General features: G+C 64.2%; 115 protein-coding genes, 3 tRNA genes and 2 pseudogenes (2 of these 120 cut by a window edge). 38 read left to right on the forward strand and 82 right to left on the reverse strand.

The features are described 5' to 3' along the window. The 6 genes from NG696_RS16420 to NG696_RS16445 all read right to left on the reverse strand — a co-directional run. Positions 1 to 550 carry the 5' portion of a DNA-directed RNA polymerase subunit alpha gene (locus tag NG696_RS16420; protein WP_056344331.1) on the reverse strand. The gene continues 461 nt to the left of window position 1, outside the view, so 550 of the gene's 1011 nt are visible here — the first part of the coding sequence; its start codon is at positions 548 to 550; its stop codon lies off the left edge, out of view. Positions 551 to 682: 132 nt separating this feature from the next. Continuing rightward, positions 683 to 1084 (reverse strand): 30S ribosomal protein S11, encoded by a 402-nt coding sequence (gene rpsK, locus NG696_RS16425; RefSeq protein ID WP_018769149.1) that lies wholly within the window; start codon positions 1082 to 1084, stop codon positions 683 to 685. A gap of 51 nt (positions 1085 to 1135) precedes the next feature. Further along, a complete protein-coding gene (gene rpsM / locus NG696_RS16430; RefSeq protein ID WP_028275004.1) occupies positions 1136 to 1510 on the reverse strand; it encodes a 30S ribosomal protein S13 in 375 nt (124 codons plus the stop codon). Between the two features lie 175 nt (positions 1511 to 1685). Beyond that, entirely contained in the window at positions 1686 to 1799 is a 114-nt protein-coding gene (gene rpmJ, locus NG696_RS16435) for a 50S ribosomal protein L36 (RefSeq protein WP_009358722.1), read from the reverse strand. Between the two features lie 69 nt (positions 1800 to 1868). Next, positions 1869 to 2090, reverse strand: coding sequence for a translation initiation factor IF-1 (gene infA / locus NG696_RS16440; RefSeq protein WP_009358723.1), 222 nt, complete (start codon positions 2088 to 2090; stop codon positions 1869 to 1871). Between the two features lie 179 nt (positions 2091 to 2269). Next, a complete protein-coding gene (locus NG696_RS16445) occupies positions 2270 to 3253 on the reverse strand; it encodes a P1 family peptidase (RefSeq protein WP_252576177.1) in 984 nt (327 codons plus the stop codon). A 201-nt stretch (positions 3254 to 3454) separates the two neighbouring features. On the opposite strand from NG696_RS16445, the gene NG696_RS16450 reads away from it, so the two are divergent. The 3 genes from NG696_RS16450 to NG696_RS16460 all read left to right on the forward strand — a co-directional run bounded on the left by NG696_RS16450 (position 3455) and on the right by NG696_RS16460 (position 6795). After that, on the forward strand, positions 3455 to 4435 hold the full coding sequence (locus NG696_RS16450; RefSeq protein ID WP_252576178.1) for a carbohydrate ABC transporter permease: 981 nt from the start codon (positions 3455 to 3457) through the stop codon (positions 4433 to 4435). Then, on the forward strand, positions 4432 to 5337 hold the full coding sequence (locus tag NG696_RS16455) for a carbohydrate ABC transporter permease (protein ID WP_374211249.1): 906 nt from the start codon (positions 4432 to 4434) through the stop codon (positions 5335 to 5337). The genes NG696_RS16450 and NG696_RS16455 overlap by 4 nt, the downstream gene beginning before the upstream one ends. 111 nt (positions 5338 to 5448) lie before the next feature. Continuing rightward, the gene (locus tag NG696_RS16460) at positions 5449 to 6795 is read left to right on the forward strand and encodes an ABC transporter substrate-binding protein (RefSeq protein WP_252576179.1); all 1347 of its coding nucleotides are present in this window, start codon (positions 5449 to 5451) and stop codon (positions 6793 to 6795) included. A 99-nt stretch (positions 6796 to 6894) separates the two neighbouring features. Here NG696_RS16460 and map read toward each other — a convergent pair whose 3' ends face one another. The 23 genes from map to rpsJ form a co-directional block, all read right to left on the reverse strand. Then, positions 6895 to 7722, reverse strand: a complete 828-nt coding sequence (gene map / locus NG696_RS16465) for a type I methionyl aminopeptidase (RefSeq protein ID WP_252569491.1) — start codon at positions 7720 to 7722, stop codon at positions 6895 to 6897. Positions 7723 to 7794: 72 nt separating this feature from the next. Next, positions 7795 to 8364, reverse strand: coding sequence for an adenylate kinase (locus NG696_RS16470; RefSeq protein WP_252570545.1), 570 nt, complete (start codon positions 8362 to 8364; stop codon positions 7795 to 7797). Between the two features lie 5 nt (positions 8365 to 8369). Next, the gene (gene secY / locus NG696_RS16475) at positions 8370 to 9680 is read right to left on the reverse strand and encodes a preprotein translocase subunit SecY (RefSeq protein WP_058931723.1); all 1311 of its coding nucleotides are present in this window, start codon (positions 9678 to 9680) and stop codon (positions 8370 to 8372) included. Between the two features lie 219 nt (positions 9681 to 9899). Further along, positions 9900 to 10394 carry a 50S ribosomal protein L15 gene (rplO, locus tag NG696_RS16480; protein WP_252569494.1) on the reverse strand — a complete coding sequence of 165 codons (495 nt, stop codon included), beginning with the start codon at positions 10392 to 10394 and terminating at the stop codon, positions 9900 to 9902. Then, positions 10395 to 10601, reverse strand: a complete 207-nt coding sequence (rpmD, locus tag NG696_RS16485) for a 50S ribosomal protein L30 (protein ID WP_056344352.1) — start codon at positions 10599 to 10601, stop codon at positions 10395 to 10397. A gap of 3 nt (positions 10602 to 10604) precedes the next feature. Then, positions 10605 to 11342, reverse strand: coding sequence for a 30S ribosomal protein S5 (gene rpsE / locus NG696_RS16490; RefSeq protein WP_058931721.1), 738 nt, complete (start codon positions 11340 to 11342; stop codon positions 10605 to 10607). After that, the gene (rplR, locus tag NG696_RS16495; RefSeq protein ID WP_058931720.1) at positions 11339 to 11722 is read right to left on the reverse strand and encodes a 50S ribosomal protein L18; all 384 of its coding nucleotides are present in this window, start codon (positions 11720 to 11722) and stop codon (positions 11339 to 11341) included. The genes rpsE and rplR overlap by 4 nt, the downstream gene beginning before the upstream one ends. 2 nt (positions 11723 to 11724) lie before the next feature. Continuing rightward, on the reverse strand, positions 11725 to 12261 hold the full coding sequence (rplF, locus tag NG696_RS16500; RefSeq protein WP_056344361.1) for a 50S ribosomal protein L6: 537 nt from the start codon (positions 12259 to 12261) through the stop codon (positions 11725 to 11727). Positions 12262 to 12279: 18 nt separating this feature from the next. Then, positions 12280 to 12678, reverse strand: coding sequence for a 30S ribosomal protein S8 (gene rpsH / locus NG696_RS16505; RefSeq protein ID WP_056344363.1), 399 nt, complete (start codon positions 12676 to 12678; stop codon positions 12280 to 12282). Between the two features lie 78 nt (positions 12679 to 12756). Continuing rightward, entirely contained in the window at positions 12757 to 13338 is a 582-nt protein-coding gene (gene rplE, locus NG696_RS16510) for a 50S ribosomal protein L5 (RefSeq protein WP_185261220.1), read from the reverse strand. Continuing rightward, positions 13338 to 13697: a 50S ribosomal protein L24 gene (gene rplX, locus NG696_RS16515; RefSeq protein WP_252576180.1), complete on the reverse strand. Its 360-nt coding sequence runs from the start codon at positions 13695 to 13697 to the stop codon at positions 13338 to 13340. Before rplX ends, rplE begins: the two co-directional genes overlap by 1 nt. Before the next feature lie 3 nt (positions 13698 to 13700). After that, positions 13701 to 14069, reverse strand: coding sequence for a 50S ribosomal protein L14 (gene rplN, locus NG696_RS16520; RefSeq protein ID WP_024366126.1), 369 nt, complete (start codon positions 14067 to 14069; stop codon positions 13701 to 13703). Between the two features lie 761 nt (positions 14070 to 14830). Continuing rightward, entirely contained in the window at positions 14831 to 15139 is a 309-nt protein-coding gene (gene rpsQ, locus NG696_RS16525; protein ID WP_056344371.1) for a 30S ribosomal protein S17, read from the reverse strand. Further along, on the reverse strand, positions 15136 to 15465 hold the full coding sequence (rpmC, locus tag NG696_RS16530) for a 50S ribosomal protein L29 (RefSeq protein WP_252569497.1): 330 nt from the start codon (positions 15463 to 15465) through the stop codon (positions 15136 to 15138). Before rpmC ends, rpsQ begins: the two co-directional genes overlap by 4 nt. Before the next feature lie 2 nt (positions 15466 to 15467). Continuing rightward, complete coding sequence (rplP, locus tag NG696_RS16535; protein ID WP_056344375.1) at positions 15468 to 15884, reverse strand: 50S ribosomal protein L16; 417 nt, start codon at positions 15882 to 15884, stop codon at positions 15468 to 15470. Then, the gene (gene rpsC / locus NG696_RS16540; protein ID WP_056344378.1) at positions 15885 to 16727 is read right to left on the reverse strand and encodes a 30S ribosomal protein S3; all 843 of its coding nucleotides are present in this window, start codon (positions 16725 to 16727) and stop codon (positions 15885 to 15887) included. It lies immediately after the preceding gene. Then, positions 16728 to 17093, reverse strand: a complete 366-nt coding sequence (gene rplV / locus NG696_RS16545) for a 50S ribosomal protein L22 (RefSeq protein ID WP_056344381.1) — start codon at positions 17091 to 17093, stop codon at positions 16728 to 16730. 38 nt (positions 17094 to 17131) lie between these two features. Continuing rightward, entirely contained in the window at positions 17132 to 17413 is a 282-nt protein-coding gene (rpsS, locus tag NG696_RS16550; protein WP_056344384.1) for a 30S ribosomal protein S19, read from the reverse strand. Between the two features lie 12 nt (positions 17414 to 17425). Then, positions 17426 to 18265 carry a 50S ribosomal protein L2 gene (gene rplB / locus NG696_RS16555; protein WP_056344386.1) on the reverse strand — a complete coding sequence of 280 codons (840 nt, stop codon included), beginning with the start codon at positions 18263 to 18265 and terminating at the stop codon, positions 17426 to 17428. A 29-nt stretch (positions 18266 to 18294) separates the two neighbouring features. Continuing rightward, positions 18295 to 18600: a 50S ribosomal protein L23 gene (rplW, locus tag NG696_RS16560; RefSeq protein WP_018773664.1), complete on the reverse strand. Its 306-nt coding sequence runs from the start codon at positions 18598 to 18600 to the stop codon at positions 18295 to 18297. Then, positions 18597 to 19220 carry a 50S ribosomal protein L4 gene (rplD, locus tag NG696_RS16565; RefSeq protein ID WP_056344389.1) on the reverse strand — a complete coding sequence of 208 codons (624 nt, stop codon included), beginning with the start codon at positions 19218 to 19220 and terminating at the stop codon, positions 18597 to 18599. Before rplD ends, rplW begins: the two co-directional genes overlap by 4 nt. Positions 19221 to 19224: 4 nt before the next feature. After that, a complete protein-coding gene (rplC, locus tag NG696_RS16570) occupies positions 19225 to 19875 on the reverse strand; it encodes a 50S ribosomal protein L3 (RefSeq protein ID WP_252576181.1) in 651 nt (216 codons plus the stop codon). A gap of 17 nt (positions 19876 to 19892) precedes the next feature. Further along, positions 19893 to 20201: a 30S ribosomal protein S10 gene (rpsJ, locus tag NG696_RS16575; RefSeq protein ID WP_024366135.1), complete on the reverse strand. Its 309-nt coding sequence runs from the start codon at positions 20199 to 20201 to the stop codon at positions 19893 to 19895. Between the two features lie 434 nt (positions 20202 to 20635). Between rpsJ and NG696_RS16580 the strand changes: the two genes are divergently transcribed. Next, positions 20636 to 22087 carry a GH1 family beta-glucosidase gene (locus NG696_RS16580; protein WP_252569500.1) on the forward strand — a complete coding sequence of 484 codons (1452 nt, stop codon included), beginning with the start codon at positions 20636 to 20638 and terminating at the stop codon, positions 22085 to 22087. Positions 22088 to 22129: 42 nt separating this feature from the next. Here NG696_RS16580 and NG696_RS20800 read toward each other — a convergent pair whose 3' ends face one another. From NG696_RS20800 to NG696_RS16620, 9 genes are all read right to left on the reverse strand, one after another. Further along, positions 22130 to 22255 carry a hypothetical protein gene (locus NG696_RS20800; RefSeq protein ID WP_256468624.1) on the reverse strand — a complete coding sequence of 42 codons (126 nt, stop codon included), beginning with the start codon at positions 22253 to 22255 and terminating at the stop codon, positions 22130 to 22132. A gap of 30 nt (positions 22256 to 22285) precedes the next feature. Further along, on the reverse strand, positions 22286 to 26569 hold the full coding sequence (locus NG696_RS16585; protein WP_252576182.1) for a hypothetical protein: 4284 nt from the start codon (positions 26567 to 26569) through the stop codon (positions 22286 to 22288). Positions 26570 to 26725: 156 nt separating this feature from the next. Beyond that, positions 26726 to 27916 carry an elongation factor Tu gene (gene tuf / locus NG696_RS16590; RefSeq protein ID WP_111906637.1) on the reverse strand — a complete coding sequence of 397 codons (1191 nt, stop codon included), beginning with the start codon at positions 27914 to 27916 and terminating at the stop codon, positions 26726 to 26728. A 247-nt stretch (positions 27917 to 28163) separates the two neighbouring features. Further along, a complete protein-coding gene (gene fusA / locus NG696_RS16595; protein WP_252569506.1) occupies positions 28164 to 30278 on the reverse strand; it encodes an elongation factor G in 2115 nt (704 codons plus the stop codon). A 69-nt stretch (positions 30279 to 30347) separates the two neighbouring features. Beyond that, positions 30348 to 30818, reverse strand: coding sequence for a 30S ribosomal protein S7 (gene rpsG, locus NG696_RS16600; protein ID WP_011692813.1), 471 nt, complete (start codon positions 30816 to 30818; stop codon positions 30348 to 30350). 1 nt (position 30819) lies between these two features. Continuing rightward, complete coding sequence (rpsL, locus tag NG696_RS16605) at positions 30820 to 31194, reverse strand: 30S ribosomal protein S12 (RefSeq protein ID WP_011692814.1); 375 nt, start codon at positions 31192 to 31194, stop codon at positions 30820 to 30822. Positions 31195 to 31528: 334 nt separating this feature from the next. After that, entirely contained in the window at positions 31529 to 35428 is a 3900-nt protein-coding gene (locus NG696_RS16610) for a DNA-directed RNA polymerase subunit beta' (RefSeq protein ID WP_252576183.1), read from the reverse strand. A 105-nt stretch (positions 35429 to 35533) separates the two neighbouring features. After that, the gene (gene rpoB, locus NG696_RS16615) at positions 35534 to 39043 is read right to left on the reverse strand and encodes a DNA-directed RNA polymerase subunit beta (protein ID WP_252569511.1); all 3510 of its coding nucleotides are present in this window, start codon (positions 39041 to 39043) and stop codon (positions 35534 to 35536) included. Positions 39044 to 39339: 296 nt separating this feature from the next. Beyond that, positions 39340 to 39810: a hypothetical protein gene (locus NG696_RS16620; RefSeq protein ID WP_252576184.1), complete on the reverse strand. Its 471-nt coding sequence runs from the start codon at positions 39808 to 39810 to the stop codon at positions 39340 to 39342. A gap of 221 nt (positions 39811 to 40031) precedes the next feature. Here NG696_RS16620 and NG696_RS16625 point away from each other — a divergent pair, with 221 nt between their 5' ends. Beyond that, positions 40032 to 41231 carry an acetyl-CoA C-acetyltransferase gene (locus tag NG696_RS16625; protein ID WP_252576185.1) on the forward strand — a complete coding sequence of 400 codons (1200 nt, stop codon included), beginning with the start codon at positions 40032 to 40034 and terminating at the stop codon, positions 41229 to 41231. Between the two features lie 16 nt (positions 41232 to 41247). Then, the gene (locus NG696_RS16630; protein ID WP_252569519.1) at positions 41248 to 41745 is read left to right on the forward strand and encodes an aminoacyl-tRNA deacylase; all 498 of its coding nucleotides are present in this window, start codon (positions 41248 to 41250) and stop codon (positions 41743 to 41745) included. A 134-nt stretch (positions 41746 to 41879) separates the two neighbouring features. On the opposite strand, the gene rplL is transcribed toward NG696_RS16630, so the two are convergent. From rplL to NG696_RS16675, 9 genes are all read right to left on the reverse strand, one after another. After that, a complete protein-coding gene (rplL, locus tag NG696_RS16635; protein WP_056344416.1) occupies positions 41880 to 42257 on the reverse strand; it encodes a 50S ribosomal protein L7/L12 in 378 nt (125 codons plus the stop codon). A gap of 80 nt (positions 42258 to 42337) precedes the next feature. Next, entirely contained in the window at positions 42338 to 42949 is a 612-nt protein-coding gene (gene rplJ / locus NG696_RS16640) for a 50S ribosomal protein L10 (protein WP_252569521.1), read from the reverse strand. A 296-nt stretch (positions 42950 to 43245) separates the two neighbouring features. Then, complete coding sequence (locus tag NG696_RS16645) at positions 43246 to 44364, reverse strand: GNAT family N-acetyltransferase (RefSeq protein ID WP_252576186.1); 1119 nt, start codon at positions 44362 to 44364, stop codon at positions 43246 to 43248. Between the two features lie 8 nt (positions 44365 to 44372). Continuing rightward, on the reverse strand, positions 44373 to 45491 hold the full coding sequence (locus NG696_RS16650) for a GNAT family N-acetyltransferase (protein ID WP_252576187.1): 1119 nt from the start codon (positions 45489 to 45491) through the stop codon (positions 44373 to 44375). A 151-nt stretch (positions 45492 to 45642) separates the two neighbouring features. Beyond that, positions 45643 to 46350, reverse strand: coding sequence for a 50S ribosomal protein L1 (gene rplA, locus NG696_RS16655; RefSeq protein ID WP_111906643.1), 708 nt, complete (start codon positions 46348 to 46350; stop codon positions 45643 to 45645). Between the two features lie 142 nt (positions 46351 to 46492). Then, a complete protein-coding gene (gene rplK, locus NG696_RS16660) occupies positions 46493 to 46924 on the reverse strand; it encodes a 50S ribosomal protein L11 (RefSeq protein ID WP_024365990.1) in 432 nt (143 codons plus the stop codon). A 130-nt stretch (positions 46925 to 47054) separates the two neighbouring features. After that, positions 47055 to 47921, reverse strand: coding sequence for a transcription termination/antitermination protein NusG (gene nusG, locus NG696_RS16665; protein WP_252576188.1), 867 nt, complete (start codon positions 47919 to 47921; stop codon positions 47055 to 47057). A gap of 117 nt (positions 47922 to 48038) precedes the next feature. Beyond that, a complete protein-coding gene (gene secE, locus NG696_RS16670; protein ID WP_252569533.1) occupies positions 48039 to 48323 on the reverse strand; it encodes a preprotein translocase subunit SecE in 285 nt (94 codons plus the stop codon). A gap of 81 nt (positions 48324 to 48404) precedes the next feature. After that, a tRNA-Trp gene (locus tag NG696_RS16675) sits at positions 48405 to 48477 on the reverse strand. A 275-nt stretch (positions 48478 to 48752) separates the two neighbouring features. Here NG696_RS16675 and NG696_RS16680 point away from each other — a divergent pair. Next, on the forward strand, positions 48753 to 49970 hold the full coding sequence (locus NG696_RS16680; RefSeq protein WP_252569536.1) for a pyridoxal phosphate-dependent aminotransferase: 1218 nt from the start codon (positions 48753 to 48755) through the stop codon (positions 49968 to 49970). Between the two features lie 104 nt (positions 49971 to 50074). Here the strand turns inward: NG696_RS16680 and NG696_RS16685 are convergent, their stop codons facing one another. Continuing rightward, positions 50075 to 50758: a LuxR C-terminal-related transcriptional regulator gene (locus NG696_RS16685; RefSeq protein ID WP_252569539.1), complete on the reverse strand. Its 684-nt coding sequence runs from the start codon at positions 50756 to 50758 to the stop codon at positions 50075 to 50077. Beyond that, a complete protein-coding gene (locus NG696_RS16690; RefSeq protein WP_252569541.1) occupies positions 50755 to 52176 on the reverse strand; it encodes an ATP-binding protein in 1422 nt (473 codons plus the stop codon). The genes NG696_RS16685 and NG696_RS16690 overlap by 4 nt, the downstream gene beginning before the upstream one ends. 124 nt (positions 52177 to 52300) lie before the next feature. On the opposite strand from NG696_RS16690, the gene NG696_RS16695 reads away from it, so the two are divergent. The 9 genes from NG696_RS16695 to NG696_RS16735 all read left to right on the forward strand — a co-directional run bounded on the left by NG696_RS16695 (position 52301) and on the right by NG696_RS16735 (position 60253). Then, a complete protein-coding gene (locus NG696_RS16695) occupies positions 52301 to 53824 on the forward strand; it encodes a PspC domain-containing protein (RefSeq protein WP_252576189.1) in 1524 nt (507 codons plus the stop codon). Position 53825: 1 nt separating this feature from the next. Further along, the gene (locus tag NG696_RS16700) at positions 53826 to 54110 is read left to right on the forward strand and encodes a hypothetical protein (protein WP_252569547.1); all 285 of its coding nucleotides are present in this window, start codon (positions 53826 to 53828) and stop codon (positions 54108 to 54110) included. 3 nt (positions 54111 to 54113) lie between these two features. Continuing rightward, positions 54114 to 54365, forward strand: coding sequence for a PspC domain-containing protein (locus NG696_RS16705; protein ID WP_056344450.1), 252 nt, complete (start codon positions 54114 to 54116; stop codon positions 54363 to 54365). Positions 54366 to 54515: 150 nt separating this feature from the next. Then, on the forward strand, positions 54516 to 55478 hold the full coding sequence (locus NG696_RS16710) for an ABC transporter ATP-binding protein (RefSeq protein ID WP_252569550.1): 963 nt from the start codon (positions 54516 to 54518) through the stop codon (positions 55476 to 55478). Next, entirely contained in the window at positions 55475 to 56341 is an 867-nt protein-coding gene (locus NG696_RS16715) for an ABC transporter permease (RefSeq protein ID WP_252569553.1), read from the forward strand. The genes NG696_RS16710 and NG696_RS16715 overlap by 4 nt, the downstream gene beginning before the upstream one ends. Positions 56342 to 56405: 64 nt before the next feature. Next, the gene (locus tag NG696_RS16720) at positions 56406 to 57692 is read left to right on the forward strand and encodes a sensor histidine kinase (RefSeq protein WP_252576190.1); all 1287 of its coding nucleotides are present in this window, start codon (positions 56406 to 56408) and stop codon (positions 57690 to 57692) included. Beyond that, positions 57689 to 58321, forward strand: coding sequence for a response regulator (locus NG696_RS16725; protein ID WP_252576191.1), 633 nt, complete (start codon positions 57689 to 57691; stop codon positions 58319 to 58321). Before NG696_RS16720 ends, NG696_RS16725 begins: the two co-directional genes overlap by 4 nt. A gap of 97 nt (positions 58322 to 58418) precedes the next feature. After that, on the forward strand, positions 58419 to 59444 hold the full coding sequence (locus tag NG696_RS16730; RefSeq protein WP_058931694.1) for an ATP-dependent 6-phosphofructokinase: 1026 nt from the start codon (positions 58419 to 58421) through the stop codon (positions 59442 to 59444). A gap of 92 nt (positions 59445 to 59536) precedes the next feature. After that, positions 59537 to 60253: a GNAT family N-acetyltransferase gene (locus NG696_RS16735; protein ID WP_252576192.1), complete on the forward strand. Its 717-nt coding sequence runs from the start codon at positions 59537 to 59539 to the stop codon at positions 60251 to 60253. Positions 60254 to 60259: 6 nt separating this feature from the next. On the opposite strand, the gene NG696_RS16740 is transcribed toward NG696_RS16735, so the two are convergent. From NG696_RS16740 to NG696_RS16765, 6 genes are all read right to left on the reverse strand, one after another. Further along, positions 60260 to 61762: a DHA2 family efflux MFS transporter permease subunit gene (locus tag NG696_RS16740; protein ID WP_252576193.1), complete on the reverse strand. Its 1503-nt coding sequence runs from the start codon at positions 61760 to 61762 to the stop codon at positions 60260 to 60262. 3 nt (positions 61763 to 61765) lie between these two features. Next, positions 61766 to 62206: an ankyrin repeat domain-containing protein gene (locus NG696_RS16745; protein ID WP_252576194.1), complete on the reverse strand. Its 441-nt coding sequence runs from the start codon at positions 62204 to 62206 to the stop codon at positions 61766 to 61768. Further along, positions 62206 to 63288, reverse strand: a complete 1083-nt coding sequence (gene ygfZ / locus NG696_RS16750) for a CAF17-like 4Fe-4S cluster assembly/insertion protein YgfZ (RefSeq protein WP_252576195.1) — start codon at positions 63286 to 63288, stop codon at positions 62206 to 62208. The genes NG696_RS16745 and ygfZ overlap by 1 nt, the downstream gene beginning before the upstream one ends. 210 nt (positions 63289 to 63498) lie before the next feature. Further along, entirely contained in the window at positions 63499 to 64236 is a 738-nt protein-coding gene (locus NG696_RS16755; RefSeq protein WP_252576196.1) for a flavodoxin family protein, read from the reverse strand. A gap of 73 nt (positions 64237 to 64309) precedes the next feature. Then, positions 64310 to 64924, reverse strand: coding sequence for a nitrobindin family protein (locus NG696_RS16760; protein WP_252569576.1), 615 nt, complete (start codon positions 64922 to 64924; stop codon positions 64310 to 64312). A 170-nt stretch (positions 64925 to 65094) separates the two neighbouring features. After that, positions 65095 to 65862: a permease gene (locus NG696_RS16765; RefSeq protein WP_252570547.1), complete on the reverse strand. Its 768-nt coding sequence runs from the start codon at positions 65860 to 65862 to the stop codon at positions 65095 to 65097. A 348-nt stretch (positions 65863 to 66210) separates the two neighbouring features. On the opposite strand from NG696_RS16765, the gene NG696_RS16770 reads away from it, so the two are divergent. The 10 genes from NG696_RS16770 (at position 66211) to asd (ending at position 76617) form a co-directional block, all read left to right on the forward strand. After that, complete coding sequence (locus tag NG696_RS16770; protein WP_056344481.1) at positions 66211 to 66909, forward strand: winged helix-turn-helix transcriptional regulator; 699 nt, start codon at positions 66211 to 66213, stop codon at positions 66907 to 66909. 224 nt (positions 66910 to 67133) lie between these two features. Further along, complete coding sequence (gene mshD / locus NG696_RS16775; RefSeq protein ID WP_252569579.1) at positions 67134 to 68105, forward strand: mycothiol synthase; 972 nt, start codon at positions 67134 to 67136, stop codon at positions 68103 to 68105. A gap of 148 nt (positions 68106 to 68253) precedes the next feature. Beyond that, positions 68254 to 70503: an RNA degradosome polyphosphate kinase gene (locus NG696_RS16780; protein ID WP_252569581.1), complete on the forward strand. Its 2250-nt coding sequence runs from the start codon at positions 68254 to 68256 to the stop codon at positions 70501 to 70503. A 10-nt stretch (positions 70504 to 70513) separates the two neighbouring features. Continuing rightward, complete coding sequence (locus tag NG696_RS16785) at positions 70514 to 71482, forward strand: NUDIX hydrolase (protein WP_252569583.1); 969 nt, start codon at positions 70514 to 70516, stop codon at positions 71480 to 71482. A gap of 146 nt (positions 71483 to 71628) precedes the next feature. Further along, entirely contained in the window at positions 71629 to 73302 is a 1674-nt protein-coding gene (locus NG696_RS16790; RefSeq protein ID WP_252576197.1) for a hypothetical protein, read from the forward strand. After that, a complete protein-coding gene (locus NG696_RS16795) occupies positions 73299 to 73688 on the forward strand; it encodes a GntR family transcriptional regulator (RefSeq protein ID WP_252569589.1) in 390 nt (129 codons plus the stop codon). The genes NG696_RS16790 and NG696_RS16795 overlap by 4 nt, the downstream gene beginning before the upstream one ends. Positions 73689 to 73773: 85 nt before the next feature. Continuing rightward, entirely contained in the window at positions 73774 to 74577 is an 804-nt protein-coding gene (locus NG696_RS16800; RefSeq protein WP_252569592.1) for a thymidylate synthase, read from the forward strand. Continuing rightward, entirely contained in the window at positions 74574 to 75158 is a 585-nt protein-coding gene (locus NG696_RS16805) for a dihydrofolate reductase (RefSeq protein WP_252569594.1), read from the forward strand. Before NG696_RS16800 ends, NG696_RS16805 begins: the two co-directional genes overlap by 4 nt. 1 nt (position 75159) lies before the next feature. Then, positions 75160 to 75378, forward strand: a complete 219-nt coding sequence (locus NG696_RS16810) for an NF038396 family protein (RefSeq protein ID WP_252569596.1) — start codon at positions 75160 to 75162, stop codon at positions 75376 to 75378. 96 nt (positions 75379 to 75474) lie between these two features. After that, positions 75475 to 76617 carry an aspartate-semialdehyde dehydrogenase gene (gene asd, locus NG696_RS16815; protein ID WP_252569597.1) on the forward strand — a complete coding sequence of 381 codons (1143 nt, stop codon included), beginning with the start codon at positions 75475 to 75477 and terminating at the stop codon, positions 76615 to 76617. Positions 76618 to 76709: 92 nt separating this feature from the next. Here the strand turns inward: asd and NG696_RS16820 are convergent, their stop codons facing one another. Further along, on the reverse strand, positions 76710 to 77687 hold the full coding sequence (locus NG696_RS16820) for a type IV toxin-antitoxin system AbiEi family antitoxin domain-containing protein (protein WP_252569600.1): 978 nt from the start codon (positions 77685 to 77687) through the stop codon (positions 76710 to 76712). Positions 77688 to 77920: 233 nt separating this feature from the next. Next, positions 77921 to 79018 carry a winged helix DNA-binding domain-containing protein gene (locus tag NG696_RS16825; protein WP_252576198.1) on the reverse strand — a complete coding sequence of 366 codons (1098 nt, stop codon included), beginning with the start codon at positions 79016 to 79018 and terminating at the stop codon, positions 77921 to 77923. 37 nt (positions 79019 to 79055) lie between these two features. Here NG696_RS16825 and NG696_RS16830 point away from each other — a divergent pair, with 37 nt between their 5' ends. After that, positions 79056 to 79565, forward strand: a complete 510-nt coding sequence (locus NG696_RS16830) for a hypothetical protein (protein ID WP_252576199.1) — start codon at positions 79056 to 79058, stop codon at positions 79563 to 79565. Positions 79566 to 79584: 19 nt separating this feature from the next. Here NG696_RS16830 and NG696_RS16835 read toward each other — a convergent pair whose 3' ends face one another. From NG696_RS16835 to NG696_RS16850, 4 genes are read right to left on the reverse strand one after another with little or no spacing between them, the layout of a single operon-like run. Further along, the gene (locus NG696_RS16835) at positions 79585 to 80652 is read right to left on the reverse strand and encodes a UDP-N-acetylmuramate dehydrogenase (RefSeq protein WP_252569605.1); all 1068 of its coding nucleotides are present in this window, start codon (positions 80650 to 80652) and stop codon (positions 79585 to 79587) included. A gap of 25 nt (positions 80653 to 80677) precedes the next feature. Next, entirely contained in the window at positions 80678 to 81952 is a 1275-nt protein-coding gene (locus NG696_RS16840) for an MFS transporter (protein WP_252576200.1), read from the reverse strand. A 4-nt stretch (positions 81953 to 81956) separates the two neighbouring features. Next, the gene (locus NG696_RS16845) at positions 81957 to 82394 is read right to left on the reverse strand and encodes a MaoC family dehydratase (protein ID WP_252576201.1); all 438 of its coding nucleotides are present in this window, start codon (positions 82392 to 82394) and stop codon (positions 81957 to 81959) included. Between the two features lie 2 nt (positions 82395 to 82396). Beyond that, positions 82397 to 82864 (reverse strand): FAS1-like dehydratase domain-containing protein, encoded by a 468-nt coding sequence (locus NG696_RS16850; RefSeq protein ID WP_141141246.1) that lies wholly within the window; start codon positions 82862 to 82864, stop codon positions 82397 to 82399. A gap of 148 nt (positions 82865 to 83012) precedes the next feature. On the opposite strand from NG696_RS16850, the gene NG696_RS16855 reads away from it, so the two are divergent. Next, a complete protein-coding gene (locus tag NG696_RS16855) occupies positions 83013 to 83390 on the forward strand; it encodes an ArsR/SmtB family transcription factor (protein WP_252569610.1) in 378 nt (125 codons plus the stop codon). After that, the gene (locus NG696_RS16860) at positions 83387 to 85048 is read left to right on the forward strand and encodes a SulP family inorganic anion transporter (protein WP_252576202.1); all 1662 of its coding nucleotides are present in this window, start codon (positions 83387 to 83389) and stop codon (positions 85046 to 85048) included. Before NG696_RS16855 ends, NG696_RS16860 begins: the two co-directional genes overlap by 4 nt. Here the strand turns inward: NG696_RS16860 and NG696_RS16865 are convergent. From NG696_RS16865 to NG696_RS16905, 9 genes and pseudogenes are all read right to left on the reverse strand, one after another. Continuing rightward, the gene (locus NG696_RS16865) at positions 85038 to 85262 is read right to left on the reverse strand and encodes a DUF3188 domain-containing protein (protein WP_111906679.1); all 225 of its coding nucleotides are present in this window, start codon (positions 85260 to 85262) and stop codon (positions 85038 to 85040) included. The genes NG696_RS16860 and NG696_RS16865 overlap by 11 nt on opposite strands. A gap of 22 nt (positions 85263 to 85284) precedes the next feature. Beyond that, positions 85285 to 86226, reverse strand: a complete 942-nt coding sequence (locus NG696_RS16870) for a DUF2797 domain-containing protein (protein ID WP_252576203.1) — start codon at positions 86224 to 86226, stop codon at positions 85285 to 85287. 32 nt (positions 86227 to 86258) lie between these two features. Continuing rightward, positions 86259 to 87122, reverse strand: coding sequence for an HpcH/HpaI aldolase/citrate lyase family protein (locus tag NG696_RS16875; protein ID WP_111906681.1), 864 nt, complete (start codon positions 87120 to 87122; stop codon positions 86259 to 86261). Positions 87123 to 87267: 145 nt separating this feature from the next. Then, positions 87268 to 87691, reverse strand: a pseudogene (locus NG696_RS16880) (arsenate-mycothiol transferase ArsC). Further along, complete coding sequence (locus tag NG696_RS16885; protein ID WP_252569619.1) at positions 87688 to 88359, reverse strand: arsenate reductase ArsC; 672 nt, start codon at positions 88357 to 88359, stop codon at positions 87688 to 87690. Before NG696_RS16885 ends, NG696_RS16880 begins: the two are co-directional and overlap by 4 nt. A 58-nt stretch (positions 88360 to 88417) precedes the next feature. Further along, positions 88418 to 89797, reverse strand: coding sequence for an FAD-dependent oxidoreductase (locus tag NG696_RS16890; RefSeq protein ID WP_252576204.1), 1380 nt, complete (start codon positions 89795 to 89797; stop codon positions 88418 to 88420). 179 nt (positions 89798 to 89976) lie between these two features. Continuing rightward, the gene (trxB, locus tag NG696_RS16895) at positions 89977 to 90954 is read right to left on the reverse strand and encodes a thioredoxin-disulfide reductase (RefSeq protein WP_252569624.1); all 978 of its coding nucleotides are present in this window, start codon (positions 90952 to 90954) and stop codon (positions 89977 to 89979) included. 38 nt (positions 90955 to 90992) lie between these two features. Continuing rightward, positions 90993 to 91415 (reverse strand): arsenate reductase ArsC, encoded by a 423-nt coding sequence (locus NG696_RS16900; RefSeq protein WP_252569627.1) that lies wholly within the window; start codon positions 91413 to 91415, stop codon positions 90993 to 90995. Positions 91416 to 91564: 149 nt separating this feature from the next. Beyond that, complete coding sequence (locus NG696_RS16905; RefSeq protein ID WP_252569629.1) at positions 91565 to 92239, reverse strand: arsenate reductase/protein-tyrosine-phosphatase family protein; 675 nt, start codon at positions 92237 to 92239, stop codon at positions 91565 to 91567. A gap of 45 nt (positions 92240 to 92284) precedes the next feature. Between NG696_RS16905 and NG696_RS16910 the strand changes: the two genes are divergently transcribed. The 5 genes and pseudogenes from NG696_RS16910 to NG696_RS16930 form a co-directional block, all read left to right on the forward strand. Next, positions 92285 to 93025 carry an aquaporin gene (locus NG696_RS16910; RefSeq protein ID WP_252569630.1) on the forward strand — a complete coding sequence of 247 codons (741 nt, stop codon included), beginning with the start codon at positions 92285 to 92287 and terminating at the stop codon, positions 93023 to 93025. Positions 93026 to 93136: 111 nt separating this feature from the next. Further along, on the forward strand, positions 93137 to 93487 hold the full coding sequence (locus tag NG696_RS16915; RefSeq protein ID WP_252576205.1) for an ArsR/SmtB family transcription factor: 351 nt from the start codon (positions 93137 to 93139) through the stop codon (positions 93485 to 93487). A gap of 235 nt (positions 93488 to 93722) precedes the next feature. Further along, positions 93723 to 93845: a hypothetical protein gene (locus tag NG696_RS21145; RefSeq protein ID WP_374208712.1), complete on the forward strand. Its 123-nt coding sequence runs from the start codon at positions 93723 to 93725 to the stop codon at positions 93843 to 93845. A gap of 114 nt (positions 93846 to 93959) precedes the next feature. After that, a complete protein-coding gene (locus tag NG696_RS16925) occupies positions 93960 to 94286 on the forward strand; it encodes an ArsR/SmtB family transcription factor (RefSeq protein ID WP_252576206.1) in 327 nt (108 codons plus the stop codon). Next, positions 94283 to 94930 (forward strand): annotated as a pseudogene (locus tag NG696_RS16930) (cation diffusion facilitator family transporter); the annotation flags it as partial. The gene NG696_RS16925 and the pseudogene NG696_RS16930, both read left to right, overlap by 4 nt. Before the next feature lie 659 nt (positions 94931 to 95589). Here NG696_RS16930 and NG696_RS16935 read toward each other — a convergent pair. The 5 genes from NG696_RS16935 to NG696_RS16955 form a co-directional block, all read right to left on the reverse strand. After that, positions 95590 to 96558 carry an aldo/keto reductase gene (locus NG696_RS16935; RefSeq protein WP_252576207.1) on the reverse strand — a complete coding sequence of 323 codons (969 nt, stop codon included), beginning with the start codon at positions 96556 to 96558 and terminating at the stop codon, positions 95590 to 95592. An 81-nt stretch (positions 96559 to 96639) separates the two neighbouring features. Then, complete coding sequence (locus NG696_RS16940) at positions 96640 to 98352, reverse strand: glycoside hydrolase family 13 protein (protein WP_252576208.1); 1713 nt, start codon at positions 98350 to 98352, stop codon at positions 96640 to 96642. Positions 98353 to 98402: 50 nt separating this feature from the next. Beyond that, a complete protein-coding gene (locus NG696_RS16945; protein ID WP_305884426.1) occupies positions 98403 to 99287 on the reverse strand; it encodes a carbohydrate ABC transporter permease in 885 nt (294 codons plus the stop codon). Continuing rightward, the gene (locus NG696_RS16950) at positions 99287 to 100225 is read right to left on the reverse strand and encodes a carbohydrate ABC transporter permease (RefSeq protein WP_252569645.1); all 939 of its coding nucleotides are present in this window, start codon (positions 100223 to 100225) and stop codon (positions 99287 to 99289) included. Before NG696_RS16950 ends, NG696_RS16945 begins: the two co-directional genes overlap by 1 nt. 26 nt (positions 100226 to 100251) lie before the next feature. After that, a complete protein-coding gene (locus NG696_RS16955; protein WP_252576209.1) occupies positions 100252 to 101541 on the reverse strand; it encodes an ABC transporter substrate-binding protein in 1290 nt (429 codons plus the stop codon). A gap of 236 nt (positions 101542 to 101777) precedes the next feature. On the opposite strand from NG696_RS16955, the gene NG696_RS16960 reads away from it, so the two are divergent. Further along, entirely contained in the window at positions 101778 to 102980 is a 1203-nt protein-coding gene (locus NG696_RS16960) for an ROK family transcriptional regulator (RefSeq protein WP_252576210.1), read from the forward strand. Positions 102981 to 103028: 48 nt separating this feature from the next. Here the strand turns inward: NG696_RS16960 and NG696_RS16965 are convergent, their stop codons facing one another. The 7 genes from NG696_RS16965 to NG696_RS16995 form a co-directional block, all read right to left on the reverse strand. Next, positions 103029 to 103685, reverse strand: coding sequence for an SDR family oxidoreductase (locus tag NG696_RS16965; RefSeq protein ID WP_252569653.1), 657 nt, complete (start codon positions 103683 to 103685; stop codon positions 103029 to 103031). Positions 103686 to 103701: 16 nt separating this feature from the next. Further along, positions 103702 to 104259, reverse strand: coding sequence for a dihydrofolate reductase family protein (locus NG696_RS16970; protein WP_252576211.1), 558 nt, complete (start codon positions 104257 to 104259; stop codon positions 103702 to 103704). Positions 104260 to 104382: 123 nt separating this feature from the next. Then, on the reverse strand, positions 104383 to 105165 hold the full coding sequence (yidC, locus tag NG696_RS16975) for a membrane protein insertase YidC (protein WP_252576212.1): 783 nt from the start codon (positions 105163 to 105165) through the stop codon (positions 104383 to 104385). 138 nt (positions 105166 to 105303) lie between these two features. Continuing rightward, a tRNA-Met gene (locus tag NG696_RS16980) sits at positions 105304 to 105377 on the reverse strand. 62 nt (positions 105378 to 105439) lie between these two features. Further along, positions 105440 to 105511 (reverse strand) — tRNA-Thr (locus NG696_RS16985). 235 nt (positions 105512 to 105746) lie between these two features. After that, positions 105747 to 107963 (reverse strand): DEAD/DEAH box helicase, encoded by a 2217-nt coding sequence (locus NG696_RS16990; protein WP_252569663.1) that lies wholly within the window; start codon positions 107961 to 107963, stop codon positions 105747 to 105749. A gap of 409 nt (positions 107964 to 108372) precedes the next feature. Continuing rightward, positions 108373 to 109026 (reverse strand): MOSC domain-containing protein, encoded by a 654-nt coding sequence (locus NG696_RS16995; RefSeq protein ID WP_252576213.1) that lies wholly within the window; start codon positions 109024 to 109026, stop codon positions 108373 to 108375. A 172-nt stretch (positions 109027 to 109198) separates the two neighbouring features. On the opposite strand from NG696_RS16995, the gene NG696_RS17000 reads away from it, so the two are divergent. The 3 genes in view from NG696_RS17000 to NG696_RS17010 are tightly spaced (at most 31 nt apart) and all read left to right on the forward strand, a layout consistent with a single transcriptional unit that may run on beyond the window. Continuing rightward, a complete protein-coding gene (locus NG696_RS17000) occupies positions 109199 to 109792 on the forward strand; it encodes a Tat pathway signal protein (RefSeq protein WP_252576214.1) in 594 nt (197 codons plus the stop codon). A 2-nt stretch (positions 109793 to 109794) separates the two neighbouring features. Further along, positions 109795 to 111006, forward strand: a complete 1212-nt coding sequence (locus NG696_RS17005) for a glutathionylspermidine synthase family protein (protein ID WP_252569670.1) — start codon at positions 109795 to 109797, stop codon at positions 111004 to 111006. A 31-nt stretch (positions 111007 to 111037) separates the two neighbouring features. Then, positions 111038 to 112006: the 5' portion of an APC family permease gene (locus tag NG696_RS17010; protein ID WP_252576215.1), read on the forward strand. The gene runs 558 nt beyond the window's last position; the window shows 969 of its 1527 coding nt (coding positions 1-969); the start codon lies at positions 111038 to 111040; the stop codon falls past the right edge of the window.

The following is a 112006-nucleotide window of genomic DNA, read 5'->3' on the forward strand; positions in this document are numbered from 1 at the left end:
CAACACGGGTTGCTTCCACGCGGAAAGTAACCTTCAGGACCGGCGAGTAGATCGAGTCGACCGGGATACGGCCGATCTCGGAGTCGCCGGACTTGTTCTGAGCTGCCGAAACGTAGCCGCGGCCGCGCTCGATGGTCAGTTCGAGTTCGAACTTGCCCTTCGAGTTCAGCGTGGCAATGTGCAGATCCGGGTTGTGGAATTCGACGCCGGCCGGCGGAGCGATGTCCGCGGCGGTGACGACTCCGGGGCCCTGCTTGCGCAGGTAAGCCACAACCGGCTCGTCGTGCTCGGAGGAAACCGACAGGCTCTTGATGTTCAGGATGATCTCAGTGACATCTTCCTTGACACCCGGAACCGTGGTGAACTCGTGCAGCACGCCATCGATCCGGATGCTGGTTACAGCGGCACCGGGGATGGAGGAGAGCAGGGTACGGCGGAGGGAGTTTCCGAGGGTGTAGCCGAAGCCCGGTTCCAGCGGTTCAATGATGAAACGCGAGCGGTTATCGGAGACGACCTCTTCGGAGAGGGTGGGGCGCTGTGCAATGAGCACTTAGGTTTCCTTTCGGCGAGCATCCGCTATATGACGCAACACAGGTGGTGGAAATTCGGTCTGAAGACTTAGCGCGGCTGGGCTTGCCCGGACCATTGACGGTCCGGGCAAGCTCAAGCTGCTGGAAAAGCCTTAGACGCGGCGGCGCTTCGGCGGACGGCAACCGTTGTGCGCTGCGGGGGTGACGTCCTGGATGGAGCCAACCTCCAGGCCAGCGGCCTGCAGCGAGCGGATTGCGGTCTCGCGTCCGGAACCCGGTCCCTTGACGAAAACGTCAACCTTGCGCATGCCGTGCTCCTGCGCACGCTTGGCAGCAGCTTCGGCAGCCATCTGGGCTGCGAACGGGGTGGACTTGCGTGAGCCCTTGAAGCCAACCTCACCTGAGGAAGCCCAAGAGATAACAGCGCCGTTCGGGTCCGTGATGGACACGATGGTGTTGTTAAAAGTGCTCTTGATGTGCGCCTGGCCCAGCGCGATATTCTTTTTGTCCTTCTTACGCGGCTTGCGAACCGCGCCACGAGTCTTCGGGGGCATTTTTTCTCCTACAGAAAGTTATTGGGGGAAGACGAGTCAATCCCGAGGGATTTAACGAGCCTTCTTCTTGCCTGCAACGGTGCGCTTCGGACCCTTACGGGTACGTGCGTTCGTCTTCGTACGCTGTCCGCGCACTGGCAGGCCCTTGCGGTGGCGAATACCTTCGTAGCTGCCGATTTCAACCTTGCGGCGGATATCAGCTGCTACTTCGCGGCGAAGGTCACCCTCAACCTTGTAGTTGCCTTCAATGTAGTCACGAAGCTCTACCAGCTGTGCATCGGTGAGGTCCTTAACGCGGACGTCAGCGCTGATGCCAGTGGCAGCCAGGGTTTCGTGTGCACGGGTCTTGCCCACGCCGTAGATGTAAGTAAGCGCAATTTCCAACCGCTTTTCGCGGGGAATGTCTACGCCAGCGAGACGAGCCATATTGGCAGTACTCCTTGAATAAACCGGAGGTCGTAGGCAGTACACCCGCACGTTCTGTGCGGCCCCAGCCTCCGACCGGGGGTTAGCTGTCCGGGCTCATACGTCCCAATTCAGCTTGTGCTGCCTTTATTTACTTGCGTGGGTTAGCAACCCAGGATTTCCCTCGGGAGGGAAATTAGCCCTGGCGCTGCTTGTGGCGCGGGTTCTCGCAGATCACCATGACCCGGCCATTACGGCGGATCACTTTGCACTTTTCGCAGATCTGCTTGACGCTCGGCTTGACCTTCATGGCATTCCTTTGCGTGTGGCAGTTGGTCAACTGGAGCAGCCGTCAGCTCATGCTGAGGCCGCCCAGAATTTACTTGTAGCGGTAGACGATACGACCCCGAGTGAGGTCATAAGGGCTCAGTTCCACCACTACCCGGTCCTCAGGGAGAATCCTGATGTAGTGCTGGCGCATCTTGCCTGAGATGTGCGCGAGTACGATGTGCTTGTTGGTCAGCTCAACGCGAAACATCGCGTTAGGCAGCGCCTCAGTCACAACGCCTTCGATCTCAATGACCCCGTCCTTCTTGGCCATACCCTCCGCTAACTGTTGTTGCCGCAGCCCTGCCGGATTGCACCGGACATGACCACGAACGTTTTTGTTGGATCGGTTATCACCTCCGGCCCCAAACAGGGCACAGCTGGGCAGACAACCAACAAACCACTTTACTGTAAGTGGGTAGAAAGTCCAAACTAAAAATGAAAGTACACACCCTACCCGGTAATTGAGCTTGCCGAAATCCCGTCCAGTATCGCCAAGCGTACGACGTCGGCTGCCGCACTCTGCAGCGTAATGAGGCTCACCTGCCTGGCAGTTTCAGTACTCCGGTCCAGTGCCACGTCACCAGTCGCGAGGCAAAAGACAGTATCCCCGTCTGCCAGGGTGTGCGACGGATTGAGCGCGCGAGCCAGCCCAGCATGTGCCGCAGAAGCAGTTCTCTTGCACTCGGCGGGGTCCAAGACTGCGTTCGTAGCAACAACCACCAGCGTCGTGTTGAGTCCTTGTGGTTCCGACGCCGCCGGCGCTGCAACCCTAGGCGTGCTCGCTCGTTCCTCGCTTAGACGCACGCTGCCGGGTCCCAGCCCCGTCTTCTCGGTGCCAGTCTCACCGCCCGCGTCCCCCACGGCAAATGGCAAACCAAGTGCGTTCACCACGGCCAGCGCCCCCACAACCACGCCGTTCTCGAGCGTGACCGAAGCCGTCCCCACTCCCCCCTTGAACTGTCCGCGTCCGGTCATCGCTCCGGTGCCTGCACCCACACTGCCGCGTCCGACGTCGTGCCCGTCCGTTTCGGCAGCAGCGGCGACGGCGGCCGCGTAGCCCATATCCGCCGTCGGGCGCGCTGAGAAGTCGCCTCCCCGGCCCAGGTCGAAGATCGCGGCTGCGGGAACGATGGGCACCACTCCCCCGGTGACCGCGAAGCCCCGGCCGTTCTCCTCGCACCAGCGCTGCGCACCGTGGGCGGAGACCAGCCCATACGCGCTGCCGCCGGTGAGGACTACGGCGTCCACCGTGGAAACGAGCGTGGTGGGATCCAGCGCGTCGGTCTCGTGTGTTCCGGGTCCCCCGCCCCGGACGTCCACCGACCCGACAGCCCCCGGCGGCGGCAGCACCACGGTGACGCCAGTCAGCCACCCGTCGTCGGTCTTCTGCGTGTGCCCAACCCTGATCCCAGGCACATCTGTGATTGCTCCCATGGCTCCATTCTGCCCTGCGTTCACCGGCGGACTGTGGGCTCGATCACCGGCGAAACGAAACGTTCCGTGAACGGGTTCCGAAGCCTGGAACAACAATTCGCTGCGTGGCCGCATCTGGTCCTGTCCGGCTTGCACGATGTGATGGAGTGATCTCAAATCCGTTCCACAGCCCTGCTGCTGCAGGCTTTCCGATTGAGATCCATGACACCACAGCTCACCGCCAAGCCGGGCAGTTCCCCGACGCAGACGGCCACCCACAGAGCAAAGGACCAGGCCGGCGCCCTGCCCCGGACGCGCAATCGCTGGTCGCGCCGGAAACGCCAGGACTTCTTCGTCTTCCTCGGGCTGGCCCTGCCGAACCTGCTGCTCATCGCGGTCTTCACCTACGTCCCGCTGTTCAACAACCTCTACTACTCCACGCTGAACTGGACGCTCGGCTCCGCGTCGGCCACCGTCATCGGGCTGGAAAACTACGTCACGTTCTTCACCAGCGCGGACGCCGGCCGGGTCCTTGGCACCACCGCCGTGTTCACTGCCGCAACCGTGGGCGGCTCCATGGTGCTTGGCCTGCTGGTGGCGCTGGCCCTGAACTCGAAGGTCCGCGGCACCACCTTTGCCCGGTCGGCCGTCTTCGCACCGTATGTGCTGTCCGGGGTTGGCGTTGGCCTGGTGTGGCTGTTCATCTTTGACCCCGGCTACGGTGTGCTGGCCTGGATCCTGCGGGGCTTCGGGCAGCAGAGTCCGCAGTGGATCAACGATCCGGAGCTCTCCCTGGTGATGGTCATCATCGTGTACGTCTGGAAGAACCTGGGCTACTGCGCGGTGGTGTTTCTCGCCGGGTTGCAGTCCCTGCCGCAGGACGTGATGGAGGCTGCGTCGTTGGACGGTGCCAGCAGTTTCCGGCGCTTCGTCAGCATGTCGCTGCCGCTGCTCTCCCCCACCACCTTCTTTCTGCTGATCACCACCATGCTTAGCTCGCTCCAGGCCTTCGACCTCATCCGGATCATGACGCCCCTGGGCAGCGGCACCAGCACCCTCATCTACGAGGCGTACCTCCAAGCCTTCGGCGCCTACAACCGCGCCGGCTATTCCGCCGCCATCTCGGTGGTCCTGTTTGTCATCCTGCTGGTCATCACGGTGCTGCAGCTGCGGTTCGTCGAAAGGAAGGTGCACTACTCGTGAGCGCTCCCGCCGCCCTCCATTCAGCCTCTTCAACGCCCGACGCCGTCCCGCCCCTCGAGCGGCCGTTCTCCCGCGCCAACCTGGTCAGGACAGTCGCTGCCGGGTATGCGCCGCTGGCCGTCGCCGTCCTGGTGGTCGTCCTGCCGCTGCTGTGGATGGTGCTGAGCTCGTTCAAACAGCCCGGCGAAATCGTCACCCTGGATCTGCAGGTGCTCCCGGCAGCCCTGGACCCGGAGAACTATCGCGTGGCCATGACCACGGTCCCGTTCGGTCAGTTCTTCCTGAACAGCACCATCGTCACCGTGGTGGGCGGCGGCATCAAAGTGATCCTCGCCCTGCTGACCGCCTATGCCCTGGTGTTTGTGCGCTTTCCGTTCAAGAACCTGATCTTCGTCCTGATCCTCGTGGCCCTGATGGTTCCCGCGCAGGTGTCCATCCTGCCGAACTACATCCTGATCGCCGGAATGGGCGGAAAGAACACCCTGTGGGGCATCATCCTGCCCGGCCTGGGCACCGCCTTCGGCACGTTCCTGCTGCGCCAGCACTTCCTCACCCTGCCCGGTTCGATCCTGGAATCCGCAGAGATCGACGGCGCCGGCCACTGGCGGCGGCTGTGGCAGATCGTCGTTCCGGTCTCCGTTCCATCCATCGCCACGGTTGCCCTGGTCACCGTGGTCAGCGAATGGAACGAATACATCTGGCCGCTGATCATCACGGACAAACCCGAAAGCATGACGCTTCCAGTCGGCCTGACCCTGCTGCAGAACTCCGAGAGCAACGGCGCAGGCTGGGGAATCATGATGGCCGGCGCCGTCCTCGTGATCGTCCCCATCCTGGTCATCTTCGCCATGCTCCAGCGCTACATCGTCGCGGGCCTGACCCAAGGCAGCGTGACGGGCTAACCTCCGGCGAGCACCGCCGTCGGGCATTGCCGTAGGGCATTGCCGTAGGGCATCCAAACCATCCATCCACCGCATCCAGCACCACCGAGGCACATAACGAAAGGCAGCACCATGTCCTTTACCCTTGATCGACGGTTCTTCCTCACCCTGGCGGGCGCCGGGGCAGGCGCCGCAGCGCTCTCCGCGTGCGGCGGTCCGTCAACAACCCCCGGAGCCGCGGTGACAACCGTGTCCGACGTCGACTTCAGCAGCGTCAAGCCGGCCGCATCCATCGACTTCTGGTCCAACCACCCGGGCAAGTCTCAGGACGTGGAAAAGAGCATTATCGAGAAGTTCCACGCCAAGCACCCGGACATCAAGGTGAACCTGGTGACGGCCGGCGCCAACTACGAGGAAATCGCCCAGAAGTTCCAGACCGCCCAGGCCGCCAAGTCAGGCCTGCCGTCCCTGGTGGTCCTCTCCGACGTCTGGTGGTTCCGCTACTACCTGAACGAGAGCATCATCCCGCTGGACTCCCTGGTCAAGCAGCTGGACGTCAAGCTGGACGACTTCCGCACCTCGCTGGTGGACGACTACAAGTACGACGGCAAGCAGTGGGCACTCCCCTACGGCCGGTCCACGCCCCTGTTCTACTACAACAAGGACCACTTCAGCGCAGCAGGCCTGCCGGACCGAGCCCCCGCCACCTGGCAGGAATTCGCCGGCTGGGCCCCCAAGCTCAAGGCAGCCTCCGGCGCCCAGTACGCCTTTATGCACCCCGCCCTGGCCGGCTACGCGGGCTGGACCCTGCAGAACAACCTTTGGGGCGAAGGCGGCGGCTGGTCCAAGGAATGGGACATCACCTGTGATTCAGCCGAGTCCGTGGCGGCACTGCAGGCGGCCCAGGATTCCGTCTACAAGGACGCCTGGGCCGGCGTTTCCTCCAAGGAATCCGCCGACGACTTTGCCGCCGGCCTTGCTTCGGCCACGTTGTCTTCGACGGGGTCGCTGATCGGCATCCTGAAGTCCGCCAAGTTCAACGTGGGCGTCGGCTTCATGCCGGGCGGCTCAAAGGTCACCACCGGCGTGTGCCCCACCGGCGGCGCCGGCCTGGGCATCCCCAGCGGTGTCACCAAGGAAGAGCAGCTGGCAGCGGCCATGTTCCTCCAGTTCATGACCGAGCCGGAGAACACTGCCGCGTTCTCGGCCGCGACCGGCTACATGCCCACGCGCACGTCCGCCGACATGACCGCTGTGCTCGCCAAGACCCCGCAGATCAAAATCGCCATGGACCAGCTGGCCGTGACCAAGGTCCAGGACAACGCCCGTGCATTCCTGCCGGGAGCGGACCAGGAGATGGCCAAGGCTGCCGCCAAGATCCTCACCCAGCAGGGCGACGTGAAGGCCACCATGACCGAGCTGAAGGCGACCCTCGAGGGGATCTACACCAAGGACGTCAAGCCCAAGCTCAAGGCCTGACCCCCTGCTCCACCTGCGACACGCAAAATCCCTGCCGCTACCGGTATTTAGGTAGCGACAAGGATTTTGCGCGTCGGGAGCGCATTAGCGCGTCGAAACCTACGGGATCGGAACCGGTACGACGCCGAGCGGCACCAGGTGCTCCGCTCCGCCGTCGGGGGCTGAGAGTACCCAGATCCCCTTTTCGTGGACGGCAACCGAGTGCTCCCATTGGCAGGAGCGCTTGCCGTCGGTGGTCACCACTGTCCAGTCGTCCTCCAGCACGGCGGTGTCGATGCTGCCACGGACCAGCATGGGCTCAATGGCCAGGCACAATCCGGGCTTGATCTTGGGGCCACGGTGGCTGGTGCGGTAGTTCAGGACATCCGGGGCCATGTGCATCTCGGAGCCGATGCCGTGGCCCACGTAGTCCTCCAGGATGCCCAGCGGCTTACCGGGCACGGAGGAGACGTAGTCGTCGATGGCCGCGCCGACGTCGCCCACGTGGCTTCCTGTGGCCAGTGCGGCGATGCCGCGCCACATGGCTGCCTGGGTGACGTCTGAGAGACGCTGGTCCTCGGGGTCGGCCTTGCCCACGATGACGGTCCGGGCAGAGTCGGAATGCCAGCCGTCGACTATCGCGCCGCCGTCGATCGAGACGATGTCGCCGTCGTTGAGGACCTTGCCGCCGGGGATGCCGTGCACCACTTCCTCGTTCACGGAGGTGCAGATGGTGGCGGGGAAGCCGTGGTAGCCGAGGAAGTTCGACTTGGCGCCGGCCTCATTGAGCACCGCGGCGAAGACGTCGTCCAGCTGCTTGGTGGTGACCCCGGGAGCGGCTGCGGCCACTGCCGCGTCCAACGCACGGCTCAGCACCAGCCCGGCGTCGTGCATGATTCGCATTTGGGCGTTGGTCTTGTATTCGATACGGGGCTGGCCGAAGGCCATGGTGTGTCCTCTCAATGGGTGAGGCTCCTCCCGGATGCCGGGAGGAGCCTCGGAAAAGCATGTTGCGGGGGCTTAGGCGGCCTGGGCTGCCTTGATGGCCTGCATAACGCGGTCGGTGACCTCGTCGATGCCGCCGATGCCGTCAACCTGGGTCAGGATGCCGCGTTCGGCATACTTGGCCACAACGGCCTCGGTCTGCTCGTGGTACAGGTCCAGACGGTGGCGGATCACGGCTTCGTTGTCGTCGCTCCGGCCCGTTTCCCTGGCACGGCCCAACAGGCGGGAGACGAGTTCCTCGTCGTCGGCCGTGAGCTGCAGGACGACGTCGAGCTTTTCTTCGCTGTTCGCGAGGATCCCGTCAAGGTAGTCCACCTGCGCCGTGGTGCGCGGGTAGCCGTCCAGGAGGAAGCCATTTTCGACGTCGGACTCGCTGAGGCGGTCGCGGACCATTTTGTTGGTGACGCTGTCCGGAACGAAGTCCCCGGCGTCCATGTACTTCTTGGCTTCGATGCCAAGAGGAGTTTCGCCCTTCACGTTGGCGCGGAAGATATCACCGGTGGAAATCGCCACGACGCCGAGGCGCTCGGAAATGCGTTCCGCTTGAGTTCCTTTTCCGGAACCGGGGGGTCCAATAATCAACATTTTCGTCATCGCAAAAGCCCTTCGTAGTGACGTTGCTGTAGCTGCGCATCTATTTGCTTGACGGTTTCAAGGCCAACGCCCACCATGATCAGGATCGAGGTGCCACCGAACGGGAAGTTCTGGTTCGCGTTGATCAGTACCAGTGCCACCAGCGGAATCAGTGCCACGAAGCCCAGGTACAGGGCACCGGGCAGCGTGATCCGGGAGAGCACGTACTGCAGGTAGTCCGCGGTCGGTTTTCCGGCACGGATACCCGGGATGAAACCGCCGTACTTCTTCATGTTGTCCGAGACCTCTTCAGGGTTGAAGGTGATCGCGACGTAGAAGTAGGTGAAGAACACGATCATGGCGAAGTACAGCGCCATGTAGATCGGGTGGTCTCCTCGGGTCAGGTTGTTGTTGATCCACTCAACCCACGGCGCGAGCGCCTCGCCCGCTTTGGGCTGGTTGAACTGTGAGATCAGTCCCGGCAGGTAGAGCATGGACGATGCGAAGATCACGGGGATCACGCCTGCCATGTTCACCTTGATGGGGATGTAGGTGCTGGTGCCGCCGACGGTCCGGCGTCCGATCATCCGCTTGGCATACTGCACCGGGACACGGCGCTGGGACTGCTCCACGAAGACCACCAGGGCAACCGTCACCAGGCCGATGACCAGGACCATAAAGAACGTACCCGGGCCCTGTGAGCTCCAGATGGCACCCAAGGACGTGGGGAACGTCGCCGCTATGGAGGTGAAGATGAGCAGCGACATGCCGTTGCCCACACCCTTTTCGGTGACGAGTTCGCCCATCCACATAATGAGCCCGGTACCGGCGGTCAGCGTGATGATCAGCAGGATGGTGGTGATGATGCTGTCGTCAGGAATGATCGGCAGTGCACAGCCCGGAAGCAACTGGCCTGAACGTGCCAGCGACACCAGCGTCGTTGCGTTCAGCAGGCCCAGGGCAATGGTGAGGTACCGCGTGTACTGGGTGAGTTTGGACTGCCCGGAGGCGCCCTCCTCGTACAGCTCCTGGAACCGGGGAATGACCACCCGGAGCAGCTGCACGATGATGCTGGCCGTGATGTACGGCATGATGCCCAGCGCGAAGATGGACACCTGAAGCAAGGCACCGCCGCTGAACAGGTTGACGAGCTGATAAAGCCCGCCAGCGGTCTGACCGTTCTGCAAGCATTGCTGGACATTCTGGTAGTTCACACCAGGCGAGGGGATGAATGCACCCAAGCGGAAGATTGTGATGATTGCCAGCGTGAACAACAACTTGCGTCGCAGATCAGGCGTGCGAAAGGCCCGGCCAAATGCGCTAAGCAAGCGTCCTCCTGTGTTGTTTATAAGCGTGGTGTGATGGGGACAATAATCCCAACAACCGAGTCTAACGGGTGGATCGGCCCTGCGAATAATCCGCGAACCCGCGATTGCGGCGCACGGACGGAAATGGTCGGCAGGCGGATGCGAAAAAAACTCCCGGTGTGCAGGGCCCTGGGGGCCTTGCACACCGGGAGTTCACAACGGGCGTTCGCCCACCGTCTACTAGAGAGCGGTGGTGCTTCCGCCTGCTGCTGCAATCTTTTCTGCGGCGCTGGCCGAGAATGCGTGGGCGGTGACGTCAACCTTGACGGTGATGTCGCCGGTGCCAAGCACCTTGACGGGCTGGTTCTTGCGAACGGCACCCTTTTCGACCAGGTTCTCCACGGTGACTGCGCCACCTTCGGGGAACAGCTCGTTGAGCTTGTCCAGGTTTACAACCTGGAACTCAACCCGGAAGGGGTTCTTGAAGCCGCGCAGCTTCGGCAGGCGCATGTGCAGCGGCAGCTGGCCGCCGGCAAAGCCAGCCTTGATCTGGTAGCGGGCCTTCGTACCCTTGGTACCGCGACCAGCGGTCTTACCCTTGGAACCTTCACCACGACCAACGCGGGTCTTGGCGGTTTTGGCACCCGGGGCGGGACGCAGGTGGTGAACCTTAAGTGCGTTCTGCTTCTCAGCAGTGGCGCCCTGAGCCTTTTCGGCGGTGTTCTTCTCTGCCATTTACTTCGCCTCCTCTACCTTTACCAGGTGCGGAACCGTGTTGAGCATTCCAACAGTCACGGCGTCGGCGGTGCGGACAACGGTGTGTCCGATCCGCTTCAGGCCGAGTGACCGAAGGGTGTCGCGCTGGTTCTGCTTGCCGCCAATGGCGGACTTGATCTGAGTGATCTCCAACTGCAGGTCGGAGGGAATCAGGTTCTTAGCCATGGCTTAGACACCCGCCTTCTGGTTCAGGATTGCCTTCACCATTGCTGGCGGAGCAACCTCGTCCAGCGGCAGGCCGCGACGTGCTGCCACTGCTGCCGGCTCTTCGAGCTGCTTCAGCGCAGCAACCGTCGCGTGAACGATGTTGATGGCGTTGGAGGAACCGAGCGACTTGGAGAGGATGTCGTGGATGCCCACGCACTCCAAGATGGCGCGAACCGGACCACCGGCAATAACACCGGTACCGGCGGAAGCCGGACGCAGCATTACGACGCCGGCAGCGGCCTCACCCTGAACGCGGTGCGGGATGGTGTTGCCAATGCGGGGAACGCGGAAGAAGGACTTCTTGGCCTCTTCAACGCCCTTCGCGATTGCGGCAGGAACTTCCTTAGCCTTGCCGTAGCCCACGCCGACCATGCCGTTACCGTCACCAACGACGACCAGAGCGGTGAAGCTGAAGCGACGACCACCCTTGACCACCTTGGAAACGCGGTTGATGGTGACAACGCGTTCAATGAACTGGCTCTTCTCGGCTTCGCGGCCGCCGTCACGGCCACCACGGCCACCACGGCCGCCATCGCGACCGCCCTGGCCCTTGTCGCCACGCTCGCCACGACGAGCGCCACCACGGCGGTCATCGGCAGCAGCTGCGGGCGCAGTGGTCTCAGTGGCCGGAGCAGCTACGGCTTCAGTAGCCTTCTGATCTGCAGACACAGTGTCCTTTTCCTTGTTTGCTTCCGTCACAGTGACAGCCCACCTTCACGTGCGCCGTCAGCGACAGCAGCAATTCGGCCGTGGTACTTGTTACCACCGCGGTCGAAGACAACTGCTTCGATACCGGCAGCCTTCGCACGCTCGGCGACGAGCTCGCCAACGCGCTTGGCCTTGGCGGTCTTGTCACCTTCGAATGCACGAAGATCGGCTTCCAGTGTGGAGGCGCTCGCTACGGTCAGGCCCTTGGTGTCATCGACAACCTGGACGAATACGTGGCGTGCGGAACGGTTGACGACCAGACGAGGACGTACAGCCGTACCGGAGATGCGCTTGCGGATACGAAGCTGGCGGCGGCTGCGCGAAGCAGACTTGCTCTTGTTCGTACGCTTCTTGTTAATTGAGATGGCCATGGTTACTTACCAGCCTTTCCGACCTTGCGGCGGATGACTTCGCCTGCGTAGCGAATGCCCTTGCCCTTGTAGGGGTCCGGCTTCCGCAGCTTGCGAATGTTGGCAGCAACCTCGCCGACCTGCTGCTTGTTGATACCTGAAACAGAGAGCTTGGTCGGGGTCTCAACTGCAAAGGTGATGCCGTCCGGTGCGGTGACATTTACCGGGTGGCTGTAGCCGAGAGCGAACTCAAGGTCAGATCCCTTGGCCTGAACGCGGTAACCAGTACCAACGATTTCAAGCTTCTTCTCGTAGCCCTTGGTAACGCCCTCGATCATGTTGGAGATCAGGGTGCGGGTCAGGCCGTGGAGTGAACGGGAGGCGCGCTCGTCGTTCGGGCGGGCGACAGTCAGGGTCTCTGCTTCCAGGGAAACCTCGATCGGGCTGGCCACAGTGTGGTTCAGCTCGCCTTTGGCACCCTTGACGCTGACGACAGAGCCGTCAACCTTGACCTCAACGCCGGCAGGAACGGTGATGGGGAGACGTCCAATACGTGACATTATTCTCTTCCTTTCCCGTTACCAGACGTAGGCGAGGACTTCGCCGCCCACGCCCTTCTTGCCGGCTTGCTTATCAGTCAAGAGGCCGGAAGAGGTGGACAGGATTGCGACACCCAGGCCACCGAGCACGTGCGGGAGGTTGGTGGACTTTGCGTAAACACGCAGGCCCGGCTTGGAAATACGGCGAACGCCAGCGATTGAACGCTCGCGGTTCGGTCCGAACTTAAGGTCCAGGGTCAGCTTCTTGCCAACCTCCGCGTCTTCTTCTTTCCAGGAGGCGATGTAACCTTCAGCCTTCAGGATGTCGGCAACGCGTGCCTTGAGCTTGCTGTACGGCATGGACACGGAATCGTGGTAAGCCGAGTTTGCATTGCGCAGACGCGTAAGCATGTCTGCGACCGGATCAGTCATTGTCATTTGGGCTCTTGCCCTTCCTCATAACGGTTTCCTCGCTGCTGCATGAAGCATCAGCGAAGGACCTGTTACGTAGTTAGATTAGTCTTCGGCCTTGAACGGGAAGCCAAGCGCCTTGAGCAGCGCGCGGCCTTCGTCATTGGTCTTGGCGGTGGTTACAACCGTGATGTCCATACCGCGTACGCGGTCGATGGAATCTTGGTCGATTTCGTGGAACATAACCTGCTCGGTCAGACCGAAGGTGTAGTTGCCGTTGCCGTCGAACTGCTTGCCACTGAGGCCGCGGAAGTCGCGGATACGGGGCAGAGCCAGCGTGACCAGACGATCCAGGAATTCCCACATGCGGTCTCCACGCAGGGTTGCGTGTGCGCCGATGGGCATGCCTTCGCGCAGCTTGAACTGTGCGATCGACTTGCGGGCCTTGGTTACCTGCGGCTTCTGGCCGGTGATCAGGGTCAGATCGCGGACAGCGCCGTCGATCAGCTTGGAGTCCTTAGCGGCATCTCCAACACCCATGTTCACAACGACCTTCACCAGGCGGGGAACCTGGTTAACGTTGCTGTACTTGAATTCCTCAACGAGCGTGCTCTTGATGGAATCGGCGTACTTGGTCTTCAGACGAGGAACGATCTTCGCTGCCGGAGTCTCGAGAGTCTCAGTCATTAGATGTCCTTCCCGGAGCTCTTGGCCACGCGGACACGCACGTCGCGCTTCACGCCATTGCGCTCCACGGTCTCGGTGCGGAAACCAACGCGGGTGGGCTTCTTGGTGGACGGGTCAACCAGAGCCACGTTGGAGATGTGGACCGAAGCTTCTACGACCTCGATGCCACCAGTCTTGGTGCCGCGCTGCGACTGACCGGCCTTCGTGTGCTTGGTTACGCGGTTAATGCCTTCGACCAACACGCGGCTGGTCTCCGGGAATACGCGCAGAACCTTGCCCTGCTTGCCTTTGTCGCCGCCGCGCTCAGCCTTGGCGCCAGTGATGACCTGAACGAGGTCACCCTTTTTGATCTTAGCCATGGACTAAAGCACCTCCGGAGCCAGAGAAACGATCTTCATGAACTTCTTGTCACGAAGTTCACGACCAACCGGTCCGAAGATACGGGTACCGCGGGGGTCACCGTCAGCCTTCAGGATCACAGCTGCGTTCTCGTCAAACTTGATATAGGAACCATCCGCACGGCGGCGTTCCTTCTTGGTACGGACGATGACTGCCTTAACAACATCGCCCTTCTTTACGTTGCCGCCCGGAATTGCATCCTTGACGGTAGCGACGATGACGTCGCCAATGCCTGCGTAGCGACGGCCAGATCCACCGAGAACGCGAATGGTAAGGATTTCCTTAGCACCCGTGTTGTCGGCGACCTTGAGTCGCGACTCCTGCTGAATCACTATTTACTCCTTGCGTCGCGCCGGTTCTCAGACCGAAAATCTTCCTACGGAATGAGCCTTGCGGAACGGTTGATCGGGGTGTCTCTTGACCTGCCTGGATTTTGCCAGACCAGGCCTAAACGCCCGTGCCAAAAACATTTGCTTCCCAGGCGGATCCGGACAGGTCCGGAGCACGAGGGGGCACTATGCCGTGGCACGATTGTTTACGAGGTTGATGACGGCGCACAGAGGGCGCCATACAAACTCAATATCCTAGCACAGTTGGGGGCATCTCCCATATCACACGGCGGCAGCCACAGCACAACTGCTTCCCTCCAGAGCCGGCAACGCACGACGGCGTCACGCACGGCACGCTTTCGGCCCACCGGCGGTGCCACTCCCCCGGAAACCCGGCCTCCCGCCGTCGGACGCTCTCTCACTTAATGCGCCTTTTCGGCGGACGCTCTCTCACATGATGCAAGTTTTTGAACGACGCTCTCTCACTTTCCTAAGAAAAGTGAGAGAGCGTCCGGGGATTTCCCGCATTAAGTGAGATATCGTCCTGATGCAAACGCGGACGACGGCGTCACGCACGGCACGCTTTCCGCCCGCTGGCGGTGCAACTCCCCCGGAGACCCGGCCTCCCGCCGTCGGCCGTCCCCCAAAAACCTGCTCCGCGTGACACCCCAGCCAGCCCACCCACCGCGAAATGCGGAAAACCCCCGCTCCCAAAAAGGGAACGGGGGTTTCCGGTGCAGTACCTGCAAGCAGGCTGCGGGGTGTTACTTGGCCTTTTCGAGGATCTCGACCAGACGCCACCGCTTGGTAGCGGACAGCGGGCGGGTCTCGGCGAGGAGAACGAGGTCGCCGATGCCGGCGCTGTTCTCTTCGTCGTGAGCCTTGATCTTCGTGTTGCGGCGGATGACTTTGCCGTACAAAGCGTGCTTTACGCGGTCTTCTACCTGGACAACGATGGTCTTTTCCATCTTGTCCGAGACTACGTAGCCACGCTTCGTCTTACGGTCACCGCGTTCGCCAGCCGTAGCTGCTGCGGAAACAGTTTCCGTCACGTTCTCGTCCTTTTCACTCACTTGGCATCCTCCTCGGCCTCAACCGTTTCAGCCGTTTCGGCCTTCTTGGTTGCAGCCTTCTTGGACTTCTTCTCTTCCTTGGCTTCCACAACCGGTGCGGCAACCTCGGCACGAATGCCCAGCTCGCGCTCACGGAGAACGGTGTAGATGCGTGCGATGTCCTTCTTTACCGCGCGCAGTCGACCGTGGTTCTCCAGCTGACCGGTGGCGGACTGGAAACGCAGGTTGAACAGCTCTTCCTTAGCCTTACGGAGCTCTTCAACGAGGCGCTCGTTGTCGAACGTGTCCAGCTGTGCGGATGCAAGTTCCTTGGATCCTACTGACATTTCTATTCACCACCTTCGCGACGCAAAATGCGTGCCTTCAACGGGAGCTTGTGGATTGCCAGGCGCAGGGCCTCGCGAGCTACCGATTCCTCGACGCCGGAGATCTCAAAGAGAACCCGGCCCGGCTTGACGTTTGAGACCCACCATTCCGGCGAACCCTTACCGGAACCCATGCGGGTTTCGGCAGGCTTCTTGGTGATCGGACGGTCCGGGTAAATGTTGATCCAGACCTTACCGCCACGCTTGATGTGGCGGGTCATCGCGATACGGGCAGACTCGATCTGACGGTTGGTGACGTATGCCGGGCTCAGAGCCTGGATACCCCACTCACCGAAGGAGACCTTGGTGCCGCCCGTAGCAGCGCCGGAACGACCCGGGTGGTGCTGCTTACGGTGCTTGACTCGACGTGGGATAAGCATTTAAGCCTGTCCTCCTTCTACTGCAGCAGGTGCAGCCTCAACTGCCGGAGCCTCGGCAGCCGGAGCTGCCTCTGCTGCCGGACGGTCGGTACGACGGCGGCGGTCACCACGGTCAGCGCCGCCGGCGCCACCCGGGCGGCCCGGACGGTCGCTGGGACCGCGGCCACGGGACGGAGCAGCAGCTGCCTGCTGAGCCAGTTCCTTGGCGGTGACGTCACCCTTGTAGATCCAGACCTTCACGCCGATGCGGCCGAAGGTGGTCTTGGCCTCGTAGAAGCCGTAGTCGATGTTCGCACGGAGGGTGTGCAGGGGCACACGGCCTTCGCGGTAGAACTCCGAGCGGGACATTTCTGCGCCACCCAGTCGACCGGAGCAGGCGATACGGATGCCCTTGGCACCTGCACGCTGAGCGGACTGCATTGCCTTCTTCATCGCACGGCGGAAAGCCACGCGGGAAGTCAGCTGCTCAGCAACACCCTGGGCAACAAGCTGTGCTTCCATCTCGGGGTTCTTGACCTCGAGGATGTTCAGCTGGACCTGCTTGCCCGTCAGCTTCTCAAGCTCGCCGCGGATGCGGTCTGCTTCAGCGCCGCGGCGGCCGATAACGATGCCGGGACGTGCCGTGTGGATATCCACGCGGACACGGTCACGGGTGCGCTCGATCTCAACCTTGGCGATACCGGCGCGCTCCATGCCAACTGACATGAGCTGGCGGATACGGATGTCTTCGCGAACGAAGTCCTTGTACCGCTGTCCGGGCTTGGTGCTGTCAGCGAACCAGTGCGATACGTGATCGGTGGTGATGCCGAGTCGGAACCCGTGCGGGTTAACTTTCTGTCCCACTTAGCGAGCCTCCTCTTTCTCAGGTGTAGCGACTACCACAGTGATGTGGCTGGTGCGCTTCTTGATCTGAAATGCACGACCCTGAGCACGCGGCTGGAACCGCTTCATGGTCGGGCCTTCATCAACGAACATTTCGCTGATGATGAGGTCGCTTTCGTCAAACGAAACACCGTCGCGGTCCGCGAGGGACCGGGCGTTTGCGATTGCCGACTGTACTACCTTGAATACCGGCTCCGAAGCTGCCTGGGGGGCAAACTTCAGAATTGCCAGAGCCTCATTCGCTTGCTTACCACGAACAAGGTTGACGACGCGCCGGGCCTTCATAGGCGTTACGCGGATGTGACGCGCAATTGCCTTGGCTTCCATTGCTTTCCTTCTCTCGTCTTTGACGTAAGTGCAGGCGCCTAGCGGCGCTTGCCCTTACGGTCGTCCTTGACATGGCCGCGGAATGTCCGCGTGGGAGCGAATTCGCCGAGCTTGTGCCCGACCATCGACTCAGTGACAAACACCGGAATGTGCTTGCGTCCGTCGTGTACGGCGATCGTGTGCCCAAGCATGTTGGGGATGATCATCGAACGGCGGGACCAGGTCTTGATGACGTTCTTGGTGCCCTTTTCGTTTTCCCTGTCCACCTTTACAAAGAGGTGCTGGTCAACGAAAGGACCTTTTTTCAGGCTGCGTGGCATGTGTCCAGGCTCCTATCGCTTGTTCTTGCCAGTACGACGGCGACGAACAATAAGCTTGTCGCTCTCTTTGTTGGGACGCCGGGTGCGGCCTTCCCGCTTACCGTTCGGGTTGACGGGGTGACGTCCACCGGACGTCTTACCCTCGCCACCACCGTGCGGGTGGTCAACCGGGTTCATCGCGACACCACGGACGGTCGGGCGAACGCCCTTCCAGCGCATGCGGCCGGCCTTACCCCAGTTGATGTTCGACTGCTCGGCGTTGCCGACCTCGCCGACGGTTGCGCGGCAGCGCACGTCAACGTTGCGGATTTCGCCGGAAGGCAGACGCAGCTGGGCGAAGCGGCCTTCCTTGGCTACAAGCTGGATCGATGCGCCGGCGGAGCGGCCCATCTTGGCGCCGCCACCCGGACGCAGTTCAACTGCGTGGATTACGGTACCAACCGGGATGTTGAGCAGCGGCAGGTTGTTACCGGGCTTGATGTCAGCACCGGAACCTGCCTCAACGACGTCACCCTGGGAGAGCTTGTTCGGGGCGATGATGTAACGCTTGGTGCCATCAACGTAGTGCAGGAGGGCGATGCGAGCCGTGCGGTTCGGATCGTACTCGATTTCGGCAACGCGGGCGTTGACGCCGTCTTTGTCGTGGCGACGGAAGTCGATCAGACGGTACTGGCGCTTGTGGCCACCACCCTTGTGACGGGTCGTGATCTTACCGGAGTTGTTACGGCCGCCCTTTTTGGGCAGCGGACGTACCAACGACTTTTCCGGCGTCGACCGCGTGATTTCGGTGAAGTCCGCTACGCTCGAGCCACGACGGCCCGGGGTAGTCGGCTTGTATTTACGGATTCCCATAATTTATTTCCTCGTTAAAGTGGTCTCCGCTACGAGAGCGGACCGCCGAAGATGTCGATGGTGCCTTCTTTGAGGCTCACAATTGCACGCTTGGTGTTCTTGCGGGTACCCCATCCGAATTTGGTGCGCTTGCGCTTACCGGCACGGTTGATGGTGTTGATCGATTCGACCTTGACGGAGAAAATCTTCTCCACGGCCAGCTTGATCTCGGTCTTGTTCGAGCGGGGGTCCACCAGGAAGGTGTACTTGCCCTCATCGATCAGGCCGTAGCTTTTTTCCGATACGACGGGTGCAAGCACGACGTCGCGCGGGTCTTTGATGGTGGCTGCACTCACTTGGCATCCTCCTCGTTCTTTGCTACTGCCCGGTCAGCAACGAATGCTTCGTAGGCAGCCTTGGTGAAGACAACGTCGTCAGAGACGAGTACGTCGTAGGTGTTCAGCTGGTCTGCGTACAGAACGTGAACACCGGCGAGGTTGCGCACGGAAAGTGCTGCAACATCGTTGGCGCGCTCGATGACAACCAGCAGGTTCTTGCGCTCGGAAACTCCGCGCAGCGTTGCCAGTGCGTTCTTGACGGACGGCTTGGTGCCCTCCACCAGTTCAGCAACAACGTGGATGCGTCCGTTGCGTGCCCGGTCAGAGAGTGCGCCGCGCAGTGCAGCAGCAATCATCTTCTTGGGGGTGCGCTGGCTGTAGTCACGCGGTGTGGGACCGTGGACTACGCCACCACCGGTCATGTGAGGAGCACGGATTGAACCCTGACGGGCGCGGCCGGTGCCCTTCTGCTTGAACGGCTTGCGACCTGCACCGGAAACTTCGGCGCGGGTCTTGGTTTTGTGGGTACCCTGGCGAGCAGCAGCGAGCTGGGCTACGACGACCTGGTGCAGCAGCGGCACGTTGGTCTGAACGTCGAAGATCTCTGCAGGCAGGTCAACCTTGACAGTGCTAGTCATTGAACTAGGCTCCCTTCACGGCGGTGCGTACGAGTACGACCTGGCCGCGGGCGCCGGGGACGGCACCCTTGATCAGGAGCAGCGACTTCTCGACGTCAACTGCGTGAACCGTGAGGTTCAGCGTGGTGTGACGAACGGCGCCCATGCGGCCGGCCATTTTCATGCCCTTGAAGACGCGGCTCGGGGTGGATGCGCCACCGATTGAACCGGGCTTACGGTGGTTCTTGTGAGCACCGTGTGAGGCGGGAGCACCGTGGAAGCCGTGACGCTTCATAACACCGGCGAAGCCCTTACCCTTGGTGGTGCCAATAACGTCGATCTTCTGGCCGGCTTCGAAGAGCTCAACAGAAAGCTCCTGGCCCAGCTCGTAAGTGTCAGCATCTGCTGTGCGCAGTTCGACGACGTGGCGGCGAGGCGTGACGCCTGCCTTTTCAAAGTGACCAGCCAGCGGCTTGGTGACCTTGCGGGGATCGATCTGGCCGTAGCCGATCTGAACAGCTACGTAGCCATCAGTGTCTGCGTAGCGCAGCTGGGTGATGACGTTCGAATCTGCCTGGACCACAGTGACGGGGATGAGCTTGTTGTTCTCGTCCCAGACCTGGGTCATGCCGAGCTTCGTGCCCAGCAGGCCCTTTACGTTACGGGTTGCGGTCATAGTCTCTCAGCACCTCCCTACAGCTTGATTTCGATGTTCACGTCGGCCGGCAGGTCGAGACGCATAAGCGAGTCAACAGCCTTCGGCGTGGGATCGATGATGTCGATAAGACGCTTGTGCGTGCGCATTTCAAAGTGCTCGCGGCTGTCCTTGTACTTGTGCGGAGAGCGGATAACACAGTAAATGTTCTTCTCCGTCGGCAGCGGCACGGGGCCAACTACCGTTGCGCCTGCGCGCGTGACCGTCTCAACGATCTTCCGTGCTGAAGAGTCAATGACCTCGTGGTCATATGACTTCAGCCGGATGCGGATTTTTTGTCCCGCCATGTCGCCTGACTCTCTTTCAGTTAGTGCTGCTCCCGGTGAGGGCTGCTCTGTTCACTTTCTTGTTGCATGTGGCTGCCGAAGCATTTGAAGTCTGAACTACCACCCGCCGCGCAAGCTGAATCCGGATGAATCCGGGTTCCTCAACCTGCCGACGTAACCGACCCCCGCGGTCGGGCGTGTCGCGCTTAGCACGCATACAAATCCGCAGTTCCATGGGGAGTGGGTTATGTTTGGGCTTCCACTTGGACCCTGACACCCGGCATTATCCGGATCGGGACACGAAGAAGCGCTTGAACAACTCATCTAGTATGCCGGATATTATGCCCAGAAGCGAATCTGCAGGCTGACACCTCCCCGTCCGGCCCAGTGCGCATTCGGGCCCTGCACGGCCTGGGGTCATTGCCTTCGGCAACATCCGAATGGATGATGGGGGAATGACCGTCGAAAATGACGTTTCCGTCCAGAATCTGGCCGACCGACTGCCCAGCTCGTTCACCCTGGGTGTTGCCGCGGCCGCCTTCCAGATCGAAGGCTCCCTCTCCGCTGACGGACGGGGTCCCTCCGGCTGGGACGCCTTCGCGGAGAAACCCGGCGCCATCATCGATGGACACTCCCCAGCAGTGGCCTGCGACCACTACAACCGCTCGCCCGAAGATGTGGCTCTCATGCGGAACCTCGGCGTGGATTCCTACCGCTTTTCCATCTCCTGGCCGCGCATCCAGCCGGACGGCCGCGGCGCGTTCAACAAACAGGGCTTGGACTTCTACGACCGCCTGATCGACCAGCTGCTCGAAGCCGGCATCTCCCCCATGGCCACCCTCTACCACTGGGATACGCCACTGCCCTTGGAACACCGTGGCGGCTGGATGAACAGGGCCACCGCCGAACGCTTCGCTGAGTACGCAGGCGAGGCCGGCCGGCGTTTTGGTGATCGCGTAGACCAGTGGGTAACCCTCAACGAACCAGCCTCGGTAGTCCTCAACGGCTATGCGCTGGGCGTCCATGCCCCCGGACGGGATCTCCTCTTTGACGCCTTTCCTGCTGTCCACAACCAGCTGCTTGCCCATGGCATGGCCGTCCAGGCGCTGCGCGCAGCAGGGGTCCGCGGCGGAATCGGCGTGACCAACCTCCACTCCCCCGTCCGGCCGGCCACGCGAAAAATCGCGGACAAATACATCGCGCTGGTTTTCGACCTGATGCTCAACCGGATCTATGCCGATCCGGTCCTCCTGGGCCGATACCCCCGCCCGCCGCTCATCACCAAGCCCTGGTTCCGGTCGTTCGGCAGAATCCCCGACGCCGACCTCCGCACCATCCACCAGCCCCTGGACTTCTACGGCGTGAACTATTACTACCCCACGAAGGTGGCAGCCGGACGGGGTCCGGCAGAAAGCCCCACGGGTCCTGCCGAGGCGATGGTGCGGGTGCCGTTCCATCAGGAGCCGTTCCCCGAATACGGCACCACGGGTTTCGGCTGGCCGGTAGCACCGGAGCATCTGGGCATCCTGCTGCGCGAACTAAAGGACCGCTATAAAGGGGACCTGCCCCCGTTGTACATCACCGAAAGCGGCGCCAGCTTCCCGGAGCCCGACCATGTCAGCGGCCCCATCCAGGACCTGGACCGGATCAATTACATCGCGGACCACCTGCGGCACGCGCTGGAGGCGACGGCACCGGGCGGAATTGCCCACGACGTGGACCTCCGCGGCTATTACGTCTGGACCTTGATGGATAACTTTGAATGGGCCGCGGGGTACTCCCAGCGCTTCGGCCTGGTGCACGTGGATTTCGACACCCTGGAGCGCACACCCAAGGAATCGTTCTACTGGTACCGGGCGCTCAGTCAGGCCCGGAAATCACTGGCCGGCGAAGGCCAGCCCGGCTGAACACCGGCGAACACCCCTGCCGGCTGAGGCCCAGTGGCCTTGCTACTTGTCCTTGTTTGCCCGGTTGATTCGCTTGGCGCGGTCAATCTCGGTGCGGAAATGCTTCTTGGCCCAGAAAACTCCGGCGACCACGGCGACCACGATGATCAGAAAAATCAGCCATTCCATGATGTACTCCTCTCGCTGTCAGCAACAGTATCAGTGCCGGCGTGACGGTTCCCTGCCGTCGCGGGACTGCGGGTTGGACTCAGGACCCGGGGTCACCTCTGGTCCCGCCTCCGGCGCCTGACCGGCCGTTCCACGGTTCAGCCGCCAGACGGCAAGGACGATCAGCCCCACAGCGATGAACGCCAACAGCAGGAACGTGTACTGCCGCATGGCCCACAGAATGCAGGCGGCCACCCCGGCCGCGCCCCACCAGACGAAGAGCCGTTCCCCCAGTCCAAGGCCTGCCACGAGCAGCAGGGCGAGGAGCACCAGGACCCACAGCTGCTGCCCACCGTTACCGCCGACCACTATGCCCAGGCCGCTCAGCGAGAGCAAAACAGAGGCCGCGCCCACCAGGAACCGGCCGGCAGCTTGGTTGCCGGTGAAGTAGCGCAAGCCACCGAGGACAGCGGCCAGGACCACGTACCACTGGACAACCCAGAACGGACTGGGAAAGTCGGTCAATAGCCGGCCTGTGCGACCTTCAGGTGCGTCCAGTTCGAAGATGGCAGCACGCTGGATGGCTACGGTGAGGAGCAACGCACCCACCTCAAGGGCGATCCGTCGCGCCCTTGTGGGTGCCTCCCTGTAGGAGACACCGACGGCGGCGGCCAGCACGGCGGCCGCCGTCCAGGACGTTGCATCGTGCCGGATTCCGACGAAGGCCACCAGGACGAGGCCGAGGAAGGCCACACTGGCAAGCGACCAACGACGCACCGGCTCGGCCTGCAACGGGCCGCTGCGCATGAGCCGCACAGCATAGTGGGCGGCCGAAGCCACGCCCGCGCCGGTCAGCCATGGCAGGAATCCGCCCCAGACGCCAGGGACATCCTGATACGCCTCCGCTGCCAAGGCGACGGACCCGCCGAGCGCAGCCACGGCTGCCGGCGGATACGCGACCGGCAGATCCTCGATATGCGACGCGGTAAAGCACACGGCCGACAGGACCAGTACAGCCGCTCCCGTCACCCCGTCGGCCGCCAACGGCGAGATCAGCAGCCCAACACCGGCAAATGAGCTGGCGGTAACCAGCCAGAGCCAGTTTTCGACGTCCGCGTCGCCAGTGGTCTGTTGGTGACCATTCTGCTCGTGCCCGTTCTGAGTGAACCCGTTCTGCCGGCCCGCGTTCTGCCGGTGTCGCAGGATGCCGGCAGCGGCAGCAAGCAGCGCACCACCCAGCAGAGTCACGGCAGTGCCCGTGTGGCTCAGGACCGCGGTCACAAGGAACGTCCCGCCGAACGTGAACAGCGGGCCCAGGGCCAGCACGCCGAACAGCGCCGCATACACAGCGAAGTAGCGGGCTCCGTAGGCACTGAAGAGTCTTCTGGCCACCACTGCAGAGACCAGCAGAATCAGTAGTTCCAGCAACACCACCCAGCGGCCGCCGTCGTCGTCCTGCGCCAGCAGCCCGACGCCACCCGGCCTCGTCACGTACGCCAGCGGCAGCAACGCCTGCCCTGCCATGGTGATCCAGACTGCAGCCTGCTGGAAGGGGATGTCAGCCAGCCGTGAGCGCACCACCCAGCGGACGGCATGCTGGGCCGCGAGCACCAGGGCGAAGGTCACCGAAACCACAGTGGGCGAGGCGGTGATGTCGTAGCTGAGGACCAGCGCGAGGCCTGCTGTCAGCACGCGGGCCGCCACAAAGTACCAGCCTTTCCTGGCCCGCTGTTGCTCGGCCACCACCATCAGCGTGGAGTAGACCGCGAAGATACCCAGGATCAGTTCCACCCGAAGTAGATCGCCATCGCTGAGGACCAGCAGCACAACAAATGCAAACGGGGCCAGCCAGACTGCACGCGCCTCCCGGCGGAGAACGTACCCCGAAGCCGCCGCGCCTAGGGCCACGAGTCCTGCAGCGGAGGTTCCCTGCCAGTCTGCGGAACCTGACTGCAAAAGGCTGGCAATGCCGCCCAACTGGAGAAGGAGCACTGCGCCCGCGTCAGCAAGAATCCCGCGGGGAGCACAACGGCGGACGGCAGCCACCAGCGGAAGGGACAGCTGAAGTGCCAGCACAGTCACCAGGACCGTCGCCGGACGGAGCACTTCGTCCGCGATGACCACCGGACCGCTGTCCTGCTGCAGCTGGTGAAAGGCTGTCAGGGCAAGCACTGTGGCTGCCGCCCTGGCGAACCACCAGTAGGCCCAGCGGTGTTGGCGCAGGGGCAGACGCATCGCAGTGATGATCAGATACGCCACCACCAGCAGCAGCGACACGTTTCCGGCGCCTTGTGAAACGGCCTGGAACGCGACCGTCGCCGCCACTACGGAGATACCCAGCGGCAAGGCCTCCCAGACCGTTGCAACCCAGTCCCGTTCCGTGGCCGGCCGTGGAACCAACAGGGCGCCGATAGCAAAAGCCGCAGCAAGCTGGATGAGCAGGCCTACGGCCGTCAGGCCGTGATCCGGCGAGGTCTCAATGAACGACAGCCCGACCAGAACCAGAGCACCCCCGGCACCAAAGAGCACCAAGGTGGGCTGCGGCGCCAAGGTCCGCACCCCGAAGCGCTGCAAGAACGCAGTAAGGAGCTGCTGGCACACCAGCGCCACCAACAGCGCGAACACGGATGCCTCGGCCCGCCCAGGACCGTCATCCAGCACCGCAGCGACGGTTACGGGGACTGCAAATGTAAGGGCCAACCGGGCACCCAGAACCAACCTGCCACGGAAATCACCTGCATCAAAGGCCCCGCGGATCGCCCAGAAGCCGGCGGCCAGCAGCAACATGCCGGCGAGCGGCCACGCGCCCATCGAAGGCGAAACTATGCCAGCCAAGACCAGTACGGCCACTGGCGCCCATTCGGCCCGGCCAGCCCACCTGGCTGCCAGCACCATGCCCGTGGCCAACGATAAGGCCAGCGGCACCCACATCGGCACCGTTGTACCCGCTGCGACTGAACCGTAGCCGTCCATAGTGCGGAAGAAGCCGACAGCGGTCTCCTGAACGCTGAACGCCGTGGTGGCAGCGAGTTGCAGAGCAAACATGGCCCGGGCATCAACCTGCCAGCGTTCTCCAGCGGCGTTTGGGCTGTTGCCGGCGGCGGTCGAGTCTGCCTGTTGCTGTGGGAACCACGCGGTCAGCCTGGCCGACAGAAACGCCAGCCCCACTGTCTGCGTGGCGAACAGTAGGCCGGCGGCGAGCAGGGCGTCGGTCCCGCGGCCGGTCAGGTGCCAGATCTCGACGGCGGCAGCTACAGTCAGGGCGGCCCGTGCCGCATAGAAGTTGATCAGCCGGAACCGCCCCGGAACAGCGGCCATGAGGGCAAAATAGACTCCGCACATCCCGATGACCAGCGCGTACTCAGCTTGGTCCAAGTGCAACGGCACGCAGGTCGCGGCGACGGCAACGGCCGGAACCACCAACGGGTGCAGGACCATCAGCGGCCTGACGTACACCGGCGGCAGCCAACGCGGCCGGGCAAGGGCAATGCCAGTTAGCAGCACGGCGACGGCTATGAGCGCAGAGAAATACCAGACGAGCGCGCCACCCAGGATTGAAACGCCGGCGAACGCTGTGGAAGCCACAAACGTGAAGGAAAGGTACACGAGAACCCTGCTCTCCAGCCGGACCGCCGCCGCAACATAAGCCGCGGTACCGATCAGCGACGTGATCAGCCAGGCAGACGGGCCGTGATGCAATGCGAAGTTGTACAGTGCCAGCCCGGTCACAGGAACCAGGGCAAGCCCGGTGCCGGTGAACGCCCCGGCAGCAGGCTTCAGCCGCGGGACCCGGGCGTGCAGTACAAATCCCGCGCCATAGAAAAGAGCCGTGACTGCGCAGACGCCGGCAAAGCGCAACATGGGCGGAAGGCTGGTGCCGATGAAGAGTGCTGCGGCAGCCACCAGCAGCAGGCTGGCCACATACAGCGTGATGTTGATGTTCTGCCGGTCCCGCATTTCACGGCGGGCCTGGCGCTCAACCGGTGTCTCCGGAAATGTCTGGAACGAGGCGGCCGGAGACTGCGGCGGAATCCTCGGTGGCACCGACGCGGTGGGCGACGGCGACGATAACGGCGCCAAAGGCGACGGCGGCACCAGGGAGATCCTGACGTCGGCGGGCACCGGAGCGGCCGGCGTGGGCACACTGCTGGCTACCGCCGTCGTACGCTGCCCCAGGGGCGGGCCCTCCCCCAGCCGTGAGTCGGCGTCGGCAGAACTTGGCGATTGCGTGGCCCCCGGACTTGGCTGGCCGGACGCCTGAAGCTTGGCCACGGCGTCAAGCCACCCCTGAAGGTGACCGGCGCGGTACCCCGCTTCATATGATTCGTCCCTCACGGCGATCCCTTTCCAAAGGGCAGGCCTGCCTGCACAATTAATCCATTGATTGGATTAATTGTAGCAAAGAACAGCCCCGCTGCACTAGCAGCGGGGCTGTTCCAAACTTCGCGTCAGGCCGTCAGACGGCGATCAGCTCCGTAATCAACAAGTAAATTACTTGACGATCTTGGTAACGCGTCCTGAACCAACGGTGCGGCCGCCTTCGCGGATAGCGAAGCCGAGGCCCTCTTCCATGGCGATGGGCTGGATGAGCGCAACGGTCATCTCAGTGTTGTCGCCAGGCATAACCATTTCCGTGCCTTCCGGCAGGGTGATAACGCCGGTTACGTCCGTGGTGCGGAAGTAGAACTGCGGGCGGTAGTTCGAGTAGAACGGGTTGTGACGTCCGCCTTCGTCCTTGGAGAGGATGTAGACGTTGGCCTCGAAGTCGGTGTGCGGGGTGATGGAACCCGGCTTGACGACAACCTGGCCACGCTCTACGTCATCGCGCTTCAGACCGCGGAGCAGGAGGCCACAGTTCTCGCCGGCCCATGCTTCGTCGAGCTGCTTGTGGAACATCTCGATACCGGTAACCGTGGTCTTCTGGACCGGGCGGATGCCGACGATCTCGACCTCGGAGTTGATGGCGAGAGTTCCGCGCTCGGCGCGGCCCGTTACAACGGTGCCACGGCCGGTGATCGTGAAGACATCTTCGATCGGCATCAGGAACGGCTTGTCACGGTCACGTACGGGGTCCGGAACGGACTCGTCAACGGCTGCCATGAGGTCCTCGACGGACTTGACCCAGATGGGGTCGCCTTCGAGGGCCTTCAGGCCGGAAACGCGAACAACGGGAGCTTCGTCGCCATCGAAGCCCTGAGCCGAAAGCAGCTCACGAACTTCCATTTCAACGAGGTCCAGCAGCTCTTCGTCGTCAACCATGTCCGACTTGTTCAGCGCAACCAGCAGGTAGGGAACGCCAACCTGGCGGGCAAGCAGAACGTGCTCGCGGGTCTGAGCCATCGGGCCGTCAGTGGCGGCAACCACGAGGATTGCACCGTCCATCTGTGCGGCACCGGTGATCATGTTCTTGATGTAGTCAGCGTGACCCGGAGCGTCTACGTGTGCGTAGTGGCGCTTCTCGGTCTGGTACTCAACGTGGGAAATGTTGATCGTGATGCCACGCTGGCGCTCTTCCGGAGCAGAGTCAATCGACGCGAAGTCGCGCTGCTCGTTGAGAGTCGGGTACTTGTCGTACAGCACCTTGGAAATGGCGGCAGTCAGCGTCGTCTTACCGTGGTCAACGTGACCAATGGTGCCGATGTTGACGTGCGGCTTAGTCCGCTCGAACTTTGCCTTTGCCACAGGTTCCTCCTAGAACGTTTTCAAATGACTTACCCTTCAACCGCGCTTATCGCGGCAGAAACTCAGGCAAGTCTACTTGGGGGGCTTTGGATTGGTGAAATTGCAGATTCAGGAACTAATACTAGTCCCTCGAGCCTGTTCGTGCAGATGGCCGGGGCCCGGCTTGACCGGACCCGGCCACCTGCACCAGGTGAGCTTCCGTCAACCGGAAACGCACCCGAGTTTTTTGCTGCGAAAGTCGGAAAGACTACTCGCCGCGGTTCTTCTGGATGATCTCGTCGGCAAATGCCTTCGGGACCTCGGCGTAGCTGTGGAACGTCATGGAGTACACAGCGCGGCCCTGGGTCTTGGAACGCAGGTCACCGATGTAGCCGAACATGCCGGACAGCGGGACGTGCGCACGGATGACCTTGACACCCTGTGCATCTTCCATGGACTGCATCTGGCCACGGCGGGAGTTGAGGTCACCGATTACTTCACCCATGTATTCCTCAGGGGTGCGGACCTCTACATCCATCAGCGGTTCGAGCAGGATGGGGTTCGCCTTGCGTGCGGCTTCCTTGAAAGCCATACGGCCGGCGATCTTGAACGCCATTTCCGAAGAGTCAACATCGTGGTAAGCGCCGTCAATCAGCGTCGCCTTGATGCCAACAACCGGGTAACCGGCCAGGACGCCGTCATTCAGTGCATCCTGGATACCGGCGTCAACCGACGGGATATATTCGCGCGGAATACGGCCACCAGTGACCTTGTTCTCGAACTCGTACAGCTCGCCCTCGGAAGTGTCCAGCGGCCCAATGGCAATCTGGATCTTTGCGAACTGACCCGAACCACCGGTCTGCTTCTTGTGCGTGTAGTCGTGACGCGCAACAACATTCTTGATGGTTTCGCGGTAAGCGACCTGCGGCTTGCCGACGTTGGCCTCGACCTTGAATTCGCGGCGCATGCGGTCCACCAGGATATCCAGGTGGAGCTCGCCCATGCCGGCGATGATGGTCTGACCGGTGTCCTCGTTGAGGGAGACCTGGAAGGTCGGGTCCTCAGCGGAGAGCTTCTGGATAGCCAGTGAGAGCTTCTCCTGGTCACCCTTCGTGTTCGGTTCGATGGCAACCGAGATCACGGGCTCCGGGAAGCTCATGGACTCGAGGACGATCTGGTTGCTGGAGTCACACAGGGTGTCGCCCGTGGTGGTGTCCTTCAGCCCGATCGCTGCGTAGATGTGGCCGGCGGTAGCGCCCTCAACAGGCATTTCCTTGTTGGCGTGCATCTGGAACAGCTTGCCGATGCGCTCCTTCTTGCCCTTGGTGGAGTTGACCACCTGAGCACCCGCTTCGACGTGACCGGAGTACACGCGGATGAAGGTGAGCTGGCCGAAGAAGGGGTGCGCAGCAATCTTGAACGCCAGAGCCGAGAACGGCTCCTCGGAGGAAGGCGCGCGCGTGAGTTCCTTCTCTTCGTCGCGAGGATCGTGACCGATCATCGGCGGGACGTCGAGCGGGTTCGGCAGGTAGTCAACCACGGCGTCAAGCATCGGCTGAACGCCGCGGTTCTTGAACGCGGAGCCACAGAAGACCGGGTAGAGCTCAGAGTTGATCGTCATCTTGCGGATGCCGGCCTTGAGCTCCTCGACGGTGAGTTCTTCACCCTCGAGGTACTTCTCCATGAGCTCTTCGGTAGCGTCAGCCACCGTCTCAACGAGGGCAGCCCGGTATTCCTTGGCCTTCTCCAGCAGATCCGCGGGGATCTCCTGGACCTCGTACTTGGCACCCATGGTGACGTCACCCTTGGAGTCGCCCGGCCAGACCAGCGCGCGCATTTCCAGGATGTCGACAACGCCGGTGAAGTCGTTCTCGGCACCGATCGGCAGCTGCATAACAAGCGGCTTGGCACCGAGGCGGCTGATGATCGTGTCTACGGTGTAGTAAAAGTCAGCGCCGAGCTTGTCCATCTTGTTGACGAAGCAGATACGCGGAACGTTGTACTTGTCAGCCTGGCGCCAAACGGTCTCAGACTGGGGCTCGACACCTTCTTTACCATCGAACACGGCAACGGCGCCGTCGAGGACGCGCAGTGAGCGCTCAACCTCGACGGTGAAGTCAACGTGGCCGGGGGTGTCAATGATGTTGATCTGGTTGTTGTCCCAGAAGCAGGTCACGGCGGCAGACGTGATGGTGATGCCGCGTTCCTTCTCCTGTTCCATCCAGTCAGTCGTCGAAGCGCCGTCGTGCGTTTCGCCGATCTTGTGGTTCACACCTGTGTAGAACAGAATGCGCTCGGTGGTGGTGGTCTTGCCAGCATCGATGTGAGCCATGATGCCGATGTTGCGGACCTTACTAAGGTCTGTAAGCACGTCCTGTGCCACGGTGTCTCCCTTTCGGATGGACTACGCGTTCGCCGCCGGCTCAGTCGAGCCGGCGGCGTCCGGGAAGTATTACCAGCGGTAGTGTGCGAAGGCCTTGTTGGACTCGGCCATCTTGTGGGTGTCTTCGCGACGCTTCACAGCGGCACCGAGACCGTTGGAGGCATCCAGGATTTCGTTCTGGAGGCGCTCGGTCATGGTCTTTTCACGGCGGGCCTTGGAGTAGCCAACCAGCCAACGCAGGGCGAGGGCGGTGGAGCGGCCCGGCTTGACCTCAACCGGAACCTGGTACGTAGCGCCACCAACGCGGCGTGAGCGGACCTCGAGGGAAGGCTTGACGTTCTCCATGGCCTTCTTGAGGGCTGCTACGGGGTCGCCGCCGGACTTGGCGCGGGCGCCTTCGAGGGCACCGTAAACAATGCGCTCTGCGGTGGACTTCTTACCGTCAACCAGCACCTTGTTGATCAGCTGGGTAACCAGCGGGGAGCCGTAAACGGGATCTAGTACGAGCGGCCGCTTGGGGGCCGGACCCTTGCGAGGCATATTACTTCTTCTCCATCTTTGCGCCGTAACGGCTGCGTGCCTGCTTACGGTTCTTCACACCCTGGGTATCGAGGGCGCCACGGACGATCTTGTAGCGAACGCCGGGGAGGTCCTTCACGCGACCGCCGCGAACGAGCACAATGGAGTGCTCCTGCAGGTTGTGGCCTACACCGGGGATGTAAGCGGTAACTTCAACGCCACCGTTGAGGCGCACACGTGCAACCTTACGAAGAGCCGAGTTCGGCTTCTTGGGGGTGGTGGTGTAAACGCGGGTGCAAACACCGCGGCGCATCGGGCTGCCGTTAAGCGCGGGAGCCTTGGTCTTTTTGACCTTAGGCGTGCGGCCCTTGCGGACCAGCTGGTTAATCGTAGGCACTCTCGTGTTCTCCGTTGGTTTGATCTCTACCTTCACGCTCAGGCGCCAGCCTGAACACAATGGTTTTGGCGTTGCTCCTTGCAGCTGCGGCCTCTGGAAACTTGCGTAGGCGTGCAAAAGCGTGGCATTCGTTGCGCACCTTACCCGCAACCCGGAAACAAGCTCCACCCAGCATCATGAGAACAAAACCAAAATGATGCTGCGGCGGCCTTCATCCACTGCCACACAGAACAATTACACAAAGTTTAGCACGGCTGGACCCGGGCCCTGAATCGGGTGTAGACGAAAGGCCCCGCCTCCACAGAGTGGAAGCGGGGCCTTTCAATGCAATCGACTAGCGGAAATCGTTGCCGAGATCGTAGTCATCCAGCGGGATGGCGTGGAACTCAGGAGCTCCGTCGCCGCCCAGGGAGTCGTACGAGAAGTCACTGAATGCGCTGGGGCCGGTGAACAGGTTGGCCTTCGCTTCCTCAGTGGGCTCCACGGTGACCTCGGTGTAGCGCGGGAGACCCGTGCCGGCCGGGATCAGCTTACCGATGATGACGTTCTCCTTGAGGCCGAGCAGCGGGTCGCTCTTGCCTTCCATGGCCGCCTGCGTCAGGACGCGGGTGGTCTCCTGGAAGGAAGCTGCCGACAGCCAGGACTCGGTGGCCAGGGACGCCTTCGTGATGCCCATGAGCTCAGGACGTCCGGAAGCCGGAGTCTTGCCCTCGGACACAACGCGGCGGTTGGCCTCCTCGAAGCGGCTGCGCTCGGCGAGCTCGCCGGGGAGCAGGTCCGATTCGCCGGACTCGATGACCGTGACGCGGCGCAGCATCTGGCGAACGATAACCTCGACGTGCTTGTCGTGGATACCGATGCCCTGGCTGCGGTACACGCCCTGGACCTCGTCCACCAGGAACTTCTGCGCGGCACGGGGACCCATGATGCGCAGAACCTGCTTGGGATCCACCGGACCGTTGATGAGCTTCTGGCCTACTGTGACGTGCTCGCCATCCTCAATGAGGAGGCGTGAACGGCGCAGTACCGGGTAGGCGATCTCTTCAGAGCCGTCATCCGGAGTGATGACCAGGCGCATCTGGCGCTCGGACTCTTCGATGGCGATGCGGCCGGCTGCTTCAGCAATCGGTGCGACACCCTTCGGAGTACGGGCTTCGAAGAGCTCCTGGATACGGGGCAGACCCTGGGTGATGTCTTCTCCACCGGTAGCGGAAACAGCACCACCGGTGTGGAACGTACGCATGGTCAGCTGGGTACCGGGCTCACCGATGGACTGTGCGGCGATAATGCCGACAGCCTCGCCGATGTCCACGGTCTTGCCGGTTGCCAGCGAACGGCCGTAGCACAGGGCGCAGGTGCCGACGCTGGACTCACAGGTGAGTACAGAGCGGACCTTGACCTCGGTGATGCCGGCTGCGAACAGCTCAGCGATAACGACGTCGCCGCAGTCGGTGCCGCCGGCTGCAAGGACATTGCCCTTGGAGTCCACAACGTCAACAGCGAGCGTACGGGCGTAGGCGCTGTTCTCGACGTTCTCGTCCAGGACCAGCTCGCCGTTGGCGTCCGGCACGGCGATTGGCGTAACCAGGCCGCGCTCGGTGCCGCAGTCCTCTTCGCGGACGATGACGTCCTGCGACACGTCCACCAGACGACGGGTCAGGTAACCCGAGTTGGCGGTACGCAGCGCGGTGTCAGCCAGACCCTTACGGGCACCGTGCGTGGCGATGAAGTATTCCAGCACCGACAGGCCCTCGCGGTAGGAGGACTTGATGGGACGCGGGATGATTTCACCCTTAGGGTTGGCCACCAGGCCACGGATACCCGCGATCTGACGAACCTGCATCCAGTTACCACGTGCACCGGAGGACACCATACGGTTGATGGTGTTCATCGGCGACAGGTTGTCACGCATCACCTGGGCGATCTCGTTCGTTGCCTTGTTCCAGATCTCGATCAGTTCCTGGCGACGCTCGTCGTCGTCGATCAGGCCCTTGTCGTACTGGCCCTGGATCTTGGCAGCCATGATTTCGTAACCGGCCAGGATCTTCGGCTTGTCCTTGGGTACCTCGATGTCCGAGATAGCGACGGTAACGCCCGAGCGGGTGGCCCAGTAGAAACCGGCATCCTTCAGGTTGTCCAGCGTTGCCGCCGTGACCACCTTCGGGTAGCGCTCGGCGAGATCGTTGACGATCGTGGACAGTTCGCCCTTGTCCGCAACGTTCTCAACCCACGGGTAATCCGCTGGCAGCGTCTGGTTGAAGATGACCTGGCCAAGGGAGGTCTGGACGAGCACGGTCTGACCCGGCTCGTAGCCTTCCGGAGCTTCCCAGCCCGCGTACGGAACGAAGCCTTCGAGACGGATCCTGACCTGCGAGTTCAAGTGCAGCTCGCGGAGGTCGTAGGCCATGATGGCTTCGGCAACCGAGGAGAAGACGCGGCCTTCGCCAGCTGAACCGACACGCTTGGTGGTCAGGTGGTAGAGACCGATGATCATATCCTGCGAAGGCAGGGTGACCGGACGGCCGTCGGACGGCTTCAGGATGTTGTTCGAGGACAGCATCAGGATGCGTGCCTCAGCCTGGGCCTCGGGGCTCAGCGGCAGGTGGACTGCCATCTGGTCGCCGTCGAAGTCAGCGTTGAAGGCGCCACAAACCAGCGGGTGGAGCTGGATTGCCTTACCTTCCACAAGCTGCGGTTCGAACGCCTGGATGCCAAGGCGGTGCAGGGTGGGTGCACGGTTGAGCAGCACCGGGTGTTCGGTGATGATCTCTTCCAGCACGTCCCAGACCTGCGGACGGTAACGCTCAACCATGCGCTTGGCCGACTTGATGTTCTGTGCGTGGTTGAGGTCAACCAGGCGCTTCATCACGAACGGCTTGAAGAGCTCCAGTGCCATCTGCTTGGGCAGACCACACTGGTGCAGCTTCAGCTGCGGGCCGACGACGATGACCGAACGGCCGGAGTAGTCAACGCGCTTGCCGAGGAGGTTCTGGCGGAAACGGCCCTGCTTGCCCTTGAGCATGTCGCTCAGGGACTTCAGCGGACGGTTGCCAGGACCGGTGACCGGACGGCCGCGACGGCCGTTGTCGAAGAGGCTGTCAACAGCTTCCTGAAGCATGCGCTTCTCGTTGTTGACGATGATCTCCGGGGCACCGAGGTCAAGCAGGCGCTTGAGGCGGTTGTTGCGGTTGATCACACGACGGTAGAGGTCGTTGAGGTCGGAGGTCGCGAAGCGGCCACCGTCCAGCTGGACCATCGGGCGCAGTTCCGGCGGGATCACCGGGACGGCGTCCAGCACCATGCCGAGCGGGCTGTTGTTGGTGGTCAGGAACGCGTTGACCACCTTCAGGCGCTTCAGGGCGCGGGTCTTGCGCTGGCCCTTGCCGTTGGCGATGATGTCGCGCAGCAGGTCAGACTCGGCCTGCATGTCGAAGTTCTCAAGACGCTTCTTGATCGCTTCGGCACCCATGGAGCCTTCGAAGTACATGCCGTAGCGGTCGCGCAGCTCGCGGTAGAGGCCTTCGTCGCCTTCGAGGTCTGCGACCTTCAGGTTCTTGAAACGGTCCCAGACCTGCTCGAGGCGTTCGATCTCGGCGTCGGCACGCTTACGCACGTTGGCCATCTGACGGTCCGCGGAGTCGCGGGCCTTCTTCTTGTCGGCAGCCTTGGCACCTTCACCTTCGAGGCGCGCGATCTCGTTTTCGAGGTCACGGGCGATCGTGGCGATGTCGGAGTCGCGGTTGTCGATCAGCTGCTTCTTCTCGATGTCGTGCTCAACCTGAAGGTTGGGCAGTTCCTCGTGGCGGCTGTCGGCGTCGACGCTGGTGATCATGTAGGCAGCGAAGTAGATGACCTTTTCGAGGTCCTTCGGTGCCAGGTCAAGGAGGTAGCCCAGGCGGGACGGAACACCCTTGAAGTACCAGATGTGCGTGACCGGGGCGGCCAGCTCGATGTGGCCCATGCGCTCACGGCGGACCTTCGCACGGGTGACTTCAACGCCACACCGCTCGCAGATGATGCCCTTGAAGCGCACGCGCTTGTACTTACCGCAGTAGCATTCCCAGTCGCGGGAAGGGCCGAAGATCTTCTCGCAGAAGAGGCCGTCCTTCTCGGGCTTGAGCGTGCGGTAGTTGATGGTTTCCGGCTTCTTAACCTCGCCGTAAGACCAGCCACGGATGTCATCCGCGGTGGCGAGGCCGATCTGCATGAGGCCGAAGGAGGATTCGCTGGACATATGGTCCCTGTTCTCTCTTGTTCTCTAAATTCTGAAGTCTTGGTTACGGGAAGAGGGAGGTGATGTCCGACGGCGGGTGGTCACCCGCCGTCGGACATCAACCTGCTAAACCTCTTCTACGGAACTGGGCTCTGCACGAGACAGATCGATGCCCAGTTCTTCCGCAGCCGTGAAGACTGCGTCATCAGAGTCACGCATTTCAATTGTGGTTCCGTCCGTGGAGAGTACTTCCACGTTCAGGCACAGCGACTGCATTTCCTTGATCAAGACCTTGAAGGACTCAGGAACGCCCGGCTCGGGGATGTTCTCGCCCTTGACGATTGCTTCGTAGACCTTGACACGACCGTGGATATCATCCGACTTGATGGTGAGGAGTTCCTGGAGCGTGTACGCGGCGCCATAAGCTTCGAGCGCCCACACTTCCATCTCACCGAAGCGCTGGCCACCGAACTGTGCCTTACCACCCAGCGGCTGCTGCGTGATCATGGAGTACGGGCCAGTGGAACGGGCGTGAATCTTGTCGTCCACCAGGTGGTGGAGCTTCAGGATGTACATGTAGCCGACCGAGATCGGATCCGGGAACGGCTCGCCGGAGCGGCCGTCGAAGAGGCGGGTCTTGCCTGAGGAGTTGATCAGGCGGTCGCCGTCGCGGGTGAGGTTGGTGGAGTCGAGCAGGCCCGTGATTTCCTCTTCACGGGCGCCATCGAACACCGGCGTTGCAACAGTGGTCTGGCCACTCTCGCGCGGCAGGTTCGGCAGCTGCTTCATCCACTCGGGCTCGCCTTCGATCTTCCAACCGGTCTTGGCAACCCAGCCGAGGTGCGTTTCCAGCACCTGGCCGACGTTCATACGGCCCGGAACACCCAGCGGGTTCAGGACAATATCAACGGGGGTACCGTCGGCAAGGAAGGGCATGTCCTCGATCGGGAGGATCTTGGAGATAACGCCCTTGTTGCCGTGACGGCCGGCGAGCTTGTCGCCGTCGGTGATCTTGCGCTTGGCGGCCACGTAGACGCGCACCAACTGGTTCACGCCCGGGGGCAGCTCGTCGTCGTTGTCGCGGTCGAAGACGCGGACGCCGATGACGGTGCCGGACTCGCCGTGCGGAACCTTCAGGGAGGTGTCGCGCACTTCGCGGGACTTCTCACCGAAGATGGCGCGCAGCAGGCGCTCTTCCGGGGTCAGTTCGGTTTCACCCTTCGGGGTGACCTTTCCGACCAGGATGTCGCCGGCTTCAACCTCGGCACCGATGTGGATGATGCCGCGCTCGTCCAGGCCTGCCAGGACTTCCTCGGACACGTTGGGGATGTCACGGGTGATTTCCTCGGCACCAAGCTTGGTGTCGCGGGCATCGATCTCGTGCTCCTCGATGTGGATGGAGGAAAGAACGTCCTCGGCAACAATGCGCTGCGAGAGGATGATGGCGTCCTCGAAGTTGTGGCCTTCCCATGACATGAATGCCACGAGCAGGTTCTTACCAAGGGCGAGTTCGCCCTGGTCCGTTGCCGGACCGTCGGCGATGATGCCGCCGACCTCGAGGCGCTGGCCTTCGTTCACCAGGACACGGTTGTTGTAGCAGTTGCCCTGGTTGGAGCGTGCGAACTTGTTGATGCGGTAGTTGGTTTCCGTACCGTCGTCGTTGAGCATGATGACGAGCTCAGCGGAGACCTCGGTAACCACACCGGCCTTCTTCGCAATGGTGACATCACCGGCGTCGACGGCTGCGGCGCGCTCCATGCCGGTACCCACGAACGGGGCCTCGGAACGGACCAGCGGCACGGCCTGGCGCTGCATGTTGGCACCCATGAGTGCGCGGTTAGCATCGTCATGCTCGAGGAACGGGATCAGGGCCGTAGCCACGGACACCATCTGGCGCGGGGAAACGTCCATGAACTCGACCTCGCCGGCGGGAACGAGCACAGGCTCGCCTCCACCACCACGGGCGCGGACCAGGACGGTCTCTTCGGCGAACTTCTTGTTCTCATCCAGCGGAGCGTTGGCCTGTGCGATCAGGACCTCTGCCTCGTCGTCGGCCGTGAGGTACTGGACCTCATCGGAGACAACGCCTTCAGCGACGAGACGGTAAGGAGTCTCGATGAAGCCGAACGGGTTGATGCGGCCGTAGGATGCCAGCGAACCGATCAGGCCAATGTTCGGGCCTTCAGGGGTTTCGATGGGGCACATACGTCCGTAGTGGGACGGGTGAACGTCTCGAACTTCCATGCCTGCGCGGTCACGGGACAGACCACCCGGGCCAAGCGCGGACAGACGGCGCTTGTGGGTCAGACCCGACAGCGGGTTGTTCTGGTCCATGAACTGTGACAGCTGGGAAGTTCCGAAGAACTCCTTGATGGCTGCAACGACAGGGCGGATGTTGATCAGTGTCTGCGGCGTGATGGCCTCGACGTCCTGGGTGGTCATCCGCTCGCGGACAACGCGCTCCATGCGGGACAGGCCGGTGCGGACCTGGTTCTCGATGAGCTCGCCGACGGCGCGGATACGACGGTTGCCGAAGTGGTCGATGTCATCGATCTCAACGCGCAGCTCGTGGTCCTGGCCGTCGCGCTTGCCCGTGAGGGTCTTCTCGCCGGCGTGCAGGGCAACCAGGAACTTGATCATGGCCACGATGTCTTCAACGTGCAGGACCGAAGCTTCCTTGTCGCCAAGGGAGCGGTCGATGCCAAGCTTGCGGTTGATCTTGTAACGGCCAACCTTGGCCAGATCGTAGCGCTTGGAGTTGAAGTACAGGTTGTCCAGGAGGGACTGGGCAGCCTCGACTGTGGGCGGCTCGCCCGGTCGCAGCTTCCGGTAGATGTCCAGCAACGCGTCTTCGCGGGTCTCGGTGGCGTCCTTCTCCAGCGTTGCACGCATGGAGTCGTACTGGCCGAACTCTTCGAGGATCTGGCCTTCGGTCCAGCCGAGGGCCTTCAGCAGAACGGTGACGGACTGCTTGCGCTTGCGGTCGAGGCGAACGCCGACCTGGTCGCGCTTGTCGATCTCGAGTTCAAACCATGCACCGCGGGACGGGATGATCTTGGCAGTGAAGATGTCCTTGTCACTGGTCTTGTCGGCGGTGCGCTCAAAGTAGGCGCCCGGTGAACGGACCAGCTGGGAGACGACCACACGCTCGGTGCCGTTGACGACGAAGGTGCCCTTCTCCGTCATGAGGGGGAAGTCGCCCATGAACACGGTCTGCTGCTTGATTTCGCCCGTGTTGTTGTTCATGAACTCGGCCTTGACGTACAGCGGTGCCGAGTACGTTGCGTCCCGGTCCTTGCACTCGGCCATGGTGTACTTCGGGTCAGCGAACTCCGGATCGGAGAAGCTCAGGGACATGGTGCCCTGGAAGTCCTCGATCGGGGAGATCTCTTCAAAGATGTCCGACAGTCCGGACGAGGTGGCGACGCTGAGATCGTTTTCTTCGACGGCCTTCGCTACGCGCGCCTGCCAGCGTTCGTTTCCGACCAGCCAGTCGAAGCTGTCCGTCTGCAGGGCAAGGAGATTCGGAACGTCCAGCGGTTCGTGAATCTTTGCGAATGAGAGCCGGCGAGTGGCACCATCAGTGCTGTCGGCGGTGTTAGCGGTTTCGTTATTAGAGGTGCTCGAGGCGACCAAGAGGGATCCTTCCACAGACCTTCAGGCGTTTTCAGATCTCCCCCGCTGTGCACCCTGCGGAATGACTCCGCAGTGCTACCATCCGGTTCCGCTATATGACCCGGGCCGGGGCTTTCCATACAATGACGTTGTTGACGGCACGTTGATGGTCAGCTGCCAGGCAAAGCCCACCGCTATATGAAGGCTGAAGGTAAACAGGGAAGACGCAAATATCTACGATACGGCAAAACCAATTACGTGTCTACCCCACAACCGGACTTATTGCAAGCACTGTTTTTTTAATACCGGAAGCGGCATCAGAGCCGGAGCGTAACGTCCTCAGCCGTGCAGGCCTGGGCGTTTGCGAAGACAGCATCACGCACACCATCCTTGGAACCCTGCTCGGGATCACCGCCGCTTTTCGCGGCCGTGGAGTGGTCAAGCGCGAGGACGCTGAGCGAGGTAAACAGTCCCACCAGGTTCCCCGACACCGTATCCTTGGCGTCCTGCGCGGCAAAGTAGATGTCCTCGTAGGCGTTGGAATCGTCCTGGATGGCCTTGTAGTCGGCGTAGAGCGAGTTGAACGTCTCGCAGGCTCCCTTAACACCGCCGGCCTGGGGCGCTGCTGAAGGACTGGAAGAGCGCGACGGCGACGCGGTGGAAGGTGCGGACGTGGACGCAGTCGGGGCTGCTGTGGATGAAGTGCTGTCCGGCGCAGGAGTGGCAACGCTGCAGGCGGTGAGTCCGGCGAGGCTGGCCATGGCTGCCGCGGCGAGGATTTTCTTCAAGATGCTGCTCCCTGTTTTGCGTTGCTCTGTTGCTTTCGTCTTCGCCGTCCACCCTACGCACCACCGCGACCACGCGCACATCCGGCGGATGGGTAGTTCTCCCCTAGTGGCCACGGCCCGCACGAATGGAATCATCGGCGCCCCTGCGGCGTTTGGATAAATAGGTGACATGCCTCACGGTAGCCTTGGAAGTACATCGATTCAGAGCGGAAGAGATCACAATGGGCAACTCCAACGACAACACTGACGTGGTCATCCTGGCCGGTGCGCGCACCCCGCAGGGCCGGCTCAACGGGCAACTGGCGAGCTTCACCGCCGTCGAACTCGGAGCGCACGCGATCAGATCCGCGATTGCCGCGAGCGGCGTGGAGGCCGGCCAAGTGGACGCCGTCATCATGGGCCAGGTACTGCAGGCCGGCGCCGGGCAGAACCCCGCACGCCAGAGCGCTATCGGAGCGGGAATCGGCTGGAACGTTCCCACGGTCACCATCAACAAGGTGTGCCTGTCCGGGCTGACCGCGGTGATCGACGCCGCCAGGATGATCCGCAGCGGCGACGCCACGGTGGTGGTGGCCGGCGGTCAGGAATCCATGACCCGTGCGCCCCACCTACTGCCGGGTTCCCGCCAGGGCTGGACCTATGGCGCCATCCAGGCTCTGGATGTCGCGGCGCACGACGGCCTCACGGATGCGTTCGACGGCCAGTCCATGGGCCTTTCTACCGAAACCAAGAACCTGACCCTGGGCATTGACCGGACCTCGCAGGACAACGTGGCCGCCCACTCGCACCAGCGTGCGGCGCTGGCGGCGAAGAACGGCGTCTTCGACGACGAGATCGCACCCATCAGCGTCAAGCAGCGCAAGGGCGATCCCATCGTTGTCTCCGCCGATGAAGGCGTACGGCCCAACACGTCCATCGAGTCCCTGGCCGGGCTGCGGGCGGCCTTTGTCAGCGACGGAACCATCACCGCAGGCAATTCTTCTCCCCTGTCCGACGGCGCCTCCGCACTGGTGCTGGCATCGCGCCGTTTCGCGGAGGAGAACGGCCTGGAATACCTGGCTGTGGTGGGGAAGCCCGGACAGGTTGCGGGTCCGGACAATTCCCTGCATTCGCAGCCTTCCCACGCGATCATGAACGCACTGCAGCGGGCGGAATGGAGCACCGCGGACCTGGACTTCATCGAAATTAACGAAGCCTTCGGTTCGGTCGCGGTGCAGTCGCTGAAGGACCTGGACTACCCTCTGGAGAAGTGCAACATCCACGGCGGCGCCATTGCCTTGGGCCACCCGATCGGGGCGTCCGGTGCGCGGTTGGCGCTCCACGCGGCCCATGAACTTAAACGGCGTGGCCGCGGTAAGGCCGCGGTTTCGCTGTGCGGCGGCGGCGGTCAGGGCGAAGCCTTGCTGCTGTACCGCGACTGATGGCGGGCACGAACTGATGGTGGGGCAGGCCGACAACGGGAGCGCCGCCGTCGGACGTCAGCGCTTCCTCGCTGACGCCGCCGCGCGCGGACTGGACGTGCAACTTGTGGAGCGGCTGGCCGCGCGGAGCCTCGAGGAGGCGGCCGGGATCCTGGGCATCACGCCAGCGGACATCGTGAAGTCCCTGGTGGTCAAGCACAAGGACGGAACGTTCCTGTTCGCGCTGATTCCGGGTGACCGGCAGATCTCCTGGCCAAAACTGCGGACCCTGGTGGGCGTCAACAAACTCTCGTTGCCGCCCGCGGACGTGGCGCTTGGTGCGACCGGCTACGAACGCGGGACCATCACCCCGCTCGGCAGCACCACCGCCTGGCCGGTATACGCGGACGCCACCATTGCCGGCCGCCGGATCTCCATGGGCGCCGGCGAACACGGCTACAGCGCATTTGTGGACGCCGATGCGCTCACCGCAGCACTGGGCGCCGTCGTCGCCGATATCTCCGAGCCGAATTAGGCACCACACGCAAGTAGGTCGCACTAACTGTCGTTATGAGCGCTCATAACGACAGTTAGCGCGACCTACTTTGGTTAAATGCAGGAAAACCCCGCCCACCGAAGTGGACGGGGTTTTCCGTGAAGCGGCGTGAGTTACTTGAGGGTAACGGTTGCGCCGGCAGCCTGGAGCTGCTCGACTGCCTTTTCGGCAGCTTCCTTGGTGACGCCTTCGAGGACAGCCTTGGGGGCGCTGTCAACAACGTCCTTAGCTTCCTTCAGACCCAGGGAAGTGATTGCGCGAACTTCCTTGATCACTGCGATCTTCTTTTCGCCAGCTGATTCGAGGATAACGTCGAATTCGGTCTGCTCTTCAGCTTCTTCAGCTGCGCCGCCACCGGCGGGGCCAGCAACAGCAACTGCAGCTGCAGTAACTTCGAAGGTCTCTTCGAAGAGCTTGACGAACTCGGAGAGCTCGATGATGGTCAGTTCCTTGAAAGCTTCAATGAGCTCTTCGTTGGTGAGCTTCGCCATGGTGTGGCGTCCTTCCTATAGGTGGTGCTTGGCGGCCTGGGCCATTGCCTTCACACCGGAGTCTGGTGGGTGAAGAGAAACTAGTTCTCTTCGGCAGCGGGTGCCTCGGCGGGTGCCTCAACACCAGCTTCTGCAACTGCTTCGGGGGCTTCGTCTGCGGCAGGAGCTTCTTCAGCGGCGGGAGCCCCGGCAGCTGCCGGTGCACCGTTCGCTTCCTCAAGCTTGAGGCGCAGTGCGTCAATCGTGCGTGCAGCGGCGGCAGCAGGAGCCTTGAGGATGCCTGCAACCTTGGCGAGCTGCAGCTCGCGGGACTCGAGCGCTGCCAGTGCAGAAACTTCGCTGGCGTTCAGTGCCTTGCCCTCGAAGTAACCGGTCTTGATGACCAGCTGCTTGTTGGCCTTGGCAAAATCCGTCAGGCTCTTGGCAGCTGCAACTGCGTCACCCTTGATGAACGCGATTGCAGTGGGGCCGGCAAGCTGGCCGTCGAATGCTTCGACACCGGCTTCCTTGGCTGCAATGGCGGTCAGGGTGTTCTTGACGACCGAGAACTTGGTGTCCTGGCCGAGAGAAACACGCAGCTGCTTGAGCTGTGCAACGGTGAGCCCACGGTATTCGGTCAGGACAGCGGCGTTCGATTCCTTGAAATCGTTAGCGATCTCAGCTACTGCTGAAACCTTTGTAGGCGTTGCCATAACCCTCCTTCCGGGGATAGTGCCGGTATGCGACGGTCCCCGCTCAGATGAGCTAAAACGAAAAAACGCCCCGCGCAGATGCACGGGGCTTGGCTCAACACGGCTTTCGCTGTGGAGCGTTGCTTCGTTCACCTGCGCCGGCCGCCCTATGTTCAGGGTCCTTCGTCCAGAAATACACTTGGCCTCCCGCACACAACTACAGAGTTGAGCTGCCTTCAGGAGAGTGGATTTCCAACAACCGACGGTCTTTGGTCCTTCAAGCTTACGGGACGGGCCGCCGGACCACCAAATCGGCCTCAGCTCTTACTGGTACCCAGGTACGGGAGCTCTTTCTGCCAGATGCCGGTCACGCCGGCGGTGGTGAAGCCGAGCTGCTGGTTGACCGTCAGCAGGTACCTGTTCTCGGGCGCGTTCCAGGTGTAGATCACCCGGGCATCGGGGAACTGTTCAGTGAGCCGCTCCATGTTGGCTACCTTGATCAGCAGTCCCAGCTTGTTCCCGCGGTGCTCCTGTAGGACCAGGGTGTCGTCCTGGAACACCACATCGGGCCGGTGGGCCAGGACGCTGATGGTGGTCAGGCCCACCAGGGCCCCGGTGGCCAGATGCTCGACGGCGGTGACCACCGTCCGCCTCCCCTGCGCGACGGTGACCTCTTCCGCCTCGCGGAGGATGCCGCCGTCGAACACCATGTCCTGCTCAACGGGAGTCTCAAGGGAAGGGTCGACGTCGGCGCCCGCCTGGTTCTCGAGCACGGCCACGGCTTCCAGCCACTCATCCGGGCAGCGGTCCGTCCAGTGATGGAGCCGGTACCGCCCGTTATTGGCTTCATCGGCCTCGAGCTGGAGATCGGCCACGAGTTTGGTGTCCAGCGGCAGTGCACAGGAGCTGAACTGCTCGATGTGCTGAAGTGTGTAGCCGGTCCGGCGCGCGAATTCGACTTCCCGGCTGTCCAACGGCACAAAGCCCTGGCCTGAACCCGGCACCAGCTGGGCCGTCTCGAACTCGTGCAGGGACGCGCCGGGATGGTTGGTGTCAACGAGGATCAGCGTGCGGCCCTCGCTGCGTGCCAGGTGTTCAGCCGCGAGGAGCAGCTTGCGGCCAACTCCCTGGCGCTGGAATTCCGGCAGGATGTCCAGGGTGAACTCCGCCATGTCCAGGTTGTCGGTCAGCGGCAAGGCAATGTCAACCGTACCGATGATCTGCTCCCCGGCCTTGGCTACCAGGATGACCTGGCGCTCATAGGGATCGGCCAGCTCCAGGAGTTTCTCCAGCGGCGTGTATGCGAGATCGTCGCTGCCCCAGGTCTGCATCCGGACTTTGCGGCCCACCTCTATGGCAGCCAGGAAATCCACTGCGTCAGGTGCGTCCAGGGTGTCCGGGATCCACAGCTGCTCTATCCGTACGTCTTCTGCCATAAGGTGCGTCATCCCAGCCGTTTCTGCCATTCGCCCTCATAACCAGCAGGTTTGAATCCAAGCAAATTATTTATCGCCAGCATATGCCGGTTTTCCACGGCGTTCCATGTAAGCACCGACCGCGCCGCGGGCCATCGATGCTGGGCGGCGCGGAGGTTCGTGGCCTTGATCAGCAATCCCAGCCTCTTGCCGCGGTGCCCGGAAGAGACCAGGGTGTCCTGCTGGGTAATGCTCGCAGGAATGCCCGGCCGCCAGTTCAGGACCGTGTAGGCCACGAGCTTGCCCGTAGGCCTGAGCAGCGCCGCTGCGACCTGGCACTGCACGCCGCTGCGACTGTTCGCCTGCTCCTCCTGCCGGACCCTGGCAGGGTCCCAGTCCTCGGCTTCCCAGTCCAGGCCGGCAATAGGGACATCCGTGCTCATGCGGTTCTTGAGGACTGCGTATTCAGCCACGAGTTCGTCAGGACACGTATCAGACCAGCCCACCAGGGCGTAGCCGGTTGCCCGCGAAGACGTCTCCGTCTCCAGTGCGTCGAGCTGGTTCGCCGGGACCGGCAGCGTGAGCCGGCTGGACCTCTCCACCTGCTCGAGTTCGTAGCCGGCACCGGCTGCAAAGGCCACGTCAGGGTCATCTGCGGGGAGCCCGCCCGAGCCCGATTTGGCGGGGATCAGCCGGACCGCATTCTCCACCGTCCCGGCGGGCAGCTCACAGTAGGCATCCAGGGAAGTGCGGCCGCTGTCCGCGGCCACAGCCTCGGCGTGCTCCAGCAGCCGGCGGCCCCAACCCCGCCGCCGGAAGGCTGCCGACACGTCCACCATGATCCCTGCCGTGGACGTGTTTTCACGCAGGGGCAGGGTTACGGAGCAGGTTCCCACGGTGTGCTGGCCCAGCCGTGCAATGAAGAGCCGGCGTTCCTCATACTCATTGCCGCGCCAGTATTCCAGGCTCTCCATGGCCGTGGGGCAGCGGTCCAGGTCGCCCCATTTCTCCAGCTCGTGCTTCTCGCGCAAGGCGTGGCACTCGTGGAAGTCCATCACGCCGCCGGTGCCGCCGGCACTGTGGTCTGTCCCGGCATCGAGCGCTGAAGGAATGGCGACTGCGGTGATCATCAGCTGCTGACCGGTCATTCCCCATCTTAGCCATCCGTACGGTTTGGTCGAGGGCGGGACGGGGGCCGTTTGGCCCAGGGCTATTGGGGTTAAACCAAAGGACCGCCCGGCGCAGTGCCGGACGGTCCCAAGATGTGCCGGGATAACCCGGCCGAAGTGCTGTTGAGGACTAGACCTCGGTCAGAACCTTCGTGACGTTGGGGTCGACGGCGATGCCGGGACCGAACGTGGTGGCCACGGTGGCCTTCTGGATGTAGCGGCCCTTGGAAGCGGACGGCTTCAAACGAAGCACCTCTTCCAGTGCTGCTGCGTAGTTCTCGGCCAGCTTGATGGCGTCGAAGGAGACCTTGCCGATGATGAAGTGCAGGTTCGAGTGCTTGTCGACGCGGAAGTCGATCTTGCCACCCTTGATGTCGTTGACAGCCTTGGCCACGTCTGCGGTCACGGTGCCGGTCTTCGGGTTCGGCATCAGGTTACGGGGACCCAGGACCTTACCAAGACGGCCAACCTTGCCCATGAGGTCAGGGGTGGCAACGGCGGCATCGAAGTCGGTCCAGCCGGCTGCGATCTTTTCGATCAGGTCATCGGAACCAACGAAGTCGGCGCCGGCAGCGATTGCTGCCTCAGCCTTGTCGCCCGTTGCGAAGACCAGGACGCGGGAGACCTTACCGGTGCCGTGGGGCAGGATAACGGTGCCGCGGACCATCTGGTCAGCCTTGCGAGGGTCAACGCCCAGGCGGAAGGCAACCTCAACGGTGGCGTCGAACTTGGACGGGTTGGTGTCCTTGGCGAGCGTTACTGCCTCGAACGGCGCGTAGAAGTTCTCCGCGTCGATCTTGGCGGCTGCTGCCTCATATGCTTTGCTGCGCTTTGCCATGCTGCTTATTTCTCCTTGTGCAGTTGTGGTCTGCGGACCGCGCTGGGCCCTGCCACAGCCGAGGATCCTGCAAGGATCCTGCGGCATTACGGTTTGTGCCGGTTGTCCGGCAGTGGTGCCGGTTTCCCGACGGTGAAGGCTATTAGCCTTCTACGGTGATACCCATGGAGCGGGCGGTACCGGCGATGATCTTCGCTGCGCCTTCGAGGCTGGTGGCGTTGAGATCTTCCATCTTGGTGGTGGCGATCTCGTTGACCTGGGCCTGAGTCAGCTTGGCAACCTTGACGGTGTGCGGGGTGGGTGAACCCTTGGCAACGCCTGCAGCCTTCTTGATGAGCTCTGCAGCCGGCGGGGTCTTGGTGATGAACGTGAAGGAACGGTCTTCGTAGACCGTGATTTCCACGGGGATAACGTTTCCGCGCTGGGCTTCTGTGGCAGCGTTGTACGCCTTGCAGAATTCCATGATGTTGACACCGTGCTGGCCAAGCGCAGGACCGATCGGCGGGGCCGGGTTAGCGGCGCCTGCCTGGATCTGCAGCTTGATGAGGCCGGTGACCTTCTTCTTGGGAGCCAATGTAAGGTCCTTCTCTCAATATCTTCCTGGGACACAGGAGCGTGCCTCAGGTTGTTGGCCGCCGTGGCGAGGCGACCGGCCGTTCCGGGGCTGCTAAGCGGGCAGTCCGGAACGAATTCTGTGCGGGTAACTAGATCTTGCTGACCTGGTTGAATGCCAGCGTGACCGGGGTTTCGCGTTCGAAGATCGACACGAGCACCACGAGGGTCTGGGATTCCACCTTGATCTCGGAGATCGTGGCGGGGAGGGTCTCGAACGGACCTTCCTTGACGATGACCGACTCGCCGACCTCGAAGTCGACGTCGATCTGGGCGGCAGCGTGCTTGACGGGCTTGCCCTTTTCGGCCTGCTCTTCTTCGAAGACCGGCGCGAGCATGGAGAAGACTTCGTCGAGGCGCAGCGGCACCGGGTTGTGGGCGTTGCCCACGAAGCCGGTAACACCGGGAGTGTGGCGGACGGCGCCCCAGGAGGCATCCGTCAGGTCCATGCGGACCAGGACGTAGCCGGGGATCCGGACGCGGTTGATGACCTTTCGCTGAGCGTTCTTGATCTCAACGACCTCTTCCATGGGCACCTGGATTTCGAAGATGTAGTCTTCCATGTCCAGGGTCTGGATGCGGGTCTCAAGGTTGGCCTTGACGCGGTTTTCGTAGCCGGCGTAGGAGTGGATGACGTACCAGTCACCCTCCTGGCGGCGCAGCTTGGCTTTGAATTCGTCGGCGGGGTCAACCTCGGCCTTGGCGGCCGCGGCTGCCAAGGCGTCTGCATCAGCGTCGTCGCCCGCTGAGTCGCCCTCAGCAGGTTCGCCTTCTACGGCGTCACCCTCTGAATCGGCATCCTCTGAATCGTCTGAATCGTCGGCGGGGTCAACCTCGGCGGAATCGGGCGCAGCGGACTCAACCTCGGACTCTTCACCGGCTTCAGCCGTGGGGGCCGCCGTGTTGTCCGTGGACTCTTCCAGCTCAGTCTCGGTTACCTCGAGCTCCTGCTCAGACACTTGGTCTCCTGCTTCCTCATTGCCTAACATGCCTATTTAAATGGCTCAATTCCGCACACCGCGTGGATTCTTCCGGTTTACCCGGACAAGGCCACACGGCCTGCGGACGATTTTGCCTTAGCGGTCCCCGGGAGCGATCCCGCCGAAGACCCAGCTGACCGCGGTTCCAAAACCGATGTCCAGCACGCTGACGATGACCATCATGATGGCCACGAACACCAGCACCACGAGCGTGTAATTGATCAGTTCCTTGCGGGTTGGTGCAACAACCTTCTTCAGTTCGCCGATGACCTGGCGCATGAAGAGTGCAATACGAGCGAAGAAGTTTGCCTTGGCGTCCTTCTTAGCTGGGCGGCCCTTGGAGCTGCTGGCAGCTGTTTCGGTCACCTGGTCCTCGCTCATCTTTGCAATGTTGGATTACCCGGTCCTGATCAGAACCATGGTTGCTGCGCTTGCTCCGGTATTCCGCCGGAACAGCTTGCGCAGGGCAGACAGGACTCGAACCTGCAACCTGCGGTTTTGGAGACCGCTGCGCTACCAATTGCGCCACTACCCTATGGATCGAAAACAGCACCATAACAAACTTCCGCAGTTTTCACTGGGGCGCACGTCATCATCCGTGTTTTCAACACCGGAGAACCAGTCTACGCAACAACTTCGTCTACGTCGAACCGGCCTCATTCCGGACCGTCCAATCCGCCCTGGTGGCTGAGTTGACCTGCAGTCACATCCACGCCGGCAGCCCGAACGATCCGCTGAACAGCATAGAGTAGATCACGTCGAATTCCACCATTCAGCCCTCCCGGCTGCAAGCGAAGAACGGACCCCGCCATGTCTGCCGCCCGCGTTTCCAAGCGCATTTCCGCAATTGCCGAATCCGCAACCCTGGCTGTTGATGCCAAGGCCAAGGCGCTGAAGGCAGCTGGCCGGCCGGTTATTGGCTTCGGGGCAGGGGAACCGGACTTCCCCACCCCGGACTACATCGTCAAGGCATCCATCGAGGCCGCCAGCCAGCCCAAGTACCACCGCTACTCCCCCGCCGCCGGCCTGCCGGAGCTCAAAAAGGCCATCGCTCAGAAGACTCTCCGCGACTCCGGCTATGCCGTGGATCCGTCCCAGGTCCTGGTGACGAACGGCGGCAAGCAGGCCGTGTACAACACCTTCGCCACGCTGGTGGATCCGGGCGACGAAGTGATTGTTCCCACGCCGTTCTGGACCACCTACCCGGAGGCCATCAGGCTCGCCGGCGGTGTCCCCGTTGAGGTGTTCGCCGGACCTGAGCAGGACTACCTGGTCACGGTTGAGCAGCTTGAGGCCGCTGTGACGGACAAGAGCAAGATCCTGCTGTTTGTCTCGCCGTCCAACCCCACCGGCGCCGTGTACAGCCCGGAGCAGGTGGCCGAGATCGGCAAGTGGGCCGCCGCCAAGGGGCTCTGGGTGGTCACCGACGAGATCTACGAGCACCTGACGTACGACGGCGTCCCGTTCACCTCCATCGCCACGGCAGCCCCTGAACTGGGCGACAAAGTGGTCATACTTAACGGTGTCGCCAAGACATATGCGATGACCGGCTGGCGTGTGGGCTGGATGATCGGCCCGGCCGACGTCATCAAGGCGGCCACCAACCTGCAGTCACACGCCACCTCCAACGTTTCGAACATCATGCAGATTGCAGCCCTCGCCGCCGTCTCCGGACCGTTGACCGCCGTCGACGAGATGAAGGTGGCGTTTGACCGCCGCCGCAAGGCGATCGTTGCCGGCCTGAACGCGATCGACGGTGTTGAATGCCCGACGCCGAAGGGTGCGTTCTACGTCTACGCGGACGTCCGTGCGCTGCTGGGGAAGGAATTCCCGACGGCGGCAGGCACCGCAACGCCGTCGACCTCCGCCGAACTGGCGGCGTTGATCCTGGATGAGGTTGAGGTGGCAGTGGTGCCGGGTGAGGCGTTCGGCCCCTCAGGCTACCTGCGGCTCTCCTACGCCCTGGGCGACGAGGACCTGGCCACCGGCGTCGCCCGCCTCCAGGGCTTCCTGGGCCAGGCCAAGTAGGCACGCTCTCTCACTTCCTGCAAGAAAAAACCAAACGCTCTATCACTTTCTTTAGGAGAGTGATAGAGCGTTCCGGTTTAAGCCACAGGAAGTGAGAGAGCGTCTTACAGGAGGCGGCGTTCTGCGGCCCATTTGGTCAGCTCGTGCCGGCTGGAGAGCTGGAGCTTTCGCAGTACCGCTGATACGTGGGTTTCCACGGTTTTGATGCTGATGAACAGCTCCTTCGCCACCTCCTTGTAGCTGTAGCCGCGGGCGATCAGCCGCATCACTTCGAGCTCGCGGGCGGAAAGCCTGTCCAGTTCGTCGTCAGCAATGTCCGCCGGGGCGGTGCCGAACGCATCCAGCACGAAGCCGGCCAGCCGGGGCGAGAACACGGCGTCGCCGCCGGCCACGCGGAACACGGCGTCGGTGATCTCGGCCCCGGAGATGGTCTTGGTGACATACCCGCGGGCGCCGGCGCGGATGACCGACACCACGTCCTCGGCGGCGTCGGAGACGCTCAGGGCCAGGAACTTGGTGGTGCCCAGGAGCGCCGCGGAACCCGCAATGACCTCCCGGCCGCCACCGCCGAGGCCGCCCGGCAAATGCACGTCCAGGAGCACCACTTCCGGACGCGCCTGCGCGATCACGGCTATGGCCTGCTCAACCGTGGCCGCTTCACCTACGACCTGGATGCTCTCATCCAGGTCGGCCTTGAGTCCCGAGCGGAAGATGGCGTGATCGTCCACGATCACCACCCGGACCGACTGCGCGGGGCGGATGGGCCCGGTCCCCTGTAGGTTGTTCATGATTTCCCTTCCGCGTTGTCCGTTTGGAGCGCCGGCATTCCCAGCCGTACCTCGGTGCCGTCCGACGTGCTGGTGATGGAAGCGGTCCCGCCGTGGCGTTTCATGCGTCCGATGATCGACTCGCGGACGCCGAGCCGGTCTTCGGGAACATCCTGCAGGTCGAAGCCCGGCCCCCTGTCCTTGATGAAGATTTCTGTATGCCCGTCGGAAACTTCCAGGTAGACGGAGACGGTTCCGCCGCCGTGCCGGGAGGCATTAAGCATCGCCTCACGGCTGGCCTGGACCAGCGCCTCGTGGGATTCGGTCATGGCCGTATCCCCGACGCTCACCACCTCCACGGCGTTGCCGAGGGCGTCTTCCACCTCGGCACCCACGGCCTTGATACGGTCCGAAAGCTGGCCCGCCTCCTTACCCGGGTCCTGGAACAGCCAGCTCCTGAGTTCGCGTTCCTGGGCCCGGGCGAGCCGGACGACGTCGTGCTCGTTTCCCGCCCGCCGCTGGATCAGGGCGAGGGTCTGGAGGACGGAGTCGTGCAGGTGGGCCGCGATCTCGGCGCGCTCCGTTTCACGGATCCGGCCCGCACGCTCCGTTTCCAGGTCCCGCCAGAATTTGAGTGCCCACGGAAGCAGCACCAGGACCACGCCGCCCAGCACGGCCACCGATGCCAGCAGTGCCAGCCAGGTCTGTTCCCACGATCCGGAGCCGGACACCATCACCAGCACGCCGGCAACCACCAGCGCCAACCCGGCGGCCAGGCGCGCCCAGCCGCCTGCCTGATCGGCTTTGGTCTTGTCCACGAGGCCCGCGCGGCGGGTTTCGTCGAGCTGCATCCAGGCGATGGCTGCACCGCCCAGCACGGCAGCGGCGGGGATGAGGGTCTCCAGTGGCACGTCCACGCCCAGGAGCTGGGCAATCATGATGCCCGCCACCAGGAGGAGGCCGGCGCCCAGCAGCATTTCCTTGCCGTAGCGCATTCTGCGGACCCGGAACCACGGCGGCCGCACGGCGGCCCCGTAGCTCGACCCGTAGCCTGCACCGGGCCCGCTGCGGGAAACACCCTCCGGGGCGAAAGCATCGGCGTCGGGATTTCCCCACCAGGGAGCGGCCGCGGGCGAGCCCTGGTACGGCGACGGCGAGGGCGGCCCAGCGCTGAATGCCGGGTCAAGGCTGACGGCCGGGGCAATGGGCGACGCCGGACGCCTGGCATTGCGCCGGGCACTTTCGTCGGCGGTGGGGACCATGATCCACAGCCACGCATAGAAGGCCAACCCGGCGCCACCGGCGAGGGTCGCGAGCGCCATGCCGATCCGCACGCTTTTCACCGGCCAGCCCAGATGCGCCGCGAGGCCGGCACATACGCCCGCGATGACGCGGTCGCTGCTGCGGACAAGCGGTGGACGGGTGAGGGCGGTGGTCATGTGTCAATCCAAGCACGGATCAGGGTTCCCCGGACCCGATTCCGGACTGAACCGGGGGTGACTCAGGGGCGAGTCAGGGTGTTCCCCAGTAGAGCTGCGCCGCCCCGGACGGCAGGATCGAAGTATGAACTCGCAGACCCCCACCCCCGATGACGGCCAGCCCACGGAACCGCTCCCCCCACGCGACCCGGACCAGCCAACCGAACCACTCCTGCCACCCCCAGCTGCTTCGCAGGACACACCCCCGGCCGCCGGTCCCGATGCCGGCCCGTATGCCGGGCCGTCCGCAGGCCCGTACTCCAGCGCCAAAGCGCCGGGGCAGTCCGGTGACTTCTTCACCTGGGTCCGGAGCCACGGCATCCAGCGCGGACGCGACCGGTGGATCGGCGGTGTCTCCAGCGGCATCGCGCACCGGATGGGCATCGATCCGCTGATTGTCCGCGGCATCTTCATTGTCCTCACCCTCTTCGCCGGAATCGGCGTCCTGCTCTACGGCCTGGCCTGGGCGTTCCTTCCCGAACCCGACGGGCGCATCCACGTCCAGGAAGCCGGCGCCGGCCGCTGGTCCAGCGGCATGACAGGCGCCCTGATCACCACCGTGGTGGGGCTCACCGGGCTGGGCGGCGGATTCTGGGGCTGGAGCCGCAACGGCTTCGGCGGATTCCTCTGGACCGTCTTCTGGGTGGGCGGCGCCATCTACTTCATTTACTACCTGACCCAACGCAACAAGGCCCGAAATGGAGCTCCCATGACCGCCGCACCGCAGCCGGCCGGCGCAAACTCCGGTTACCCGGCCGCCCCCACCGCCCCCTATGCCTCGCCGTTTGCGGCCACGGATTCCGCCTCTACCCGCACGTCGAGCACGTCCGGCGCGACCGGCAGCGCGCCTTACCTTCCGGTCCCGCCGTCGAGCGTCAACCCGCCTTACGGTGGGGGCAGCTACGGCGGGGGCGGCAGCGACGGCGGTGCCTACGGCGGCTACCAGCCTCCACAGGGCCCGGCACGCGCACCCAAGGTCCGCCCCTCCGGCCCCGGCGCCCCGGCAGTAGCCATTACAGCCGGAACAGCGCTCCTGGTGGGTGGCGGGCTCAAAGCCCTGCACGCCGGCAACGTGATCAACCTCGGCGACGCCGCCAACGCGATCGTCTGGGCCAGCGGTGCAGCCATCCTGGGCCTGGGTATCCTGGTCGCGGGCCTGCGCGGCAGGACGTCCGGAATCCTCGGATTCTTCGCCGTTGTTGCCCTGGTGATTGGCGGCATCTTCAACGTTGTGGGCAACGGCGACAGGGTCCGCTTCACCCAGGTCGACTGGGCACCGACGAGCCAGCAGCAGGCGGCCGATGGCTTCAGCGTCACCGGCGGCAGGGGAACCGTTGACCTCACCCAATTGGGCGCGCAAGCCCCGCTGGACTCAGAAGTCGTAGTTCCCCTGGACATCACGGCGAGCAACGTCACCGTGATCCTCCCCAGCAACATTCCCGTGGACGTGAGGGCAGACATGACGCTGGGGAACCTCAACGAAGGCACCAACCACCGGGGCGGCATTACCTCCCAGGAAACCAGCTACAACACCGACAAGCCAGGCGGCCACCTGATCATCCGGATCGACGGCACCCTCAGCAACGTCACCATCCAGGAAGGAAACTGACATGAGCAGCTTCGATCCGGCACCGGATTCGTCTACCCCGCAAACCCCGACGACGGTGCACACCGACGCGGCCGGACCCTCACCCACACGGGTGGGCACGATAGTCTGGGGCCTGATCGTGATGGCGCTGGCCGCCCTGATCATCATCGCCCAGTTGGGCGTGGTAACCCTGAACGGCACCTACGTACTGATCGGCCTTATGATCGGCGCCGGCGCCGCGCTGGTGATCGGCGGGCTGCTTTCGGCCCGAAAGCGTGACAATGAACCCACAACAGGGAAGTCTTGAACCATGGACAAGTTCTTCAGCATCGTCAGGGGCTTCGGCCTGAAACGTGGACCCCAACGCTGGCTGGGAGGTGTGTGCGGCGGCATTGCAGCAAAGCTCAACGTGGATGTGGCATTCGTCCGGATCGCTTTCCTGGTCTTCTGCCTCCTCCCCGGCCCCGCCGTCGTCCTCTACATCGCAGCGTGGCTGGTCCTTCCTGACCAGCAGAACTCCATCCCGCTGCAGAAATTCCTGGACCGCCGCTCCATCAGCTGACCTCAGGTCAGAACCGCAAGGCCACCGCTCCCCGGAGAATTCCTTCCAGGAGCGGGGGCCTTTCTGCTGTCCTTGTCCACCGGCCGGTGGACAACAGATTCAACCGGCCGGGCCTGTCGACCGGCACCCCGGGACTGCAACGCTGGAAGCATGAACACTTCCCTCATCCCCGGGCAGCGGCAATCCCCTGATGCCATCACCGTGCGCGGCCTCAACAAAACGTACGGCCTGCCCAAAGGCGGGACCCTCACGGCCGTGGACCAGCTGGACCTCACCATCCATGCCGGCGAAACCTACGCCCTCCTGGGTCCCAACGGCGCCGGCAAGTCCACCGCCATCGAGATCCTGGAAGGCCACCGGAAACCTGACAGCGGCGAGGTCATGGTTCTGGGAACGCGCCCCTGGAAGGCGGCACCGTCCTTCCGCGCCCGGATCGGCATCGTCCTCCAGGAGTCCACCGACTCCGGGGAACTCAGGGTTTCAGAGGCCCTGCGGTCACTGGCTGCCTGTTTCCCGGCGCCCCGACCGGTGGACGAGGTCATGGAAGCCGTGGGGCTCGGGGGCAAGGGCGGCGTCCGTATCTCAACCCTTTCGGGCGGCCAGCGGCGAAGGCTGGACGTGGCGCTGGGGATCATCGGCAACCCGGAAGTCCTGTTCCTGGACGAACCCACCACAGGATTCGATCCGGAGGCCCGTCGGCAGTTCTGGGACCTCATCCGCCGGCTGAGCAGCGGCGGCACCACCATTGTCCTCACCACGCACTACCTGGACGAGGCCGAGCAGCTGGCGGACCGGATCGGCGTCATCAACCACGGGCGGCTGATCGCCGAAGGCAGCCCGCAGGACATCGGCGGTCCGGGCCTCCGCATGCCTCGCGTCCGGTGGCGGGATGCTTCCGGCCTTCGCGAAGTGGTGACCGAGCAGCCAGCTTCCCTGGTCGCGTCGCTGTCCGACGGCGGCGCAATAGAGCCGGCGGAGCTCGCCGTCGTACGTCCCAGCCTCGAGGACATCTACCTCCAGCTCATCGGTGCCGCGGACGGCGCCGAACCCTCTGCCGAACCATCCGCCGCACGATCTACGGACGCATCGTCCGTTTCAGGAGCCCTCCGATGAGCACGGCAGTCCCCGCATCCGTCTCCCCCGCCACCGGCCGCCCGACCTGGCGCCCATCAGTCCTGCGCCTGGGACTTGGCCGGGTCCTGCTGGAGATCAAACTATTTAACCGTGACGTGCTATCTCTGGTCCTGGTCCTCTTCTTCCCGATCCTGATGATGTCCCTGTTCGGGACTGTTTTCGGTGATGAGCCGGTCTTCGGGGCCGGCCCGGACGGGCAGGGCGGCATCACCCCGGCGCACTACTACCTGCCCGGCATGCTTGCGCTGAGCACCATCCTCAGCGGGTTCCAGAACCTCAGCAGCTACGTGGCCACTGAGCGTTTCAACGGCACGGTGAAGCGGCTGGCCGGAACGCCATTGCCTGCGGCGTCGTACTTCATCGGGAAAACCGGCCAGACGCTCTACCTGATCGTGGCCCAGGCTGTTCTCCTGCTGCTCGCGGCAGCCGTCCTGTTCGACGTCCCGTTGCCACGGGATGCCGGGCAGTGGGGCCTGGTGGCGCTGCTGATGATCCTGGCCACGGCTGCCTGGGCCACCGTGGCCATCGCGTTCACTGCCTTGCCCAAGTCGGCACAAAGCGCGTCCACGCTGGCGGTCCTGCCGGTACTGCTCCTGTCCTTCACGTCGGGCGTGTATTTCCCGTTCTCGCAGCTTCCGGACTGGCTGCAGTCCGTGGCCAATTTCTTCCCGCTGCGCTGGACGGCGAGCGCCTTCAGGTCTGTTTTCCTGCCTGCCGGCTTTGAAGCCGTTGAGCCCGGCGGCACCTACAACCTGCCGCTGACGTTCCTGGTCCTGGGCATCTGGGTGGCCGCGGGTGCCGTGCTTGCCCGGTTGGCGTTCAAGTGGCCGCCGCAGAAGTAGCCGGCTCCAGGCCTCACCAATCGTTGATCTTGGTGGCTCGGCGGCACGCGGATAGGGTGCAGCCATGAGCTATATGAGCGGACGGACCGAGCGGCTGCTGCCGGCACGGTCCGTATGGACCACCTCCATGGTCTGGTGGCATGCCGGCTTCTACGCCGCGCTGGCCAGCGTGTCCTATTTCGCCCTGTTCGGCGACGAGCGCTATTCCGGGACGCCCCTGGTCATTGGTGCGCTGGTGCTCCTCGGGGCCGCGTACCCGTTCCTGACCCGGACCAGGGATCTCCGGACACTGCGGCCCACTATCTACGTGGCACTGCTGGTGGCGGTGGTGGTGTTCCTGTCCTTTGTGTACGACGGCGCCGGGGTCCTGCTGTTTGTGGCCTTCCCGCAGGTCTGGATGTTCACGTCCTCGCAGCGCCAGGGCGTGGCAGCCACCGCCGTACTCTGCGTCGGAGTGGCCGTTGGCCAGATCAGCCGCTGGGGACTTGCCGGCACGGAGGTCTACGGCATCACGGCCCAGTTGGTGACCTCGTTTGTGGCCAGCTGCATGATCGGACTCTGGATCTCGAAAGTCATTGAGCAAAGCGAACAGCGTGCCGAGCTGCTGGCCGAGCTCGAGGCCACGCGCTACGAACTGAACAACGCCGAGCAGGCACGCGGTGCATTGGCTGAGCGTGAGCGGATGGCACGGGAAATCCACGACACGCTGGCCCAGGGGTTCACGTCCATCGCCATGCTCTCCGAAGCGGCGCAGGCCCAGCTCAGGGCGCAACCGGAAGCCCCGGCAGGCCTGGTGCGCAGCCTCACCGCAATCTCGCGGACCGCCCGGGAGAACCTGGCCGAAGCCCGTGCCCTGGTGGCCTCAGGCGTCCCGTCGGATGTCCAGGGCGGAGACCTCCTGGCGGCATTGAAGCGGTTGCCGGACACCCTGCACCTGGACAGCATCCGGCTGACCGTGGAGCTGCCCGACAACCTGCCCCCGCTGCCGTCCACGCAGCAGGTGGCACTGCTCCGGACCGCCCAGGAGGCACTCAACAACGTCCGCAGGCATTCCGGAGCCACGGCCGCGGAGGTACTGATGGATATCCCTGCCGGCGGCCCGCCGTTGCTCCGGCTGACCGTCACGGACAACGGGCAGGGCTTTGACGTCTCGGCGGATCACCAGGGGTTCGGCCTGAAGTCGATGGCTGCCCGGCTGGACGAAATCGGTGGCCGGCTGCAGGTCACTTCCGCGCCGGGCGCCACCCGGCTGGTGGCGGTGGTCCCCACCGAGGCCCTCGGGCCCGGCGGCACGGACGCCGAGCCAGGGACCCGCGGTACGGACGCACCCCTGCCCGGAGCCGTGACATGAGCCTCCCGGAAACTGTGACAGTTGTCCTCGCCGATGACCACCCCGTGGTCCGGGGCGGCCTCGCGGCGCTCCTGGCTACCGCGGACGGCATCAAAGTGGTGGCCGCCGCGGCCAACGGCCAGGAGGCTGTGGACGCCGTAAGCCGGCTGCGCCCCGCCGTCGTACTGATGGACCTGCGGATGCCCGTCCTTGACGGCGCCGACGCCACCGCGCAGATCCGGGACCGGTTTCCCGACACCAAGGTGCTGGTGCTGACCACGTACGACGACGACTCAGACATCATGCGCGCAGTGGAGTCCGGGGCGGTGGGCTATCTCCTGAAGGACACGGCCGGGGACCGCATCATCGAGGCCGTGCGCGCTGCCGCGCGCGGTGAGACGGTTCTCGCCCTGCCGGTGGCGGCACGCCTGGTCTCGCGGATGCGCGCGCCTGAACTGCCCCGGCTGACCGCCCGGGAGGTGGAGGTCCTTCGCTGCGTGGCGCAGGGCTTGAGCAATCCCGAGGTGGCCACGGCGCTCCACATTGCCGAAGCGACGGTCAAGACCCACCTGCTGCGGGTCTTCAACAAACCGGATGTGGACGACAGGACCCGTGCCGTGGTCCTTGCCATGGAACGGGGCCTTTTGTAACCGGTTTGTGTCGTAACGCACACCGCCGACTACAATCTAGTTGAGCTCAGCGTGGCGCTCTGCCTGTAAACCTTCACACCAGGATTTGAGCCGAGACATGAAAATTGGAATTCTTACCAGCGGTGGCGACTGCCCCGGACTGAACGCTGTCATCCGCGGAGCCGTCCTCAAGGGCATCGCCATCCACGGCCACGAATTCGTGGGCTTCCTGGACGGCTGGCGGGGCGTCGTCGAAGGCGACATCATCGACATCCCCCGCAGCATGGTCCGCGGCATCGCCAAGCAGGGTGGCACCATCCTGGGCACCTCCCGCACCAACCCCTTTGAAAACGGCGGCGGGCCGGAGGTCATCAAGGCCCACATGGACCGCCTCGGCATCGACGCCATCATCGCTATAGGCGGCGAAGGGACCCTCGCGGCCGCGAAACGCCTTACCGACGTCGGTCTCAAGATCGTGGGTGTCCCCAAGACCGTGGACAACGATCTTGACGCCACCGACTACACCTTCGGTTTTGATACGGCCGTCCAGATCGCCACCGAGGCCATCGACCGGCTCCGGACCACGGGCGAGTCCCACCACCGCTGCATGATCGCCGAGGTCATGGGCCGCCATGTGGGCTGGATTGCCCTGCACGCCGGCATGGCCGCCGGCGCCCACGCCATCCTGATCCCCGAGCAGAAGGTCAGCATCGAGCAGATCACCGAATGGGTCCAGGAAGCCCACGACCGTGGCCGCGCCCCGCTGATTGTTGTGGCCGAGGGCTTTGTTCCGGACCACATGGAATCCCCGCACTCCGAGCGCGGCCTGGACACGTTCGGCCGGCCCCGGCTGGGCGGCATCGCCGACCGGCTCGCCCCCGAGATCGAAGCCCGCACCGGCATCGAGACCCGCGCCACCATACTGGGGCACATCCAGCGCGGCGGCGTCCCGTCCGCGTTCGACCGTGTGCTCGCCACCCGCCTGGGCATGGCGGCCATCGACTCCGTGGTGGAGGGTTACTGGGGCACCATGGTGGCGCTCAAGGGCACCGACATTGAACACGTGAGCTTCGACAAGGCCCTGGGCCAGCTGAAGACCGTACCGCAGAACCGCTACGACGAGGCTGCTGTCCTGTTCGGCTAAGCCCCGATCAGCGCGAACGGACACTTGAGGCCCCTCCGCGGTGGGGCCTCAAGTGTCCGTTCGCGCTTCCCTGTGCTGGGTAGGCTGGGGATATGACTCTTGACCCCGGTTCCGCCGCCATCATCCAGCTCGCTTGGGCCCGGCATCTGGGGCTCGACGACGGCGCTTTCGCTGCGTCGCTGACTTCCGGCGAGCGGATGGTCCGGGCTGACGACGCTGCAGAGACTGTGGAGTTCGTCAGGCTGTTCGGCAGCTCGGCACTGGTGGGGCCGCAATGGGTCATTGACGCCGCCGCTGGAATTCCGGACGAGGAGATGGCCCAGCATGTGACCCTCCTGACCCTTACGCGGTCCCACGGAGGCCACGGCCTGGGCTCGGCGGCGTTGTTCTTCGCCGACGACCTGCCCCTGCGCCAGCCTTCCGAAGAGCTGACCGTGTCCCACGGAAACCCGGAGGCGATCGAGCTCGAAGGCCTGTGCCCGCCGGACGACGTCAACGAAGTGCACCTGTCAGAACTCGAAAACCGCTACACGATCCTCCACGAGGTGGACGGGCTGCGTGTTCCGGTGGCCTGCGGCGCCTACGGGGAGTGGGAAGGACTTCTCGCGCAGATGGGAGTCCTGGTGGACCCCGAGTGGCGGCGCCGCGGGCTGGGATCCGTGGCCGCATCCATCGCCGCCCACGAGGCCCTCGCTGCGGGCCTCACCATCCAGTGGCGCGCCGAGGTCAGCAACACCGGCGCGGTGGCCCTGGCACGGCAGTTGGGCCTGTCCGCGGGCGGCATCCAGACCAGCGTGCACCTGGGCTGACGCCGCCTAGGACGCCCGGGTGGCATCCACTACGGCCGGAGCCGCCGGCTGACCGCTCCAACCCGCCACGGCCTTGGGCTTGGAGAAGAACAGTGCCACGGCAGCGCCCACCAGGATCACACCGGCAGGAAGCAGGATGGACTGTCCCATCGCCGTCGAGAATCCCTCATGGAGCGCCTCAGGCAACAGTCCGGAGAATTCCATTCCGCCCGCCCCGGGACCTTGCGCGGGAAGTTCCGCGGCCAGGCGCGCCTGGATGAGCACGGCGATGGCCGCGCTGCCCAGTACCGCGCCGATCTGGCGGGTGGTGTTGTAGACCCCGGAACCTGCCCCGGCCTGACGCGGCGGCAGATTGCGCGTGGCCGTGGAGCTCAGGGGCGCCCAGATGCCGGCATTCGCGAACCCCAGGACAGCACTGGGCAGGAGGAAGAGCAGGATGGGAGTATCCGGGTGCATCAGGGCAGAGTTCCAGAACAGCGCCACGGCCATCAGGACCAGCCCGCCGGCAGTGATGTACTTCGGATCGACCCGGTCGATGATTTTGCCCACCACGGGCGCCAGGCCACCGGAGATGAGGGCCATGGGAACCATCATGAGCGCCGATTCGGTGGGCGTCATGCCCCGCACCAGCTGGTAGTAGAAAATGAGCGGCAGCGCGAAGGCGGTCACGGTGAAGCCAACGGTGGTGATCCCGATGTTTGCCAAGGAGAAATTACGGTCCCGGAACAGGCCCAGCGGCAGGAGCGGCTCGCCCTTGTTGAAGCGTTGCCAGAGAATGAACGCCCCAAGCACCACCAAGCCCGTGATGATGAGACCCCAGACGCTGACGGGGCCCACGATGGTCCCCCAGTTGTACGTCTCGCCCTCCTGGATCCCGAACACCAGGAGGAACAGCCCGACGGCGCTGAGCAGCACGCCCGGGATGTCGAACTTATGGGGGTGCGTGCTGAGGGTGGGGACGAACCGCCAGGCGAGGATAAATCCAACGATGCCGACCGGCACGTTGATGAAGAAGATCCATTCCCAGCCGAGGCTGTCCACGAGCAGGCCGCCCAGGATTGGTCCCACCAGCGTTGCCAGGCCCGCGGTGGCGCCCCACAGGCCCATGGCGGCGCCCCTGCGGTCCGGCGGGAAGATCCTGGTGATCACCGCCATGGTCTGCGGCGTCATGATGGCGGCGCCCAGACCCTGGAAGATCCGTGCGGTGATCAGCGTCTGGACGTCACCGGCCAGCCCACACCAGAGGGAGGCGAGCGTAAAGACCACGAGGCCGGAGAGGTAGAGCTTCTTGGGTCCGAAGCGGTCGCCGAGCCGGCCAGTGATCAGCAGCGGCACGGCGTAGGCCAACAGGTAGGCGCTGGTCACCCAGATCACGGCGTTGATGTCCGTTCCCAGTCCCTCCATGATGCTGGGGTTGGCCACCGAAACGATGGTGGTGTCGATCAGGATCATAAAGAACCCGATGACCAGGGACCAGAGTGCCGGCCAAGGCCGCGCTACATTTTCCAAGCCTCAGTTTCCCAGCAGGTCGAGGATGTCGGTGCGGGCGAACATCTGCGCGGCCGCCCGGGCGGAGGGGCTGCCGGCGTCGGGATCTGCACCGGCGTCCAGCAACACGCGGGACACGTCCGTATAGCCCTTGAATGCTGCACCGGCCAAGGGGGTCTGGCCGCGGTCGTTGGCCGTATTGGCCTCTCCGCCGTGCTCCAGGATCAGCTGTACCGTCTCCGCGTGGCCGTGGTAGGCGGCCAGCATCAGCAGGGAATCGCCCGCGGTGTTGGTCATGGTGGCGGGCGCCCCGGCGTCCAGATAGCTGCGCAGCAGACCGGTGTCCCCCTCCCGGGCAGCCTGGAAGAGCCGGTGGGCCAGTGCCACCGCTTCGTCGTTGGGCGTTGAGGTGTCGGTTTTGGCGTCGCCGGGCGAATCGGCGCCGAGTGCGGTGTTCTCGGTCATCAGCGGGTCCCCCTCAGGAATCCAGTCTGGCGGCCCACTACCTGGCCGGCGTCGGGAGCAACAATTACTTCCTGGGCAGCGATGTACGGCTCCTCGCCGTCCAGCACGGTCAGCATTTCATCCGGTGCGACGGACCGCTTGATGACGGCCAACGCCACCGGGCCCATTTCATAGTGCTGGGCAACGGACGTCACTGTCCCGACCTTCCGCTCGCCGAGCATGACCTGGCTGCCGGGCGCGGGCATGGTGTGCTGCGACCCGTCCAGCTGCAGGAACACCAGGCGCCGCGGCGGATGGCCCAGGTTGTGGACGCGGGCGATGGTCTCCTGACCTTTGTAGCAGCCCTTCGACAGGTGCACGGCGGTGCGGAGGAGGTCCAGTTCGTGCGGAATGGTTTTGTCGTCGGTTTCGGCGCCCAGCCTGGGGCGCCACGCAGCGATGCGGAGGGCTTCGGCCGCCATAACACCGGCGAGCGGGCGGTCTGCCAAGGTTTCCTCGAGTTCAGCGGCCGGCACCAGGTACTCGATCCAGGGCCGCTCCAGCCCCGGGTGACCTTCTTCCGCAACCACGGCATAGGAGTAACCGCCGGCGCCGACGTGCGGCCAGGGATCCCGCCAGGCCAGCAGTCCGGACCATTCCTTCACAGCCTTTGTGGACCCGAGCACGGCCCAGTCGGCGGAGACGTCGGTGACCTCGACGCGCAGCATGAACTTCATTTTGTTCAGCCACTCAGCCAACGGTGCCGCCTCGGCGGCCTCAACAATCAGCCAGGTGGTCCCGCCGTCGTCCACTACGCGGGCGTCAAACTCGATCCGGCCCTGGACACTCAACAACAGCAACTCGCTGGCCTCCCCCGGCTGCAGGCCGGTGACCTGTTGGGAAGACAGGGTGTTCAGCCAGCTCAGCCTGTCCGGACCGCTGACGGTCACAACGCCGCGGTGGGAAAGGTCGACGACGGCGGTACCGGCTGCGAGGGCGCGCTGCTCGCGCAGCGGCTCACCGTAGTGGGATGCGACGCCGGCGTCCGCGCCGGTGGCCTCGACGGCGCCAGGGCGCAACAGTAGGGGGCTGGGAGTAGTCATACTGGGGGAACGTCCTTAGGTCGGTGGGTATTCCGGTCTCCGCACGGTGATCGAGCCTTGGGGCCACGACCGCTGGGTTCCCTGGCCGTGGAACCGCTCTGGCGAGGGCCCCGGCCCGAGCTTGCGAGGGCAGGGAGCCGGTGCGGCCTTGCGAGGTTAGGGAGCCGGTGCGGCCTTGCGAGGTTAGGGAGCCGGTGCGGCCTTGCGAGGTTAGGGGGCGGTTGGAGGGCGGTATTCCGGGTTTTCGAAATCGAAGCGTGTTCCGGCTTTCCATTCTTCAGGAAGATTGCCGTACGCGGGAATCCCGCCGGCGTCCTTGAGCATCCGGGCGAAATGCAGCAGGTTCCAGGTCATAAACGTAGTGTTGCGGTTGGTGAAATCGGATTCGGGGCCGCCGGAGCCTTCGTCCAGGTAGCTCGGGCCGGGACCCACCGGGCCGATCCAGCCGGCGTCGGCCTGCGGCGGGATGGTGAAGCCGACGTGCTGCAGGCTGTACAGCACGTTCATGGAACAGTGCTTGATGCCGTCCTCGTTGCCGGTGATCAGGCAGCCACCGACTTTGGGGTAGAACACCCACTGGCCCTTGTGGTTCAGTTCCCCCGAATGGGCGTAGAGCCGTTCGATCAGCTTCTTGGTCTGGGAGGAGTTGTCACCCAGCCAGATCGGCCCGGCCACCACCACAATGTCGGCCTCTTCAACAGCAGGGTACAGTTCCGGCCACTCATCGGAGGGCCAGCCGTGCTCGGTCATGTCGGGGTAAACACCGCTGGCGATGTCGTGATCGACAGTCCTGATCACACGGGTGCTGACGCCCTGCTTCTCCATGATGAGGCGGCTGACGTTGATCAGGCCCTCGGTGTTGCTGATCTCCGGCGACCGTTTAAGGGTGCCGTTGAAGAACACAGCCTTCAGGTCGCTGTAATCAGTGGAGTCCTGCGGTGCAGCCATGATGCTCCTCGATTCACTCGTGGGTGAAGCCCAGGATGCCAAGTCTACTGAGAGTCGGTGACGCGGCAGGGCGTCAGGAAACCTTTTTCAGGAACGCCGAGGCGTGCGCTTCGAGACCCTTGCCGGGCTGCGATGTTCCGCCTGTAGCCACGTCCCAGCGCCAGAGCAGGTTGCCGTCCACCAGACCGAAGATCCGGGTGGCCGCGCTGTAGTCCTTGGAATGGCTGCCGCGCATCACCATGTCGGTGGTGAGCTGGATCTGCGGGCCCTTGATCTGCCCGTAGTAGAGCTCAGAGATCCCGCCGGGATGTGAGATGGACACCGAGATATCGAAGCCGCCGTCTTTATTGCGCAACGCTTCGACTTCGTCGGCGCTCTTGAGGGCGGGAACAATATCGGCCGGAATCAGGCCCGGTCCGCCGTCGGCATCAAGCTGTTTGCGCTCCAGAGCCCAAAAACCGGTCTCAACTGTCAGCGGCCGCAGGCGCGTGCCGTCGTCGTCAGTTAACCAGCTCTCCGCGCGGTACTGAAGGTATGGCAGCCCGTTGTGGGTGAAGGACACACGCTGGAGAAAGTGCTCCGAGTCCTCGTCCCCACTTCCGAGCCGGCCGCTGCCTTCCCACTCACCAATGAGCCAGGAAAGCGGAACAAGTTCGGGTGTCAGGTCTGTAGGAATTTCTATCGGCACGACAATTACCTCAGGAAAATGCTAGCTCGTCGAACGGGTTTACTTCTGGCCTTTGAAGAGGCGGTAAACCACAAAGCCGGCGAACCAGGCCATGGACAGGCTGGCGATGCCGAGCAGGACGAGGAAGAAGATTTCAAATGCAAGTACGGACATGATGCCATCCTAACCGGTTAGTAGATGAGTAGTTTGTCTATGAAGTAAGCCAGGGAACCCACGGCCGAAACCGGTGCAAGCCCCATGCTAACCGCAGCCAGAAGATTCAGCGGACCGCCGCGGAGTGTTACGAGGCGGCGGAAGCTGACCAGCACGGCGCCCACCACAACACCGAAGATCGCCGCCGGCAGGACAGCAATGTCGGAGAAGACCAGGCCAGCGAGCGGCCCGGCAAGTCCTGCCATCACGAGGCCGAAGGGCGCCACGATGCTGTCCGGCCAGCGGATCAGGCCGGCCAACAGTGCCACAGCAGCGCTGATGGCTGCCACCAGGAGCATCTCGCGGACGCCGTTGAAGCGCGCGCCGGCGATCCAACCTGCTCCCAGGCATGAGAGGAGAACACCGGCGCAGCATCCCAGGGTGGATTCAAGCCGTTGGGCCTGGCCGGTGCCTCGGATGAGCTGCACCACAAACACGGCCATCATGCCCAGCGCCATGAACGCAGGCGTCCAGTCCAGGAAACCCGGGGCAGGGACGAAGCCGGCAGCGAGCGCCGAACCGACGCCGGGCAGCGCAATGACGGCAGCCAGGGTCTTCTTCGCCGGGATGCGGAGGAAATGCGGCCAGCCGATGCCGACCGCCACGGCAATCACCGCGGCGACGCCGATAAGTGCCTCGCGTGAGATGTAGACGCCGGCGATGATCGCCACGAGACCCGCCACGCCAACAACACCGATGACCCAGGAACCCAGTGACTTTGCCGGGGCCTGCACCTCGGCGGTCATCGGGGACCCGGCCGGCCGGTTCGCGGCGGCTTCGACTCTGCACTCAATTCGTGGCATCCCATTCTGGCTGTGGACCCGGCGGCTTTGCCTTCGGTGTCAGGGCGTTCTGCCCCACGGCTCAATCCTGCCTTATATGACCCGGATATGTCGCAAAACGAAGGTTTGCCGGGGCGAAATCCATGCCGTCGCGCGGGCCGGTGGGTATACTCAAAGTTCAGCTACGCTTCCTGCCACGGATGCCGGCCGGATAGATCCTTACTCGGCCAAGTCCGCTGCAGTCAGATAGTACCGGCCGGTGAAAACCCGGTTCAGTCGCCCAAAGATGCGCGGACGCCCCTTGGAGGAACAATGTCGCACATCCTGCTATTGACGAACAGCACCGGTTCTTCGGTAGACATTCTGCCTGCCCTGGAATTGCTGAACCACCGCGTGCACATCCTCGCCGCGGAACCCACAGCCCTGCTGGAGACCGATCCCTGCGATATTGTGCTTCTCGACGCCCGCAAGGACCTGGTGGGCGCCCGCTCCCTCACCCAGCTGCTCAAGGCCACTGGTCTGAGCGCACCCTTGGTCCTGATCCTCACCGAGGGCGGTATGGCCGCTGTTTCTTCGGCCTGGGCCGTGGATGACATCGTGCTCGATTCAGCCGGTCCCGCCGAAGTGGAAGCCCGCATCAGGCTTTCCGTGGCGCGGGCAGTGCCGGACAAGGATGACGCCCCCACGGAGATCCGCGCGGCAGGCGTGGTCATCGATGAAGCGAGCTACACTGCCCGCGTGAACGGCGCCCCGCTGAACCTGACGTTCAAGGAATTCGAACTCCTCAAATACCTGGCCCAGCACCCCGGCCGCGTCTTCACCCGCCAGCAACTGCTCACCGAGGTGTGGGGCTATGACTACTACGGCGGCACGCGCACCGTGGATGTCCACGTCCGGCGGCTGCGGGCCAAGCTCGGCGCGGACCACGAAAACCTGATCAGCACGGTCCGGAACGTCGGCTACCGCCTGACCCTGGTGCGGCAGCAGGAAGACGAACTGACCGAAGCCTGACACCGCTAAGACAGCAACAGCCCCGGACCACTGGTCCGGGGCTGTTGCTGTCTTAGTGAAGCTGGATTTGTGGAGGACATACGGGTCGAACGTATCGAGGCCACCCCACTGGTGGATCCCCCTCGTCCCCACCGTTACCGGCGGGTGAGATATCGACTATACGTGCCTGCCCCAGGTGCCATCAAATCGGAGCGCCTTCCGGCCGGGGCGTATAGCCTAGCCTCATGAGTCCTGCGCACCCGGAAAAATGGCCCGTCCTTATCGTCCACAGCAGTGTAGAAGAACAGCTGCTGAAGGACTGCGTGGCGCTCCTCGCAGCTGCCGAGGAGTCTGACGGCAACCCCTCGCTTTCCGAGCAAACGGTGGTGACGCTCCGCGCCGGGGACTCTGCAGAGCATTCCCTCCTGACCCTGGCGCTCTACGCGCCGGACGAGGACTCCGATCCCTCCTCCGGCCAGGACCTGGCCGGGTTTGCCGTTGTTGTGGAGGATCCGGACGGCAGCGGAGTGCTGGAAATTGCCGTCCACCCCAGCTACCGCAACCAGGGCGTGGCGGACCGGCTTGTCGGCGCACTCCAGTCGGGGCGAGGCCTGGATGGGCTGAAGGCCTGGTCCCACGGCAACCACGAGGCAGCCGCGGACCTCGCCGCCCGCTACGGCTACGGTCCAGTGCGCGAACTCTGGAAGATGAGGCTGACCACCGCCACGGCAGAACTGCCCGACGTCGGCCTACCGGATGGCGTCACGCTCCGCCCCTTTGCGCCGGGCAAGGACGAGGACCGCTGGCTGGCTGCGAACCGCGCCGCGTTTGCCCACCACCCCGAGCAGGGCTCGATGTCCCGCGCGGACCTGGATGCCCGGATGGCCGAGGACTGGTTTGACCCTGCCGGTTTCCTGTTGGCCGTGGACGCCGAGGACCGGTTACTGGGCTTCCACTGGACCAAGGTGCATCCGCGCCGCGGCGCCCACCCGGCGATTGGCGAGGTCTACGCGGTGGGCGTCACACCGGCCGCGCAGGGTATGGGCCTGGGTAAAGCCCTCACTGTGGCTGGCATCAGGCATCTGCAAGGCCTGGGGCTTCACGCCGTCATGCTCTATACGGATGCCGACAACACCGCTGCCGTTTCCCTCTACCGGGGCCTGGGCTTCACACGCTGGGATATGGACGTGATGTACGGACCGCTGGCCTCCGTTTAGTGGCACCCGGGTGAGTTAGCCCACTCGTGTGGCTAGCGGCTTCGGGTGGCCCGAAATCTAGGGCTTGTGGACGCTGATTGATTGTAAGGTTGGTAAAGAACCGCGCCGGCCGAGTGCCAGCATCAAGCGCCAGGTAAGAGGAGAGACCATGAAACCGGAACCCGCCGGAACAGTCACGTCCGAGGGCGCGTCAGTGCCGGTGCGCGCGCGCTTCGGCTCATCCGAAGTCCCTGCCTCGCGTGCAACGCAGGACCGGATCGACATCCCCGAGTTTGCGCCCAACCTTGTGCCCGAAGGGGACATCCGGCCGGACCGTTTCCTGGACCGCGAGCTCAGCTGGCTGGCTTTCAACTCCCGCGTCCTGGAACTCGCCGAAGATCCCACGCTCCACCTCCTGGAACGCGTGGCTTTCCTGTCCATCTTCGCGTCCAACCTGGACGAGTTCTTCATGGTCCGGGTGGCAGGCCTGAAGCGGCGCATCGCCACCAACCTCGCCGTGCCCTCCCCTGCCGGCCTCAGCCCTGTTGAGGTGCTGGAGAAGATCGGCGACGAAGCCCACCGCCTCCAGCAGCGCCATGCCCAGGTCTACGCAGAGCAGATCCGCCCCGCCCTGGCCTATGAGCACATCCACCTGATGCATTGGGATGAACTGGACGACGCCGCCAAGCAGCAGCTCAGTGCCATGTTCGCCGAAAAGGTCTTCCCGATCCTGACGCCGCTGGCCGTGGACCCGGCCCACCCGTTCCCGTACATTTCGGGGCTCTCCCTGAACCTGGCAGTGGTGGTGCGCAACCCCGTCAGTGACAAGGAACTTTTCGCCCGCCTCAAGGTTCCGGACCAGCTTCCCCGCCTGATCTCCATCGATGGTCCGCGGGCCGGGGCCGTGGCCGGACGCGTGGCGCGCTTCATCGCGCTTGAGGAAGTCATCGCCGTCCACCTGGACAAGCTCTTCGCCGGCATGGAAGTCCTGGAACACCACATCTTCCGCGTCACCCGGAACGAGGACCTCGAAGTGGAAGAGGACGACGCCGAGAACCTCCTGCAGGCGCTGGAGAAGGAACTGCTGCGCCGCCGGTTCGGCCCGCCCGTCCGCCTCGAGGTCACCCACGACATCAACCCGAACATCCGGGCCCTGCTCATCCGTGAGCTCGGAGTGGACGAGTCCGAGGTGTACTCGCTTCCGGCTCCGTTGGACCTCCGCGGACTGTCCGTCATTGCCGGAATTGACCGTGCCGACCTTCATTACCCCAAGCACATGCCGCACACGTCCCGGTTCCTGAACGAGTCCGAGACGTCCAAGGCCGCCAACGTTTTCTCGGCCATGCGCCGCCGCGACATCCTGCTCCACCACCCGTACGACTCGTTCTCCACCTCGGTTCAGGCGTTCCTGGAACAGGCGGCCGCGGACCCCAAGGTCCAGGCCATCAAGCAGACCCTGTACCGGACGTCGGGCGACTCCCCCATCGTTGACGCCCTGATCGATGCCGCCGAGGCCGGCAAACAGGTGCTGGCCCTCGTGGAGATCAAGGCCCGGTTCGACGAGCAGGCCAACATCTCCTGGGCCCGCAAGCTGGAACAGGCGGGCGTCCACGTGGTCTACGGCATCGTGGGCCTGAAAACCCACTGCAAGCTGTCGCTGGTGGTCCGCCAGGAAGTGGACGGGCTGCGCCGCTACTGCCACATCGGCACCGGCAACTACCACCCCCGCACGGCCCGCTACTACGAGGACCTTGGCCTGCTGACCGCCAACGACCAGGTGGGCGAGGACCTTTCCAAACTGTTCAACCAGCTCTCCGGCTATGCGCCGAAGTCCACGTTCAAGCGGCTCCTGGTTGCTCCCCGCTCCGTCCGCTCCGGGCTGATCGACCGCATCGAGACCGAGATCCGCAACGCCCGGGCCGGACTGGCCGCCAGGGTGCAGATCAAGGTCAACTCCATGGTGGATGAAGCCATCATCGACTCCCTTTACCGCGCGTCCCAGGCCGGCGTGATGGTGGACGTCATTGTGCGCGGCATCTGCTCGCTGCGTCCCGGCGTTCCGGGCCTCAGCGACAACATCACCGTGCGCTCCGTGCTGGGCCGATTCCTGGAACACTCCCGGGTGTTCGCCTTTGCCAACGGCGGCGATCCTGTGGTTTACATCGGCTCGGCGGACATGATGCACCGGAACCTGGACCGCAGGGTCGAGGCCCTGGTCCAGTTGTCCAATCCCGACGACATCAGCTACGTCCTTAACCTGCTGCGCCGCTACATGGATCCGGAGACAGCCAGCTGGCATCTGGATAACGCGGGCATGTGGAACCGGCACCACATTGCCGACGACGGCAGCCACCTCGACGACATCCAGTCCTGGCTGCTGGCGTCGCGCACACGCCAGCGCAGCCTGAGCCGGCGGTAGGGCTACGGCGTTGGCGAGCGACATCCTCGTAGCAGACCAAGCAGACCATCCCGGCGAGGCAGTCGCCGTCGTCGCCGCCGGGGCGCTGCCCTGGCGTATCAACTCCGAAGGTCTCGAAGTCCTGCTGATCCATCGTCCGCGATATGACGACTGGTCCTGGCCCAAGGGCAAGATCGACGCCGGCGAGACCCTTCCCGAATGCGCGGCCCGTGAGGTGCAGGAGGAGATCGGACTTGATGCGCCCCTGGGCATTCCGCTGCCACCCATCCACTACCGGGTGGCGACCGGACTGAAAGTGGTCCACTATTGGGCGGTCCACGTCAACGGCGCCCGCCTCGTTCCCGACGGCAAGGAGGTGGACCGCGTGGTGTGGTGCGCCCCTGAAACGGCCGCGGGGCTGCTGTCCAATCCGACCGACGTCGTTCCCTTGGAGTATCTGCGGGCAGCCCATGGCCGGGGTGACCTCAACACGTGGCCGCTGATTGTGGTGCGGCATGCAAAGGCCAAGCCCCGCTCGTCCTGGTCCAAAGCCGAGGGTGAACGGCCCCTGGCCGCGACGGGAATCAGGCAGGCGCAGGCCGTGGGCCGGCTACTGCAGGTCTGGAAGCCACCGCGCGTGGTGACGAGTCCCTGGCAGCGCTGCGTTTCAACCGTGTCGCCATACCTGAGGGCAACAGGGGCCAAGGTCAAACTGGTGGAAGCGCTGACGGAACACCGGCACGCCAGGACCCCCAAAAAAACCGCTGCCGCCATTGAGTCGCTCCTGGAGAAGGCACGGCCCGTCGCCGTCTGCACGCACCGTCCCGCACTGCCCACCATCCTGGGCCAGCTGGGCAAGCACATGCCGGGCCGCGTGCGCGCGCTCCTGCCGGCCTCGGACCCTTACCTGTCGCCCGGCGAACTGGTGGTGTGCCACGTGGCCATCGACAATAGGCGCCGCATCGTGGCAGTGGAGCAGTTCAAGCCCTTCGACGACTAGGTTTTCGGCACGCCCGGCCGCGACGCCACAGCCTGTCGACCCCGAGATGTTTGTATCAAATACTTAGTACATTGATGCGCAAAATCTGGGGGGATGATGTGCCAGGCGTCGACGGTCTCGAAATAGCGGTGCACAGTGTGCCGCCCATGTTCCTGTTGTGGCCCATCCTGTTGGCCGCCGGACTGTACCTGCTGCTGCGGTGGGTGATCAGGGCCCCGGGCGGCGGGACCACCGCCGTGACGGTTACCCAGCATGCGCTGTGGATCGGCGTGATCGGCGTGATCGGGTGGTTGGCTAGCTCCCTGCAGGCCGCGGGGACTGCGGGCATCCTTCCGGTGCGCACCACATCGCCCATCCTGGCCACGCCAACAAGCATCCTGGCCGCCCTGGCGTGGCCGGTCCTGGGCTGCCTCGCGGTCCATGCCGTGGGGCAGCTGAGCTATCCCGGACCCCGGCTCCCCCGCCGGCTGGCCTCGCTGGAGATCCGCCGCATCCGGGACTTCCTGCCCCGTCCCCTGGCCTGGACTGTCGCCGCGATCTTTGTGGGTTCGGCACTGCAGATCGGGTTTGTGGCTGGCCTTCCCGCCTGCGACGCCATCCCGTATGGCACTTTCCAGGAAGACCCCGGCAGTTTCAGGCGCACCGGTGGGGACGGCCGGATCCAGGGTTACGTTTTGGCCGCCTGCCTGGGCGCTGCCTGGCTCACCCTGGCGTTGGGAACCGCGCTGGTGCTCAAACTCATCAGCCACCGGAGGCAGCTCGAGGCCCTGGTTGCACCGGAGAACGACCTGCTGCGGACCATCGCCATGAACAGGCTCTTGAGGACGGTCGCAACCATCGCCGCCGGGCTTGCCGCGGTGGCGGGCAATTTTGCTGCCCGGCCCGATCCGGCCGCCAATGTAACCAGCTGGACAAACCCGGCCGGGCTGGTGGTGCTGGTGGTGTTGTTGGCGATGTGGGGGTGGGCGCCGCCCAAACTGCCCAGCGTCCAGGTCAGCGGCAACGGCAGCAGGCAGGCGTTCACACAAACTTCGGCCGCCGCACATCCGGCGACCCGTCTCGTAGTGTCCCTTGGGGCAGCCATGGGGTTCACGCCGGTAGCAGCCGCCGTACTGGGATTGTTCGTGCCCAGTCTCTATTTCCCCGGCGCCGGAGTTCCGGGGCTGCCGGTGCTATTTGTCGCGCTGATGGCGGGAGCCGTTCTGCTGGTGGCTGGGGCCGGAGAACTGCTGCTCCAACGCAACTATGGCACCCACGGGATACCGCGGACACGGCCGCGGCAGGTGGTGAGCCCGGCCTTGCTCACCACGGCGATCGTCGCCGTCGTATTCTTCGTCGCGATCACGGTGCTGACTGCTGCGGGCGAATGGGAACTGCGTGAGGCCGGGCTGGACGGCTTCCTGCGCCCGGGCAGCACACCCCCCGATGGTTCTCCCGGCTGGGTGATCGCGGCGGTGGCGACGGCGGCCGTCGCGGCCATCGCCAGCCTGCCGGTTGTTGCGGCCCTGCTGCGTCGCAGTATTTCCACCGACATCCCGGGCCTGGACGCCGCCCTGCGGGCCATCACGGTCCATCGTGTGGTCCGGACGTTCGCCGCCTTCTGCACAGCACAGGCAGGCGTCCTGCTGATGACGGCAAGCGAGGCCTGGCCGCCGCTGCTGGGTCTGCCGGCACCAACCTGGGCCGCCACGTGGCAGCCGGCACTCATAGCCGGGGCGCTGCTTGCGGCCGCTGGCGTGGTGATCGCCGTCATCCCGGTCAAGGGTTTTGCCCGGACTCCATCCGCCTCGGTGAAGCCTGTCCCGGGCCGGGTGCCGTGAACGCCGGTATCTCCGTGGACCTGCCCTCGGCAACCCCGCCGTATGAACAGATCCGCTCGCAGATCAGCTCCCTGATCGCCACCGGAACACTCACCGCCGGAAGCCGGCTGCCCACTGTCCGCAGCCTGGCCACCGATCTGGGCATCGCCGCCGGAACGGTCGCGCGGGCGTACAAGGAACTTGAGGCTGCCGGATTCATTGAATCCCGACGGCGGAACGGCACCGTCGTCGCGCAGCCGGCACCGGGCGGCGCCCAGCAGGCAGGCGGGCCGGTGCCGGAAGCGGTGACTGCCGCCGTCGACCTTCTGGTCAATGCCGGGCGCGACGCCCGGCTCACCGATGAGCTGCTGCTCGATCTGGTGCGCGGCAAGCTGAGGAAGGGCTGATCCGATGCGCGGCCGGCAGCCAACACTGAGGCCAGCCTCGGGACCATTGCGGGGTCGGCAGGACTTGGCCCGGTAGACTTTAGCCGTGAGCATCCCGACGCCTTATGAAGACCTCCTGCGCGATGTCCTGGCCCATGGCACGCACAAATCCGACCGCACGGGCACCGGAACCACCAGCGTTTTCGGCCGTCAATTGCGCTTTGACCTTGGCCGGAGTTTCCCGCTGATCACCACCAAACGCGTGCATTTCAAGTCCGTGGCAGTGGAGCTGCTGTGGTTCCTGCGCGGTGAATCGAACGTCAAATGGATGCAGGACCAGGGCGTCAGCATCTGGAACGAGTGGGCTGACGCAGACGGCGAACTGGGCCCCGTATACGGCGTCCAGTGGCGCAGCTGGCCCACCCCTGACGGCGGCCATGTTGACCAGATCGCCGAGCTGGTGGAGAACCTCAAAACCAACCCGGACTCGCGCCGGCATATCGTGTCTGCCTGGAACGTCTCCGAGCTCAAGGACATGGCACTGCCCCCGTGCCACGCGTTCTTCCAGTTCTATGTGGCCGACGGAAAACTGTCCTGCCAGCTGTACCAGCGTTCGGCGGACATGTTCCTGGGCGTGCCCTTCAACATCGCTTCCTATGCCCTGCTCACCTGCATGATTGCGCAGCAGGTGGGGCTGGAGCCTGGCGAGTTTGTATGGACAGGCGGCGACGTCCACATCTACGAGAACCACATGGACCAGGTCCTGAAGCAGCTGGACCGGGAACCCTATGAATACCCGCAGCTGAAGATCATCCGGAAGCCGGCCTCGATCTTCGACTACACGCTCGAGGACTTCGAAGTGGTGGGCTACCAGCACCACCCCACAATCAAGGCCCCGATCGCCGTATGAGCACCGAGAACGCAGCAGACCCCCAGGACTTTACGCAGGAACTCGCCGGTTCCGTGACCGGCGTCGGCCTTGTCTGGGCGCAGACGTCCGGCGGTGTGATCGGCAAGGACGGCGATATGCCCTGGCACCTCCCTGAGGATCTGAAGCACTTCAACCGGCTCACCAGGGGGCACCCCGTGATCATGGGCCGCAAGACGTGGCTGTCCTTCGCGGACAAGTACCGTCCCCTGCCCGGCCGGACGAACATTGTGATCACCCGGCAGAAAAGCTGGGGCGAATCGCCCGAGGCGGAGGGCGCCGTCGTGGTCCCCTCCCTGGATGATGCCCTCCTTGAATCGCAGTTCGTCGACGGCGGCGGGACTGTGTGGATCCTGGGCGGCGGGGAAGTCTTCCGCCAGTCCACCGAACTCGCCAACGTTGCGGTGGTCACCACCATCGATGTGGAGGCCGACGGCGACACGTTTGCTCCGGAACTCGATGAGACCTGGGAGGCGGCGGCGTCCGTCCCGCCAGACGGGTGGCTGACGGCAGCCAACGGAACGCGCTACCGGTTTACCAAATGGATTAGGACGCAGGGCTGAGATGTTGAAAAAACCGGAAACACTGTTTGTGCTGGGCTACATGCTGCTGCCGCTGCTCGGGCTGCTGTCCGCGATCGTGGGCCTGACCATGATCCTGGGCGGCAACAAGATCGCCGGCGCCATCGTGCTGGTGGTGGTCACGCAGGTGTTCGCCTTCGGCGCCTTCTACGCGTTGCGACTCCGCAAAGCCGCGGTGCTGGAGGAAACCAACCGCAGCTGACGTCGGTTTCCTGCCCCACGCGCCGTCGCGCGTTATCCCTCACGGCAGTGACGTAACCGACTGCGCCCTGCGCGATCCGGCGTCTAAACTGGACGAATGACTACAGCAGCTACCCCCTCCGTCGGCCTGGTCGGATGGCGCGGCATGGTCGGCTCCGTCCTGATGCAGCGCATGCAGGACGAGGGCGACTTCGCCAACATCAACCCGGTGTTCTTCTCCACGTCAAACGCGGGAGGTGCCGCCCCGTCGATTGCCGGTGCTGCCGCTGGCGCCGCCGGCAAGCTTGGGGACGCGTTCGACGTCGACACGCTGGCTAAGCTGCCCATTATTGTTACCGCCCAGGGCGGGGACTACACCAAGCGCGTGCACACCGAGCTGCGCAGCCGCGGCTGGGACGGCCTCTGGATCGACGCCGCCTCCACGCTGCGCATGAACGACGACTCGATCATCGTGCTGGACCCGATCAACCGCGACGTCATCGACAAGGGCCTGGTCAACGGGACCAAGGACTTCATCGGCGGCAACTGCACCGTTTCCTGCATGCTCATGGGCCTCGGCGGGCTGTTCAAGAACGGCCTCGTCGAATGGGGCACGTCCATGACCTACCAGGCTGCCTCCGGCGGCGGCGCCCGGCACATGCGCGAACTGCTCAGCCAGTTCGGCACGCTGAATGCCGAAGTCAGCTCGGAACTGGACGACCCGGCGTCGGCCATCCTGGAAATTGACCGCAAGGTCCTGGCCCACCAGCGCTCCGACATCGACGCCACCCAGTTCGGCGTGCCCCTGGCCGGCTCCCTCATCCCGTGGATCGACGCGGACCTGGGCAACGGACAGTCCAAGGAAGAGTGGAAGGCCGGGGTTGAAACCAACAAGATCCTGGGCACTTCGGACGAAAACCGGATCATCATGGACGGCCTGTGCATCCGGATCGGCGCCATGCGTTCGCACTCGCAGGCTCTGACGCTCAAGCTCCGCGAGGACCTCTCCGTGGCCGAGATCGAGAAGCTCCTGGCCGAGGACAACGAGTGGGCCAAGGTCATCCCGAACACCAAGGAAGACTCCATGGCAGGCCTGACCCCCGTGGCCGCGTCGGGCACGCTGGACATCCCCGTGGGCCGCATCCGCAAGATGGAAATGGGCCCGGAGTACATCAGCGCGTTCACCGTGGGTGACCAGCTGCTCTGGGGCGCCGCCGAGCCGCTGCGCCGCATGCTCAACATCGCCACCGGGAACCTGTAACCTCCCGCGACTCCCCCGCCACTCGAACGGCCCTGCCCCGCAGGAACGGTGCTGCCCCGCACCGCTCTTGCGGGGCAGGGCCGTCTTTGCGTTCAGCCGGTCAGGCCTGGGGCACGCAAGATCCCGGACCGGTCCCTCATGGCCAACAGCCGGCGCCGCACTTCTGCCGGGTACGCCAGGTGTTTCCATTCAAGTCGAAGGACCAGCCAGCCTTCTTCGATCAGTGCGTTCTCCCGGCGACGCTCGGCGAGCAGCACCTCGTCCGTGGGCCTGTACTCGGTGTATTTGCCGCTGCCATCAAACTCGATCACGATGCGAGTTATCGGATCCGCGAAGTCTGCCCTGAATTGACCACTCGGTGTCTGAATCTCGAACTGCGGAATGAACATGTTCAGACCGAATGATCGCAGCAGCAGCCTGGTGCGCGTCTCCCCCACCGATTCCGATCGCCCATCCAGGGCGGCCAGCAGATCCAGCGCCCGCCGGTTCCCGCGTTTGACCGGTCCCACGTCCAGCAGTTGCCGCATGCTGTCGATCCCGGCTCCCTTTCGCAGCGCGTGGTCGCCGATCACGGCTGCCTGCTCCAGTGGCAGGATACGGGCGCAGTCCAGGACGGTCCGTTCAATGCCGGTAGTCAGAATCTCTTTGCCATCCATGCTCCACAGCGTTGTCACATCTACGGGTTGCAGGTCCATCCGGTGGGTGCGGACGTCCGTGCCGGCACTTTTCGTCGAGTTGGCGTAGTCCGTGGTGACGTGGACCATGGCCCCGGCATCCCAGACGTGACACTCATGCAGTCTGGCAGCACTGATATGGCTGTAGCGGCAGGCCCCGCCGGTGGACAGGAAGTGCGCCTGGATCCGCAGGGCGTCCTTGGTCCACGGCTCCGCTCCCTTCCAGTCAGCGTTCCGGACGTACGCTCCGCGTCGAAGTCGCAGGAGGATTCCGGCGCGGACTGCCGCCGTCAGGACCCGCTCGTCCAGCCCTGCCGCGTCCAACTGTTGCGTGGAGGCAACGGGGAAGGCCGGCCAGCGCCCATCCAGCAGCACACGGACTTTGTCGCCATTCATGGTCCAAGGCTCTCGGACCAGTGCTGGCCCGGGTAGGTCGCGGCCACGTTATGTGGACAACCTCCGGCAGCAATACCCGCATCCGCTTCTTCCGGCATCATTCGCTGCCCTGCCCCGCAGGAACGGTGCTGCCCCGCACCGCTTTTGCGGGGCAGGGCCGCTCGTGTTCGGCAGGGCAGCATTTGCGTCGGTGTCGGGGGAACGGGGCAGGGTAGTTCGTGTTCGGGCGTAGCTTAGATGTCCAGGAATGCGAGGTACTTTACGGCGGCCTTGCTGAACACGGCCTGCGCAGCGGGTCCAAGTGGCTTGGCGTCGTCAAACAGTTCAGGCACGACGGCGGCGCTGCGGCTGGTTCCGGCCCGCGCCCACGTGCCGATCACCTCTCCCCGGGCCACGACGGTCTTCTTGAACACTCCGTTGCCGCCCGGGACGATCTTGTTGGCGTGCTCAGGGGCCAGCACCAGGCTTCGGTCCATGTAGCCCAGCACAAACTCGTCGAAGCCCGGCAGGAGGAGGACGGACCGCTGCCCGGGCACACCGTCGTCGAGCATTGATGCAGTCTCCGGTGACATCCAGTAGTGGACGCCCCCGAATTCCAGCTCCACCAGTTGCCCGCTGACCAGCTCAAACGCTGCCCGCACGTCGGTCAGGGGAATCTGCGTCCACCAGGCGAAGTCGCGGATGGTGGCAGGGCCATGGCTGCGGAAATAGCGCAGCATGAACTCGGCGATCGCTTCCTGCCGCTCAAGCTCGCGCGACACCGGGATCCAGTCATCGAACGCCACCAGCAGCTGCTGATTCCTGGCCAATGGACCCTGAACCAGCCAGGCGTGCCGGCACAGGGTCCCCAGGATATGGATCCCCCGCTGTCCGGTGGTGGGCTGCCCGGCCGCCTCAAACACCTCGAAGAGTTCGGTCCGGCTCACGGGACCGCCGGCCGCAATCCGCTCCAAGGCAACGTCGCGGCACTTCTCGATGTCCGCCCAGGTGATGTCCAGTTCCCGGTGCCGGCCGGCAACGATGCGGCTAAGACGCTCAGTGGTGAGGTCCAGCATCCAGCGCAGATCCTCTGGAGCCACCAGGTGCAGGGTGCCGCGCATCGGCCAGGACCGGACCACGCTGCCGTTGTGCAGTGCAGCGCGCACGTCAGTCAACCCTGCGCCCGGAACCCGGACGCCGATGGCCCAGAGCGCGGCCTGCAGGTCCTGAGCCTGCGTGGCCGTCATCCATCGGACCGCGCCCTCTACGGAGCCGAGTCCGGGGCCGACTAGTCCTTGAGAGGCAAGGCGTAACCTGCCCATCACCTTGGGGCTTACGCGGTTCACTGCCATGTGCTCATCGTAGGACCTGGCCCGATAGGGTGTAAGCATGACTTTGGGGAGTTTGTGGCAATTGTTCGCGCGCGGAACACAGGCATGGCTGGTGGCAGGGACCGTATCCGTCCTGGCCGGCGTGGCCATCGGGCTGGCCCCGGCCATTGGGTTCCAGCCCGTGGGATTCCCGGGAGGCGGCGGCGAGGCACCCCTGGAACTCTTATTGCCTTCCCTGTTCCTGTCGCTGGGGGGAGGGTACGCCGTGCTTTTTCCCGGTATCCGGGTGGGCCGCGGCAAGGTTCGCGTTGTCCGTGACTGGAAGCTCTATCCCGTCAGCGGCCGGCTGCTCTGGATCCTCGCCCATGCCACCGCCGTGATCGGTTTGGTGGTTTGCATTCTTGCAGCCGCGACCCACCCGGCGGTTCCGGGACTTATGGTCTGGATGTTTATGGGGCCATATTTGGCGCTGACCGGTTGGGCCGCCGCCCTGCTGGGCATGGCCACGAACGTCCGGCTGATCGGCGCCGTTGACGGGCGCCTGGCGCCGGTCACGCAAGCAGGCTGATGCCTTCAACGAGCTGACCCTAGAGCGTCAGGCCGATGAGCAACGGTTCCGGGTGCAGTTCAATGCCAAAGCGCTCGACGACGCCGGCGCGCACCGCGCGCGCGATGGCCAGCATGTCCTTGGCGCTGGCCGAGCCGCGGTTGGTGATAGCCAGCGTGTGTTTTGTGGACAGTGACGCCCGCCCGCCGGAGGCGCTGCCCTCCTCCAGGCCATAGCCTTTCCCAAATCCTGCCTGGTCGATCAGCCACGCGGCGGACAACTTCACCAGACCGTCCGCACCCGCGGGGTACTGCGGCGCGGTATCCGGCAGCGTTGCCGCCACGTCCACGGGCACAACCGGGTTGGTGAAGAAGGACCCAGTGGAATAGGTGTCCCGGTCCGCGGGATCCAGCACCATGCCCTTCGAACCCCGCAACCGCAGGACCTCCCGGCGCACATCGTTGGAGTACGCCCGTTTACCTGCCTCAACGCCCAGTGAGCGGGCCAGTTCGGCGTAGCGGATGGGTGTGCTCATCCGGCCCAGCGGCAGCTGGAATTCCACGGTCAGCACGATGTAGCGTGGTGAGCCGTCGACGGTGGTCTGTTTCAGGATGGAATCGCGGTAACCGAACTTCAGCTCGGAGTTGGTGAAGGTCTGGACCGCGTTCCGGGTCCGGTCCCAGGTGCGCACCACCGCGATGGTCTGGGAGACGTCAGAGCCGTAGGCACCGACGTTCTGCACGGGCGTGGCGCCCGTGGCCCCCGGGATGCCGGAGAGCGCCTCAATGCCGGACCAGGCATGCAGCACGGCGTGTTCCACCAGTGCATCCCAGTTGTGGCCGGCCTGGACCACCACCGCCACGCCGCCGCAGGAGTCTTCGGCGTTGACGGTGAACCCTTCCGAGGCGATCCTGACTACGGTGCCGGGGAACCCGTCGTCGGAAATCAGCAGGTTGGAGCCGCCGCCGATGATGAGGACCTGCTCCCCCGCAGCGTCTGCCGTGCGGACGGCGTCGATGATCTCCGCCTCGGTGCTGGCCTCAACATATTTGCCGGCGGGCCCTCCGACGGCGGCCGTGGTCAGGGTGGAGAGCAGTGTTTGAGTCACCAACTTAGACTAACTTAGGCCAACACTATGCAACTTTCCGGGCCACCGGCGAGAGCAGGAACGTGGCCACCAGCATGACCATCACGGCCAGCAGCGAGTGCAGGATGCCTACGTGTTCGGCCAGCAGCCCCAACAGCGGCGGCCCGCGCAGGAAGGCACCGTAGCCGATGGTGGAGACCACGGAGACGCGGGCCGCAGCCTTGGCGGGATCGTCCGCCGCGGCGGACATGCCCACCGGGAACCCCAGCGAGGCGCCGAGTCCCCAGATGGCCAAGGCCACAAAGGCGAGCCAGGGAACGGGAGCAAACACAAAGAGGCCGAGCCCGAAGACCGCCAGCGCGGCGCACCAGCGCATCACCGGGACGCGGCCGAAGCGGTCCAGGACCACTGTGCCGGCGAAGCGTCCGATGGTCATGAAGGTCACGAAGAGCCCGTAGCCAGCGGCTCCGGCGGCGTCGGTCTGGCCGTGCCCGTCGGCGAGGGCCAACGCCACCCAGTCCCCTGCTGCACCTTCGGCCAAGGCAAGCCCCAAGACCATGACTCCGAGCAGCAGGGTGCGCCGGTCGCGCCAGGCCTCCGCGATTTTTCGCTTGTTGTCCAGTGGTGCACCGGAGCCGTCAGCCGGCGCCCCGGCGGTGACAATGGGGATCGGGCCGGTGAACGGGTCCTCGAAGTTGTCCTGTACATACTTCCGCTCCCCCGCGACCGGGGTGACATCTGCACGGAACCAGGCTGCCGCCGTCGTCACCGAGACGGCAACCACGACGCCGGCCGCGGCCAGGTGCCAAAACACCGGGACGGAGGCAGCCGCGGCCCACGCGCCAAGGCCTGCACCTGCCACGGTGCCGAGGCTGAACGCGCCGTGGAGCCTGGGCATGATGTGCCGGCCCACAGCGCGTTCCACCGAGGCGCCCTCGACGTTGGAGGCCGTACTCCAGCTGGCGGAGCCGAGCCCGATGACGGCAAGACCCACGGCCACCGCGACCGGCGTGGCCAGGACCGACGTTCCAAATCCGGCGATGGCCATGCCGCAGGCCACCATGATGGCGCCGGTGCGGATGGTCCGTTTGGAGCCCAGGCGGAGCACGATCAGCCCCGACGCGGACACCGAGACGAACGATCCCAGGGTCATGCACAGCAACAGTAAACCGACAGTGCCGGGGGTCAGGTCCAGCCCGTCGCGGATCGCCGGAAGCCGGGAAACCCACGACGCGAAGGCCAGCCCACTGCCGGCATAGGCAACCACCACGGCATTGCGCCAGGCAGTGACCTCGGCAGCGGCAGTTGTGTTGACGGTCAAAGGATCATGAAAGCCTGACGACGGCCTGGGCCTTCATCAGCACTTTCTGGCCGGCAGCAACCACGCTGAGGTCAACGCGGGCGGTGCCCGCATCGGCGTCGAGCTTTCCAATGGCGCCGCTGACCTCGATGGTGGCCCCGGCGTCCGTGGTTCCGGTGGTGTCCGTGACCAGGACCGGCTTGGTGAAGCGGGTCTGGAAGTCGACGACGGCGGCGGGGTCGCCTGCCCAGTCGGTCACCAGCTGCACGGCGGCACCCATGGTGAACATGCCGTGGGCGATGACGCCGGGCAGTTCCACGCCGGTGGCGAAGGCTTCGTTCCAGTGGATGGGGTTGAAGTCGCCGGAGGCGCCGGCATACTTGACCAGGTCGGTGCGGGTGACCTCGATGGTGCGGCTGCCGATGTCCTGCCCGGCGCTGAGTTCGTGGAAGCTGGGGCTCATGGTTACTGTCCCTCTCCGCGGACGAGGATGGATGATGTGGTGGTGGCGACTGCCTCGCGCGACCCATTGCCGCCGTCGGTCAGGGCGAAAATTTCCTGGCGGGTGGTGATCATGGCCCCGCCGCCCATGGCACGGACACCGTCAACGTGCAGTTCGGCAACCAGTCGGTCGCCGGCAAAAATGGGGCGGTGGTGGATAAAGCGCTGATCGGCGTGGACCACGCGGGAGAAGTCGATGCCGGCATCCGGATCCTCGATCAGCTGGGCATCGGCGCGCTGGGCGATGATGATGGCGAACGTGGGTGGTGCCACCAAATCCTTGTGGCCGAGGGCCTTCGCGGCCTCGACGTCAAAATGGGCTGGGTGCGTGGCCTTGACCGCGCGGGCGAACTCGCGGATCTTCTCGCGGCCGACGTCGTAAACCTCTGCGGCAGGGTAGCTGCGGCCCTGCAGGTCCGGATTGATAGTCATAGGTTCAAGCCTAGCGTCATGCGTCCGGGCGCCCGCGCTGATGACATGAGGCAGTACAGGAATACCACATGCGGTATGATGAAAACATCAATTCATCAATTCATGGCCCGTCCCCCCACTCCGCGGTGACGAGAAAGCACAGGCAACGATGATTTCGACAGCACAAACCCCCTTGTACGAGATCAAGGCGAACCTGTTCAAGGCCCTCGCCCACCCGGCGCGGATCCGTGTGCTCGAACTGCTGTCCGCGGCGCCGGACAACTCGGCGACCGTCAGCTACCTGCTGTCCGAGACGGGCCTCGAGGCATCCCACCTTTCCCAGCATCTCGCCACCCTCCGCCGGCACGGGGTGGTGACCTCGGTCCGTTCCGCAAACACCGTGACTTACCGGCTGGCCCATCCGAAGATCGCCGAATTGCTGGCCATCGCCCGGACCTTCCTCCTCGACAGCCTGGCCGAGTCCAACGAACAGCTCAAACTCGCGCAGGGACTGCCCAGCGAGCATCTGAAGGGTTCCGATTCATGAGTGCCGGTCTGGCGCATCTCAGCCGGTTCCTGCCGTCCCGCCGTGACTATGACGGGCTGCGCTCGTCCTGGAAAACGGATCTGCTGGCCGGCATCACCGTGGGGATCGTGGCCCTGCCGCTGGCCCTGGCATTCGGAGTGAGTTCCGGCGTCGGCGCCGAAGCCGGACTCATCACCGCCGTCGTGGCCGGCCTGGTGGCTGCGGTCATGGGCGGCTCGCACGTCCAGGTCTCCGGCCCCACCGGCGCGATGGTCGTGGTGCTGGCCCCGGTCGTCGCCACGCACGGCGCCGGAAGCATCGCGTTGGTCTCCCTGATCGCAGGGCTGCTGGTGGCCATCCTGGGCATCAGCAGGCTGGGCCGGGCGGTGGCCTTCATCCCGTGGCCGGTGGTGGAGGGTTTCACGCTCGGCATCGCCGCGATCATCTTCCTCCAGCAGGTCCCCATGGCCACGGGCACCGCGGGGATACCGGGCCACAACACACTGCTGGCCGCCTTCGAGAGCGCCTCCCAGGCCACCTTGCCCGCCGTTCTTCAGACGCTCGGCGTCGTGGTGGGTGTGGCCGCCGTGATGCTCCTGCTCCCGAGGCTGAACAAAGCCCTGCCCGCGAGCCTGATCGCAGTGCTGCTGGCCACAGTGGCGGCCGAGCTGCTGCAGCTGGACATTCCACGGATCGGCGTCCTGCCGCATTCCCTGTCCGCACCGTCGATGCCGTCCCTTGATCCGGCAGCGCTGAGCGGGCTGCTGATGCCCGCGGTGTCCATCGCGATGCTGGCCGCTATCGAGTCCCTGCTGTCCGCACGGGTGGCAGCCGGCATGGTTGGCCCTGACGGGAGGCCCTCCGGGGCTTACAGCCCGGACCGGGAGCTCATGGGGCAGGGACTGGCCTCCGTTGCGGCGGGGTTCTTCGGCGGCATGCCGGCCACGGGTGCCATCGCCCGGACCGCGGTCAACGTACGCTCCGGCGCCAAGACCAGGCTCTCCGCGATTGTTCACGCGCTCGTGCTGCTGGCCATCATCTACCTGGCCGCCGGTCTGGTCGGGAAGATCCCGCTGGCGGTCCTGGCCGGGATCCTGATGGTCACGGCAACCCGCATGGTTTCAAGGCACACGGTCACCGCCATCATGCGTTCCACCCGCGCCGACGCCTTCGTTTTCGTCCTGACGGCGCTCATCACCGTGGCCTTCGACCTGATCGTGGCCATCGAGATCGGGCTTGTCGCCGCGGCCCTCTTCACGCTGCGGAAGTTCGCGTCGCTCAGCGGCGTGAAGCGTGAGGAGATTCCGGGACCGCGCGAGGAGGGGGACGAGCACATCGCGGTCTTCAGGCTGGACGGGGCCATGTTCTTCGGCGCCGCGGAACGCGTCCTGCAGGAAATCAGCCAGGTCCGGGACATCCAGGTGGCAATCATCCGGCTGTCACAGGTGCGGATGCTCGACGCCACCGGGGCCCACACGCTGGTGGAGGTCATCTCGGCGCTGGAGCTGCGCGGCGTGACAGTCCTGCTGAAGGGCGTCCAGCCGCAACACCTCGACCTCGTGACCAACGTCGGGGTAATCCGCTCGCTGCGGCATCACAAGCACCTGTTCACGTCCCTGCCCGAGGCTGTGGAGCACGCCCGCAGCCACGTGCTCCGGCACGCTGCCGCTAACGCTTGAGGTTCTTCCGGATCGTCTGGCCGCGGACCACAATCCCGGCAATGTGCAGGACCAGGCCTAGGCCGATGACCGCAAGGGACGCCATGGCGAGGTCACGGTTGTTGGTGTTGTTGCCCACCAGGTTCAGGATGATCCCGACGGCGATGAGGCCCATGGCGCCGAAGACCAGGACTTTGTACGAGGTGGGCGCTGACTCCCAGAATTCTTTGAGCACCGTGACAGTCTACCGAGCACGTTCAGAACAGCGATTCCTGCACGGCCGGCACCTCCGAGGCGAAGTCCCCCAGGACGATGGTCCGGGCAGCCAGCCGGCCAAGGTTCACCACAAATGCCGCGTCCGTTCCGGCCACGCTGGCGAGGGCGTTGGTCCCGCTCAGCGCGGTGATGCCGAAGCCGTGCTTTCCCTGCTCCAACGGATGCGGGTAGGTGTGGCGCGCCGTGGAGGCACAGAGCCCTGCCGCCTGCGCCGGCCGCACCCACAGTTCGTCCACAGTGCTGAAACCTTCGACGGCGGCCTGGCCCAGCAGCGTGCGGACCGCCGCCGCGTGCCGTTCATTGATGCCGTCCAGGGCGGCCGCGGGCAATGGCCCCGCCAGGGCCTCGGCTTTGGCGGCGGAGCGGACCTGCTGCGCCAGGCCGGCCTCGCGCGTCACCATGTCCTCGAGGAGCCGAACCACCCGGCCGTCCTCGGCCCTGGCAACGTACCGTGCAACCACCGCTCCCTGTTCCGCGAGCCGGTTCCATTTCCTCAGGTGGGACGCCGTGCCCACCTTGCTGGCGCCGCCGGCGAACGTGGCCACGTAGAGCCAGTGATCCTGCAGAAGATAAGTTCGCAGCCCGTCCGGAACACGGCCACCCCGGTGGAAATCGTGGATGAGGCGGGAATCGTCCAGCACAAAGCAGCGTTCGCACTGCTTGCCCTTCACGGCGCGGGCGCTGGCCGGGCACAGGATGTGGTCTCGGCTACTGGCTGAGTGGACCTTGTAGTGCCCCAGGCAGAACCTGCCGTGATCGGCCACCGCGAAACCGAGCCTGGCGCCCGCCTCGAGGCTGACCTCGCGGAGATCCCCGGACGGTGACTGGAGGCGCAGAACCGGGCTGCCGCCGTCGTGCCTTACCGTCTGCGCCGGGGCGCCATCCCAAAAGACCCCGTGAACCAGATAGCGAGTATCGGTCACGGGGTCTCCTGTGCTTGGGTGTACGGGTAGCGCTACAGCGCCGGCTGCACGCCGAACGCTACCGCGAGCTTCATGATCTTTTCGGCGCGGCCCAGGCGGGGCAGGTCCGAGCCGTCACGGATGACGCGGCCGTTGGCCTCGAAGTCGGACATAAAATCCGTGGCCCAGGCGACGTCCGACGGGGTGGGGCTGATGACCTCGTTGATGACGTTCGTCTGGTCGATGGCCAGGCACAGCTTGCCGGTCATCCCCATCATCACGGTGATGCCGGTCTGCTCGCGCAGGATGGGGTGGTTGGTGCCGACGGTGGGGCCGTCGATGGGGCCCGGCAGGTTGCCGACGCGGCTGGCAACCACCAGTTTCGCGCGCGGGTAAGCCATGGCCTCCGGGGTGGCCGCCATGCCGGTGTCGCGGCGGAAGTCACCGGAGCCGAAGGCGAGGCGGAAGGCGCCCTGGGCCTTGGCGATGTGGTTGGCTTCCTCGATGCCGAGCGCCGATTCCACGAGCGGGATGACAGGAGTCTTGCCGTCCATCCGGTGGAAGCTTTCGGTCACCTGGTCAGCTGATTCGGTCTTCGCGAGCATCACACCAAGGAGGCCCGGGGTACCGCGCAGCCCCGCCAGGTCATCGGCCCAGAACGGGCTGGTGGCGTCGTTGATGCGGACCCAGGCCTGGCCGCCGCCGCTGAGCCAGTCAATCACGTGTCCGCGCGCCTCGTCCTTTTGCGACGGGTCCACGGCGTCTTCGATGTCCAGGATTATCGAGTCAGCGCGCGAAACAGCCGACTGGTCAAACAGGTCGGTTTTCATGGCGTTGACCAGAAGCCACGAACGGGCGATTTCTGCTGGGATATTGCGCTTCGGGCGTAAGGTCTCGGTGGCGGTGGGTGACGTCATGCTACTACCGTATCTGCCCGGGCACCGCCAGCGCTAAGCCATGGCGCCGGACGTGCCGAACAATACAGATACGACCGGCCAGCGCCGGTGGTCGAGCCTGTCGAGACCCAGGTTTCGACAAGCTCAATCACTGGTTTGGACAGGCTTAGTTCCCTGTGAGTTCCGCATGGAGCTTTCGGACGCGGGCGTTGATGTCGTCGCGGACGAGGCGCATGCGCTCCGTGCCTTCGATGCCCCGGGTGGAAGGTTCGTCGGTTTCCCAAATTTCGAAGCGGGTGCCTTCGCGGGCTTCGAGCTTGGCTTCGGTGCCCAGGACGATCACGACGTCGACGGCGTCAAGCACCTCGTCGGTGACGGGCTTAGGGTGTTCCCCGGTGATGTCGATGCCGAGTTCCGTTCAGGGATTCCACGGCCTCGTTGTTCAGGCGGCTGCCCGGTTTAGTGCCTGCCGAGTAAACGGTGACCTCATCCCCGGCAAGGTCCCGCATGAGACCGGCCGCAAGTTGGGACTTCCCGCCGTTTTTGCTGCAGACGAACAGGATACGGGGAGTCTTGGTGCTTTCGGTCATGAGTTGATGTTTTCTTTCTGTTCTGCGGCCAGGAGTGAGCCGACGAGGGTTTTGATGCGCGCCTGGATTTCGTCGCGAATGACCCGGACCGTCTCCAGGGACTGACCGGCGGGGTCGGTGAGGTCCCAGTCTTCATAGCGTTTCCCGGGGTAGATGGGGCATGAGTCACCGCAGCCCATGGTGATGACGACGTCAGATGCCCGCACGACGTCGTCCGTGAGTGGCTTCGGATAGTCCTTGCCCATGTCCAAGCCCATTTCGGACATTGCAGTCACAACGGTTGGATCCAGCTCAGCTGCCGGCATGGAGCCTGCCGACCGGACGCGGATCCTGCCCTTGGCTTCAACATTGAGCAGCGCGGCAGCCATCTGTGACCTCCCGGCGTTCTGCACGCAAACGAACAGGACCTCCGGGACCTCGGAGACCACCGACCCTTTGGATTTGGCCAGGGCGGCCAGCCGGTCGTTGGCGAAGTGTTCCGTGGTGGCAGGCAAGTAGGCGCTGATCTTCGCTGTCCGGGCCAAGGCCGTGTAGGACTCGAAGACGTAGCGTTCGACCGTCTCGACGGCGAACACCCCGGTGAAACGCTCGGCGAGGCGTTCGCTGATCCGGTGCAGGATTTCAGTATTGTCCTGCAATCCCAGCGTCGTTTTCTGGTGTTCGGTCATGGCAATACTCCCTTGGCGTGCGTCTGGAACGGTGCGTCGTGGTTGGTTGTGGTCAGTGTTACCCGGAGCGGCCGTGAGCCAGCCCGGTGGGGAATCCAACGAGGACCGGTTCCGGGGCGGCGCAACAGCCGCTCTCCGCCGATCCGTCAGTGTCTGCTGTTGAGGCCGCGGGGACGTCGCAGCTGGTGCCGGCGTCGGTGGAGCAAACCCCGGTTTCGGGCAGTTCAAGGTGGACAGTGTCCGCCGCGGCCTGGTCGCCGGAGAGTGCCGCAGCGACGGACCTGACCTGTTCGTAGCCGGTAGCTAGCAGGAAGGTCGGCGCACGGCCATAGGACTTCATGCCGACGATGTAGAAGTCCATTTCCGGGTGGGCGAGAAGCTTGGCGCCATGCGGCTTGACCGTGCCGCAGGAATGGAATTCGGGGTCGATCAAAGGGCCCAGCTCGACGGGTGCTTCGACAGCGGGGTCAAGGTTGAGCCGGAGTTCGTGCAGGCTGACCAGGTCCGGCCGGAAGCCCGTGCAGGGGACGATGATGTCCGCTTCCAGAGTGCGTCCGTCGACGGCTTCGACGCTCACGCTGGAGTCCAGGCTCTTGAAGGCAGCGATCCCGAAGCCGGTGTGCAGTTCGATTGTTCCGGCCTCCACGAGTCGGCGGAGCCGGGCTCCGAGTTGGCCGCGGGCGGGCAGGCCGTCGGCGTCGCCGCCTCCGTAGGCCTTGTCAGCGGATGCTCCGCGCACGGCCCACAGGATGGTGGTTCCGGGTTCCTCCTTGGCGAGGTCTGCCAGATTGATCAGTGTGTTCGCGGCCGAGTGCCCGGCGCCCACGACCAGGACGCGGCGGCCCGCGAAGGAGGTGCGGTCCCGTCCTGTGACGTCCGGCAGGGGCGAGGAGATCCGGGCGGCGGCCGTGTCTTCACCGATGGCGGGCAGCCCGGAAGTTCCGAGCGGGTTGCGGGTGGACCACGTGCCGGACGCGTCAATGACGGCCGCCACGGTGTGGTCGCGGATTTCACCGCCGTCGTGTTCGACCCGGACGGTGAAAGGGGTGGCGTCACGGTCCCGGACGTGGGTTTTGTCCATGCCCTGGCGTGTAACGGCAATGACGCGTGCGCTGGTCTGGAGCCGGGAGGAGATCTCCGGGGTTGCAGCCAGCGGGGCGAGGTAATTGTCGATCAGTTCCCCGCCGTAAGGCAGTGCCGTCAGGCGAGGGGTTTCCCAACCGGCGTCCTCCAGCAAACGCACGGCCGCGGCGTCGAGGTTGAACCGCCAGGGTGAGAACAGCCGGATGTGGCGCCACTGTTCGATGGCGGATGCCGCCGTCGGGCCTGCCTCGAAGATCAGCGGCTCGAGGCCGCGTTCGAGCAGGTGGGCTGCGGTAGCAAGACCGACGGGGCCGGCGCCGATGACTGCGACGGGAAGGTTCTTTACTGGATCCATGCTGTCCTCTGTTTCATCCGTTGGTGTGCGGTTCGATCGGGGTGCCTGCCGGAGCCTTGTGGGACCGGCAGGCCGGGGCGGCGCTGTCCAGCAGCAGTCCAGATCGTCCTCGTCGCAGCAGCCCGTATCGGTGCAGCAATCGGTGTCCATCCAGTTCACCCCCTCCCCTTTCCCGGTGGTCAGGCGTGGATCGGCTCTTCGACCAGTGCGGTGGCGATGCTGTCCGCATCTTCCAGCGCGGCGAGGTAGCGTTCGGCGTCGAGGGCTGCCGCGCAGCCGGTGCCGGCTGCTGTGATGGCCTGGCGATAGCGGTGGTCCACGGCGTCGCCGCAGGCGAACACGCCGGTGAGGTTCGTGACGGTGGTGGGCGAGTCGACCTTGATGTAGCCTTCGGCATCCAGGTCAACCTGTCCGGCGACGAGTTCGGTCCGCGGCAGGTGGCCGATGGCAACGAAGATCCCGGCGGCGGCCTGCTCGCGGGTCTCCCCGGTGCGTGTATCGGTGAGGGTGACGCCGGTGACTTTGGCATCACCGTGGATGGCCGTGATGGCGGAGTTCCACGCGAAGCTGATCTTGGGGTTGTCCTTGGCGCGCTGGGCCATGATCCGGGAGGCCCGGACTTCGTCCTTGCGCACAACGACGGTCACGGACTTCGCGAAGCGGGTCAGGAAGGTGGCTTCCTCCATGGCGGAGTCGCCGCCGCCCACCACGATGATGTCCTGTTCGCGGAAGAAGAAGCCGTCGCAGGTGGCGCACCAGGACACGCCGTGGCCGCTGAGCTTCTTCTCCTCCGGCAGGCCCAACTCCTTGTAAGCGGAGCCGGTGGCCAGGATGACGGCGGGTGCCTCGTGGGTCTCGCCGGATCCGGTGACCACGCGCTTGAGGTGCCCCGTCAGCGTGACTTCCATGACGTCGTCGAACACGATGCGGGCGCCAAACTTTTCGGCCTGCTCCTGCAGCCCGTCCATCAGCTCGGGGCCCTGGATACCGCCCGGGAAGCCCGGGAAGTTCTCCACCTCGGTGGTGTTCATCAGGGCGCCGCCAGCCGTGACCGAGCCGGCCAGGACCAGCGGGTTGAGTCCCGCGCGGGCGGCGTAAATGGCCGCCGTATAGCCGGCAGGGCCGGAGCCGATAATGATCAACTGATCGGTGCTCACGTTGGTCTCTCCTGGTGCTTGAAAATGCGCGGGGTGGGTTACTTGGCGGCCGGGATCAGGGACTCGATGAGTCCTTCGATGCGCGTCTTGATCTCGTCACGGATGGGGCGGACAGACTCCACGCCCTGTCCGGCCGGGTCTTCCAGGACCCAGTCCTCGTAGCGCTTGCCGGGGAAGTAGGGGCATTCGTCGCCGCAGCCCATGGTGATCACGACGTCGGACTCCTTCACGGCCTCGGTGGTGAGGACCTTGGGGATCTCTGCAGACATGTCGATGCCCAGTTCGGCCATGGCCTCGACGGCGGCCGGGTTGACCTTGTCCGCAGGCTGGGAACCGGCGGAACGCACCTCAATCCCGCCCCTGGAGAGGGTGGTCAGGAAGGCAGCGGCCATCTGGGAACGGCCGGCATTGTGGACGCAGACAAAAAGGACGGAAGGCTTCTTGGCGGTTTCGGTGCTCACGTGTTTCTCCTGGAATCAGTTGCGTGTGGATCAGTTTTGATGAGGTCGTCGTGTCCGCACCACCCACACCGGCTAGACATTGATATGCGTCGATGTATGCAGTATCGGACAATATATTGATGGTTGTCAATATTTACGGGCGTAGACTATCAGGCAGCATGCAGTCGGGGCGCGAGGCCGGAAACGCGGTGGAAGATGTCAGTGAAGGCGCCCTCGAAAGCATCCTCCGTGTTTAGGCGCAGTGGATCCGGAACAGACCAATGGATCCCTCCCAGGTTGAGGATTTCCTCGTGGGCGTTGTCGCATACGGTCACGACGAAGTCATCATCGTGCGCCACTTCATCGAGCCGGCGCGGGGGAAGGTCCGCGAGAGCAACGCCGTGGCGACTCGCGACATCAATGGCACCCAGGGCGATGCGGTCCGCCGGATGGGTGCCCGCCGAAGTCGAGGGGATGTCGCTGACCTGATTCCAGAGTGCGACGGCCAGCTGGGACCTGGCGCTGTTGCGCGTGCAGACGAAGAGGACACGGCGGGCGCCGTGTTCGCGGCCGGGGGCCAATCCCTCCAACGCCCCTGCGGCCAGCCGGATGTAGCTGCGGCGCTTGTCCGCCTCCGAACGGTGGCGTGTCGCCAGGCCCGCGGCTTCCAGTGTGCGCAGGTGGTGCGACAGCAGGTTCGACGGCATCCCGAGCTCGGCCTGCAGCTCCGTAGGGGAAAGATCCCCCAGTGTCAGCAGGTCCACGATACGCAGCCGCGCGGGATCCGCCAGGGCCGCATGCTTGGCGACCCGCGCGCGGAAAACTTCAACTGGGTCAATGTTCATTGATTCAATTTTGACTGAGTAAATATCTTGAGTCAAGCTGTTGGTATGACTTCTCAACAACCGCCGTTGTGGCGCCGCGCCTTCGCCGAACTACTCGGTTCCAGTTTGCTCGTCATGATCGTCGTTGGCTCGGGGATCATGGCACAGCAGCTCTCCCCCAGCGACATCGGCCTGCAGCTGCTGCAGAACAGCACCGCCACGGTTCTGGGTCTGACGGTGCTGATCCTCGTCTTCGGCCCGATCAGCGGCGCGCATTTCAACCCCGTGGTCTCGCTCGTGGACTGGGTCCTCGGCCGGCGCAGCGGAACCGGATTGACACTTCCGGACCTGGGCACATATGTAGTTGCCCAAACCGTCGGTGCAATCAGCGGCAGCGTGGTGGCCAACGCCATGTTCGAGGTGGGCACTTCCATCTCGGTGAAGGACCGCGCCACCACCGGGCAGCTGCTGGGCGAAGTTGTCGCCACCGCAGGGCTCGTCCTGCTGATCTTCACCCTGGCGGCCACAAACCGGGGCACCCTCGCAGCTCCGGCCGTGGGCGCCTACATTGGAGCCGCCTACTGGTTTACGTCCTCAACGTCGTTCGCCAACCCCGCCGTGACGGTCGGCCGCATCTTCAGTGACACCTTCGCCGGCATCGCACCCGCTTCAGTTCCCGGCTTTGTGGTGGCGCAACTGCTCGGGGCGGCCGTAGGCTTGGGGCTCCTACTCGCCCTTTTCCCCTCCGTGGCGCGCAACGCGGACGACGTCGTTCTTCCGCACGCCACGGAAAAGACCAGCTCCTAAGACTTCGTCGACCGGTCCGACGGCGGGCAAGCCTCCGGAGCGTAGCCACTTCCGGGTCGAGCGGCGGGATTAATACATTGATGATGGTCAATATTCGGGCATAATAGGTACATGAACTTGCTGCCCGTAATCGATCAGGCCACGGATGACGCCTGCTGCATCCCGGCAGGTCCGCCCGCATTGGGGGCCGAGGAGGCGAAGCAGAAAGCCCTGGTCTTCAAGGCGCTGGCCGATCCGAACCGGCTGCGGCTGCTTTCCATCGTCAAGGCCGAATCCTCGGGCGAGTCCTGCGTGTGCGACCTGACCGACCCCCTGGACCTGGGCCAGCCAACGGTTTCCCACCACCTGAAAATTTTGGTGGAGGCAGGGCTGCTGCACCGCGAAAAGCGTGGCACGTGGGCCTACTACTCTCTCGTTCCCGGAGCCCTCGACGACGCCGCCGGCATCCTGGCCAATTTATGACCTACCCGGTGGCCTTGCAGAACATGGAGCAGTCCGACTGGCCGGCCATCCGACGGATTTACCAGCAAGGTATCGACACCGGGCAGGCCACCTTCGAAACCAAGCCCCTGACTGGGACTCCTTCGACCAGTCCAAGCTGCCCGGCCACCGCCATGTCGCAGTATCCAGCGAAGGTGAGGTCCTCGGCTGGGCCGCGGTTTCGCCCGCCTCCTCCCGGCCGGCCTATGCAGGAGTAGTGGAACACTCCATCTTCACCATCGTCGGGCGCAGAAACCGCATCGCCCGAATGCCACACGGCCCTCGCGCCGGCCAGTGGCGGGACACCCTCCTGATCGAGCGCCACTCCCCCGCCATCTGAACGGAGGACGAAAGCCAGCCAAAGGCCGCCATGCGCAGGCAATGCCATGATGGCCTGAATCTCCGCTTTGAGTACACGATTGCGTGAATACACACTTGGATGTACTTTGGGTATATGGAAACCCTCGTACACGCCCCAGCGCTGGCCCGGTTCGGCTACGCGGTCTCCGACCCTACCCGGGCCCGGATTCTGCTGGCATTGGAGGATGCGCCCGGATACCCGTCGGACCTGGCCGATTCGTTGGGTGTCTCACGGCAGAGCATGTCCAATCACCTGACATGCCTGCGGGGCTGCGGCCTGGTGGTGGCTGTCCCGGACGGCCGGCGGACCCGGTATGAGCTCGCTGATGCCCGGCTGGGCCACGCGATCTTGGATCTGTTGGGCGTAGTGCTGGCCGTGGATCCTGCCTGCTGTGCCCCAGATGGGACGTGCCTGGTGTGACCACGGCAATTCACAGTACGCCTGCGGCCGGCCGCCGCGTTGTTCTAAGCCGCCGAATCCGCCTGTTCGCGGCCGCGACGATCATCTACAACGTCATTGAGGCCGTCGTCGCGCTGTGGGCGGGCAACCTGGCCGACTCCTCGGCCCTCGTCGGCTTCGGCCTTGATTCGGTGATCGAGGTCGCTTCCGCAGTCGCGCTGTCCTGGCAGTTTTCCGCGCGGGACCCGGAACGGCGAGAGCACCTAACCCTGCGGATCATCGCGATCTCCTTCTTCGCCCTTGCGCTGTTCGTCTCCGTGGACTCGGTCAGGGCCCTGTCCGGAGGCGGCCAGGCACAGCATTCCACTCCCGGTATCGTGATCGCTGCCCTGAGCTTGGCCATCATGCCCGTCCTGTCCTGGCTTCAACGCCGCGCGGGCCGTGAACTTGGCTCCCGAACGGCGGTCGCAGATTCAAAACAGACCCTGCTGTGCACATATCTCTCCGCCGTTCTGCTGGTGGGCCTGGTTCTCAACAGCGCACTGGGATGGTGGTGGGCAGACGCCGGCGCGGCGCTGGTCATCGCCGGGATCGCCGCCCGTGAGGGTCTCAACGCTTGGAAGGGAGACACCTGCTGCGCCGTCCACGAGCCGGGCACCGGCAGCAAAAACGTCACCGGACGGACCGATTTGGGCGAACCGGCATCCCGGAAGTCGGATGTTGAGCAAAGCGATGCTTCCGGCTGCTGCGGCCCGGACAAGGACAAGGACAAGGACAAGGACAACGTGAGAATAGAACTGCTCCACATCGATAATTGCCCGAACATGGAAACAGCACTCGAGCGGGTGGAAGCCGCCCTCGCCGCCTTGGGGCGCCGGGACATCCGCGTCCATATGCGGCACATCAAAACTCCAGCAGATATTGCCGGGACCGGATTTGCCGGTTCGCCGACGATCACAGCAGACGGGGCCGACATCTTCCCGGACGCGGCGCCGGCCAGCGATTTAGCGTGCAGGATCTACCCCACGCCAGATGGTATTGCCGGCGTTCCGACCGTCGATCAGGTGACGGAAGCACTGACGAACCATGGCCTCTGACACTTACCATCAGTGTTCCTGCTGTGGCCGGACAATGAAGCGCGAGAAGCTCCATGCCCTCGGTGCCGAACCCGCCTACATTTGCCGGAGATGCGGGCTCCGGGTCGCCTTGCGCCCTCGCCCTAAGGCCAAGCCACATACTTGACATCGTCCCACGTCGAAGCGAGAGGCGCCGACGGCGTCGCTGTCCGGCGCTCCCTGGAAAGGCCCGCTCCTAGGACTTCATCTCAGGGGAGGTTGCTGCCCCGCGCCGCAATCCACAGCCCGTACCAGTCGGCCCGGGTCATGGCCTCCGCCACCCGGGCCGCGTCCGCGCAGGCGGCGATTCTCGCCGGATTCACGGTGCCGATCACAGGCGCAATGCCGGCCGGATGCTTCATCAGCCACCCCAGGAGGACGGCCTCCCCCGTGGTGCCGTACTGACCGGCAAGCTCCGCAACCATCGCGGCCGCGGCAGTCTCCGCCGCCGTCGGTATTTCCGGAACTGCCCCCGTGTACAACCCCTGCGCCAGCGCACCGTAAGCCTGCACGGTAACGCCGTTGCTGCTGCAGTACTCCAGGGTCCCCTGCGGGAAGCTGTAGTCCAGCGACTCCGGATGGTTCACCAGGACCTGGCTCTCCAGCCAGGCCCGCTTCAGCAGGCTCATCTCCAGCTGGTTGGCCACCACGGGCACCTCCAGCCGCTCCTGCAACGCCTTGATCTGCGCGCCGGACATGTTGGACACCCCTAGCGCCCGTACCTTGCCGTCGGCCAGCAGTTGCCCGACGGCGGCCGCCACCTCCGCCAGGTCCGTCAGGGGATCCGGGCGATGCAGCAGGAGGACGTCCACATAGTCCGTCTGCAGCCTCTTCAGGCTGCCGTCCACGCGTTCCAGGATGGATTCCCGGCTGAGGTCATAGTGTGTGGCCAGCCCGCGTTCGCGCAGCCGGATCCCGCACTTGGTCTGCAGCCGGATCCGGTCACGCAGGCCGGGCGTTGCCGCGAGGACCTCGCCGAATACTGCCTCGGACTTGCCGCCGCGGTAGATGTCCGCGTGGTCGAACAGCGTGATGCCGGCGTCCAGCGCGGCCTCGACGGCGGCAGCGGCCTCGTCCACATGCTGCACCTGATGCGGTTCGTCGGACCAGTTGCCGCCCAGGCCCATGCAGCCGTAGATGAGTTCCTGCGCGGAGGATGGAACGTTGCGTTGGGTCATTGCTTCACTCTTTCATGAGGGGCAGACGCACAGGTGGCGGGGCCCGGCCGGGCCCCGCCACCTGTTTGATCTTGGGTTATGTCAGCGCAGCCAGGCAGTGCTGTTGGCGCCCAGTTTGCCGTCCGTCAGCGGGGCACTGCTGACCAGGACAGTGCCTGCCGGCAGGTCGACGGCGGCGTCCCCGAAGTTGGTAACGGACTGCCAGCTACCGGGGCGGCGGAAGTGCAGGACCTCCGGGTTGCCGGTCTCCAGCCACTCCAGCTCCTCGCCGGCCTGCAGTTCGCGGCGCAGCTTCAGGGCCGTGCGGTACAGCTCCAGGGTGGAGTTGTCGGTGCCGTCCTGCGCCTCCACCGCGTACTTGCTGAACCAGTCCGGCTGCGGCAGGTGCGCGCCGCCGTCGCCAAAGCCGAAGGAGGTCCCTTCAACCTTCCAGGGCAGGGGCACGCGGCAGCCGTCACGGCCCACCTCAACACCCCTGTTCCGGAAGAACGCGGGGTCCTGGCGCTCGGAGTCCGGAATCTCCGCCACTTCCTGCAGGCCCAGTTCCTCGCCCTGGTACAGGTAGGCCGACCCGGGCACAGCGAGCATCAGCAAGGTGGCGGCGCGGGCACGGCGCTCGCCAAGGTCCACGTCGAGTTCCTCCTTGGGGCCGCCGGCCAGCAGCCAGCCCTTGCCGTCCTGGCCCTTGGCGTGCTTCTTGCCCTTGGACGCCTTGGGCAGGCCGTAGCGCGTGGCATGCCGGACGACGTCGTGGTTTGAGAAAACCCAGGTGGAGGAAGCACCGGTCGCGGCAGCCTCGGCGAGATTACGGGTGATGATTTCGCGGAAATCCTCGGCATCGAAGTCGGCCTGAAGCAGGTCGAAGTTGAAGGCCTGGCCCAGGCCCTCAGGGCTGGCGTAGCGGGCGCGGCGGGTGGCGTGCACCCATGCTTCGGCGACGGCGGTGCGTGGCGGGTTGTATTCGTTGAATACCTCGCGCCATTCGACGTAGATGTCGTGCACGTCGTCGCGGTCCCAGAACGGGTGCGAGCCGTCGTCGAACCCGTCGGTACCGGTGTTGGCCGCAGTCAGTTCCAGCTTGGAGAGCAGCGGCTCGGTGAGGTCTTTGGTGAGGGCGTGGGCCACGTCCACGCGGAAGCCGTCCACGCCGCGGTCGGACCAGAAGCGCAGGGTCTTGAGGAAGTCATCGCGGACCTCGCGGCTGGACCAGTTCAGGTCCGGCTGCTCCTTGGCGAAGATGTGCATGTACCACTGGCCGGGGGTGCCGTCCGGCTCGGTGATGCGTTCCCAGGCCGGTCCGCCGAAGACGGAGTCCCAGTCCGACGGCGGGAATTCGCCGTTGGGTCCTTTGCCGTCACGGAAGATGTAGCGCTCACGCGCGGTGGAACCCTTCGGCGAGGCGAGCGCCTCCTTGAACCATTCGTGCCGGTTCGAAGAGTGGTTGGGGACGATGTCGGCGATCAGCTTGATGCCGGCGGCGTGCAGCGCCTTGGCCATCTCGTCGAAGTCCGCCAGCGTGCCCAGCTTGGGGTCCACGTCGCGGTAGTCGTCCACATCGTAGCCGCCGTCGGCCAGGGCTGACGGGTAGAACGGGCTGAGCCATACGGCGTCGATCCCCAGTTCCTTCAGGTACGGGACCTTGGCCGTGATGCCCTTGATGTCACCCATGCCGTCACCGTCTGAATCGGCGAAGCTGCGCGGATAGATCTGGTAGACCGCGGCCTGGCGCCACCAGTTGGGATCGGCCAGACGGTCGGAATCGGACAGGGTTGCCAGCGTGGCAGTGGTGGACAAAGGATGATCCTTTTCTCTTGTTTGCGTTGTTCTTGGGTGGATAAGTCTGGCTATTTAACGGCCCCGCGCATGACTCCGGACAGTACCCAACGTTGGGCCAGGATGTAAACCACCAATGTGGGTGCCATGGCCATCAGGTAGGACGCGAACGCGAGGCTGTAGTTGGTGTTGAACTCGCCCTGGAACAGCATTTGGACCACGGGGAGGGTCTGCAGGGCCGGGTCGGCGATCATCATCTGCGGCAGCAGGAAGTCGTTCCACGAGCCCAGGAAGGCGAAGATGCCCACCGTGGCGTTCATGGGGGCCAGCAGCGGGAAAATGATCTTGCGGAACACCTGCCAGGTGGTGGCACCGTCCATCCGGGCCGATTCCTCCAGCTCCACCGGGATGGAGCGGACGAACGCGATGTACAGCAGCGCGTTGAACGAGATTCCGCCCAGCACGTGCAGGAAGACGACGCCGGCCGGGTTGTCCAGGCCGAGCAATGCCGTCTGCTTGATCAGCGGCAGGATGATCACCGGGAACGGAATGAACATGGCGGACAGAAGGTACACAAAGGAGCCGCGGAAGAATCGGTGGTTCCAGTTCCGCGCGATGGCGTAGGCAACCAGCGAGCTACAGGCCAACGAGCCCAGGACGCTGAAGACGGTGACGAATGCCGTGGACATAAAGGCCCGGGGGAAGTTCGTGGCAACATATGCCTCTGCGAAGTTCTCCCAGTTCAGCGGGTTCGGCCAGGCAAGCCCGGTCCCGGTGCCGATCTGGTCCGGTGTTTTCAGCGCCATGGCCACGGTGAAGTACAGCGGAAGCAGGACAGTCAGCGAGGCCACCAGCATCAGGGCGGTGAGCCACCAGTTGATCTTGAAGCCCTCGCGGCCGGACGGGCGTCTTGTGAGGACGCGGGCGCTGCGCTGTGGAAGTAGTGATGAGGTCATTACAGTGATACCCCCCGGCGCTGGATGAGGCGCAGCTGGATGACGGAGATCAGCAAAGTGATCAGGAAGTAGATGACCGCGTTGGCCATCTGGTAGGAATAGTCGCCACCCGTGAAGCCGGAGAAGATGCGCATGGCCACTGACTGGGTTGCCATGCCGGGTCCGCCGCCTGTGAGGCCCACGATGATCTCGTAGGTCCCCAGGAATCCCTTGAAGCCGAGGATCACATTGATGACGAGATAACCGAGGATGAGGGGCAGGGTGAGGCTGAGGAACTGCCGGAAACTGCCTGCTCCGTCCAGGTCCGCGGCTTCGTAGACTTCGGCGGGCACGCTCTGGAGACCCGCGAGGTAAATGATGGTCGCCCCGGGCGCAGCCTGCCACACCGTGACCAGGACAATGGCCAGCCAGGCGAGGTTTTCGTTGGCCAGGATGCTGGTGGCAAGCGGCGTTAAGCCGAACCGTTCAGCGAGCACCGGCAGGGTGTTGGAGAACAGGTAGTTGAAGACAAACGACACCACCAGGGCTGAGAGCACCATGGGGATGAAGAACACGGTGCGGATGCCGGTGCGCCACTTGATTTTCGCATTCAGTCCAAGGGCGATGGCCAGGGCCACGATATTGACCACCACGGTGGTGGTCAGGGCAAAGACGAACGTGAATATGTAGGACTGCAGGATTGCCGGGTCCTTGAAGATGTTGACGTAGTTGGACAGTCCGATGAACTTCCAGTCACCGTAGCCTGCGTAGTTGGTAAGGCTGAAGAACACACCAACCAGCGCTGGCAGGGTGATGAAGAAGGCGAAAAGCGCCAGGACCGGCACTACCATCCAGTAGTAGGTGGGGTCGATCCGGCGCTTGGACCGGACAGCGGGCGCACGGGCGGGGTCGTTGTGCGCGGCCGGGGTTGTCTCAGCCGGCAGGGCAGTTGCGGTCATGGGGGCTCCTGGGATCGGGGTGGGCATCAGACCGCTGTCCGCTCGGCGACGCGGCGCCATTCGTCGTCGACCGTGGTCAGGAACTGTTCACCGTTCTTGTTGAAGACGAAGGACTGGATGTAGTTGTTCATGGGGACCGACGGCGGGAAGTATGTTCCGGCGCCCTGGTAGTAGCGGCCTTCGGCCACGTGGGCGGCAACACCGCGGAGATGGGGGTTGCTCACGGCAGGGGCACCCAGCAGCGGAGAGAACGCTGCGTTCTTCTCGTTGTACGTGTTGACCACAGACGGTTCCAGCAGGTAGTTGAGGAACCTCTCCGCAGCGGCCCTTTTCCGCGTGTTCCGGGTGATGGAGAGTGCCATGTCCACGTTGACGCGCACCTTGGTCTGGTCCGGGTCGTTGGTGACCGGCAGCGGAAAGGTGCCCAGCTTGATGTCCTTGTTGGCCTGAACCAGCTGGGAGAGCGCCCACGGCCCCTGCAGATACATGGCGGCCTGGCCCTTGCCGAAGGCGGCATTTCCGTCAGAGTAGTTCTTGCTGGCCGCCCCGTTCTGTGAGTAGGACGCAAGCTGCAGGATTTTTGGCAGCGAGGAGCGGTAGTGATTGCTGAATGACTCGGGGGCGGACTGCGGGATGTTGGCGCCCTTGGCCATAAGGTCTCTGAAGAACCCGCCCACGTCCAGCATTCCGCCGGTGACGTAGTCGAAGGCGCCCTGGCGGAGGGTCCAGGCGTCCTTGAACGTCCCGTAGATCGGTGTGATTCCAGCTGCCTTGAAAGTCTCACACGCGGCGATGAAGGCGTCCCATGTGGTTGGCACAGCCACACCGTGGGCTGCGAAGGTGTCCCGGTTGTAGATGACCCCGGCCGCGGCAATGGAAAACGGCAGGGCGCTGGTTTCGTTCCCGTTGTATTGTCCCCAGGAACTGATGAGGTCCTGGAACTTCGGATCGATGGTCTTGGCTACGGGAAGACCGGACAGGTCGGCGAAGATTCCCTTCCGGACGAACTCAGCCGTTTCGGTCGCGAACCCCCGGGTCACGACGTCGGGCGGATCGTTGCGGACCAGGCCGGGGACGAAGTTGCCCTCATTGAAGTCCTGGATGACCCGGAGATCCGGGTTCAGGGCTTCGAAGTTTTTGATCACCTGGTTGAAGTAGCCCACCACCTCCGGCTTGTTCTGCATAAACCGCAGGGTGGTGACGCCGGACTGCTGCCCTGTGCCGGCGGCGCAGCCGGTGAGGGGAAGGAAGGCGGCTGCGCCGGCCAGGCCGGCCGCGCGGAACAGCGAGCGCCTGCTGGGCAGTGTTGCGGCCATGACGCCGTTCACAGCGCCTGGGCCGACGTACGGGAGTGGCGGGGAGGGGTCTGTGGTGAAGGCGGGCAGTGCTTCGGGATGCGGTTCACGGTTGCTCCTTTGCAAAGGCTGAATGAAGGACTTGGAGAAGGCCGGTGGTCGGCGGCCGTCCGGCCCACCTGGCAAGGGTTGTTTATTTTGAATCTAAATTTAGTTTCTCAAGTATTATGTGGTGCAGAACACAGGGGGTCAACACCATGTCCGAAATTTCCGTCGCAACGCCCCAGCTACTCAGGCGGGTGAGTGCCGGAGCCGTGCTGGATTTCATGCGGGCTTCGGAGGCCGTAACGGTCACCGAGGTCATGGAAGCCACCGGACTGACACGGGCCACGGCCATATCAGTGTGCGAGGACCTCATGCACCGCGGCTGGATCCGGGAGCTGGAAAACCAGCGGGCCTTCGGCGGCTACCAGAAAGGCAGGCCGGCACGGCGGTTCGAGCTCAACGAACGCGCAGGCTACGTTTTGGGCATGGACGTAGGCGTCTCCAAGGCCACCGTGGTGGTGTCCGACCTTCGCGGAAAGGCGCTCGGCAGGTCCAGCCAGCCCTTCGCGGCAGCGGACATCCCCGCCGAGGAGCGTATCGTTGTGATTGACCGCACCGCCATGATGGCCCTCCACAGCGTGGGGGCTGCCCCCGAGTCCGTCCTGGCGGTCTGCGCCGGCATTGCGGCGCCGGTGGACCGTAACGGCGAGGTGCTGGTGACGCAGCACTTCTGGGGACTGTTCGACGTCGGCCTGAAGGCCGCCCTACGGGACCGGCGGGGCTGGACGGTGCTGCTGGAAAACGATGCGAACCTGGCCGCCCTGGGCGACCGCTGGCGGGGCGCCGCTGCCGGCGTGGACGACGTCGTGGTCATCCTCGCGAGTGAACGCCTCGGTTCGGGCGTGATAGACGGCGGACGGCTGCTGCACGGCCGCGGCGGAGGCGCCGGCGAGCTCGCCTTCCTCGACATGCTGGAGGGAGTGGGAGACACCTACGGCATCGCCTCACTGGCCAGGAGATGGGCCGCAGAGGCGCTTGCGGGCAAGGCCAAGACGTCGCTCCGGGACTACGCCGCCAAAGGCGCGGAAGCAGAGCACGTCTTCGCGGCCGCCGCGGACGGCGATGCCGTGGCGCGCGCGATTCTTGAACGCCTGGCCGACAGGATGGCAAGGGTCATCGGGGCCGTCGCCACCATGATCAACCCCGAACTCGTGGTCATTGGCGGGGCTGTAGCGAACTCCGCCGGAGTGCTGCTCGAGCCGATCGCCAGGCACCTGGCCAAGTACACCGTCACTCCGCCGCGGGTGGCGGTCTCGCCCTTGGGCGATTCAATCGTGACCGTGGGAGCCGTGCGGTGCGCCCTCGACTACGTGGAAAAGAACACCCTGGACCTGGAGCTCGCGGTTCCGGACTAAGCTGCGTGCCCCAACGGTGTTATTCCAGCGTCGCGGCCGGCCCCTGGGCTACGGCTGCGGCTCCAGGGCGGCCGCAATCGGAAGTGTACCGTCACGGAATTCGATGGTCCTCCCCGCCGTTTCGGGCAGGTCAAGCACCGCGGCGGCCACACTGGCCGTGTTGCTGCGGGAGGTTGCCCCGCTGCCGTCCGTTCCGGGGTCCACTTCGATGAGCCCTGTCCCCGGCTGGTCGGTCAGCGTCCCCGGACCCAGGATGGTCCAGGCCAGTGCGGTGCCGCGCAGGTACTCATCCGCCGCCGCCTTGGCGTCTGCGTAGGCAAAGAAGCTGTTCTCCGCCGGGACGCCATGGTCCGGCCCCGCGCCCAGGTAGGACACCATCACATAACGCCCGACGCCGGCCTCCGCCGCCGCGTCCATCGACCGGATGGCCGCGTCCCGGTCCACCGCATAGGTACGTTCCGGGCTTCCTCCCCCGGCCCCTGCAGACCAGACCACGGCGTCATGGCCCCTGAGGGCATCGGCGATTGCCGCCGTCGTCGAATTCTCAACGTCCAGGACCGACGGCGTAGCGCCGGTAGCCGCGACGTCGGCGGCATGGTCCGGGTTGCGGATGATGGACGTGACGCTGTGACCTTCGGTTGTAAGAAGCGTGGACAGGTGGAGAGCCACTTTGCCGTGGCCGCCGATGATAACGATGCTGGTCATGACCCCATTCTGCCCCTTATGCCCGTGTGCGGTAGCGGAGGTAGACCACGCCGTTTCCAAAGGTGTGCTCTTCGAGGAGTTCCACCCGCAGGCCCAGCCCGTCCGGCAGGAAGCGCAGGCCTCCTCCCACGGCCACCGGATTGAGGAACATGCGGCATTCGTCCACCAGCCCGGCGTTGAGCGCCGCAGCGGCCAAGGTGGGGCCGCTGATGCTGACGTGCGCGTCCGTGGCGTTCTTGAGGTCCCGGACGGCGTCGGGAACAAAGGTCCGCTCGATCCTGGTCTTGGCCGTGGATGCGGCGGTGAGAGTGGTGGAGTAGACAACCTTGTCTGCCCCTTGCCAGATCCGCGCGAAGTCCCGGATGTAGTCCGGCTGATCGGGGGTATCGAAGGTTTCCCACGCAGACATGACCTGGTACATGCGGCGGCCGAAAAGGTAGGTGCCCACATCGCGTTCGAGATCATTGACGAACGTATGGACTTCCTCGTCCGGCTCGCTCCAGCTGAAGTTGCCGTTGCGGTCCGCGACATATCCGTCCAGTGACGCGATTGCTGAGTAGATGAGCCGGCCCATGCGGCCCATTGTGCCGCCGTCGGCAGCGGATGGGTAGGCTGTAGCGGCCGCGGGGTGCCCGCCCCGCGGTGAGGGGTGAGGTTTCAGCGCTTCGGGCGGCCGTTAGCGTCGAAACCTCACCCCTCATTTGATGGTGAACTGCTGCGCCATGGTCCAGAGGTTGGTGGTAGTCCAGTAGATCAGGACGCCGATCGGGAAGAGGACGCCGCCCACACCGAAGACGAGCGGCAGGGCATACAGGATCACCTTCTGCTGGCGCGCGAGGGGATTGTCTGCGGCTTCGTCAGGCACGGTCCGGGCCACGATGCGTTGTTGCGTGATGAACTGTGCGGCCGTCATGGCCAGGATCATCAGGATGGTCAGTACTGCGACCGCAGCGGGGTCGCCACCACTGCCGTGCAGCACGGACGCTGACAGCGGGGCGCCGAAAATGCTTGATTCGTCGAACTGCACAGCCTGTTCGTGGGTCATCGCTCCGATGCCGCGGGCTTCCCTGGCTGCGACTGGGATGCCGGAGAGTACCTGGAAAAGCGCGAAGAAGAACGGCACCTGGATGACCATCGGCAGGCAGGCGGACAGCGGGTTGGTCCTGTGTTCCTTGTAGAGGGCCATCTGTTCCTGGGCCATGGCCTGCCGGGACAGCTGATCGGTCTTGCCCTTGTACTTGTCCTGCAGCCTCTTCAGGTCCGGCTGCAGGAGCCGCATCCGGCGTTGGGCCTTGACCTGCTGCAGGAACACCGGAATCAGGGCGGCACGGATGATCAGCACGAGGCCGATGATGGACAAAGTCCACGTCCAGCCGCTTGCCGCAGGCATGCCCATGGTGCTCAGGACGTCATGGATCCCGACCATGATGGCGGACACAATCCAATTGAACGGACCCATGATTGTTCCGAAGAAGTCCACTGATATCCCCCATCGCCATGTGCAGCAAAGCTACGGCGAAAAGGAGCGCTTGTCACGGCCTCGCACCGCCGCAAACACACCGTCGTGCGGGGGAACAGAAAAGCCCCCGGAATCCGTGGATTCCGGGGGCTTAGCCTGTAGCGGTGGGGAGGCTCGATCTCCCGACCTCACGATTATGAGTCGTGCGCTCTAACCAACTGAGCTACACCGCCACGAATGAGAAAAACCTGCGCCAAGCCGGTCAAAAACCGCCTTGACACAGGCCCTCATCCAGAGCCCCCCACCGGAATCGATCCGGTGACCTCGTTCTTACCAAGAACGCGCTCTACCACTGAGCTAGGGGGGCAACGAGTAAATACTCTACCCGAAGATTTGGCCACCAACAAATCGGCTCCAGAACGACGCCCGCGGCGCCAAAAGTGCCGGAAATTCGGGCTTTCTGGGCCCTCCGGACGACCCATAAACCGGCCCAGGGACGGATCCCCACGGGGATGTGACGAAGCGAACTTAAGCAGCAAACTTAAAGCAGAACGGGCCGGCAGGAAGCCGGCCCGTTCTCAATTCACTTTAGGAAGCAGTGGTTACCACTTGTTGCGGGGCTTGAAGCCGCCTTCGGTGCGCGGCTTGCGTGCCGCGTCGGTGCCCACGCTGCGCTCGTTGCGGTCGCTGAAGGAGCGGCCGCCGCGGTCAGCGGAGCTACGCTCGCCGTCGGTCTTGCGGAATTCCTTCTTGAACCCGCCGTTGCCCTTGAAGTTGCCGCCACGGTCGCCGCCACCGGCGCCGCCGCCGGAGTAACCACCACGGTCGCCACCGCCGGAGTAACCGCCGCGCTCGCCGCCGCCACGGTTGCCCTGGTAGCCGCCACGGTCGCCGCCGCCACGGTTGCCCTGGTAGCCGCCACGCTCGCCATCGCCGGAGGGCTTACGGCCGTTGTCCAGCTCGAGGTGGATCAGCTCGCCGCCGATCCGGGTGCGGGACAGAGCCTTCAGCTGGTCGGCACTGAGATCCGCTGGGAGCTCCACGAGGGAGTGGTCCGCACGGATGTCGATGCCGCCGATGTTGGCCGAGGAGATGCCGCCTTCGTTGGCAATGGCGCCCACGATGGAACCCGGCATAACGCGCTGGCGGCGTCCGACGGCGATCCGGTAGGTGGCGTTTCCCTCGGTGAGGGTACGGGTGGGGCCACGTGAGCCGAAGCCGTCCTTGGAGCGCTCGCGCTTCTGGAAATCGGGAGCTGCGGCCAGTTCCTTGACCAGCAGAGGCTGACCGCCCTGGGCCATCACGGCCAGCGCAGCAGCGATCTCCGAGGCCGGCACGTTGTGCTCTTCCTCGTAGGAGGAGATGAGGTCGCGGAATGCTGCAACGTCCTCGGACTCGAGGGTCTCCGTGATGCGCTCGGCGAACTTGCCCAGGCGCAGCGTGTTGACGGTCTCGGCCGTGGGCAGGTGCATCTGCTCCACCGGCTGGCGGGTGGCCTTCTCGATGGAACGCAGCAGGTACTTCTCCCGCGGCGTCATGAACAGGATGGCGTCGCCGGAACGGCCTGCACGGCCGGTGCGGCCGATGCGGTGCACGTAGGACTCGGTGTCGTGCGGGATGTCGTAGTTGACCACGTGGCTGATGCGCTCAACGTCAAGGCCACGGGCCGCGACGTCGGTGGCCACCAGGATATCGATGCGGCCTTCCTTCAGCGCCTCGACAGTGCGTTCGCGCTGCTGCTGCGGGATGTCGCCGTTGATGGCGGCAGCCTGGAAGCCGCGGGCCTTCAGCTTGTCAGCCAGGTCCTCGGTAGCCATCTTGGTGCGCACGAAGGCGATAACGCCGTCGAACTCTTCAACCTCGAGGATGCGGGTCAGGGCGTCAAGCTTGTGCGGGCCCATGACCTGCAGGTACCGCTGGCGGGTGTTGGCGCCGGTGGTGGTCTTGGACTTGACCGAGATCTCGGCCGGGTTGTTCAAGTACTGCTTGGACATGCGGCGGATCTGGCTCGGCATGGTGGCCGAGAACAGTGCAACCTGGCGGTCCGACGGGGTCTGCTGGAAGATCTGCTCCACGTCTTCGGCGAAGCCCATGCGCAGCATTTCGTCAGCCTCGTCCAGCACCAGGTACTGGAGCTCGGACAGGTCCAGGGAACCCTTGGAGATGTGGTCGATCACACGGCCGGGAGTACCGACAACAACCTGGGCACCGCGGCGCAGGCCGGCGAGCTGGGGGCCATAAGCGGAGCCGCCGTAGACGGGGAGGACGGTGAAGTCATCGATGTGCTTGGCGTACGAGGTGAAGGCCTCGGCAACCTGCAGCGCGAGCTCGCGGGTCGGAGCCAGGACCAGGGCCTGGGTCTTGCGGGACGGGCCGTTGAGGTCGTGGAGCTCGGCCAGGCGGGACAGGGCCGGTACTGCGAATGCTGCAGTCTTACCGGTGCCGGTCTGGGCGAGGCCCACAACGTCGCGGCCTTCAAGCAGCAGCGGGATGGTTGCTGCCTGGATGGGGGAAGGCTTTTCGTAGCCGACGTCCATCAGGGCAGCGAGGACGCGGCCGTCGATGCCGAGATCGGCGAACTTCACGCCCTCTTCTTCTTCGGCTTCCTCAGCCTTGGCGGGTGCGTCTTCGGTCTTCGCAGCGGGCGCTTCTTCGACCTTGGCAGCAGGCGCTTCTTCGACCTTGGCGGGGGCTTCAGCTTCGGTGGCGGCGGGCTCTGCTGCGGGGGCAACGGCCTCGGTGAATTCGACAGCGACGGTTTCGGCAGTTACTGCTTCGGCGGTGAAAGCTGTCTCGTCGTTGGTCTGATTTTCAGGCATAGGGAAATTTCCTCATCCATAGGGGGCCAGGCGGCACAACCCGAGGTGAGCGGAGCCGCAGTACGTGTGCCGTGGGTGCCGGGCATACATTGACCGGCCGGTCACTTAGAAGTCCGGCGCTTTCGCAATCCCGTGGCAGGACTTCCCGCTGCATCTCTTGGCTGCTATCCCAGCAGTCTGTACAGCGTTTTCTTTAGCCGGCTCTCCCTATGAAAATGCCCGCATCACATTAGCGGGCCCCAACACTTGCCAGTCCTGCCTCAAAAATTGGGCAGGAATAAGGGATTTCCGGAGTGGGGGATGTTTCAAGTGTAAGGTACAGATCCGCTTTGCGGCTAATTGAACGTACGACGGCGGCGGTGAGCTTGCGCACATGGTCGTCGAGTTCCATCCGGCTATGGCCGTGACGCTACCGTCCCAGCCGCCGCAGCAGCGCCTCAAAGGTGTCGTGATACTCGGACTGGAGGCGTATCTCACCGTCGGCGTCGGCATCCCGCAACGCTTCCATAGACTCAAGGTCAGGCTCGCTGAACCACTTTCCGATGGTGATGCCGTGGGTCGGCACGAAAAGCCGGTGGATGTGGTCGCCCGCCTGGACAGTGCCGGTGCGGATCACGCGCAGGTAGGTACCAACCCGGCCCGCTTCCGTGAAGCGCTTGACCCATTGCGGCTCCCCCATCCGACGCTGGAAGGCGGCGCACGGGACGCGCGGCGAAGTGACTTCAACTTCGACGTCGAACCCGATCTTCCAGCGTTCCCCGATCACTGCCCCGGTGGTCTCGATGCCGGCCACTCGAAGGTTTTCCCCGAATATCCCGGGCGGGAGGTCGCGCTGAAGCTCCTTCGCCCAGTAGTCGGCATCATCCTGGGAGTAGGCGTAGATGGCCTGGTCCTCCCCGCCATGGTGGACCCGGCTCGCCTGGACGTCACCGTGGAGGCCGAGTTTGTGTACTTTAACGGGACCTTCCACCGGCCGCTTATCGATGGCGGTGACTCCCACGCTGCCTTCATCGGGAAGGAGCTGGTGGACACGGCAGACGGCTAGCACTGATGCGGTTTCCATGGCTCCAGTGTAGGGTTCCCGGCGTTACAGCCACCGTTGGAACCGGAGATGGGCAGTTCTCTCCCGTTTCGTGCTCGCAGCCGGACCGGGCAGAGACTACGCTGATTTCAGGATTGAGCTTCCGGCGCACAGCTGCGCCCACATTCAGCATGGACTACCAAGGGGGGACGTCATGGACCCGGAAAAGGACCAAGGCAACGGTCCGGACAAAGACCCGGCCAAAGACCACGGCAACGGTCAAGGCAAGGACCAGGGGGCGCCGAAGCCGCCGCCGTGGCAGGTTCCCAAGCCGGAGCTGCGTCCTGAACTCCTGAATGAACCCATTCCCACGGTTGATCCCTTCGCCCGGGACCGCGAGCGCCAGACCCATGATGCGGCCGCGCGCAAGAAGCGTTCCCAGCGGCGGACCGTAGTGGTGGGGTTGGGAGTCACGGCCCTCCTTGCTGGCACCATCACCGCCGTCGTGGCCAGCAACCAGGATGAGGCCGACTACGCCCAGGTCTGTTTCAACGACGAAACCGGCGAGCGCGTGGAGGACACGCAGTGCAACAGTTCGGCTGGGCGCAGTGGTGCACTCTACGCGTGGTACTTCTACTCCCGCGGCGCCAGCGTTCCCGGGGTGGGCCAGAACCGGTCCTCGTACCCGAGCTACACCAGCACCATCCCCAGCGGTGCCAAGGCTTCCACCGGGTACAGCACCAAGGGCGGAACGGTCAGCAGGGGCGGCTTTGGCAGCAGCTCCAAAGGCGGAAGCACGGGGGGCTAGGCGTGAAGCGGTTGTTATCGGAGCCCAGGCCCGACTGGAAGCAGAAGATCGAAGAGCAGGGCCTGGTCTTCTCCACCACCACCATGCCCGACGGTAAGAAGATCGAATACTGGAACGAGGCCGCCTACTACGAATTCACCATGGACGAGGTGGAGACGCTGGAGGTCACGGCCGAGGACATGCACAAGATGTGCCTGGAGGCAGCCAAATTCCTGGCCACGGGCGCCATGGGGAACATCGGCATCGGCCCGCAGGCACTGGAGCTCGCGGCAGAGTCTTTGCAGGCCGCGGACATGGATGTCTACGGGCGCTTCGACTTTATCTATGACGGCCAGGGCGGACCGGCCAAGATGCTGGAGTACAACGCCGACACCCCCACCGGCCTGATCGAGGCCGCCGTCGCGCAGTGGTTCTGGCTGCAGGACGTGTTCCCGGAAAAGGACCAGTGGAACGGCATCCATGAGGCTCTGATCCGGCAGTGGAAGAAGATGCAGTACCGCACCGGCATGAGCACGCTCCACATAGCCCATTCCGAGGCTGAGGAGTCCGGCGAGGACTGGATGACGGCCGGATACATGCGTGACGTGGCCAGCCAGGCGGGCTGGACCACCATCGGCATCAACATGTCCGATATCGGCTGGGATCCCAACCTGAACCGCTTTGTGGACCTGGACAACTTCATGATCAGCACCATGTTCAAGCTGTACCCCTGGGAGCTGATGATGAAGGAGCCGTTCGGGCACCGGCTGCTGCAGCGCGCACACAATCCCCGCTGGGTGGAGCCTGCGTGGAAGATGCTGCTCTCCAACAAGGCCTTGCTGGCCGCGCTGTGGCACCTGTACCCGGACCACCCCAACCTGCTGCCCGCCTACCTCAACGAGCCAGGTCCCCTGAAGGAATGGGTGGCCAAGCCGCTGCATGGCCGCGAAGGCGACAACATCAAGATCCATGCCCCGGGCATCAGCCTGGAGCAGCCCGGCGGGTACGGCCGTGAGGGCTGGTGCTACCAGCAGTTCCATGCGCTGCCCGACTTCGACGGCAACCACCCCGTCCTTGGCCTGTGGGTGGTGGACGGCGAATCCGTGGGCTGCGGGATCCGGGAATCGGACGGCCCCATCACCGACTATTTCTGCCGTTTTGTGCCCAACACCATCGACGCCCCGGCGCCGCTTTCAGCGCAGGCCCACTCCAGCAAAGCAGGTATCGCACTATGAGCCCCCTGACCTTCCCGAGCCCGGTGACAGTATGAGTGCGGAGACGACGACGGCGGGCGGCGGTTCCGGCGGACCCTCCGGCGGTGCCGTCCCCGCCAAGGGGCTCCACGCGGGAATCCTGGACCTCGGCGACTCGGTCATGCTGGGCCTCGCCTCCACCGCGCCCGTGTATTCGCTGGCCGCCACGCTGGGCCTGATCGTCGCCGTCAACGGAACCTACACTCCCCTGATCCTGGTCCTCGGGTTCATCCCCGTCCTGTTCATCGCCTACGCCTTCCGTGAGCTGAACAGCGCCATGCCGGACTGCGGCACCACGTTCACCTGGTCCCGCCGGGCGTTCGGTCCCTGGGCAGGCTGGCTGGGCGGCTGGGGTGTTGCCCTGGCCGGCATCGTGGTCCTGGCCAACCTGGCACAGGTGGCAGGACAGTACCTGTGGCTGCTGATCGGCGACGGCTCAGTGGCAGAAAACAAGGTGGTGGTCACAGCCACCGGTGTGCTGTTCATTGTTTTTATGACCCTGGTGAACTACCGGGGCATCAGGCTGGGCGAACACGTCCAGAGGGTCCTGACCTACGTGCAGTACGTTTCATTGGGCATCTTCGCGCTGGCCATCATAGTGCGGATCGCGGGCGGGGCTCCGGAGGGCCAGGCGTTCGATTTCGAGTGGTTCAACCCGGCCGGAGCCTTTGCTGACCCCTTCGCCGTGGTGCACGGTTCGCTCCTTGCCCTGTTCATCTACTGGGGCTGGGATACCTGCCTCGCGGTGAACGAGGAGACCGAAAACCCGTCAGTCACTCCCGGCCGCGGCGCTGTTATTTCGGCCTTTGTCCTGGTGGCCATCTACGTCTCGGTGGCCCTCCTGGTCATGATGTACGCCACCGTGGGTACCGAGGGCATTGGCCTGGGCAACGAAGCGAACCAGTCCGACGTCTTCCTGGCCATGAAGGACGTGGTCCTGGGTCCGTGGGGCTGGCTGATTGTGGTGGCCGTGCTGGCTTCG

Source organism: Pseudarthrobacter cellobiosi, assembly GCF_023913755.1.
Taxonomy (GTDB): Bacteria; Actinomycetota; Actinomycetes; order Actinomycetales; family Micrococcaceae; genus Arthrobacter; species Arthrobacter cellobiosi.

What these genes read in the sequence shown, in the direction of transcription:
- rpsK (WP_018769149.1), bottom strand. Translation starts at nt 1,084, where the DNA reads ATGCCCCCGAAGACTCGTGGCGCGGTTCGCAAGCCGCGTAAGAAGGAC.
- rpsM (WP_028275004.1), bottom strand. Translation starts at nt 1,510, where the DNA reads ATGGCTCGTCTCGCTGGCGTAGACATTCCCCGCGAAAAGCGGTTGGAA.
- rpmJ (WP_009358722.1), bottom strand. Translation starts at nt 1,799, where the DNA reads ATGAAGGTCAAGCCGAGCGTCAAGCAGATCTGCGAAAAGTGCAAAGTG.
- infA (WP_009358723.1), bottom strand. Translation starts at nt 2,090, where the DNA reads ATGGCCAAGAAGGACGGGGTCATTGAGATCGAAGGCGTTGTGACTGAG.
- NG696_RS16445 (WP_252576177.1), bottom strand. Translation starts at nt 3,253, where the DNA reads ATGGGAGCAATCACAGATGTGCCTGGGATCAGGGTTGGGCACACGCAG.
- NG696_RS16450 (WP_252576178.1), top strand. Translation starts at nt 3,455, where the DNA reads ATGACACCACAGCTCACCGCCAAGCCGGGCAGTTCCCCGACGCAGACG.
- NG696_RS16460 (WP_252576179.1), top strand. Translation starts at nt 5,449, where the DNA reads ATGTCCTTTACCCTTGATCGACGGTTCTTCCTCACCCTGGCGGGCGCC.
- map (WP_252569491.1), bottom strand. Translation starts at nt 7,722, where the DNA reads ATGGCCTTCGGCCAGCCCCGTATCGAATACAAGACCAACGCCCAAATG.
- NG696_RS16470 (WP_252570545.1), bottom strand. Translation starts at nt 8,364, where the DNA reads ATGTTGATTATTGGACCCCCCGGTTCCGGAAAAGGAACTCAAGCGGAA.
- rplO (WP_252569494.1), bottom strand. Translation starts at nt 10,394, where the DNA reads ATGGCAGAGAAGAACACCGCCGAAAAGGCTCAGGGCGCCACTGCTGAG.
- rpmD (WP_056344352.1), bottom strand. Translation starts at nt 10,601, where the DNA reads ATGGCTAAGAACCTGATTCCCTCCGACCTGCAGTTGGAGATCACTCAG.
- rplR (WP_058931720.1), bottom strand. Translation starts at nt 11,722, where the DNA reads ATGGCCATCTCAATTAACAAGAAGCGTACGAACAAGAGCAAGTCTGCT.
- rplF (WP_056344361.1), bottom strand. Translation starts at nt 12,261, where the DNA reads ATGTCACGTATTGGACGTCTCCCCATCACCGTTCCTGCCGGCGTTGAG.
- rpsH (WP_056344363.1), bottom strand. Translation starts at nt 12,678, where the DNA reads ATGACAATGACTGATCCGGTCGCAGACATGCTTACGCGTCTGCGCAAT.
- rplE (WP_185261220.1), bottom strand. Translation starts at nt 13,338, where the DNA reads ATGACTGAGACTCTCGAGACTCCGGCAGCGAAGATCGTTCCTCGTCTG.
- rplX (WP_252576180.1), bottom strand. Translation starts at nt 13,697, where the DNA reads ATGGCTAAGATCAAAAAGGGTGACCTCGTTCAGGTCATCACTGGCGCC.
- rpmC (WP_252569497.1), bottom strand. Translation starts at nt 15,465, where the DNA reads ATGTCAGTAGGATCCAAGGAACTTGCATCCGCACAGCTGGACACGTTC.
- rplP (WP_056344375.1), bottom strand. Translation starts at nt 15,884, where the DNA reads ATGCTTATCCCACGTCGAGTCAAGCACCGTAAGCAGCACCACCCGGGT.
- rplV (WP_056344381.1), bottom strand. Translation starts at nt 17,093, where the DNA reads ATGGAAGCCAAGGCAATTGCGCGTCACATCCGCGTAACGCCTATGAAG.
- rpsS (WP_056344384.1), bottom strand. Translation starts at nt 17,413, where the DNA reads ATGCCACGCAGCCTGAAAAAAGGTCCTTTCGTTGACCAGCACCTCTTT.
- rplB (WP_056344386.1), bottom strand. Translation starts at nt 18,265, where the DNA reads ATGGGAATCCGTAAATACAAGCCGACTACCCCGGGCCGTCGTGGCTCG.
- rplD (WP_056344389.1), bottom strand. Translation starts at nt 19,220, where the DNA reads ATGACTAGCACTGTCAAGGTTGACCTGCCTGCAGAGATCTTCGACGTT.
- rplC (WP_252576181.1), bottom strand. Translation starts at nt 19,875, where the DNA reads ATGACCGCAACCCGTAACGTAAAGGGCCTGCTGGGCACGAAGCTCGGC.
- rpsJ (WP_024366135.1), bottom strand. Translation starts at nt 20,201, where the DNA reads ATGGCGGGACAAAAAATCCGCATCCGGCTGAAGTCATATGACCACGAG.
- NG696_RS16580 (WP_252569500.1), top strand. Translation starts at nt 20,636, where the DNA reads ATGACCGTCGAAAATGACGTTTCCGTCCAGAATCTGGCCGACCGACTG.
- NG696_RS20800 (WP_256468624.1), bottom strand. Translation starts at nt 22,255, where the DNA reads ATGGAATGGCTGATTTTTCTGATCATCGTGGTCGCCGTGGTCGCCGGA.
- rpsG (WP_011692813.1), bottom strand. Translation starts at nt 30,818, where the DNA reads ATGCCTCGCAAGGGTCCGGCCCCCAAGCGGCCGCTCGTACTAGATCCC.
- NG696_RS16610 (WP_252576183.1), bottom strand. Translation starts at nt 35,428, where the DNA reads ATGTCCAGCGAATCCTCCTTCGGCCTCATGCAGATCGGCCTCGCCACC.
- NG696_RS16625 (WP_252576185.1), top strand. Translation starts at nt 40,032, where the DNA reads ATGGGCAACTCCAACGACAACACTGACGTGGTCATCCTGGCCGGTGCG.
- NG696_RS16630 (WP_252569519.1), top strand. Translation starts at nt 41,248, where the DNA reads ATGGTGGGGCAGGCCGACAACGGGAGCGCCGCCGTCGGACGTCAGCGC.
- rplL (WP_056344416.1), bottom strand. Translation starts at nt 42,257, where the DNA reads ATGGCGAAGCTCACCAACGAAGAGCTCATTGAAGCTTTCAAGGAACTG.
- rplJ (WP_252569521.1), bottom strand. Translation starts at nt 42,949, where the DNA reads ATGGCAACGCCTACAAAGGTTTCAGCAGTAGCTGAGATCGCTAACGAT.
- NG696_RS16645 (WP_252576186.1), bottom strand. Translation starts at nt 44,364, where the DNA reads ATGGCAGAAGACGTACGGATAGAGCAGCTGTGGATCCCGGACACCCTG.
- NG696_RS16650 (WP_252576187.1), bottom strand. Translation starts at nt 45,491, where the DNA reads ATGACCGGTCAGCAGCTGATGATCACCGCAGTCGCCATTCCTTCAGCG.
- rplA (WP_111906643.1), bottom strand. Translation starts at nt 46,350, where the DNA reads ATGGCAAAGCGCAGCAAAGCATATGAGGCAGCAGCCGCCAAGATCGAC.
- secE (WP_252569533.1), bottom strand. Translation starts at nt 48,323, where the DNA reads ATGAGCGAGGACCAGGTGACCGAAACAGCTGCCAGCAGCTCCAAGGGC.
- NG696_RS16680 (WP_252569536.1), top strand. Translation starts at nt 48,753, where the DNA reads ATGTCTGCCGCCCGCGTTTCCAAGCGCATTTCCGCAATTGCCGAATCC.
- NG696_RS16685 (WP_252569539.1), bottom strand. Translation starts at nt 50,758, where the DNA reads ATGAACAACCTACAGGGGACCGGGCCCATCCGCCCCGCGCAGTCGGTC.
- NG696_RS16690 (WP_252569541.1), bottom strand. Translation starts at nt 52,176, where the DNA reads ATGACCACCGCCCTCACCCGTCCACCGCTTGTCCGCAGCAGCGACCGC.
- NG696_RS16695 (WP_252576189.1), top strand. Translation starts at nt 52,301, where the DNA reads ATGAACTCGCAGACCCCCACCCCCGATGACGGCCAGCCCACGGAACCG.
- NG696_RS16700 (WP_252569547.1), top strand. Translation starts at nt 53,826, where the DNA reads ATGAGCAGCTTCGATCCGGCACCGGATTCGTCTACCCCGCAAACCCCG.
- NG696_RS16705 (WP_056344450.1), top strand. Translation starts at nt 54,114, where the DNA reads ATGGACAAGTTCTTCAGCATCGTCAGGGGCTTCGGCCTGAAACGTGGA.
- NG696_RS16710 (WP_252569550.1), top strand. Translation starts at nt 54,516, where the DNA reads ATGAACACTTCCCTCATCCCCGGGCAGCGGCAATCCCCTGATGCCATC.
- NG696_RS16715 (WP_252569553.1), top strand. Translation starts at nt 55,475, where the DNA reads ATGAGCACGGCAGTCCCCGCATCCGTCTCCCCCGCCACCGGCCGCCCG.
- NG696_RS16720 (WP_252576190.1), top strand. Translation starts at nt 56,406, where the DNA reads ATGAGCTATATGAGCGGACGGACCGAGCGGCTGCTGCCGGCACGGTCC.
- NG696_RS16725 (WP_252576191.1), top strand. Translation starts at nt 57,689, where the DNA reads ATGAGCCTCCCGGAAACTGTGACAGTTGTCCTCGCCGATGACCACCCC.
- NG696_RS16730 (WP_058931694.1), top strand. Translation starts at nt 58,419, where the DNA reads ATGAAAATTGGAATTCTTACCAGCGGTGGCGACTGCCCCGGACTGAAC.
- NG696_RS16735 (WP_252576192.1), top strand. Translation starts at nt 59,537, where the DNA reads ATGACTCTTGACCCCGGTTCCGCCGCCATCATCCAGCTCGCTTGGGCC.
- NG696_RS16745 (WP_252576194.1), bottom strand. Translation starts at nt 62,206, where the DNA reads ATGACCGAGAACACCGCACTCGGCGCCGATTCGCCCGGCGACGCCAAA.
- ygfZ (WP_252576195.1), bottom strand. Translation starts at nt 63,288, where the DNA reads ATGACTACTCCCAGCCCCCTACTGTTGCGCCCTGGCGCCGTCGAGGCC.
- NG696_RS16755 (WP_252576196.1), bottom strand. Translation starts at nt 64,236, where the DNA reads ATGGCTGCACCGCAGGACTCCACTGATTACAGCGACCTGAAGGCTGTG.
- NG696_RS16765 (WP_252570547.1), bottom strand. Translation starts at nt 65,862, where the DNA reads ATGACCGCCGAGGTGCAGGCCCCGGCAAAGTCACTGGGTTCCTGGGTC.
- NG696_RS16770 (WP_056344481.1), top strand. Translation starts at nt 66,211, where the DNA reads ATGTCGCACATCCTGCTATTGACGAACAGCACCGGTTCTTCGGTAGAC.
- mshD (WP_252569579.1), top strand. Translation starts at nt 67,134, where the DNA reads ATGAGTCCTGCGCACCCGGAAAAATGGCCCGTCCTTATCGTCCACAGC.
- NG696_RS16780 (WP_252569581.1), top strand. Translation starts at nt 68,254, where the DNA reads ATGAAACCGGAACCCGCCGGAACAGTCACGTCCGAGGGCGCGTCAGTG.
- NG696_RS16790 (WP_252576197.1), top strand. Translation starts at nt 71,629, where the DNA reads ATGTTCCTGTTGTGGCCCATCCTGTTGGCCGCCGGACTGTACCTGCTG.
- NG696_RS16805 (WP_252569594.1), top strand. Translation starts at nt 74,574, where the DNA reads ATGAGCACCGAGAACGCAGCAGACCCCCAGGACTTTACGCAGGAACTC.
- NG696_RS16810 (WP_252569596.1), top strand. Translation starts at nt 75,160, where the DNA reads ATGTTGAAAAAACCGGAAACACTGTTTGTGCTGGGCTACATGCTGCTG.
- asd (WP_252569597.1), top strand. Translation starts at nt 75,475, where the DNA reads ATGACTACAGCAGCTACCCCCTCCGTCGGCCTGGTCGGATGGCGCGGC.
- NG696_RS16820 (WP_252569600.1), bottom strand. Translation starts at nt 77,687, where the DNA reads ATGAATGGCGACAAAGTCCGTGTGCTGCTGGATGGGCGCTGGCCGGCC.
- NG696_RS16825 (WP_252576198.1), bottom strand. Translation starts at nt 79,018, where the DNA reads ATGGCAGTGAACCGCGTAAGCCCCAAGGTGATGGGCAGGTTACGCCTT.
- NG696_RS16830 (WP_252576199.1), top strand. Translation starts at nt 79,056, where the DNA reads ATGACTTTGGGGAGTTTGTGGCAATTGTTCGCGCGCGGAACACAGGCA.
- NG696_RS16845 (WP_252576201.1), bottom strand. Translation starts at nt 82,394, where the DNA reads ATGAGCCCCAGCTTCCACGAACTCAGCGCCGGGCAGGACATCGGCAGC.
- NG696_RS16850 (WP_141141246.1), bottom strand. Translation starts at nt 82,864, where the DNA reads ATGACTATCAATCCGGACCTGCAGGGCCGCAGCTACCCTGCCGCAGAG.
- NG696_RS16855 (WP_252569610.1), top strand. Translation starts at nt 83,013, where the DNA reads ATGATTTCGACAGCACAAACCCCCTTGTACGAGATCAAGGCGAACCTG.
- NG696_RS16860 (WP_252576202.1), top strand. Translation starts at nt 83,387, where the DNA reads ATGAGTGCCGGTCTGGCGCATCTCAGCCGGTTCCTGCCGTCCCGCCGT.
- NG696_RS16875 (WP_111906681.1), bottom strand. Translation starts at nt 87,122, where the DNA reads ATGACGTCACCCACCGCCACCGAGACCTTACGCCCGAAGCGCAATATC.
- NG696_RS16885 (WP_252569619.1), bottom strand. Translation starts at nt 88,359, where the DNA reads ATGACCGAACACCAGAAAACGACGCTGGGATTGCAGGACAATACTGAA.
- NG696_RS16890 (WP_252576204.1), bottom strand. Translation starts at nt 89,797, where the DNA reads ATGGATCCAGTAAAGAACCTTCCCGTCGCAGTCATCGGCGCCGGCCCC.
- NG696_RS16905 (WP_252569629.1), bottom strand. Translation starts at nt 92,239, where the DNA reads ATGAACATTGACCCAGTTGAAGTTTTCCGCGCGCGGGTCGCCAAGCAT.
- NG696_RS16910 (WP_252569630.1), top strand. Translation starts at nt 92,285, where the DNA reads ATGACTTCTCAACAACCGCCGTTGTGGCGCCGCGCCTTCGCCGAACTA.
- NG696_RS16915 (WP_252576205.1), top strand. Translation starts at nt 93,137, where the DNA reads ATGAACTTGCTGCCCGTAATCGATCAGGCCACGGATGACGCCTGCTGC.
- NG696_RS16925 (WP_252576206.1), top strand. Translation starts at nt 93,960, where the DNA reads ATGGAAACCCTCGTACACGCCCCAGCGCTGGCCCGGTTCGGCTACGCG.
- NG696_RS16935 (WP_252576207.1), bottom strand. Translation starts at nt 96,558, where the DNA reads ATGACCCAACGCAACGTTCCATCCTCCGCGCAGGAACTCATCTACGGC.
- NG696_RS16945 (WP_305884426.1), bottom strand. Translation starts at nt 99,287, where the DNA reads ATGACCTCATCACTACTTCCACAGCGCAGCGCCCGCGTCCTCACAAGA.
- NG696_RS16950 (WP_252569645.1), bottom strand. Translation starts at nt 100,225, where the DNA reads ATGACCGCAACTGCCCTGCCGGCTGAGACAACCCCGGCCGCGCACAAC.
- NG696_RS16955 (WP_252576209.1), bottom strand. Translation starts at nt 101,541, where the DNA reads ATGGCCGCAACACTGCCCAGCAGGCGCTCGCTGTTCCGCGCGGCCGGC.
- NG696_RS16960 (WP_252576210.1), top strand. Translation starts at nt 101,778, where the DNA reads ATGTCCGAAATTTCCGTCGCAACGCCCCAGCTACTCAGGCGGGTGAGT.
- NG696_RS16965 (WP_252569653.1), bottom strand. Translation starts at nt 103,685, where the DNA reads ATGACCAGCATCGTTATCATCGGCGGCCACGGCAAAGTGGCTCTCCAC.
- NG696_RS16970 (WP_252576211.1), bottom strand. Translation starts at nt 104,259, where the DNA reads ATGGGCCGGCTCATCTACTCAGCAATCGCGTCACTGGACGGATATGTC.
- NG696_RS16990 (WP_252569663.1), bottom strand. Translation starts at nt 107,963, where the DNA reads ATGCCTGAAAATCAGACCAACGACGAGACAGCTTTCACCGCCGAAGCA.
- NG696_RS16995 (WP_252576213.1), bottom strand. Translation starts at nt 109,026, where the DNA reads ATGGAAACCGCATCAGTGCTAGCCGTCTGCCGTGTCCACCAGCTCCTT.
- NG696_RS17000 (WP_252576214.1), top strand. Translation starts at nt 109,199, where the DNA reads ATGGACCCGGAAAAGGACCAAGGCAACGGTCCGGACAAAGACCCGGCC.